Here is a 111,323-nt window from a genome sequence, read left to right as displayed (position 1 = left end):
CAGGGCGAATATCCGATATATTCGGTGCGGCAGCTCGCCAACCCGCCCGGACCTGCCGCCAGCTGGATGATCGACGCGTTCCGCACACGGCTTTCCCATTGCCCGAATCAGGCCGATTTCCATGCTGAGATGGCGGAGCTCCAGCAACCCGCGACACGGCTCGCGGCTGAATGACGAAGGCGCGGGTGCCGCGCCTTCCTCTACACTTCCTTCGGTCTAAAGAACCAATCTGAACTTCGAGAATCCGTCGGCGCCGTCGCCGGCATCCTCGATCTTGACGCTCTTGACTGCCGCGAGGAACTGCTTTGCCTTCGGACCGCTTTCGAAGGTCACGGTCGTGCCCGGCAGCGGTTTGAAGGTCCAGTTCGCATCGGCCGACGGATTGATCGTGCCCTGGTCGTGGACATAGCGGACGATGACGTCGCGGTTGGTGTCCGGCGCCTGGAAGATCACCTTATCAGCCGCGATCTCCGGGAAACTGCCGCCGCCGCCGGCGCGGTAATTGTTGGTGACGACGACGAACTTCTGGGCGGGATCGATCGGCTTGCCGTCGAAGGCGAGGTTCTGGATGCGGTTGGCATCCGGATTGATAGCCTTGCCGGAGGAATCATATTTCGGCGGCTGCGACAGGTCGATCTGGTAGGTTACGCCGTCGATGACGTCGAAATTGTAGGACGGGAAGTCGTTGTTGAGGAGGGCCGCATCCTTCGAGCCGGCCGCAATGTGATTGAACATGCCGGCCGACATTTCCAGCCAGTTCTTCACCTGGGCGCCGGTGATGGCGACAGCCTGCACCGTGTTCGGATAGAGATAGAGGTCGGCGACGTTCTTGATGGCGATATCGCCGGCCGGAACGTCGGTATAATAGTCGGCGCCGCCGCGGCCGCCGGCCTTGAAGGGGGCCGCCGCCGATAGCACCGGCAGGTCCTTGAATGCGGTGTCGGCGAGCATCTGCTTGATGTACCAGGTCTGGGCCTGGCTGACGACCTGCACCGAGGGATCGTCGGCGACGAGCGCGAAGTAGGAATAAAGCGGTGCGGAGGTCTTGCCGACCGGGGTGCGGACATAGGCGAGCGTCGCCTCGTGCTCGGCCTTGGCGGCCTCGATCACGCCCTTCTTGTCGGCGTAGTCGGCAACCACCTTCTTCTTGTCGTCACGGTGATAGATCGGCCGTGCTTCCGAGGTGAAATCGACGATCTTCCAGCTGTTGCCGTCCTTTTCGAGCAGCAGGTCGATGAGGCCGAGATGCGAGCCCCAGAAGCCGGCCATCACGGCGGGCTTGCCATGCAGCGTGCCCTTGACGGGATCGGCATTGGCGATGCCGTCCCAGCTCTTCGGGCCGGGGAAGACGAGATGCTGATGGCCGGTGAAGATCGCGTCGATCCCTTCGACGGCGGCGAGATGCAGCGAGGCGTTTTCCATCTTTTCGGACGGTGCGCTGCCGTCGATGCCGGAATGGGAGAGCGCAATGACGATATCGGCGCCGGCTTCCTTCATGGCTGGAATCCAGGCCTTGGCGGCCTCGACGATGTCGCGCGTCTGCGCCCTGCCTTCGAGGTTCTTGATATCCCAGAGCATGATCTGCGGCGGGACGAAGCCGATGAAGCCGATCTTGACCGGGCTCTCATTGCCGGCGCCGTCCTTGATCTGTTTTTCCACGATAATGTAGGGCTTGAAGAACAGATCGTCCTGCTTCGGGTCCGAGGCGAGCTGGCCCTTGGTCAGGTTGGCGCAGACGAAGGGGAATTTCGCGCCTGACAGGACCTTGAACATGAAGTCGAGGCCGTAGTTGAACTCGTGATTTCCGAGCGTGCCGACCGTGTAGCCGAGCGTGTTCATCGCCTTGATCACGGGATGGACGTCGCCGTCCTTCATGCCGTGCTGATAGGCCATGTAGTCGCCCATCGGATTGCCCTGCAGCACGTCGCCATTGTCGATCAGCAGCGAGTTGACGGCCTCTGCGCGGATATTGTCGATGATCGTCCCGGTGCGGGAAAGCCCCATCGTGTCGTTCGGCTTGTCGGCATAATAGTCATAGGGGAAGACGTTGACGTGAATATCCGTCGTTTCCATCAGCCGGAGATGCGCCTGGTTGGCGCCGGCGCGGGCGCTGAAAGGGTGCAGCAGCACCAGAGCGGAAGTGGCGGCAAGCCCACCAAGCAGAGAACGGCGGCTCATGACGCCAACGTCGAAAATCGAAGACATGGGAACTCTCCTCTTCAAAAACATGCATCGTCCGGCCCGTCAGAATTAGGACGATTTGGCGAGGAGTACACTGCGAAAATGACAGGACGGCAAAACAATCGGCGGCGATGGCGCAATGGTTTTAATATGCAACTTATAGTAAAGTCTCCCGACGGAAATCCATCGGGGAGCGGGTCATGGCCGGGCCGTTATCACCACAGCAGGAGGTGCCGAGACGTCCGCTCGGCTGCGGGCTTGGCGCCAACGGCAACCACAGCCACTGAGCAGCCACACAGCCGCTCCTTTGGCGCAAAGGCGGTGCAGCCTTACGATTTCGGCGTCGATGTGGCCAATTGAGGCGTCCGTTTGCCGTTGGCGTTGGCCGTAACCAGTTGGCGTACCGCCAGAACCGGTCGTATTTCCTTATGGAAAAAGCGGAAATAGGAGGAGACCTGCGCTCGCGCATTGGAATTCACGTCGAATTGGATGCCGACGCGGCCATTGTGTTTCCAGCGAATGACGCCTTCGAGCATCCCGAGGTTCTCGGCCTCTATGCGCACCTTGCTGCCGGAAGCCGCATGAAACGGTCCCCTCATCTCCAGCGCCGCACCGGTCGCCGACAGGTTCAGGATACGGGCATCCACCTGGCTGTTCAGATATTTGACGCTGCCGAAGACGCGGCAGTTTTGCCGTTCGGCCTTTCGGGCCGTAATTTTCAAATTGCGAGTCATACATTCTCCCTCGAATATGGGGAGCAGCATAGCGCTCGAAAATTGAAATGGTTTTAGTGGCTTGGCTAAAATTGCAGTGAAATGTCACCTTATCGAACATCAGCCGTTCGAGATCTGCTTCACGCGCCTGCGTGACAAGCAGCATACCGTTGCATCACCACCATCCTGATCCTGCACGCGTTTAGGCCAGGCTCAGTTTCGCCATGCGTCCACCATCGATCGTTCAGATCTGGCCGGTGACAAAGCCGGCTTCCGGCGAGGCAAGCCAGGCGACCAGTGCGGCCACTTAGTCCGACGGGATGGATGCGACCGATCTCCCGGCGGAAGGCTTGCGGGTCCGGCATGCTCTCGATGAAATCCACGTTGAGGTCAGTATCGATCCATCCTGGCGCGACCGCATTGCAGCGGATGCCACATCGGATGGCCGTCCTGCGCCGAACCTTTTAGAGTCCTATTCGACGCGCGGTGCTCCGGCGGCGGCCGTCCTACGCCCTACCACATGCTCGCGCCAGACCGTGAAGATACCGGCGGCGACCACGATGACCGAGCCGACGATCATGTTGAAGCTCAGCGTTTCTCCATAGATCACCATGCCGATGATGGAGGCGTAGACAAGCGACAGATAGGTCAGCGGCTGGACGGCGGCGGCATCGAGAATATCATAGGCGCGGATCAGGAAATAATGGCTGGAAATGCTGGTCATGCAGACGAGCGCCATCCAGCCCCAGTCGCCCGGCGACATCCAACTCCAGTAGAACGGCCCGATAAGCGTCATCGTCACACCGCCGACGACGCCGGTATAGAAGAAGCTGGTCATCGACGAATCGTCGCGGCTGACGAGGCGGGTGGCGATGACGTAGAAGGCGAAGTTGAAGCAGGAGGTGACGGCAAGAAGCAGTTTTACGTCGAAAAATTCGCCTTCCGGCTTCAGGATCAGCAGCACCCCGAACAGTCCAGCGCCGATCGCCGCCCACCGCCGCCAGCCGACCCGTTCGCCGAGGATCGGCATTGCCAGCAGCGCGATCAGGATCGGCGTCGCGGAAAAGATCGCCTGCGAACGGGCAAGGCCGATTATCGCAAAACAGGTGATGGCCAGAACCACTTGGACCGCAAGCAGAACGCCGCGCGTCACCTGCAGGAATGGGCGTTTGGTGCGGGCCGTCGCCTTGAGGCCGCCACGCATCCTCGAGGCGAGAATGATGGTGAAAAGCGCGAAAGCCCAGTAGCGGATCATCGTCACGAAGATCGGCGGATAGGTCGATGCCAGATGTTTTGAGATGGCGTCCTGCAGCGAAAAGATGGTGAGCGCCAGCAGGGCGAAAATGTAACCGTGGGTCTTCGATGTCATGATTTGCCATTGAGCGGGAAACGCCTGCGTGCATCGAAAGTCTGGGCAGGCTTTCGAAAACTTTGCAAGGGCTCAAAGGCCGACATTCGGCTTGTCGATGATTTCTCTGAGCGCGAAGCTCGAATTGATCTTGACGACGTGGGGCAGAGCCGACAGCCAGTCGCGGTGGATGCACTCATAGTCCTCGAGATCGCGGGCGGCGACCCTCAGGATATAATCGTATTCGCCCGACATCAGGTAACAGACAAGCACGTTGGGACAGAGCTTCACCGCCGCCTCGAATTCCGCCAGCGTCTTGGCGAACTGGCCGGAGAGCGAGATATGCACGATGGCGATCATCTTGTAGTCGAGCGCCTTGTGCGAAAGCCGCGCATGGTAACCATCGATGACGCCGCTTCTTTCCAGGATGTCGAGCCGGCGCGAACAGGCCGAAGGCGACAATCCGATCCTCTCGGCGAGCTCGGCATTGGTGATGCGGGCATTGGCCTGCAATGCCTTAAGAATCGCAAGATCGATGGTATCGAGATCGGCCATTCGAAGAACCTTCGAAGAATGAGATGAAGAGCGCAATAATCGCCGAAAAAACGCCTCTTCGCAAATCGTCTTTGCAAGGACATTTCGCGGCCTTGGTGGTTGGATTCATCGTCTGAGGAAATCCGCGACTGCGGAGATGACAGGAGAGGAACGCCAATGCGTGTCGGTTGCCCGAAGGAAATCAAGAATCACGAATATCGCGTCGGTCTGACGCCGGCTTCGGTGCGCGAATATGTCGCCCACGGCCACGAGGTCTGGGTGGAGACCAAGGCGGGCGCCGGCATCGGCGCCGATGACGCCGCCTATGCCGCGGCTGGCGCGAAGATCGCCGCCTCCGCCAGGGATATTTTCGAAAAGTGCGATATGATCGTCAAGGTGAAGGAGCCGCAGCCTTCCGAATGGGCGCAACTGCGCGACGGTCAGCTGCTCTATACTTATCTGCATCTGGCGCCCGATCCGGAACAGACCAAGGGTCTGCTTGCTTCCGGCGTCACGGCGATCGCCTATGAGACGGTGACCGACGAACGCGGCGGCCTGCCGCTACTGGCGCCGATGTCGGAGGTCGCCGGTCGCCTGTCGATCCAGGCGGGCGCGACCGCCCTGCAGAAGGCCAATGGTGGCCTCGGCGTCCTGCTCGGCGGCGTGCCCGGCGTGCTGCCGGCCAAGGTAGCGGTCATCGGCGGCGGCGTCGTCGGCCTGCATGCGGCCCGGATGGCCGCCGGCCTCGGCGCCGATGTCAGCATCCTCGACAAATCGCTGCTGCGCCTGCGCCAGCTCGACGATATCTTCGCAGGCCGCATCCACACCCGCTATTCCAGCATCCAGGCGCTGGAGGAGGAGGTCTTCTCGGCCGATCTGATTATCGGCGCCGTGCTGATCCCGGGCGCGGCTGCGCCAAAACTCGTCACCCGCGAGATGCTGTCCGGCATGAAGAAGGGCGCCGTCATCGTCGACGTCGCCATCGACCAGGGCGGCTGCTTCGAAACCTCGCATGCGACGACCCATTCCGATCCGACCTATGAGGTCGACGGCGTCGTGCATTATTGCGTCGCCAACATGCCGGGCGCCGTGCCGGTGACTTCGGCGCACGCGCTGAACAATGCCACGCTGGTGCATGGCCTGGCGCTTGCCGATCGCGGCCTGCGCGCCATCGCCGAAGACAAGCATCTGAGGAACGGCCTCAACGTGCACAAGGGCCGCATCACCAACAAGCCGGTCGCCGAGGCGCTCGGCTACGAGGCCTTCGCCCCGGAGAGCGTGCTCAACGTAGCGTAACTGCCTGACTCCAGGTCAACTTAGGGCGCCGGTCTCCGCAAGGGCCGGCGCCGTTACCTTGTCGATCCGGCATTGGAAGCAGTTGTTGCGCGCCGAGCGGACATGCACATAGGCGATATCGGGTCGTGCCAGCAGCTTTTCGCCATAAGCGGGAATATCCCCAATATCGGTCACCGCGCCGGTGCCGTAGACGATGCGGTCGTTCTCGCTATAGCCGCGGACGATGAAATCGGGGCTCGTCGTCAGGATCGGCGGCATGATCTCTTCGGCGGCATAGCGTGTGCAAGGTTGCTTGTGCAGGAAGACCGGGCCGGTTTCGGCATAAGGCTGCAGCTCCGGGAAGGGCCGGTAGGCGAAGACCAGCATCTCCTCGCCGGCATCGATATCCTGAAGGCAATGGCGGCAAGGGTTGCCGTCACCGTCGGAAACGATCGTCTCGGGCAGCCTGTTATAGGCGTCGCGGCCGCCGTTCCAGAGATGTTCGGCGTCGGTGGTCGGCATGGCGACAAAGCGAATGGCGGTCATGGCAGATCTCCTTTGTGATTGTCATGAAATGCGCCCGATTGATCGTTCAAGCCACCCGTTTCTTGCGTGTGTTGGTTTGTCGAGATCGTCGGCCGTAAGTCTTTGGGCGCGCGAGACTTTTCAACGGTCGAATTGAGTCATTCACCGCGCAGACGCGCGGTGGCTGGATTCCTGTGACGAGCACAGGAATGAGGGAGGGTGGGGCAAACGCGCTCGCCAAATTTCCACCGACGTAGGGACCCTTAGAAGGGTATCATGCAGTGGAGTCCAGAGCGAGTTCCGCGGTAATTGGCGGCAGGCCACATCTCCCACCCTCATTCCTGTGCTTGTCACAGGAATCCAGCCACGGCGGGTCTGCGCCGTGAATGACTCAATGCAATAACCGGAAAGAAACTATTGCGCTCGAGGACTTAAGCAGCTTGGGCCTGTGGACGGGCGATGGAGCGTTATGCGAGCCGGCAAACCAACCCCTCAGCTTTTCCGCGCCATCTCCAGCAGCTCTTTGTCGCTCAGCGGACGCACAATCCCGGTGCCTGTGGACACCGGTGAGAAGCCGTACATCTGGTAGAGTTGCAGCGCGCGCGGATGGTCGAGATTATTGGTGGTGGTGGTGACCCGCTTCGGGTTGAGCGACCAGATGGCGTAGAGCGCCTGCAGCAGGAACCATTTGCCGATGCCGAGACCGAGCGCATGTTCGATCAGGCCGAAATGGCTGAGCTCGATCGTATCCTCGTCCTCGCAGAAATATTCGTAGAAGCCGGCGGGCGCGCCGTTCACGTAGAGGACGCTGATATTGTTGCGTTTGTCGTTCAGTGTTGCGGCCAACTGCTCGTCGCTCATGCGCAGCCTGTCCACCCATTGCCAGCGCGCGCCCACCTGCCGATAGAGATAGCGGTAGAAGGGCAGCGGTATCTCCGGCGCGCGCATGATCGCCGTCTGGATATTGACGGGCACCGGCATGCTCGCCTTCGGCGGCGCCGTCATTTCCAGCCGGGTGATGTGGGCTTTCAGCGAAGCGGGCGTCTTCCCCATGGCGATCAGGCTTTGACTGGCGTCGGCGGGCCGGTGACGACGGGCGTGTCGTCACTGCTGCCCCATTCGCTCCACGAGCCGTCATAAAGCTTGTTGTCGTGATGGCCGAGCGATTCCAGCGCCAGCGTGATGATCGCGGCTGTTATCCCCGAGCCGCAGGAAGTGACGACCGGCTTGGAAAGATCGATGCCGGCATCCTCGATGGTCTGGCGGAGTTCGGGCAGCGATTTGAACCGGCCCTGGTTGGCGAAGGTACCGGAGGGCAGGCTGCGGGCGCCGGGCATATGGCCGGAGCGCATGCCGGCACGCGGCTCGGGCTCGGCGGCGGCGAAGCGGCCGGCGCTGCGGGCATCGGCAATCTGCATCGCACCGCTCGCGACGATGTCGCGCATCCTATCGAGCGTCACCACGCGGCTTTCGTCGAAGTCAGGCGTGAAGGTCGCCGGCGCATGGTTGGGCGTCGTGGTTTCGAGCGGACGGCCCTCGGCCTTCCAGCCGTCGAGGCCGCCGTCGAGCACGAAGACATTCTTCGCGCCCATCACGCGGAACAGCCACCAGACGCGCGGCGAGGCGAACAGGCCGATGCCGTCATAGACGACGATGCGATCATTCTCGCTGATGCCGAGCCGGCCCGCCTCGGTGGCGAAATAATCGGGCGAGGGGATCGTGTGCGGCAGCGACGTCGAATGGTCGGCGATCTTGTCCTGGTCGAAGCGGATGGCGCCGGGAATATGGCCGGCCGCATATTCGGCATCGGCATCGCGCTTCTGCGCCGGCAGATAGAAGGAGGCGTCCAGCACGCGCAGATCCGGCTTCCCGAGCTCGGCCTGCAGCCAGTCGGCCGACACCACGAAACGGCTCTTGGTCTCACTCATTGTGCTCTCCCTTGATGGTCAGGCTTCGTCGCCGGGCGTGCCGAAGCGGATTCGGAAGCGCCGGTTCTCCTTACCCTTTTTCTCGATCTTGGCGATGTGGATCTGGCCGACTTCCTGTGTTTCGGAGACATGTGTGCCGCCGCAGGGCTGGCTGTCAATCGAGGAGTTCTCGCCGATGCAGACGAGGCTGACGCGCCCGAGCCCGATCGGCGGGCGCACGTTCTTCGATTTGACGATGTCTGGGTTTGCCGCAAGTTCCTCGTCGGTGATCCATTGCAGAGTGACCGGATGATTGTCGGCGACCAGTTCCATCAGCTTTGATGTCACCTGGTCCTTGTCGATCGTCTCGGTCATGTCGAAGTCGACGCGGCTTTCCTCCTCGCCGACGGCAGCCCCGGTGATCGGATAGGAGCAGACGACGGAAAGCAGGTGGCAGGCCGTGTGCATGCGCATCAGCCGGTAGCGGCGCTGCCAGTCGACATGCAGCACCAGCGTCTCGCCGACTTCCGGGCGCGGCTCGTTTTCGAGCGGCACATGGATGATGATATCCTTGCTCGGACCGTGCTTCGTCTGGCCGAGCGCGATCTTCGTGCCGTCGGCGCGTTCGAACTCGCCGGTGTCGCCAGGCTGGCCGCCTGACGTCGCATAGAAGCAGGTCTGATCGAGTTCGATGCCCCCGTCCTCGTGAACGGCGGTGACGACCGCCTCGCATGTCGAGAGATAGAAGTCGTCACGATAGAGGGCATTGACGGGCATGGGGTCTCACGCGGGCTCGTAGGGAACGTGGATATTGGGCGACTTGGCCATCCAGCCGGGAACCGGCAATCCCTTCGACGTCAGGAAATCCGGGTTGAAGAGCTTCGACTGATAGCGGTTGCCGTAGTCGCAGAGGATTGTCACCACTGTGTGACCGGGGCCGAGATCCCGGGCGAGATTGACCGCGCCGGCAATGTTGATCGCCGTCGAGCCGCCGAGGCACAGGCCTTCGTTTTCGACGAGGTCGAAAAGATAGGGAAGCGCTTCGGCATCGGAGACCTGATAGGCGAAATCGGGCGTGAAACCCTCGAGATTGGCGGTGATGCGGCCTTGGCCGATGCCCTCGGTGATCGACGATCCCTCGGATTTCAGCGTGCCGTTCTGGTAGAATTCGTAAAGTGCGGCGCCGTCGGGATCGGCGATGCCGATCTTGACGTCCGCATTGAAAGCCTTGAGGCCGGCGGCGACACCTGCCAGCGTGCCGCCGGAACCGACGGAGCAGATGAAGCCGTCGACCTTGCCGTCGGTATCGTTCCAGATTTCTTTTGCCGTCGTTTCGACATGCGCCTGGCGGTTGGCGACGTTGTCGAACTGGTTTGCCCAGATCGCCCCGTTCGGCTCGGTCTTCGCCAGCTGCTCGGCGAGCCGCCCGGAAACCTTCACATAATTGTTCGGGTTCTTGTAGGCGACGGCCGGCACTTCGACGAGTTCGGCGCCGAGCAGCTTCAGCGCGTCCTTCTTTTCCTGGCTCTGCGTTTCAGGGATGACGATGACGGTGCGGTAGCCGAGCGCCTTGGCAACCAGCGTCAGGCCGATGCCGGTATTGCCGGCCGTGCCTTCGACGATGACGCCGCCGGGCCGAAGCAGACCCTTCCGCTCTGCGTCGCGGATGATGTAGAGCGCGGCACGATCCTTCACCGACTGGCCGGGGTTCAGGAACTCCGCCTTGCCGAGAATGGTGCAGCCGGTCGCCGCCGAGGCGCCCTTGAGTTTGATCAGGGGCGTGTTGCCGATGGCTTCGAGGACGGAGGGGTGAAAGGTCATGGAATCTGCCTCTATTCGAACTCTTACTTTAGGAACGGTCTTTTCCCTTCACAAGGCTGTGTTGGCAAGAAATGCTATTCCACGCCCCTGTCGGACACGATAAAATTTGGCCTTCGTCCCCCGAAATGACGCATGGCCGACAATCCCGCCATGTGACGGGTGATCCGGCGATTGACTTTCCCCGTACGGATGACGACAAAGCGACAACGGAGCCCGGCAACAGGGCGTGACCGAAACCGACATGGTTCACGAGCAGATCGACACGATCGACGCATTGATGGCGCATTATGTTGCCGGCTCCTTGCCCGAGCCGGCGCGTGTGCTGGTGCAGGCTCATCTCGAAATGAAACCGGATCATCGCAGCCTGGTGCACAGCCTCGAGCTGCTGGCAGGCGAAGCCCTGGAAAACGTGCCCGAAGCATCCATTGCCGACCGCGACCGGCGGCTTGCGGCGATCTTTGCCTCCGATTCTCCCAACATGGAGCCTGCTGCGATCAAGCGGCCGGAGCATGCGCTGTTTCCCCGGGCATTGCGCGATTTCGTCGGTTTCGAGGCCGAGGATTTGCCCTGGCGCACCCGGCTGCCGGGCTTCAAGGAGTATCCGCTCGACATGGACGGCTGCGAGGTCAATCTGATGTGGATCCGTCCGGGCCGGGCTTTGCCGGCGCATACCCATAAAGGCATGGAATTGATCCTCATCCTCGACGGCGCCTTCAACGATGAGCGCGGTCGTTTCGGCCCCGGCGACATCTCCATTGCCGACGAGACGGTCGACCACCGTCCGGTCGCCGAAAAGGACAGGCCTTGCATTGCCTTTGCCGTTTCCGACGGGCCGGTCAGGCTGACGGGATCCTTTCGTCAGATGATCGGCGACCTGATCGGCTGAAAGCAGCCACAATGGTGTGATAGAGCCATAAATCCGGGAGGGTTGAGGAACTTCCGGACCTGTTTTCGTGTTGATCAGACAGAGCCGGAGGAACATGTCATGCGTGATTTCATCGCCCGTCCCGAACATGGAATCGTCTGGATCACCGGCGCGAGCTCGGGTATCGGCCGGGCGCTTGCGCTGAAGCTCGCGGCCGAAGGATACAAGGTCGCGGTCACCGCCAGAAGTCACGAAAAGCTGGTCGAACTGCAGGCCGAGGCCCGCGGCCTTTCCGGCAGCATCGTCGTTCTCGACGGCGATGTCACCGATGCCGAGGACATGGAGCATGTCATGGCCTCCATCGAATATGAACACGGCACGCTCGCCATGGCGATCCTCAATGCCGGCGTCTGCCTGCGTGTTCATGCCGAGGATATGAACCGCGCCGATTTCGACAAAAGCTTTGCCGTCAATCTTTCCGGCGTCGTCAACTGCCTGCTGCCGGCGATCGGCCATATGAAGGCGAAGGGGCAGGGGCAGATCGCCATCGTCTCCTGCGTCACCGGCTATGGTGGCCTGCCGACGGGTGCAGCCTATGGCGCCACCAAGGCGGCGCTGATCAATATGGCCGAAAGCCTGAAATTCGATCTCGACAAGATCGGCATCCGCATTCAGCTCGTCAGCCCGGGTTTTGTCGATACGCCGGCGACGAGGACGAACGCTTTTCCGATGTCGGCCTTGGTATCGGTCGAGGAGGCCGCCTGGCAGATTGCCGCCGGGCTGAAATCGCAGGCCTTCGAGATCACCTTCCCCAGGCGCTTCATCACCATGCTGAAACTCGCGCGCCTGCTTCCCTATAGCGCTTATTTCCCGCTGATGAACCGCGTCACCGGCTGGCGGGAGCGGCCGTCATCGACTGGTCACCATCCGGCGACACCGCACCCGGCGGAATGATCAACGGCGCGAGAACACCACCTGGCGCACATCGATATTGCGGGCGCGGAAGCCGGCTTCGCAATAGAACAGATAGAATTCCCAGAGCCGCTTGAAACGCTCATCGAAGCCCATCGGGCGGATGCGCTCCCAGACCGACCAGAAGCGCTCGCGCCATTCGGCAAGCGTGCGGGCATAGTCGAGCCCGAAGCCGAAATCCTTGACCAGCGACAGATCGACCTTGCCGGCGAGTTCGGCGAGATGATTGCGCGTCGGCAGCATGCCGCCGGGAAAGACATATTTCTGGATGAAGTCAGGATTGCCGCGATACTGGTCGAAGGACTCGGGCTTGATCGTGATGATCTGCAGGCCGGCCTTGCCGCCCGGCTTCAGGCATTGCCTGAGCTTGGAGAAATAGGACGGCCAGTATTTCTCGCCGACCGCTTCGAACATCTCGATCGAGACGATCCGGTCATAGAGCCCGGTCTCGTCGCGGTAATCCTGGAAGCGGAATTCGACGCGGTCGCCGAGGCCGGCCTTGCGGATGCGCTCCTCGGCAAAGGCGAGCTGCTCGCGGCTGATCGTCAGCCCGGTCACCTTGCAGTTCAGCTCGCCGGCGGCGAATTCGGCAAAACCGCCCCAGCCGCAGCCGATCTCCAGCACGTGATCCCCGGGCCCGATGCCGGTCGCTTCGGCGAGCGCGCGGTATTTGGCGTTCTGGGCCGATTGCAGATCGTTGGCGCCGGTGGAATAGAGCGCCGAGGAATAGGTCATGCTCGGATCGAGCCATTCCTTGTAGAAATCATTGCCGAGATCGTAATGGGCCGAGATGTTGCGCTTCGAGCCCGTCCTGGTATTGGCATTCATCCAATGGCGCATCCGCTCGAAGAGGCGGCCAAGGCCGCCCTTGCCATGCGCGTAGCTGAAGGCGGCTTCGCCGTTGACGAGAAAGAGTTCGAGGAAGGCGGCGATGTCGGGGCTGTCCCAGTCGCCGTCCATATAGGTTTCGGCAACCCCGATCGTGCCGCTCGCCAGCGCCCGATAGGCAAGATTCCAGTTGTGCAGGCTGAGTGCCGCCTTTGGCCCGGCCTTCTTGCCCTCGACTAGCAGCCTGCGGCCGTCGGGGAGAGTAACGGCAAGCGAACCATGCTGCATGTGCAGAAGCCCACGCAGCGCCAGCCTTGCCTTGAAGGGCAGACCCTTCACCATGCGGGACATGTTTTCGGCCGTCAGCGTCACCGCATCGCGAGCCAGCAGATTCCAGTCCTGCGCCTTGCTCATCTCTCCTCCTCCCGCATTTTCCTGCCGGTTAGGGACGACGAAGCACCCGTTGTGATATGCGCGACCGCCCCCCCGGCCATTGCATCGAAGGCTACTGCATAATTGCTCAAATCGGAACCGATTTAAGAGAAGATCATAAGAGCAGTGGAATGTGTTTCAGCACTGGACGTGCGCGTTCATACGGCATTCCGCGTGGCGTTGTAGGCGGCGAGCGCTCGGTTGCGCGCACTGGCATGGTCGACGATCGGTTTCGGATAGGTTTGGCCAAGCGTGACGCCGGCCTCGTCGAGCACGCTCTTCGGCGCTTCGAACGGCCGGTGGACGTATTTTGCCCCGAGTTCTCGAAGCTCCGGCACATGAGCTCTGACATAACAGCCGTCCGGATCGAAGGTCTCGCCCTGTAGCACCGGATTGAAGATCCGGAAGAACGGCGAGGCATCGGCGCCGGAACCCGCCACCCACTGCCAGCTTGCCGCGTTGTTGGCGGGATCGGCATCGACCAGCGTGTCGCGAAACCAGGCCTCGCCCCGGCGCCAGTCGACCATCAGATCCTTGATGAGGAAAGAGGCGACGATCATCCGCACGCGATTGTGCATCCAGCCATGCCGCCAGAGCTGGCGCATGCCGGCATCGACGATCGGGTAGCCGGTCAGCCCCCGGCGCCACGCCTCGAAATCGGGATCGTCATTGCGCCATTCGAAGCCGTCGAAACGATTGTTCCAGTTGGCCGAGGCAAGATTCGGGAAATGGAAAAGCAGGTGATAGGAGAATTCGCGCCAGGCGATCTCCTTGCGGAAATGCACGATGTCGGCCGCCGGCACCCGTTCCGACAGACCACGCGTCGCGTCCCAGATGCGGGCAGGGGAGATCTCGCCGAGCGCCAGATGCGGTGACAGCATCGATGTCGCCTGCTTCGCCGGATAGTCGCGGTTTTCCTTATAGCCGTCGAGCCTGTCCTCGACGAAGGAACGGAGCTTTTCCCGCGCGCCTTGCTCGCCCGGCGTCCAGAGATCAGCAAAATCCCTCGCCCAGTCCGGCTTCGTCGGCAGCAATTTCCAGCTCTCCAGGCTTCCGGATGTCGGCAACTGCGATGCCAGCCGCAGTTGCGCCGGCGCCTCCAGTGGCGGCTCCGGTTCGCCGGCGCCCTCCAGCGCCCGCCAGAAAGGCGTGTAGACACGGTAAGAGGTGCCGCTGCCGGTCATCAGCCGGGACGGTTCGTGCAGCAGCTGGCCGCCGAAGCTTCTCGCCTCGATCGCCTGTCTTTCCAATTCGTGCTCGATACGGATGTCGATGGCGGTGCCGGATGGATCGTAGCGCCGGTTCCAGAACACAGCTTCGGCACCGCTCTCCCTGATGACGGCACGAAGAACCTCGAGCGCCTCGCCGCTGGCAAGCGCCAACCGTCCCTGACGCTTGCGCAGCGCCCGGGCGAGCGCTGCCAGCGAATGATGCAGCCACCAGGCCTGCGCGGCGCCGAGCGGACCGGTATGGGCCGCGGGCTCGCTGATATAGAGGGGGATGACCGGCCGCCCGGAGAGATCGGCTGCATTGAGAGCCCGGTTGTCGTCAAGGCGCAAATCCCTACGAAACCAAAGAATGACCGGTTTTGCCGCGTCCCTTGCCAATGAGGCCATCCCCACTCGTGTTCATTCAACCTGCTACGGATATACGCAACGGCCGGATTAAAAGTTTCATCCGGAAGAAAAAGCGTTCATTGCTGCTGCGACATGAAAAGGCCGGCATGAACCGGCCTTTTCCACGCGTGGCGCACTGCGCGACATGCTTGAACTGCTTAGTTGTCGTATTCGCGGCAGGCTTCGCTGATCGAGGCGCCGCTCTGGCCGCCACGCGTGTCGACGCCGGACATTTGTTGCGGCATGCCGGGGCATTCCATCGTTTGCGGCTGTCCGATGCTCTGTGTCGTCATCGGATCGACCGGCGCCGTTCGCACCGGATACATGCCATTGTCGTCATTGGTATAATCGGACGAATAATTGCCCGAACTCGGATCGGTCGAGCCGCCATTGGTCGGCCCGATCGGATCAGGGTTCGACTGGGCAAAGGCCGACGATGCCATGCCGACCGCAAGCAGAGAAGCGGCGATAAGGGATTTGGTCATGAGGATATCCTCCTTTGATTTTCATCTTGGATGACCCTGGCGTAACTGCCGGGTGGAATCATTGTTCCGAAATTCGCGAAAAACCTGCACGCCGGCCTTGCATGGTTACGCATAAACCTTAACGGCCGAAGCCGCTGGATCGCCGCCGCTGCCTGCCTTAGTGACCTGATGAAACGCCAAATTCAGCAGCATGAGGCCGCTATGTTCGTTTCCCCTCGCGAGGCCGCAGATCTTGGTCTGCAGATTGCGCTCGCGCTCGCTCTGACGGCATGCGGCATGGCAATCGCATCCTCTGCCGTGGGCGGGGAGAAGGCCGCTGTTTCCCCGATCGACCTCAGCCGCCCTTCCTTATGGACCGCCGTCCCGATGCGCATCGACCCGACGACACAGACCACTCTGCGCGCCGACGCGCCCGCCGGGCTGGAACTCGCCGGCGGCCGCGATGAACAGTGTTATGACCAGATTGGCCTCCGCCTCTCCTGCGAACTTGATCGCCACCGCCAGCACGGCTTTTTAGCCGCCTCTTCAGGGCCGCCTGGGAAGCAAGGTCTGCGCTTCAGCGCGAACGACCGGCGGCCGATAGCTGCACGGGCAGAATTGTCGATGCCTTGATGTCCTTCAGCACGAACATCGTATGCATCTCCTTGATGCCGGGCAGGCGGCGGATCACCGTCATGGCGAATTCGGCATAGTTGTCGAGATCGGTGGCGACCACCTGCAGCAGGAAATCAGCCTCGCCGGCGACGGAATAGCAGGCGATGACCGCCTCCAGCTCGTCGACCTCGCGCTCGAAGCGCTCGGCCTCGTCGTGGGAATGCGTATCGATCTGCACGCGCACGAAGGCGAGGACGCCGAGGCCGACGGCGCGCCGATCGACGAGAGCCTGATAGCCGCGGATGACACCGGACTCTTCCAGCCGCTTCACTCGGCGCCAGCAGGGCGAGGTCGACATCCCCACGCGTTCCGCCAGCTCCTGGTTGGTCAGCCGTCCTTCGCTCTGCAGTGCCTTCAATATGCGGATATCTCCCGGCTCGAATTCCACGGTAAGCCCTTTCCAGTTTTATTGATATTCGGGAAGATCCTACCAAAATCGCGGCCGAGACGACAGGAATAGGCAGGATATTTCCATGGCTTTCGATAGGTTGGGGAGGTCGAACGAGGAAGGGAGAATGAGGGATGACGGGTGAGGACTGGCGTGTCGCGGTGATTGTCGAGCCGGGGCTGCCGGCCGGCGAACTCGCCAATACCGTCGCCGTGCTGTCGATCGGCCTCGGCGCTGCGGCCCCTGCGCTTGCCGGTACGCGGCTGAGCGACCAAGCCGGCCGGATATTTCATGTCAGCGCCAACAAGCCTGTGCCGGTACTGCAGGCGGCGGCCGCCGATCTGAGGTCGCTGCTGCTGAAGGCCTTGCCGGCGCCTGACGGAGCCCTGGTCGTGCCGTTCCCGCGTTTTGCCCGCGCCCTGCACGTCTATGCCGATTACGAGGCTTCGATCCCGGAACGCGACCTGTCTTCGGAAACTATAGACGGCGTCGGCCTTGCCGGTCCGACGAAGTGGATCCGCTCGCTGACGGGTTCACTGAAGCTGCTTCGTTGATGCATGCGACCAAGGTTTGCCGCGCTGTATAGACCGGCCCGTCCCTGCCAAAGCTTGCAAAAGGCGGCGATTTGCCGTTTCATCGGGCGATAGCGACAACCATCCGATGCTCTTCCTTAAAGGATCCGCCTTTGTCCCTGCCGATGCCCCGCGGCTTCGAGAAGCCTTATGCCGCCTTCCTGTTCGATATGGACGGCACCATCCTCAATTCGATCCGGGCCGCCGAGCGTGTATGGAGCGACTGGGCAAGGCGTCATGGGCTCGATGTCGCGGCCTTTCTGCCGAAGACGCATGGATCGCGCGGCGTCGACACGATCGCCCGGCTGAACCTGCCCGGCGTCGATCCCGAACATGAATCCAGGCTGGTGACCGAGGCGGAAATCGCCGATGTCGGCGATGTCGTGGCCATCCCGGGTGCAGCGGCATTTCTGAGCGCACTGCCGCCCGATCGCTGGGCGATCGTCACCTCCTCGCCCTTGCGCCTTGCCCATCGGCGGCTGGAGGCAGCAGGCCTGCCGGTGCCGAAATTCATGGTGACGGCGGAGGACGTCAAGGTCGGAAAACCCGATCCGCAATGTTACATCTTGGGCGCCGAACGCCTCGGCGTCGGCACCCAGGACTGCCTGGTGTTCGAGGATGTCAAAGCCGGCATCACCGCCGGCGAGGCGGCCGGCGCCGATGTCATGGTCGTGACCGCGACCCATCACGACAAGATCGAAACCTCACATCCGACCCTCTCATCCTATGACGAGATTTCGGTCCGCATCTCCGCCGACCGCAACATGCTGATCGTTCCCAACGCGGCCTGACATCGGTCCGGCCGCGTTATCGCTTCCTTTGCGCCGTCACTCGGCGGCGGCAGCCAGACAGCGATCGATGATGCTGCCGATTTCGCTGCGGCAGGAGCCGCAATTGGTTCCAGCGCTGGTTTCCTTGCCGACCGCCTCGACGCTGTGGCATCCGCCGCGCACGGCGGCAGCGATCTGGTTGACCCCGACACTGAAGCAGGAGCAGACGGTGGCGCCCGGGTCCGGCCTGCCGGCGCCGGGGCGGCCTGCGACCAGCGCAAAGCGTTTCCGCAGATCGCCGTGGGCGACGGTGAGCTGCGAGATCGCCCAGTTGCGCGCGACGGCAACCGGCTCGCGGGCAAGAAACAGCGCGGCAAGCAGGGTCTCGCCGTCGAAGAAGGCGAGCCTGAGGTCGCCGGATTGCCGGTCGGCATAACCCAGCGGCTCGATTTCATCGGGAATGGCGAAGACCGCCCGGCACCAGGCCGTCCAGTCTTCCACAGCTTCACCGAAAGCAAGCTCCAGCCGCCAGCCGCCATCGGCTTTCGCCAGCGCCCAATAGGCGGCATCCGGTGTTGCCGGTTTTGTCGCCGAGACGGCGAAACCGTAATGCGTGGCGCGGAAGGGGCGGACGGCGACGGCGACGTTCTTCGATGCCGGCTGGCCGGAGACGGGATCGGTGATCGGCGCGACCACGGCGTCGATCCGTGCTTTGGCCGCGAACTGGTCGTTCCAGTGCATCGGCGCAAAGATGCCGCCGCGGGCCTGGCGATCGGTGACCAGCGCCCGGACGATCGCCTTGCCATGCGGGCTGTCGATCTCGACGAGGCCGGCGCTCGATATGCCGGTCTCGATCGCGTCGCGCGGATGGATCTCGGCAAAGGGTTCGGCGATATGGGCGGAAAGCCGCGCGCTCTTTCCGGTTCGCGTCATCGTGTGCCACTGGTCGCGGATGCGCCCGGTATTCAAAGTGAAGGGGTAGTCGGCATTGGTGCGGTTGGTTTCGGGCGGTTTGACCGCGACGAAACGCGCCTTGCCATCGGCATGGTAGAAACCGCCCTCGGCGAAGAAGCGGGTGACGCCGGGTTCGGTCCCAGCCGCCTGCGGCCACTGGAAGGGCGACAGCGCGTCATAGACGTCGCCACTCACGCCGACGCGCGCGCCGATATCGAAATCGCGGCTGCCGTTATTTTCGAAGGCGGAAAGGGCGGCGTGTTCGGAGAAGATCTCCGCCGGCGCGTCGAAATCGAAAGCGGCGGCAAAGCCCATCCGGCGTCCGACTTCGGCAAGCTGCCACCAGTCGGCCTTGGCATCGCCGGGGAGCCCGAGAAACGGCCGCTGTCTGGAAATGCGCCGTTCTGAATTGGTGACGGTGCCGTCCTTCTCGCCCCAGCCGAGCGAGGGCAGAAGCACATCTGCGTGCCGGGCCGTATCGGTCTCTTTGAGGATGTCCGAGACGACGACGAAGGGACAGGCGGCGATCGCGCTTTCGACGCTGTCGGCATCCGGCATCGAGACGACGGGATTGGTGGCCATGATCCAGAGCGCCTTGATGCGCCCGTCGGCCACGGCACGGAACATGTCGACCGCCTTCAGGCCGGGTTTGGCGGCGATGACCGGCGAGTTCCAGAAGCGCTGCACGCGGTCACGATCGTCAGCATTTTCGATTGCCATATGGGCTGCCAGCATATTGGCAAGGCCGCCGACCTCGCGCCCGCCCATGGCGTTCGGCTGGCCGGTCAGCGAGAACGGCCCCATGCCGGGACGGCCGATGCGGCCGGTCGCCAGATGGCAGTTGAGGATGGCATTGACCTTGTCGGTGCCGGAGGAGGATTGGTTGACGCCCTGGCTGTAGCAGGTGACGACCTTCGGCGTCGTCTCGAACAGGCGGAAGAATTCCCGGATCTGCATGGCCGGCAGCCCGGTGCGTTCCAGGAGATCGTTGATATCAAGTGCTGCCGCCGCCGCAAAAGCTTCGCCGAAACCTTCCGTATGGGCGGCGATATAATTCTGGTCGATCGCCGGGCTTGTCGCGAGATGGGCAAGCAGTCCCATGAACAGCGCGACGTCGCCATCCGGGCGGATCGCCAGGTGCAGGTCGGCGATATCGCATGTCATCGTCCGGCGCGGATCGATGACGACGATCCGCATGTTGGGCCGCGCCGTCTTTGCGGCGGCAAGCCGCTGGTAGATGACGGGATGACACCAGGCAAGGTTGGAGCCGGTGAGGATCACCAGATCCGCAAGTTCGATATCCTCATAGGTCCCGGGCACCGTGTCGGCGCCGAAGGCGCGGCGGTGTCCCGCCACCGACGAAGACATGCAGAGCCTTGAATTCGTGTCGATATTGGCCGAGCCGATGAAGCCCTTCATCAGCTTGTTGGCAAGGTAATAATCCTCGGTCAGCAGCTGGCCCGAGACATAGAAGGCAACGGAATCTGGCCCGTATTCGGCGATCGTTTCGGAGAAACGCCGGGCGACCAGGTCAAGCGCTTCGTCCCAGCCGCTGCGCGCGCCTGCGATTTCGGGGTAGAGAAGCCGGCCGTCGAGATCGATGGTTTCGGCAAGCGCCGACCCCTTCGAGCAGAGCCGGCCGAAATTCGACGGATGCTCGGGATCGCCCTTGACGCTGACGCTTCCGGCCTCGTCGACCGTGGCGATAACGCCGCAGCCGACACCGCAATAGGGACAGGTGGTCTTGACCTCAGCTGCCATTTATTCCGCCGCCATCATCAGGCTTTCGAGCGCGATGAAGAGGGCGCCGTCCTCGTTGCGGACCGGTATGGTCCGCACCTCGCCCTGGTCGGCGCCGAGCGCCTTGCCGGTTTCGAGAGAGATCACCCAATTGTGCAGCGGGCAGGTGACGGCCTTGGCATGCACGATGCCCTGAGAGAGCGGACCGCCCTTGTGCGGGCAGTGATCCTCGATGGCGAAGACCTCGTTTTCGGCCGTGCGGAAGACGGCGATCTTGCCCTGCGGCGTCTTCACGCAGCGTGCACCGCGTAAGGGAATGTCGGAGATGTCACCGATCGGATGCCAGTTTTCATTGGGCCAGTTCATGTCCATCTCCTTACTCGGCTGCCTGCGGATAGCCGATCGTCGCCATCGGCTTGAACTCGTGCTTGTCCTTGCCGGAAACACGCTCCGACCAGGGATCGACCTGGGCAAATTTCTGAGAGAAGACGAAGCGGTCGTAATAGGCCTTGCGCTTTTCGGCATCACCCATGATCTGGCGGCGGATTTCCTCCAGGCCGATGCGCTTGGCCCATTTGTAGATGCGCTCGAGATAGCGGGCCTGCTCGCGGTACATCTGCGTCAGCGCCACGATATGCTCCAGCGCCTCGTCCTCGGTCTTCACCAGGCCGAGCACCTCGGTGCCCTTGATGTCGAGACCGGCTGCACCGGCGAAATGGATCTCGAAACCGGAATCCACGCAGATCACGCCGATATCCTTGCAGGTTGCCTCAGCGCAGTTGCGCGGGCAGCCGGAGACGGCCATCTTCAGCTTGGCCGGCGTCCAGGAGCCCCACATGAACTTCTCGATGCGAATGCCGAGACCGGTGGAATCCTGCGTGCCGAAGCGACACCAGTCCGAACCGACACAGGTCTTCACCGTGCGCAGACCCTTGGCATAGGCCTGGCCGGAGACAAAGCCGGCCTTGCCGAGATCGGCCCAGACGGCGGGCAGGTCTTCCTTCTCGATGCCGAGCAGGTCGATGCGCTGGCCGCCGGTCACCTTCACCATCGGGATCTCGAATTTGTCGACGACATCGGCGATGGCGCGCAGCTCGTTCGAATTGGTGACGCCGCCCCACATGCGCGGAACGACGGAGTAGGTGCCGTCCTTCTGGATGTTGGCGTGAACACGCTCATTGATGAAACGCGACTGATAGTCGTCGGCATATTCGTCCGGCCAGTCGCAGACGAGGTAATAGTTGAGCGCCGGCCGACATTTGGCGCAGCCGCAGGAGGTCTTCCATTCCAGTTCCTGCATGACGGCAGGGATGCTCTTCAGGCCCTTGGCCTTGATCAGGCGGCGGACGTCGTCATGGCCGAGTTCGGTGCAGGTGCACATCGGCTGAACGGCAGCCGGGTTGTAGCTGTCGCCGAGCGTCAGCGCCATGAGCTGTTCGACGAGGCCGGTGCAGGAGCCGCACGAGGCGGATGCCTTCGTGTGGGCGCGCACGTCGTCGAGCGACGTCAGCCCCTTGCTTGAAATGGTCGAGGTGATTTTGCCCTTGCATACGCCGTTGCAGCCACAGATCTCCGCGTCATCCGGCAAGGCTGCAACGGCCGCCATAGGGTCCAGCGGCGACCCTCCCTGATAGGCCTGTCCGAAGATCAGCGTCTCGCGCATCTCCGAAATATCGGTCGCTTTCTTTTTCAGGTCGTTGAACCAGGCGCCATCGGCGGTTTCGCCGTAAAGCACGGTTCCGATGATCTTGTTGTCCTTCAGCACCAGGCGCTTGTAAACGCCGGCGCTGGCATCGCGCAGCACGATCTCCTCGCGGTCGTCGCCGTCGGCGAAATCGCCGAGCGAATAGAGTTCGATGCCGGTGACCTTGAGCTTGGTCGGCGTGTCGGCGTGAACGAAAGCCGGCGAGCGATCATCGCTAAGATGTGCCGCGGCGATCCGGGCCATTTCATAGAGCGGTGCAACGAGGCCGTAGACCATGCCGCCCACTTCGGCGCATTCGCCGAGCGCGAAGATGTCGCCGTCGGAGGTCTGCATGCCGGCGTCGACGACGATGCCGCGATTGACCGCCAGGCCGGCGTCCTTCGCCAGGCCGACACTCGGACGAATGCCGACGGCCATCACGACGAGGGTCGCCGGGATGATGCGGCCGTCGTCAAGCTCGATACCCTCGACCCGGCCGTCGCCGATAATCGCCTTGGTATTGGCTTTGCAGATGACCTTGATGCCGCGTTCCTCGACCGCCTTCTGCAGGAGATAACCGGCGGCAGGATCGAGCTGGCGTTCCATCAGCGTCGGCATGACGTGCAGCACGGTGACGTCCATGCCGCGCTGGGCAAGACCAGCCGCCGCTTCCAGGCCAAGCAGGCCGCCACCGATGACAACAGCCTTTTCGCGCGACTGGGCGGCGAGCAGCATGGCCTGCACGTCGTCGAGATCGCGATAGGTGATGACGCCGGGCAGATCCTTGCCGGGAACCGGGATGATGAAGGGCACCGAACCGGTTGCGATGACAAGCTTGTCGTAGCTTTCGGTGACGCCGTGGTCGGAGGTGACGGTCTTGGCTTCACGATCGATGTTGACGATCTTGTGGCCCTTGTAGAGCATGATGCCGTGTTTGATATACCAGCCGTCACCGTGAATGATGATCTGCTCGTAGTCCTTTTCGCCGGAGAGAACCGGCGACAGCATGATGCGGTCGTAATTGACGCGCGGCTCGGCGTTGAAGATCGTAACTTCATAGCGTCCGGGCGCCCGCTCGAGGAGGTGCTCCAGCATGCGCCCGGGCGCCATGCCATTGCCGATGATAACGAGTTTTTCGGTCATATTTACAGGTCCTTGGATCAGGTTGCAGCCACGGGCGTCGAGTGCCCCTGGCGCGACAGTTGCTTGACGGACAGGTGCATCCAGATCAGCGAGATCGCGACGATCGCGAAGAGCAGCAGGAAGCAGCTGGACCAAAGGCCGGTCATGTCCTTGAGAAGGCCGAAGGCGATCGGCAGGATGAAGCCGCCAAGGCCGCCCATCATCCCGACGACGCCGCCGACGGCGCCGACGTTTTCGGGGTAGTAGGCCGGAATGTGCTTGAAGACGGCAGCCTTGCCGAGGCTCATGAAGAAGCCGAGCACGAAAATCACCACGATGAAGATGACCGGCGTGATGGTCGCAGTCGGCAGCGACAGGATGAGGGTGGCCACGGCCGAGACGGCAAACATCGTATACATCACGCTGCGTGCACCCTTCTTGTCCGACAGCACGCCGCCGAAGGCCCGGAAGATGCTGCCCGGGATGGAGTAGGCGGCGGCGACCATGCCGGCAGTTTCCAGGTTGAAGCCATAGACGCCGACCAGATAGCGCGGCAGCCACAAGGACAGGGCGACGAAGCCGCCGAAGGCGAAGAAATAGTAGAGCGAGAAGCGCCAGACCTGGACATTCTGCAGCGGCGCGAATTCCTGGGCCAGACTCTTGGAGGCAGTGCCGCGCTCGCGGCGAAGGCGGAAGGCCGGATCATCTGATGTGGTGAACCAGAAGACGATGGCCATCAAGGCCAGACAGACGGCCCAGATCTCCGCGACCGCCTGCCAGCCCCAGGCGAGCAGAACGAAGGGGGCGGCGAATTTGGTCACGGCCGCGCCGACATTGCCGGCGCCGAAGATGCCAAGCGCCGTGCCCTGCTTTTCCGCCGGGAAGAACGGCGAGACATAGGCGACGCCGACCGCAAACGAGCCGCCGGCAAGCCCGACGCCGAGGCCGGCGATCAGCATCTGCGTATAGGTGTGGGCGTAGGAGAGCAGAAAGGTTGCCACTGCGGCGGCAAGCATCGTCAGCGTGTAAACGAGACGGCCGCCATAACGACCCGTCCAGATGCCCAGCACGATGCGCACGAGCGAACCGGTCAGAACCGGGGTGCCCACAAGCAGTCCGAACTCGGTCTCGCTCAGGTTGAGTTCCTGCTTGATGCGGACGCCGATGATCGCAAAGATCGTCCAGACGGCGAAACAGAGGGTGAAGGCGACCGTGGAGATCCACAGTGCTTTGGCTGGTTCGCCGGCGGACATGGGCGGCACTTTCTCGATGACAGACATGGCTTCTCCGTGGCCCGACCAAGGTCGTGCCGATCCATCGCTGGGGGTTAAAAACGAAAAGCCGCTGGTCAGGCTGCGCATGCACGAGGCGCGCGAAATATCCTGATCAGCGGCTTTGCTGGTGGCGCCCGCCGTTGGACGCCGAATTTATGTCACTGAGATCTACGTCTTCGATGCGAAGCGTGATGTCTCTGTCTGCTGCGAGTGCCTATTGTGCGCTCGTTCTGCGCTGATCGCCGTTGATCTGTGCGCTAATAGCCTTGCAAGCTGCGTGCCAGTTTGCTGTTTTCATTTCAAGTGGTTGAATATTAACAGTATTTTTAAAGGTGGGCCGCTTGCCCGTTTTTCGGTCGGCCAAAAAACATGCAAATCTTTTGTGCGGATATCGCGAGGTGGGCGCAAATCCTTGCTGGCGTTTTGAGCAGGCCGGCATGGTTCAGACGTCGTCGCCGGCGGCAAAGGGCAGGGCGCTCCTGACGGCGAAGCCTGCGACATACTCCGGCAGCCGCTTGGGATCGAAGACGTGGCCATCCATGAAACGGTCGCCCTCGTCACTGCCCTCGATGCGGATATCGGCATCATCAGGTGCATTGGCGTCGCCGAGAGCCGTGCGGTAGAGATCCGGCCGGTAGGCGGAGGCGGCGGCCCGCGCCTTGCTGAGGCTGGCCTCGGCCTGTCCCCAGCGGATCATCTGGCTGTAAATCCACAGCGCCTGGCTTGGCCGGGGATAATTGGCGAAGCCGGAATGAAACGTGAAATAATCGGCGATGATACGGCGGTTGCCCTTGGCGTCGAGAGCGAATTCGCCGGCGAGCACGCGGCGGATGATTTCGACGGGGGCAGAGATATAGCGGGGGTCGGCAAGAGCGGCCGCCAGCGCGTCGTGATTGTCCGGCTGGTCGCACCAGCGGGCTGCCGCATCGAGCGCCACGATCAGCCGGGAAACGGTCTCCGGGTGGCTTTCCGCCCAATCCGGGCGCATGCCGATCACCTTTTCCGGTGCCGACGGCCAGATGTCCTGTTTGGCGGCGACGATGCGGCCGAGGCCGCGCTCCGAAGCCACCATGTTCCACGGCGCCCCGACGCAGAAACCGTCGATCGCGCCGGCCGCCAGCGCGTCCGACGTCATCGGCGGCGGCACGACGACGAGCTTGACGTCCTTGTCGGGATCGATGCCGCCAGCCGCCAGCCAGTAGCGGAATTCGTAATTATGCGAGGAGAAGGGATAGGTGACCCCGAAGGTCGGTGGCGGCTCGCCGCGCGCCTTCATCGCCGTCAGTGTTTTTGACAGGGCGCGGGCATTGTCGAGCGCGTTTGCCGTTTCCGGCAAACCGGCGTCATTGCGCATCCTGTCGAACAGCCGCGTCGACAGCGTGATCGCATTGCCGCCGCGTCCTAGCGAAAACGGCGTGATCGTCGGCGAGGGATTGGAGCCGAGACCGAGCATGGAGGCGACGGGCATCGGCGACAGCATGTGGGCGATATCGAACTGGCGGAATGCCAGGCGGTCGCGCACATTCGCCCAGGAAACGTCCTTGACGAGATCGAGCGTCAGGCCTTCCTTCTGCGCGAAGCCGAATTCCGCCGCCGCAATCAGCACCGATGCATCGACGAGCGGAATGAAGCCGGCCCTGAGCACTTTCGGTCCTTCGTTGTTGACGCGCGCGGGCGAGGGCAGCCTGCCGTCGGAACTGGCGGTGTTCGTCATCATATCCACTCCGGTTTCCTCCGGACATTGAGGAGGCCCGCCATCACATCAACAGTCCCGCGGCGGTGACAACGCTCTGGGCGATTTCCGACATCTTCTTCTTTTCGTTCATCGCCGTCTGGCGCAAAAGCGCGAAAGCCTCTTCCTCGGACAGACCGCGCATCTTCATCAATATGCCCTTGGCGCGCTCGATAAGTTTGCGTTCCTCCAGCGCCGAACGGGCATCGGCAAGCTCCCGCCGCAGCCGGCTGAAGGCATTGAAGCGGCTAACGGCCATGTCGAGGATCGGCTTGACGCGTTCCTTCTTCAAACCGTCGACGATATAGGCCGAGACGCCGGCATCGACGGCAGCCTCGATCGAGGCCGTGTCGGAGCGATCGACGAACATGGCGATCGGCCGGCTCACCGTGCGCGTCAGCTGGAAGAGATGCTCCATCATGTCGCGGTTGGGATTTTCGATATCGATGATGATCACGTCGGGCATCAGCGTTTCGATGATTCGGGCGATGCCGTTGACCTCATGGACCACGGTGACGTGCGCATGCCCTGCCTCGCGCAGCCCTTCTTCGATGATAGAGGCGCGAATGGCATTTTCGTCGATCACCAGAATTGTCAGATCGCGATGCGTCATTGCTATATTCATGACGCACTGCAGCAATTTTAGCAAGGTGTCCGCCTGAAAACTGTGCAAAAATAGGTGTGATTAAAAAATAATCAAACTGCCGCAGTTTCAGGCGGAGCCAATGCTTCGCGTCAGCCCCTTGTCCTGCTTTATGGTGCGGCCAGCACAGTCGCCAACGGCATCATAGCGGTCATCCTGATCGGGGGGTAGCGCGGCCGGCGAAATCGGCAAAGGCATTGCCGACGAGATCTTCAAGGCTGGGGTATGTCGGATGTGAAATGCGGAACGGCGTAACCGCGCCTGACCTATGGGCGTGCGGCAAGCCTGAGATACCATTGCTTGACGTGAGGGAAGGCGTTCAGGTCGACCTTATGACGTTGGAACCGGGAGACCCAAGGCCAGACCGCCATGTCGGCGATGGAATAATCGTCGACGAGATAGGCGCGGCCTTCGAGCCGTGCGTTCAGTGTCTCGTAGAGACGGTGGGTGTCCTTGCGAAACAGATCCTCCGCGAAAGGCGCTTGGCCGCTATTATAGGTCAGGAAATAAGGGGCGTGGCCGAGCGTCGGTCCGAAACCGCCCATCTGCCACATCAGCCATTCGATCGTGTGATGCCGGGCCGCACCCTGCCTGGGCAGGAAGCGGCCGGTCTTTTCGGCGAGATAGAGTAGGATGGCGCCGGATTCGGCAAGCGTGATGCCGGTCTCGTCATCGATGATGACCGGGATCTTGCCGCCCGGATTGATGGCGAGAAAATCCGGCCGGAACTGATCCCCCTTGGTGATGTCGATCGCATGGGAGCGATAGGAGAGGCCGAACTCCTCGAGCGCGATGGACACTTTCAGGCCGTTCGGGGTGATCCAAGTGTAGAGGTCGATCATCCCAGGTTCAATCGAACATCATTTCGTCGACCGGCAGCTTCGTCATTCCGAAGCGCCCGGTGACATCGTCGAGGCCGGAGAACATGTCCCGCAGCGTTTGTACGATCGTCTCGACACGCGGATCGATGACACGATAGACGATCGCCTTGCCATCGCGGCGTCCTTCGATCACGCCGGCCTCGCGAAGCTCGCTCAATTGCTGGGAAAGTGTCGGCTGGCGGATGCCGAGCTCGTCCTCCATCGCCGAGACCGAGGCTTCCGTTTCGATGAGATAGCAGACGATCGCCAGGCGGTTGGCGTTGGCGATCAGCTTCAGCAATTCGCTTGCTGCGCCGACATCGCGGCAGACTCTGGAGGAAACGGGCTTCGTCAACGGTATCGTCCTTGAAGGTTCTATAAAAAAGTAAAGTGACGGCGCCGATTTTTCAACTCCGGCGCGCTCACTTCGCTCGATCTGGTAAAAGATTTCATTGCCTATCGATTTTATGGGATTTCAAAGGCGATTTTCTCCCGCTGACGACAATCGTTTCCTCGTAATCAATTTATAAAAAAGTAAATTGATTACTATGAGCCACGTCATCGGTCGCACAGAATGAAAATTGGTGTTCATCCCAACAATCTGCATCTTCGTCTCGCGCGGCTCTGGCCTGGCGCCTTCACAGATCTGCAGCCGATATTCGTATCCTATGCCGAAGGTCGCGATACCGCGGCCCTGCTGGAAAGCGGCGACATCGATCTCGGCGGCACCGGCTCGACGCCGCCGATCGAAGCCGATATCCGCGGCCTCGGCGTCGAATATGTCGCCGCCTCGGCGCCGCGCCCGGCCAACGGCGCCATCTTCGTCAGGACCGACAGTCCGATCGGCTCCGTCGCTGAGCTGAAAGGCCGCCGGATCTCGCTGATCGACGGTTCGTTTCACACCTATCTCCTGGCCCGCAGCCTGGAAGGTGAGGGGATGAGCCTGCCCGATGTCGAGCGGGTCGAAAGCGGCGCGCGCGATTCGCTCGCCGACCTGCTCGAAGGGCGCGTCGATGCCTGGGTCGCCATGTCGCCACGTCTCGAAAAGGCGCTGGAGCGCGATGACGTCAGGCCGATCGTCCGCTGCGGCGCGGCCATTCCCAACCGTTCGTTGTTCTGGACATTGGAGCGGAACGGCCTCTCGGCCGCGGAGATCCGGGCGATCGTCTCCGAACTCAGCCGGATCGGTAACGAGATCGCTGCCGATCCGCGTGCCGCCGCCCGGCTTCTTGCATCTGGCGACCGCGGCGGATCTGTCGACCGCGACGGAACGGATATCGATGCCTGGGAAAAGGTGGTGCGCTCGCGCGACTTCACCGTCTTTCCGATCGACGACGAGATCATTGCCGAACAACAGGAAGAGGCCGATACGCTGCTGCGCCACGGCCATTTCGACAAGGCCATCGTGCTGAAACGCCCGGAAACGACGAGATAACGAAGGAATCAGGCGATGAACGTTTTCTGGTACATGTGCGCGCCCGACGGCGCCTATCCCTGGCAGCCGGAAGGCTCACGTCAGGTCGACTACGGCTATTACAAGCAGCTTGCTCAGGCCTATGACCATCTGGGTTACACCGGCGCGCTGTTTGCGACCGGCGCCCATGATGTCTGGGTGCTGGCGAGCGCACTGCTTGCTCATACCGAGCGGCTGCGTTTTCTCGTCGCTATCCATCCTGGCCTCGTTGCGCCGACATTGCTTGCCAAGATGGCGGCGACCTTCCAGGAGTTCGCCCGCGGCCGGCTGCTGATCAATGTCGTCTCCGGCGACGCCAAGATGCTCGGCGCCTATGGGATGATGCTGCCGCATGACGAGCGTTATGACATGGCCGACGAATATCTGCAGCTCTGGCACCGGCTCTTTGCCGGCGAGAGCGTCACCCATCAGGGCAAGTATTTCTCGACGGACGGCGCCAAGCTCGCCTTGCCGGTCGGCGAAAGCATCGCACCGCCGCCACTCTGGTTCGGTGGCTCCTCGGACAAGGCGCTTGAAGTCGCGGCAAGACATGTGGACACCTATCTCTCCTGGGGTGAGACGCCCGCCCAGATCGGCGAGAAGGTCAAGGCGGTGAAGGCACGGGCTGCCCAATACAGGCGTGAACTGGAATATGGCATCCGCCTCTATGTCATCGTTCGCGACACCGACGAGAAGGCCTGGGAGGCGGCGGCCGATCTCTATGGTCGGATGGACGATGCGGCGATCACCGCCAACCAGCGATTCGTCGCAAGAAGCGATTCCGTCGGCCAGCAGCGCATGACGGCACTGCATGGCGGCCTCAAGCCGGAAAACCTGCGCGATCTCGAAGTCGCGCCGAACCTCTGGGCCGGCATAGGCCTGGTCAGGCCCGGTCCCGGCACGGCGATCGTCGGTTCGCCGGATACGGTTCTGCGCACGCTCGAAGCCTATCAGAAGGCAGGAGTCGATACTTTCATTCTTTCTGGCATGCCGCTGCTTGAGGAAGCCTATCGTTTCGGCGAAAAGGTGCTGCCGCGGCTCGATGTCAGCAGGGAGGTCTCGACGGCGCGCAACTACACCTGGTCGACGCTCTTCGATCGCGATCTTTCCACAGTCAAGAATGCCTGATCCTCTCGCCAGAAGGTAAGTTTTGTGGCCACCAGTGAATTTCATCCGATCGAACAGGCCGCTCCGCACAGCGGGGTGGCAGCGCGCCTGCTGCGGGCGATCGAGGCGATTCTCGGCATTGCCGCGGCACTTGTTCTCGCCGTGCTGCTTTTTATGGTGCTCGTCACAGTCTGCCTGCGCTATTTCTTCAGCGCCGGCTTCATCGGTGCCGAGGATCTCGGCATCTGGCTGCATGTCGGCCTGATTGCGCTCGGCGCGCCGCTCAGCCTCAACAGCGCGCTTGCCATGCGCCTCGACGTCTTCGTCAGGATGCTGCCGGAAAACCTGCAGAAGGTCACGCGGATCGGCGCCGATGTCTTCACCGTGCTTTCGGCGCTGATTCTGAGCTTCGGCGGCAGCGAGATCATGACGATGCTCGGCGGCGTCTCGCCGACACTCGGCGTGCCGGAATGGATCCGCTTCGGCTTCCTCGGCGCGGGCGGCGCGCTGATCCTCGTCGTGCTGCTTCTGCAGCGCATCGCCGAAGGCAAGATCCTGCCGGTTTTGATCTCGCTTGCCGTCGGTGTCGCGCTCTATGCCGGCATTCCGCATGTCTCGCTCGATCTCGACTGGCCGCCGAGCATCTTCCTCGGACTGATCGCCGCGGTCGGTCTCGTGCTTGCTGCGCCGCTGCCGCACGCCTTTCTTGCCGCGGCCTATGTCGCCATCGCCTTCGGCAGCAGCCTGCCGGAGCCGGCGATCGTTTCCGCGACCGTCACCGGCATATCGAAATTCCTGCTGCTCGCCATTCCCTTCTTCCTGCTCGCCGGCGGTCTTCTCACTGCCTCCGGCGTCGCCAACCAGCTTGTGCGTTTCGCCGCCGCCATGGTCGGTCACCGCAGGGCCGGGCTGGCGCAGACGACACTGCTCACCAGCGTCCTCTTTTCCGGCGCATCCGGCTCGTCGGTCGCAAATGCCGCTTTCGGCGCATCGACCTTCCAGCCCGAACTGGTCAAACACGGCTATCGGCCGGCGCAGGCGGCCGCAATCATCGCCTCGACATCGGTTCTCGATAATGTCATCCCGCCGTCGATCGCCTTCTTGATCCTTGCGACCGCGACCAATCTTTCCGTCGGCTCGCTGCTCGTCGGTGGCTTCTTCGCCGGCGGCCTGATGGCCATATGCCTGGCGATCGCCATCCATCTGACCGTGCGTGAGCAGGTGCCCCTGCCGCGCGCAAACGCGAGACAGCGCTGGCAATCGGCGGTCCAGGCGATCCCAGCCTTCGGGCTCGGCGTCATCGTCGTCGTCGGCGTCCGCATCGGCATCGTCACCACCACGGAAGCGGCTGCGCTTGCCGCTTTCTACACGCTGCTGCTCGGCATCGGCGCGCGCCTCGGCATTCTCTCGCTCTATGCCGCCTTTCGCCAGGCGGCTGTCGAAGCGGCGGCAATCGGTCTCCTCATCGGTACGGCCGGCCCCTTTGCCTTCCTGCTGGCGGTCGATGACGTATCCGGACTGATCTCGCATCTGACGACGGTGCTCGGTGGCAGCGCGCTTGCGGTCATCCTGCTGTCGAACGTCATCCTGCTGGTCGTCGGCCTCGTTCTCGATATCGGCGCCGCGATCCTGCTCTTCGGCCCGATCCTGCTGCCGGCAGCGGTCGCCGCCGGCATCGATCCCATTCAGTTCGGCGTGATCATCGTCGTCAACCTGATGATCCACGGACTGACACCGCCACTCGGCATGCTGATCTTCGTCGTCAGCGGCGTCACGCGCATTCCCGCCTCAGAGCTCTTTCGGGCGGTGGTTCCCTATCTGCTCGCTCTCCTGGTCTCGCTCGCAATCCTCTGCGCCTGGGCCATCATCTTCTCGTAAACAGGACAACCCCATGGACAATTTCAACCGACGCAATTTCCTGAAGACCGCAGCTCTCGCCGGAACGGCGCTCGCAGCGCCCGCCTTCGTCCGCACGGCCGCTGCCCGCACGACGACGATCACGATCGCCTCGCTGCTCGGCGACGACAAGCCGGAAACGAAGATCTGGGTGAAGATTAGCGAACTGGTCGAAGCGAAACTCCCCGGACAGTTCAAGTTCAATATCGTCAGGAACGGCGCGCTCGGCGGCGAGAAGGAAGTGGCCGAAGGCGTGCGCCTCGGCTCCATCCAGGCCAGCCTCTCGACGGTCTCGTCGCTCTCCGGCTGGGCGCCGGAACTGCAGATCCTCGATCTGCCCTTCCTCTTCCGCGATGCCGACCACGTGCGGCGGACCGTTAGCGGCGATGTCGGCGCCGATCTCAAGCAGAAGCTGCAGGCGCAGAATTTCGTCGTCGGCGATTTCATCAATTACGGCGCCCGTCATCTCCTGACCAAGGAACCGGTGACACGGCCGGAGCAGCTCAAGGGCAAACGCATCCGCGTCATCCAGAGTCCGCTGCACACCAAGCTCTGGAGCGCCTTCGGCACGACGCCGATCGGCATTCCGATCACCGAAACTTACAATGCGCTCGCAACCGGCGTCGCCGACGCGATGGACCTGACCAAATCGGCTTATGCCGGCTTCAAGCTCTATGAGGTCGTGCCCGATATGACCGAGACCGGCCACATCTGGGCATCCGGCATCGTCTATTATTCCTCGACCTTCTGGGCCGGCCTCAACGACGAGCAGAAGGCGGTGTTCCAGCAGGCATCGAGCGAAGGAGCCGCCTATTTCAATCAGTTGATCGTCGACGACGAAGCCAAATCCGTCGAGACGGCGCTCGGCCATGGCGGAAAACTCCTGAAGCCGGAAGCCTTCGACGAATGGCAGAAGGGCGCCCAGGGCGTGTGGGACGATTTCGCGCCTGTTGTCGGTGGCATCGACAGGATCAAATCTGTTCAGGCCGCCTGAGCAAGGGGCAGGGCGGTTATCCTGCAGCTTTTGACGGGACCGATGGAAAAACCATCGGTCTCTTCATCGCGCGCAGTTGCCGGAAAAATAATGCCGCAGCAGGCCGGAAATCGAAAGAGCATGCCTTCGGTTATCGTGGTATATGACTTACTTAAAATCCTGGACTGGGAAGTCTTTACCTTCGGCCGGTGCGATCCTGTTGACCGCAATCTCGCGACTGCTTCCGGCGGACGGATCCCATGGCCTCGATTTGAGATGAACAACTTTAAACACAAGGCTTTGGAGGGCCGACCATGAGCTTACGCATCAACGATATTGCCCCCGATTTTACCGCCGACACCACCCAGGGACCGGTCAGCTTCCATGATTGGATCGGCAATGGCTGGGCCGTCCTGTTCTCGCATCCGAAGAATTTCACGCCTGTCTGCACCACCGAGCTCGGCGCCATGGCCGGCCTGGCGGGAGAATTTTCCAAGCGTGGCGCCAAGATCATCGGCATCTCCGTCGATCCGGTGGAAAGCCATGCCAAGTGGAAGAACGACATCAAGACCGCCACCGGTTTCGACGTCGAATATCCCTTGATCGGTGACAAGGACCTCAAGGTCGCCAAGCTCTACGACATGCTGCCGGCCGGCGCCGGCGAGAGCTCGGAGGGTCGCACGCCGGCCGACAATGCGACGGTGCGTTCGGTCTTCATCATCGGTCCCGACAAGAAGATCAAGCTGATCCTGACCTATCCGATGACAACGGGCCGCAATTTCAACGAGATCCTGCGCGCCATCGATTCCATCCAGCTGACGGCAAAGCACCAGGTGGCGACGCCGGCGAACTGGAACCAGGGCGAGGACGTCATCATCACAGCCGCGGTTTCCAACGAAGACGCGATCACGCGTTTCGGTTCCTTCGATACGGTTCTGCCCTATCTCCGCAAGACCAAGCAGCCGACTGCCTGATTGCTGTTCTTAAGCTATTCTCCAAGCCGCCGCGAAAGCACTTCGCGGCGGCTTTTTACTGATCGGACTAAGCGGTGGCCTGATGGGCTCTCACCGCATCGCCGAACGCCTGAAACAGCGCACGGTTCACAGGGTTGGTCTGCGGATCGTATTCGGCATGCCATTGCACGCCGAGCGCAAATCCCGGCGCGTCCTTGAACCGGATCGCCTCGATCGTCCCGTCCTCGGCGATGCCTTCGGCAACGACCCTGTCGCCAAGTTCGAGGATGCCTTGACCATGCAGGGAGTTCACCCGGATCGTCTCGCGGCCGAGGATGCGGGCAAACATCCCGTCCTCCACAAGTCGGACATCGTGACGATCGCCGAAAACGATGGCGAGGTCGGGATGGATCTCGCCGGTTTCCAGGCGCGGCATTCGGTGGTTCATGCGCCCAGGCAATTCCCGGATTTCGGGATGCAGCGAGCCGCCGGCCGCGACGTTCATTTCCTGAAAACCGCGGCATATGCCGAAAATGGGAACGCCGCGCGCAACACAGGCTTCGATCAATGGCAGCGCCAGCCCGTCACGATCCTCATCATAAGGCTCATGCTTGGGATCCGGCACCGTGTTGAAACGGCTGGGATGGACATTGGCTCTGGCGCCCGTCAGCAGAATGCCGTCGACGACAGCCAGCAGATCGGCGATATCGGCCAGTTTGGGATTGCCGGCAAACATCAGCGGCAAGGCATCGGCGACATCGGCCACGGCCCGCAGATTGTTTTCTCCGACAAGCTGAGCCGGAAATCGGCTTTCGACGATGCGGGCATTCCCGATGATGCCGATTACAGGTCTTGTCATTGCCGGTTACACCCCAAATCGCAACGCCAGATGATGCCCAAGCTCCCTGGCTCCCAAGGCAAACCGGAACCGGCCGCTGCTGGCTGCCGGCTCGGTTATGGCCATGCTTATCCCTGGCCGGGCCGAAGCTCAATCCGGAACGGGAAGGGCGCGCTGGTTGTAGAGGATCTTGCGGATGCGGGCCTGCTCCTCTTCGGAAAGCTTGCTGTTGTCGGTGCCGAGATCGGCGCCGACCGCCAAGCCGCGCTGGACGCCGGGCCGTGCGCCGACCTCATCGAACCATCGCTTGAAATGCTTGAATTCGTCGATGTCCTGGCCCTGCGCCTGCCAGTTGACGGTCCAGGGATAGCTGATGATGTCGGCGATGGTGAATTCGTCACCGGCGAGATAACGCCGGTCACGAAGCCGCATGTTGAGAACGCCGTAAAGGCGGTTGGCTTCATCGGTGAAGCGCCGCACCGCATAGGATTGATCGCCTTCGCGATCGGCCAGGCGGCGGAAATGACCGGCCTCGCCGAGCTTCGGCCCCTGATTGGCCATCTGCCAGATCACCCACTGCGTCACCTCGTATTTGCCGCGCAGATCCTGCGGCCAGAATTTTCCGGTCTTTTCGGCGAGGTAGAAGAGGATCGCACCAGATTCGAAGATGCTGAGCGGCCCGCCGCCATCGGCAGGCGCGTGGTCGACGATAGCAGGCATGCGGTGATTGGGATTGAGCCTGAGATAATCGCGGTTGAATTGGTCGCCCCGGCCGATATTGACGGGCACCAGCCGGTAGGGCGTGCCGCTTTCCTCCAGGAAGATCGAAACCTTCTTGCCGTTCGGCGTCGGCCAGTAATGGAGATCAATCATCTGCGCGTCCTCGTTCGCTGCGATAGTCCTGGCGATCAGGATGACGCTGCGACCGGGACAGGTCGACTATATCTGTTCCAAAATTGGCGGCGAAATTAGAAACCTGGTGCGGAGATGGAAATGGGGGAAGCTTCCAACCCGTATCGATGATATTGAGAATTCAGCGTCGCGATGGAGTTCGAACCCGCCGAGATCCGATGAGAGGCCGGAAACGTCAGTCCGACATGGGGAGGAGACCGGCGAAGGCCATGCTTTCGCTCTGCCTTCTGTTTTTCCACGTGGAGGCGGTCATGGCTCAGCCGGAAGGAAGCGCGGAACAGCCGGCCTGTCTCTATTCAGGTCCTTCGGCGTCGGGATCGGGTGAGACGCTCTGCATCCGGAAAGACAGTTTCAACCGCGACCTTTGCGTCGCGATCGAGCATTTCGCCGGCGCCAATCAATTGCCGCCGGATTATTTCGCCCGTCTCATCTGGCGGGAAAGCACCTTTCGCCCCGATGCCGTCAGCTTCAAAGGAGCGCAGGGGATTGCGCAGTTCATGCCCGGAACGGCGAAACTGCGCGGCCTCGAAGACAGCTATCAGGTGTTGGAAGCCTTAAGGAAATCGGCGCAGTATCTCGACGAATTGCGCAACCGCTTCGGCAATCTCGGCCTTGCCGCCGCCGCCTATAATGCCGGCGAAAATGGCCTTACCTCTTACCTTACGTCAGGCAGATTGCCGTACGAGACGCGCGGCTATGTCACGGCGATCACTGCGCATACGGTCGAGGAATGGAAGGATAACCCGCCGGAGGATGCGGCGCCGCCGCTCGACAAAGACAAGTCTTTCCTCGATGGCTGCGTGGCGCTTGCGGAGAGACGGACGTTGAAGGACACGCCCTGGCGTCAGGAGGGCGAATGGGCGCCCTGGGGCGTCCAGCTTGCGGCGAATGCGGATGTCGCGGTGGCCCGGCGCATGTTTCTCGATGCCGTGCAGGATCTGCCGGCGCCCCTGAATGCCGAGCAGCCGCTGATCCTGCGCCAGCGCGACCGCAGCTTCGGTTTTCGCCCGCGTTATGCCGCCCGCATCGGCCGGCAGACACGCTTGGAAGCCAATGATCTCTGCAGCCAGATCCGCAAACACGGCGGCACCTGCCTTGTCTTCAAGAATCGATAGCAGGCTCGATCGAGCCGCCTGGATCACGAAAACTCTGCTTGCAGGATCGCCTGAGCGCAGCATATTCGACACGGAAATACCAAGGGAGGAACGGTGATGCGGGTTTTGGTAATCGGGGCAACGGGCCATGTCGGAACCTATCTCGTTCCCCGTCTGGTGGAGGCGGGCCACGACGTCGTCACGATTAGCCGCGGCACGGCAAAACCTTACACGGCAAACCGCGCCTGGGCTTCCGTCGATCAGCGTCAGATGGATCGGGCGGCGATGGAGCGGACGGGTGAGTTCGGCCCGGCCGTGCGCAAGGTGAAAGCCGATATCGTCATCGACATGATCTGCTTCACATTGCAAAGCGCCGAACAGCTGGTGACGGCGCTGTCGGGGCATGTCGGTCATTTCCTGCATACCGGCACGATCTGGACGCATGGCTACCCCAGTGCCGTGCCGACGCTGGAAGAGGCGCCGAAGTCTCCTTTCGGTGACTATGGCACGCAGAAGGCTGCGATCGAATCCTATCTGCAGCAGCAGGCAAGGCTTCGCGGATTTCCGGCGACCATCATCCATCCCGGCCATATCGTCGGTCCCGGCTGGGCGCCGCTCAATCCGGCCGGCAATTTCAACCTGCAGGTCTTTTCGACCCTTGCCCGCGGAGAGACCCTGGCGCTGCCCAATTTCGGTCTGGAGACCGTTCATCACGTCCATGCCGATGATGTGGCGGCGATGTTCATGGGTGCGATCGCCAACTGGAATGCCTCGATCGGCGAAAGTTTCCACGCGGTCTCGGAGCAGGCGCTGACGTTGCGCGGCTATGCCGAAGCCATTTCGCGGTGGTTCGGGCATGAGCCGAAGCTCTCCTTCGCGCCGTTCGACACCTGGGCCGAAGGTCAGACGGCCGAGGATGCGGAGGCGACCTGGGAGCATATCGCCCGCAGCCCGAATTGCTCGATCGCCAAAGCCAAGCGGCTGCTTGGGTTTGCCCCGAGATATCAGTCGCTGCAGGCGGTGCAGGAATCGGTCGGCTGGCTGGTGGGGCAGGGGCGGGTCGAGACCTGATCCGCTGCCGGCTAGGCCGCTAACGGATCAGGATAGCCCTGAAATCATTGACGTTGGTTCCGGTCGGCCCCGTTTCGAACAGATCGCCGGTGGCCGCAAAGCCCGAATAGCTGTTATTGCCGTCGAGCAGCCGGCGCGGATCGAGCCCGGCGGCGCGCAGGCGTTTTACACTGCCGCCATCGGCAAAAGCGCCGGCATTATCCTCCGAGCCGTCGATCCCGTCGGTGTCGGCCGCCAGGACATCAATGCCCTCCTGTCCGTCGATATCAAGCGCCATGGCGAGCGCGAATTCGCCGTTGCGTCCGCCCTTGCCGCCCTTGGCGCGCAGCGTCACCGTGGTCTCGCCGCCGGAAAGGATGACGACCGGCTTCGAAAACGGCCTGTTCCGGCTCGATACCTCGCGGGCAATCGCCGCATGCACCAGCGCCACGTCACGTGATTCCCCTTCGATTGCATCAGAGAGAATCGCCGGCTCGATCCCCTGCGATCTTGCCAGCGCCGCCGCGGCCTCCAGCGAGACGCCGGCGGAGGCGATGATGTGGTGCTCATGCCTCGAAAAGACCGGGTCGCCCGGCCGCGGCGCATCGGCCCTCGGCGAGTTTAGATGGTCGAGTGCTGCCTGCGGCAGCTGCAATCCGTATTGCCTGACGATCTCGAGCGCATCGTGCCGCGTCGAGCCATCCGGCACCGTCGGCCCGGAGGCGACATGGGCCGGGTTGTCGCCGGGAATATCGGAGACGATCAGGCTGACGACCCTCGCTCTGGTCGCTGCCGCAAGTCTGCCGCCCTTGATGGTGGAGAGATGTTTGCGCACGACATTCATCGCCGAGATCGGCGCGCCCGAGGCAAGCAGCATTTCGTTGAGCGCGATCTCGTCTTCGAGGCGGAGCCCCGGGGGCGGGGCGGGCAGCAGCGCCGAGCCGCCGCCGCAGATCAGCGCGATCACCAGATCGTCCTCGCTCAGCCCGTTCACCGTCGCCATCAGCCGCTTTGCCGCGGCAAGCCCGGCGGCATCGGGTACCGGATGGGCGGCCTCGATGATCTCGATATCGCGCGTTTCGCAGCCATAGCCGTAGCGGGTGACCACCAGGCCTTCGAGCGCTCCGTCCCAGACGCTTTCGAGCGCCCGCGCCATCTGCGCCGCACCCTTGCCGGCGCCGATCACCACGGTTCTTCCCTTCGGCCTGTCAGGCAGATGCGCCTTGATGCCGGTCAGCGGATCGGCGGCGCGAACCGCCGCGTCGAACAGGCTTTTCAGGAAGTCGCGGGGAGCTGATATCGTCATTGATGGTCTCAGTTGCCTCGAGTGTCGGTCGTGATGCGGACTGTCGACGCATCGGCATGCCGGCGTCAAGGTCGAAGGCGAGGCGGTGTGACGGCGGTGGACTGTAAATTCTGCCTCCTCGAAAGGAACGGATACGAACGATAGAAAGCATTAACCATAGTCCCGTAGACAACGAACAGGATCAAAGGAACCTGTGTTCGATGGCTACTGAAATGACCTGCCGCCCCGCCGCCTCTCGTGAAGGCAGGGTTATTGCTTTTCCCTCTGGGACCGGAACGGCCAATATCGAGCGCTGCGCTCGTGAACTCGGCCGGCGGCATGGCGCGGAGGCGATCGAATTCTGGCGAGCTGAATGCCGCAGGGTCGCCGATCAGCTTCTGGCGGCCGGCATGCCGGAGAGTGACGTCGGTCAGCGGGTGCTGCAGTTTCAGCAGGATGTCCAGATCGAACTCGTCCTCAGCCACCAAAACGGGCCGCTGCCCAAGTCTCAAAAGCGATAGCGGCAATCTCGCTGGATCAAAGCTGTTCGCAATGTGACGTTTCCCGTCGGGTGGCCCGCTGTCGAAGGCGTGCAGGCCAGCCTGTCGCGAATATTACCGCAGCAGCCCGGCGGACCGGAGAGCGTCTTCGATGACCTTCTGAATGCCGCCGCTGTCGCTACCCCCAGCGAACGCTCCAGCGGCGTTTTCCGTTTGCGCAGCAGAGGGTTTTACGGTGCGCCGCTTTTCAAACGAGGGAACCAGACCCCAGGACCTGGCAGTTTCGACGGTCGAGGAAATGCCGACGTCCAGCATGAAGGGGCCGTTTGCCCCGTAGCCGGTGCCGACATCGAGCGGCGTGCCGTGACCCATCCCGGCAATCGTATAGAGTTCGATCGCCTCGACACCCTGCGCATCGGTCCAGATCTTTCGCTGATGTCCTCCGATATTTTCGACGCGCGCCGGCAATACGTCGACGCCGTGGATATGTCTCCATTGCTCGACGATCGCATTCGCATTGGCTGGCGCGACGGTTCTGTCTGCGGTTCCCTGCCAGAGCGACAATGTCGGCCATGGGCCTTTATGCGCTGACGCGTTTCTCACCCGCAGTTCCAGCTCTTGGCCGGTCGGGCCGCCGTGGCCGCGCATTCGGTCGAATGCTTCGGGAATGGTCGCGGCACTTGCATATGGCAGGCCTGCGATAATCGCGCCGCCGGCAAAAACCTCGGGATAGGTGGCAAGCATGGCGGCGGCCATGGCGCCGCCGGCCGAAAGCCCGGTCACGAACACGCGCCTGCCGTCGATGCCGTGTTCCGCAACGACCTTTGTGATCATTTGGCGAATGGAAAAGACCTCGCCGTGATCCCGGCGGATGTCCTCCGGGTTGAACCAGTTGAAGCAGAGGTTCGGATTGTTTGCCCTCCGCTGCTCGGCAAACAGCAGCGCAAAACCATAATCCTCCGCCAATTCAGACCACCCCGACCCGATATCATAGCCGGCGGCAGTCTGGGTGCAACCGTGCAGGACGACGACCAGGGCCATGTTTCTCCCGCGCTTTGACGGCAGATAAGTATAACCTTCCAAGTTCCCCGGATTTGAGCCGAACGCGTCCAAGGCGACGAGATCGGGGTTGTCCTGCGTGGGTTGGGGGCGAAGCGTTCCTCGCAGCGCAGCAAGGCGTGCGAGAGTGTCTGACATAGATCTCATGAAAGTCTCCGCCAATCAGCAGCCGGGATGGCGGTGATGCTGAACTAAACGCGTCAGTCTACGAAAAGGTTGCTGCGGTGCACAATGTTTTTCGATGGTGCAAACGGATGGGCGTCCGACTTCTGGGATGGACCTCCGCGGCGCGAGGAACTTCGGCCTGGATATGGAGTTGATGTTGTCGATTGACAGCACTGATGCTGCGATCGAACGAGGCTTTTCAGATGTCGAACAAACCCAACTTCTTCTCGCACTTTGCAACTACGGTCGCCGACCTCTCGGGAAAGCCGTTCACCTTTGTCGCGGCTCTGGCGCTCGTGCTTGTCTGGGCGGTGTCCGGCCCGTTTTTCGGCTATTCTGAAACCTGGCAGCTTGTGATCAATACCACCACGACCATCATTACCTTCCTGATGGTGTTTGTGTTGCAGAACAGCCAGAACCGTGACGGAAAGGCTCTGCAGGCCAAGCTTGACGAACTCATCCTGACGAGCCAGGCCGCCAACAAATTTGTCGGTATCGAAAAGCTGGAGGAGGGCGAACTCAGGGAAATGAGCAAGACCCTTGCCGAAAAGGCCGAATGCGTCGAGGAAAAAGCGGATGAGAAATCTGCGGCGGAGGCAGCGTCCACCTAACTCACGGTCTCTGAGATCTGGCCGTGGTGTTGCTGGCGCATTCCCTCGATGGCGTCGGCGTCCTTCTTCTCAGCCGCAATCCAGTGGTTTCCTGCCTTGCTTGAGCGGATCAGCTCATCAAGCTTGGCATGGAGTGCCATCATGTCCCGATTTTGGGAGTGCTGCACCAGCAGCAAAATAAAAAATACAATGAGTGTCCCGAGCATGTTGGTCAGCAAAAACCACTGCCGTGGGAAAGAAAAGCTGAGCCCCACTGCCGCCCACAGGGCTATGAACGCGATCAGCGTGACAGGGACCACACGATGCCCTGCCCATGAAACGGCCAAGTCAGAGATCTGTCGAAAGCGCCGGTGCATATGGCTCTCCACAGCGCGCCAAAGGGAAGATAGAGCAGATCGGAGCTGCTTCCATCACCTGGGCTCAATAAATAAGCGCCGTAGCGAACATAAAACCCGCGTTTCCGCGGGTTTTATTCTGACGACGACGGTCAATTCAATTTAACCGATGGTTCCCGACCCCAGACCCGCAGTTTGCCAAGCGCCTTGATAAAGGCGCTGACATCCTTCGCCGCTCCGAGCGCAATCACGCCCTCATCCAGGGAATCGGCAATGCCAGCCTTTTGCATGAGCGGCAGCGCTGTTTCCACATAACCGATGAACTTGCAGTGGACGAACGCATCCGCCACGAAATCGCGGGCCGTCGCCTCCTTCAAGAGATCGCCGGTTCCCTCGGCCGAGGGGAGGAGAGCGACGGCGTCGTAAAGCACCGAAGGCCCGCCTTCGATCATCTGATGTGCCTCGATCCAATTGCCGTCCGAGAGCGTCACCCCGCCGATCTTTGGCGCGATGACTTCGAATGTTGCCTTCTGCTCGGTGATCTCGGCAAGCAGCGCCTTGAAGACAGCGGCATCGGTGCCGTCGCTGACAAGAATGCCGAGCTTGCGTCCTTCGAACCGTTTCGGACCGCGCTCGATGATGCTGAGCGCCGGCGACGGCTCGAGATCCTGCCGCGTCGGCATGGCGGCATCGGCAGGCTTCGGCATCGATTTAAAGCCGAGTGCGTGGCCGACCTTGCTGGCCAGCGTCTCATCGATGTTCATCAGATGCGAAACCATCCGCTCGCGAATGACCGGTGTCTCGACCTTGCTCAGTTCGAAGGTCAGCGCTGCGGCGATATGGCGTTGCTCCGGTGGAGTCTGGCTGATGTAGAATTGTCGGGCCTGGCTGTAATGATCGGCAAAGCTTTCCGGGCGTAGCCGAACCTTAGGACCCTGCTCCTCGGCCGGGAAGTGGCGATAACCCTGAACTGGCGATTCCCGTGGCCCCTGATTCCAAGAGTTCGGTTGATAATTGACGCGCCCGACGGGATTGCGCATCGCCATATGCCCATCCTGCTGGAAATTGTGGAAGGGACACTTCGGGGCGTTGATCGGCAGATGCGTGAAATTCGGACCGCCCAGACGTTTCAGCTGCGTGTCGAGATAGGAGAAGTTCCGTCCCTGCAGCAGCGGATCGTTGCTGAAGTCGATGCCGGGGGGGACGTTCTGCGTCATGAAGGCGACCTGTTCGGTCTCTGCGAAAAAGTTCTCGGGCATACGGTCGAGCACGAGACGGCCGATCGGTTTGACCGGAAGAATCTCCTCCGGAATGATCTTCGTCGGATCGAGAATGTCGAAATCGAACGTGTCGGCAAAGTCCTGGTCGAAAAGCTGCACGCAAAGTTCCCATTCCGGGAAGTTTCCAGACTGGATTGACTGCCAGAGGTCGCGGCGATGGAAATCCGGATCCGCACCATTGATCTTGACTGCTTCGTTCCAGGCGACCGACTGCAGGCCGAGTTTCGGTTTCCAGTGGAATTTGACGAAGGTCGATTCATCCGCTGCATTGACGAAGCGGAAGGTGTGAACGCCGAAACCCTCCATGAACCGGAACGAGCGCGGAATCGCTCGGTCCGACATCACCCACATGATCATGTGCATGCTTTCGGGCGTGAGGGTGATGAAGTCCCAGAAATTGTCATGCGCCGACTGCGCCTGCGGAAATTCCTTGTCAGGTTCCGGCTTTACCGAATGGATGACATCGGGAAATTTGATCGCATCCTGAATGAAGAAAACGGGGATATTATTGCCGACCAGATCCCAATTTCCCTGCTGGGTGTAGATCTTCACCGCGAAGCCGCGCACGTCGCGCGCCAGATCGAAGGAACCCTTGCTGCCGGCGACGGTCGAAAACCGGACGAAAGCCTGTGTTTTTTCGCCGGGCCGCTGGAAAAGATCGGCCCGGGTATAGGCGGCCAGGGATTCGTAGGTTTCGAAGTAGCCGTGAGCGCCGTACCCGCGTGCATGCACGACACGCTCGGGGATGCGTTCGTGGTCGAAATGAAAGATCTTCTCGCGGAAATGGAAGTCGTCGATGAGGGCGGGGCCGCGGGCGCCGAGACGAAGTGTATTCTGATCGTCGGAGACCGGGCCGCCTTGCGCTGTGGTCAGCACCGGCATGCCGTCTTCGGCGAACTGATGAAGCTCGCCACCTGCACCCCGCTGCAGTTTTTGATCATGGATCGTTGCGTTGTCCGCGGGCGAGGTCTTGGACGTCTTCTTGGCCATCTATTTTCTCCGGAAAGGGTTTGACTTAACCGAAGCTCAAAACTGGCCACATGTTCCGTTCAATGCGAAATAAACCGCCACTGACAGCACAGCGCGTCTTTTCAAATGCGCAAAGGACGCTGAGGCTTATATAGAGGGGCGCGGGACTTTCGACCCCGCGCCCCGGGTTTCCGTAGTTTCTCAGACCCGGGGCCGAACGAGGAGGTCTTCCTCTTCGTCGCGTTGCGATCCGCCAAGCGCTGCAGCGGCAGAGGCGATGAAAGCCCCAATTAGCAGCGACAACGAACCGAGCAAGGCCGTGGTGGAGGCCGCCTTGCGGGCCTCGTCTGCCGCTTTCTGGGCAGCGACCTTGGCGTCGTCGATACGCTTCAGCACCGTATCGACGCGGGTGCGTGCATCGGCTTCGGAAAGGCCGGTCCGAGCAGAGACGATGCTGGCAAGATAGGCCTTGTCATCATCAGGAATCTGTCCTTCGGCCGCGCCGTTGAGAAGGATGCGCGATACCTCGGCTGTTGCCGCGGCATCATTGGATGTCGCCGCCGCACGCGCCTGGTCAGGGCGCAGCAATGCGTCGGTAAAATAGGACGTGGAGAGGTCCAGCGGCGAAGTTGCCGACGATGCCGCTGCCGTACCGGCCGTTGATCCCACCGCCTGTGCCGCCGAACCCACGGCTTGCGCGCCCGCGCCGGCCAGCGACGTCAGCGACGAGGCAAGAAACCCGGCGACGAAGACTGTCGCCAGAGCCCAGCTTAGGAAACCATGCGCGGTGTCGCGGAAGAAAACTTCATCGGTGTGGACGGCTGCCCATTTCGTGCGCAGCCGGCCGGTAATATAGCCTCCGAGCGCCGAAGACAGCCATTGCACCAAGACCAGCCAGATCGCTGCCGTCACGCCGAGTGTCCCCAGCGAACTGCTTTGCCCCGACCATGGCGACACCATTGTCAGCCCGAGCCCAGATCCGAGAAGCAAAAGGATGAGGGTCACGCCGATGGCGGCGGCGGCACCGCCGAAGATAGGCCCCCATGTCATAGCCGATTTGGAGGATTCGACCGGAGTGGCAATCTCTCCGGAACCTGTCATTGAAACCGACATGATCTGTTCCTATCGCATAAACAGAGCAAGAAGAATGATGATCGGCAGTGGAACACCGAGCAGCCAAAGTAGAATACCGCGACCCATGAGAGACCTCCTGTCAGGGCTGACGTTACGTTGTTGATGCCACTCAACTTTTAACCACGGTCTTTGTTCCCGGCCGGCTTACTCGTCGACGATCTTCATGCGGAGCTTATGGAGATCGACGAAAATCTTGCGCGCCCGGAGTTAACGCCAGCGGGGAGCGCGCCTATATCCTTGGTTGAAGGGCGATCCGGGAGGAGAGAGCAGAGGCTCTCATCATTCCCGGCGTAAACTGGAGAGCATTGATGAACAGATTTCGGGCATTTCTAGCAGCCGGAGCAATCAGCCTTGCCGCCTTGACCTCGGCCTGCTCGACACCGCCGAATTCATATGGCTCGGCATCGGGATATGAGCCGGGAGATTCGATGAATCCAGCCTGTGCGGATGGCTTCCGCCCCCGCGAGGGTCGTTCGTGCAGCTATTAGGGGCGTGTCGGCTCCTGTCCGGACAGAATGGCAACGCCTCGATCCGTCAGGCAGCCGCTTCAAGACAGAACGGCCACGTGATCTCGTGGCAGCGACGTGACGTCAATCTGTCGCCCGACCCCATTCTTAAGTTAATGGCAGTCGCGTCCTGCCGCAGTCTGTATATCATCCGATCGTCAACGCAAAGGTTGTCGGGGGCGCAGGACTTTGCACCGGCTCAGGTCACCCCGGAGCCTTTCTGGACGCAAAGAAGACAAAAGGTCGGCGCGAGAGTGCGCGCCGACCTTTTTCAATCATCATCAGCAAAGCGCCAGTTCATCCGTGGTCGCCAGCAATCTGATTTCATGAGCCAAGTGTAGGCGGCTTGTGAATTATGGCAAGGATTACGGGGCTACCGATTTCTGGCTAGAACCAGCCAACGGCAAAAATCGGTTTCAAAAGCGGGAGAAAGGAAGGAAGAAAACGCCTGCTTTCGGATTTATCAACGAAACAGGCGCTCGCTTGAAAATGGCTCCCCGGGCCGGATTCGAACCGGCGACCTGTCGATTAACAGTCGAATGCTCTACCGCTGAGCTACCAGGGATCACTGCTTGGCGCGGTGTGAGTGGGCTAATACAAATGCTTTCCCGATTTGCCAAGCAGTTTTTTCAAAAAAATGAAATGAACTTGTATTTGGGGTGTCTGTGCCCATCTCTGGGGAATGACGAACGGGAATGATCGCGAAGAGATGAGAAGCGGCGAAAAGCCCGGGAAGCGGGCAGGGCGCTTCGGTATCGATCACGCCAGCGGCAGGCTTATGCTCGGCGCCTTCAGCATCGGCATGCCGCGCTCGCGCATCGCGCGGATGGCGATCGGCGTGGCCCTCATTCTCTGTGGATTCCTGGGCTTCCTGCCGATCCTGGGCTTCTGGATGCTGCCGCTCGGCTTGCTCGTGCTTTCGCACGATCTGCCTGTCGCGCGCCGGCTTCGGCGGCGGCTGGCGGTCTGGTGGCACAGGCGGGGGAAACCGGCCGGCTGACGGCGACCCCCGAGGTGTTCATGGAACGGTGGAGCGCTTTTCGCATTCGTGGTTTATGGAATGTAAAACGCGAAAAATGCGTCACAATGGTCCAGGTGAGAAAATGAAGGCGTTGTTTGTTATCGCCCTGTCGGCGGCGACGATTCTCTCCGGCGTTCCCGCCGCGGCTCAAGCTGTCGACAGCCGCGGTTTTGACGCTCGCGGCATTTGCCGCCGTCCCGAAGGCTGCATGGTCGACCACGGCCAAGGCGGCAGCTATAACGGGCCTCGCAACTATCGCAATTTCAACGGCCGGAACGAGCGTGATGGCGGCAACGACCGCGGCCGGGACGACCGCCGCTTCCGCAATCAGAACAGAAGCGACAATTTCGACGCTGCATCCAGCCGCATTGCCGCTCTGTGATTGAGCCGGTCCAGTCTAATGCGACCTGAGTTCGCTTTCCTCGAAAATGCCGCCATGGTCCGGATCAAGGCTGGTTGCCATCAACAGGCTGCAGGCGGCAAGGATGAAGACGAGCTTCATTGCGTAGGACAGGGAAACCGCATGTCCGGGGCCCGCTGATACGCGGGACGGCGCGATATAATATTTGTAATAGAAGTCCGGATCGCTTGTTTCCAGCAGGTTCTGGTAGACGTGCGGCGGAATGTCGGCATGTTTCACCGGTGGAGAACCCGGAAACTTTACATGGAGATCCCGGCTCTCGGCATTGTATGCCGCACGCACGTGCTTCGATTTGAGGGCGGCCCAATTCATTGCAGCTCCTATCACCCTCCCGGTGGCAATATGAGGCCTGGCGGACGATCGTCAAGCTGACAATTTGTTTCAAAGGCAATCATTGGCAGGGAATAGGGCATTCCCGGTCATGGGAATTCCAGCCTGCGCCGGTGCCGTTCCGGGATGGGAAAATGGCCTTTTCGGCAGCAGCGGAATGGCGTTTTTCCGAAATGCCCCCTTGCGATTTCCTTACGATCATTCTAAACGCTCGCCACGGCTCAGATAACGAGCGCGTGAGGCCTCGTGGCGGAGTGGTGACGCAGAGGACTGCAAATCCTTGTACCCCGGTTCAATTCCGGGCGAGGCCTCCAAAAAATTCCACGTGATATAGACTGTCTGATTGCGGCTGGTTCAGCGACGCGGCATCGCGCCTGAGGCGCGGCCGGCAATCGCGTTGTTATTTCAAAGGAACCGAGCGGAGATCAACCTGCGTCCGCCGGCATGATATTGCCGCAGGCGCCATGCAGGGACTGTTTTTGAGCGCGCTTCAGCGCCCTGTCACTTCAGGTGCGTTTCGCCGTCCAGCAGCCCGCAGCAGAATATGCCGATGAGCGCTGCGACGATGAAGAGGTCGAACAGCGTGAAATATTCGAAAATCGCAGACATGGCCTGCTCCTCCTATTTCCTCCGCTGCAGATCATAACATGAAGGGGCAGGGGATTCCACGCTTGAGCTGCAGCGCCGCGTCTCCGCTGTGGCGCGGAAGAGGCGCCTGCCGGATTCTTTTCGCCGACGGCTGCCAAGCCTTGAAAGCATTCGTGGCGGGGATTAAGAGACGAGGGACAGGAACCGCTTTTCAAAGAGCGAGAGGACATGATGGATTTCGAAGCAGCGCGCGCAAAGATGGTCGACACCCAGGTTCGCACGACGGACGTTACCTCGCATTCCGTGCTGACGGCGCTTCTCACGGTGCCGCGTGAGGCATTCGTGCCGGAGAAGGCAAAGCTGCTGGCTTACATCGACAACGATGTCGAGATATCGGCTGCCGCACCCGGGAAGCCGGCCCGATTCCTGATGGAGGCGTCGCCGCTCGCCAAGCTGCTGCAGCTGGCTGAGATCACCAAGGATGATTTTGTCCTCGAAGTCGGTTGCGGCACTGGTTACACATCAGCGCTGCTGTCGATCATTGCCGGCTCCGTCATCGCGCTCGAATGCGACGAGGTGCTCGCCGCCGAAGCGAAGGCGAGGCTTGCCGACTATGCCAAGGTCGAGGTCGTGACCGGGCCGCTCGAAAAGGGTTACGCCGCCGGCGCTCCCTACGATCTGATCTTCGTCAACGGCGCAGTCGAGGAGGTTCCGGCAGCTCTTCTCGGTCAATTGCGCGACGGCGGCCGTCTGATCACGGTCGAAGGTTACGGTAATGCCGCCCGCGCCAAGGTGTTCGTCGCCGAGCGCGGCGCCGTTTCGGAAAACGTCTTTTTTAATGCTTCGGTCAAGCCGCTGCCGGGTTTCGCCAAGGCGCGCGAATTCGTTTTCTGAGGCCGATTGTATCGATGCTTTCAGCGACGGGCGCCATCGGCGCCCGTTTTTTTTTGTCAGGGCCGCAGGAGAGCCTTCACAAACGTGATTTATCCTGATGCCGCCATGCCGCAAACATCAGGTAACAAAACTGTGCATGGCCGCATTCATTTGATTCGCGATGATTTTTTTCATGGCTGGGGTATTCTAAGGTCGTGGTGATTCGGGTGAACGCTCCACATCATCCGGTCGTTGTTTTTGGATAACGGGGATTGAAATGGCTCAGCCAAGCGTAGCGCGTGAACCGTCCATGGAAGAAATTCTGGCCTCCATCCGCCAGATCATTGAAAGCAATGAGCCCGGCGCCGGCAAGGCGATTTCCGCATCCCTGCCGCCGGTCTACGGCGCCGACGAGGATGAGAACGGCTCCGAGATCCATCTGACGGTGGATGACACCTATGCCGGCGTGGAGTTCCCCGAGCCGGCCCTGCGCTCCTCCGATCCACGCTCCTCCGACCCGCGTTTCGTCGCCGCCAATTCGGCCGGCACCGCGCCCGAAGCAGAAGTGCCGGCCCGCGCCCTGTCGCTTGCCGATGTCGCCGCCCGCGTGCGCGCCGCCTCCGAGCGCAGCGCCGTGCAGGCCGGTCAGGCGCTGCGTGAAATTCCGAGCGGCTTCCGCCAGCCCGAACCGCAGCCGGCCGCAATACCGGAGCCGCCGCGCGCCGCGGCACCGCAACCGCAAACCCAACCGCATCAGGCACAGCCTGTTTTCCCCGCCGCAGCGCCTGTTCAGCATGCTCCGATCCAGCAGCCGGCCGAGCCGGTGCTGATGGAAGCGCCTGAGGTGCTCGTCGCCGAGCCGGCGCCTGCTATCGAAACGGCGCCGCCGGCTTTTGAAGCGGCTCAGTCCTCGGCCGAGCGTTTCCTGCCGAGCGTGATGGACGAGGTCCAGCCGACGCTGCTTTCGGCGGATGCCGGCCTGCAGATCAGCCGCTCATTCGAGGAGCTCGCCGCCGCGATCGACGGGGCCGAGCGCCGCTCGCTGGACGAGATCGCCGAGGATATGCTGCGCCCGATGCTGCGCGAATGGCTTGATGATAATCTGCCGACACTGGTCGAGCGGCTGGTGCGCGAGGAAATCGAGCGCGTGGCGCGCGGCCCGCGCCGCTGATCGGATTGCTTTTTCGTCGAAAAGCCGCTCCGGTCTCCGGGGCGGCTTTTTTATTGACTTGGCCGTGGCCATCCTATTTACAAACGCCACCCTCGAACCTCGAAATTGGTCAGAAAATGCTCGACAAGACCTATGATTCTGCTGCCGTCGAACCGAAAATCGCCGCCAAATGGGATGACGCGGACGCCTTCCGCGCCGGCGCGAACGCCAGGCCCGGGGCCGAGACCTTCACCATCGTGATCCCGCCGCCGAATGTCACCGGCTCGCTGCACATGGGCCACGCGCTGAACAACACGCTGCAGGACATACTGGTCCGCTTCGAGCGCATGCGCGGCAAGGACGTGCTCTGGCAGCCGGGCATGGACCATGCCGGCATCGCCACGCAGATGGTCGTCGAGCGCAAGCTGATGGAACAGCAGCTGGCGGGCCGCCGCGAGATGGGCCGCGACGCCTTCATCGACAAGATTTGGGAGTGGAAGGCCGAATCGGGCGGGCTGATCTTCAACCAGCTGAAGCGCCTGGGTGCATCATGCGACTGGTCGCGTGAACGCTTCACCATGGACGAAGGCCTGTCGAAGGCCGTTCTCGAAGTATTCGTCACGCTCTACAAGGAAGGCCTGATTTACAAGGACAAGCGCCTCGTCAATTGGGACCCCAAACTCCTGACTGCCATCTCCGACATGGAGGTCGAACAGCAGGAGGTGAAGGGGCATCTCTGGCATCTCCGCTACCCGCTCGAGCCTGGTGTCACCTATCAATATCCGATTGCCTTCGACGAGGAAGGCAAGCCGACCGAATTCGAGACGCGTGACTATATCGTCGTCGCGACGACACGGCCGGAGACGATGCTGGGCGATACCGGCATTGCCGTGAATCCTGAGGATGAGCGTTATAAGCCGATCGTCGGCAAGCACGTCATCCTGCCGATCGTCGGCCGCCGCATTCCGATCGTTACTGACAGCTACGCCGATCCGACGGCTGGCTCCGGCGCCGTCAAGATCACGCCGGCACATGACTTCAACGACTTCGAGGTCGGCAAGCGGGCGAAGCTGCGTGCCATCAACGTCATGAACGTCGATGGCACTATTGCTATCAAGGAGAACGAGGACTTCCTCGAAGGTCTCGACAATCCGGCAGCACTCCATGGCGCCTGGGACCGTCTGGAAGGGCAGGACCGTTTCTATGCACGCAAGGTCATCGTCGAGATTTTCGAGGAGGCCGGCCTCCTCGACAAGATCGAGCCGCACAAGCACATGGTCCCGCATGGCGACCGCGGCGGGGTGCCGATCGAACCGCGGCTGACGGAACAATGGTTTGTCGACAACAAGACGTTGGGACAACCCGCGCTGGAATCCGTGCGCGAGGGAAGGGCAAGGTTTATCCCCAGGAACTGGGAAAACACCTATTTCAACTGGCTGGAGAACATCGAGCCCTGGTGTATTTCCCGGCAGCTCTGGTGGGGCCACCAGATCCCCGCCTGGTACGGGCCTGACGGCCAGGTCTTCGTCGAAAAGACCGAGGAAGAGGCGCTGCAGGCGGCGATCCAGCATTACCTCTCGCATGAGGGGCCGATGAAGGCCTATGTCGAGGACCTGCTGGAAAACTTCAAGCCGGGCGAGATCCTGACGCGTGACGAGGACGTGCTCGACACATGGTTCTCCTCGGCGCTCTGGCCCTTCTCGACACTCGGCTGGCCGGATGAAACGCCGGAACTTGCACGTTATTACCCGACCAACGTTCTCGTCACCGGTTTTGATATCATCCCCTTCTGGGTTGTTCGCATGATGCAGATGGGCCTGCATTTCATGAAGGATGAGAATGGCGATCCGGTCGAGCCCTTCCATACGATCTACATTCACGCGCTGGTGCGCGATAAGAATGGGCAGAAGATGTCGAAGTCGAAAGGCAACGTCATCGATCCCTTGGAACTGATCGACGAATATGGCGCCGACGCGCTGCGTTTCACCCTGGCGATCATGGCGGCGCAGGGCCGCGACGTGAAGCTCGATCCGGCCCGCATTGCCGGCTACCGCAATTTCGGAACCAAGCTCTGGAACGCTACGCGCTTCGCCGAGATGAACGGCGCCAAGAGCGATCCGCATTTCGTTCCTGAAGCTGCAGAACTCACCATCAACCGCTGGATACTGACGGAGCTTGCCCGTACGGAACGTGACGTTACGGAAGCGCTCGAAGCCTTCCGCTTCAACGATGCTGCCGGCGCGCTCTATCGCTTCGTCTGGAACGAGGTCTGCGACTGGTATCTCGAGCTCCTGAAGCCGGTCTTCAACGGTGAGGATGAAGGCGCCAAGGCTGAGGCCCAGGCCTGCAGCGCCTATATTCTCGAAGAGATCTACAAGCTGCTGCATCCCTTCATGCCCTTCATGACCGAAGAGCTCTGGGCGCATACGGCCGGCGAGGGCAAAGAGCGCGACACGCTGGTCTGCCATGCCGAATGGCCGTCGCCTTCCTATGCCGACGACGCGGCAGCCGACGAGATCAACTGGCTGATCGACCTCGTCTCCGGCATCCGCTCGGTGCGCGCCGAAATGAACGTGCCGCCGTCGGCAACAGCCCCGCTCGTTGTCGTCAAGGCCAACAACCTGACACGTGAAAGGCTGTTCCGCCACGACGCCGCCATCAAGCGGCTTGCGCGTGTGGAGGCGATATCGCTGGCCGACAATGCGCCGAAGGGCGCCGCTCAGATCGTCGTCGCCGAGGCCACGATCTGCCTGCCGCTCGGCAATCTGATCGACCTCTCCGCCGAAAAGGCTCGGCTTGAAAAAGCGATTGCCAAGATGGAGGCAGAGATCGCCCGCATCAACGGCAAGCTCTCCAACGAGAAGTTCGTCGCCAACGCCAATCCCGAAGTGGTGGAGGCCGAGCGCGAGCGCCTCGATGAACTGAAGGGCCAGATTACCAGCCTGAAGACCGCCCTTTTCAGGGTGAGCGAAGCCGGATAAGTTTCATCGTCCATTTTGGTAAGTTATTTCAAAGACGCGCCCCACTGCTGGCGCGTCTTTTTGTCGTTTGGGCGCGCATGATTCGGTCCTGAAAGCGGCCGGTTTCAGGCGCTGAGCCTGTGGATTGTGGCTATACAGCCATCCAGTCGGCGAAAACTGGCACTGTTGTCGGATTAATACAGCTTCCGCAATGTTTGGAACGAAAACCCAAAAGCCCATCTGAAAATCGAAAACTCTGGAATAAAATTTTATTAACCAGATTTTTTGACGTGTCCGTCAATTTCTTTACGTAAGTTAGCCGCTGCAATGCCTGGGAGCGCTGCCGTGGGGCGCGTTGCCATGTCGAGTAAACACTTACTAGAGTGGCGTGACATCAATTGCTGGAGTGGGGGAGACACAATGGCATCGCGTAGGTTTTCCAAGGGCGTAACGTCGCTCGTTCTTTTTTCGTCGCTTGCATCGCCGTCCTTCGCCGGCGGTCTGGAGCGCGGCGGATACAATATCGATCAGCTGTTCGATACGTCGCCTTTCTCGTTTCAGTCAGGCGTGACCTACGTCACACCGCAGCGCAGGCTGAAGGACGTCCGTGACACGAATACCTCCGTCTTCACCGGGGGTGGCAATCTGAACACCCGTCCGGACAGCGCCGACGAGACGGCGAATTACACCATTCCCTATATCGGCTTCAAAGCCGGCTTCGCCGATACGATCGACTGCCTCATCGACTATTCCGAGCCCTTTGGCGGGCATTCCAATCCCGGTTTGAACTGGGCGGGCGCCAACAACAATATCGAAACGGAGATCAAAACCCGCAACTATGGCGGCACCTGCTCCTATCGCTTCGACGTCGGCCCGGGACAGCTTCGCTTCATTGGCGGCGCCTTCTATCAGGAAGTCGAGGGCTTCAAGGAGCGGTTAGTTTCCACGCTTCCGCTTCTGCTCGGCACCGGCAACGGCATCGGCCGCCTCGATCTCGAAGATAGCGGCTGGGGCTGGCGCGCCGGTCTGGCTTACGAGATCCCGGAATATGCGATGCGCGCGAGCCTCGTTTATAACAGCCGCGTCAAGTACGATAACCTGACCGGCACCGTTGATCTCCGTCAGGTTCCAGTTGTGCCGACATTTGGAGGTCAAATCACGGACGTCTTCGGCTCTGCCGAAGCGCCGGATTCGCTGGAGCTGAAGTTGCAAAGCGGTATCGCTCCGGATTGGCTCGCCTTCGGATCGGTCAAGTGGACGAACTGGAGTGTCCTCCAATCTGTGCCTTTCTGCCCGAAGTCGACGAAAGGCCTCGCTGCCTGTACTTCCGGCGGTGCGACGGAGCTGACCTCGCTCGACCTTCTTTATCGTGACGGCTGGACGATCAGCGGTGGTGTCGGCCACAAGTTCAACGATCAGTGGGCAGGCGCCGTCAGCCTGACATGGGACCGCGGCACCAGCCAGGGCTATGGCGCGCAGACCGACAGCTGGACGGTGGGCCTCGGTGCCGCCTACACGCCGACCGAACATATCGAATGGCGCTTTGCCGGTGCCGTGGGCGTGTTGACGAGCGGTTCGTCCGGCGTTGTGACCCAGAACGGCGTCACGTTTGGAGATGATGTCTCTTATTCCTTTGGCAACGATCTGGTCGCTGCACTGTCGACAAGCCTAAAGGTCAAGTTCTAATTCCACGATTTGAAGAATTGAAGAGCCCGGCACTGCCGGGCTCTTCTTTATTTGCGCTCGTTAATCATGCCGTTTCCCGGTCCCGTTTTGTGACGATTCAGCAACACTTTTTTACGATGGTTTGCGTATGGTGGCCGTGGGGCGAATTTGTCCATTTCCCGCCACAAAGAGGGAGCACCGCTATTTGCAGGCGAGGAGATGGCAGGCTTACGGTGCGTGTAGTTAGTAGCATGGGTCGATTTTTTTCCGGTAACAGCAGATCGCGCGATACGATTGGCAACAATCGTTTGTTTGCGGTCGTTTCGCTTTCCGCACAAGGCTGTTCCAGCCGCCAATCCGGCCCCGCGGCGACGCCGTCGAGCCGTTCATTGTTGCGGTTTTCGCCCCGCTCGGATGAGCAGCCCGGCGTTGCCGGAGCTGTCGATACCGGTTTCGTCACATTTGCTGTTTACGAATGCGATAAAGGCGGGAAGGTGGATGCCGCACCTGCCGAAAGAGTGCCACGGAGATTGCAGTCGGTCCATGCCGGGAGCCGGGTGGTTCTGAACGATGCGCTGAAAATTCGGCCTTTGAGAAAAGGCCATTGGGCTGGATGCGACGCGGGCAAAGGAGCCATGGAGCTCGCCGCGGGATCGCTCGCCTCGAAGGAATACATCCGCGGAATGCACGGCGCCAGCGCCGCTGCCTCCTGCCTGTGATGAGCGAAAGAAATCGGTTGAAATGGTGACGTCCGAGTTCAAACTGTTCAAATTCATGCTGATGGGCATGTCTATGGTCGTTGCGTTGGCCATGACCTGCCCGGCCCGCGCCTTCGACATCAAGGCGGGCGTTAGCAAGGAATCCGGTCCTTTCGACCTCTTCAAGTTCGGCTTCAAGGCCTATAAGAACGGACAGAAGGAAGAGGCCGTCGAAGCCTATAAATACGCCGCCGAAAAGGGGCACACCGGCTCGCGCTGGGCGCTCGCCAATATGTATGCCGATGGCGACGGCGTCACGCAGGATGATTTCGAAGCCTTCAAGATCTACAGCGAGATCGCCCAGCAGGGCGTCGAACCCGGCTCGGAAGATACCGGCTTCTTCGTCAATGCGCTGCTCTCGCTCGCCAATTATTACAAGCACGGCATTTCAGGCAGTCCGGTCCGGATCGACCTCAGCCAGGCACGCCAGCTTTATTTTCAGGTGGCCTCCACCTTTGGCGTTCCCGAAGCGCAGTTCCAGCTGGCGCAGATGATGCTGGCCGGCGAGGGCGGCAATGCCAGCCCACAGCAGGCGAAGAAATGGCTGAACCAGGCCCGCAAGAGCGGTCATCCCGGCGCCATGGCGGTTTTCGGTAATATTCTGTTTGACGAAGGCCAGACGGCCCGCGGCCTGGCGCTGATGACGGCAGCACTCGACCGCTGCAAGCCGAAGGATTGCAGCTGGATGGAAGCGCTGCAGGAACAGGCCTTCTCGGTTGCCAACGAGGCCGACCGCCGCACGGCAGTATCCCTCTCGCACAGCATCGCGACCGGCTCCGACGATTAAGGTGAGAGCCTCAGACGGCCTGAGGCGAGAGCCTCAAGCGGCGAAATCGAAATAGGCGATAACAGGCACGTGGTCGGACGGCTTTTCCCAGGCCCGCACATGTTTTTCGATCGCAGCCGACGTCATCCGATCGGCGGCTTCCGGCGACAGCAGCAGATGGTCGATGCGGATGCCGTTGTTCTTCGGCCAGGCGCCGGCCTGATAATCCCAGAAGGAATAGAACTGCGTCGCATCCGTCGTTGCGCGCACCGCATCCGTCAGCCCGAGATTTTCGAGCTTGCGGAACGCCTCGCGCGTCTGCGGCAGAAACAGCGCGTCGTTTTCCCAGACCTTGGGGTCGAAGCAATCGTGCGGTTCCGGAATGACATTGTAATCGCCGGCAAGCACCAGCATCTCTTCATAGGTCAGTCGCTCAGCGGCAAACGCCCGCAGGCGCTCCATCCAGGCGAGCTTGTAGGGATACTTCTCCGTGTCGACGGGATTGCCGTTCGGCAGGTAGAGGCAGCAGACGCGCAGAATGCGCGTGTCGGGCAGCGTGAACACCGCTTCGAGAAAGCGCGACTGTTCGTCCAGCGGATCGCCGGGCAGGCCGCGGTTCACTTCGGAGGGTGAACTCTTGGAGAGGATCGCGACGCCGTTGAAGCCCTTCTGGCCGTGCGTCTCGACGTGATAGCCGAGCGCCTCGATCTCCAGCCGCGGAAACCCTTCGTCGACCGTCTTGATCTCCTGCAGGCAGACGATATCCGGATCGGAATCCTTGAGCCATTGGGTGAGATTGTCGATGCGCGCCTTGACGCCGTTGATGTTCCAGGTCGCGATCTTCATGGCTCTGTCCCGTTCATAACGACATGCATAAAAACAAAGAGCTAAAGCGCGTCGCATGAATCAGCGGTGATGCCACGTGCTTTTGGTGCGCTTCTTTTATCGCGGTCTTTTGCAACAGGACAAGACGATAAACCGGCCGAGAACAATTCTTCGGCCGGTTCGATGGGGACAATGTGGTGTGTTCAGATCTTCAGATCGAGAAGCTGGTGCCGCAACCGCAGCTTGCGACCGCATTCGGGTTCTTGATCTGGAAGGATTGGCCAAGCAGATTGTCGACGAAGTCGATCTCCGAGCCCGCCATGTAGATGAGCGACAGGCTGTCGATCAGCACTTTGGCATTGTTTTTTTCGACGACGACGTCGTCGTCACCAGCGCCGTCGGCAAGATCGAACTTGTAGGAAAAGCCCGAACAGCCTCCGCCTTCGACGGAAACGCGCAGGGCGCTCTTGCCGGCTTCGGCGCCGACGATCGCAGCGATGCGCTTTGCTGCGGCATCTGAAAGGGTTACACTCGTATCCGTCATGTTTCCTCCTGCCGGGGTCAAGATCCGGAGAGAATGGGTTTTGGCACTCAAATGTTCAAATGCCTGATATCAAACAAACTTATCATGATCTTCGAAAAAAGGCCATGATGCGCCGAAGCGGTTAGGAAAGCGCCTCTTTGCCGTACGGTCGGGCTATAGGTATGAAGAGCGCAAAGCGGCGTCAATGGGCAGATGCGGCAACATGCAGGATGACGGTGAAGAATGACGATCGATACGCGTGCTTTAGGTTTCGGCAGCAGTGAAAGAGCGGTCTATGCGGCCGACCCCTGGACGAGCCGCGGGCGGCTCTATCCGGAGGACGGAAGCCCGACGCGCTCCGATTTTCAGCGCGACCGCGACCGCATCGTCCACACCACCGCCTTCCGCCGGCTGAAGCACAAGACCCAGGTCTTCATCGCTCAGGACGGCGATCACTACCGCACCCGGCTGACGCATACGATCGAGGTGGCGCAGATCGCCCGCGCGCTCGCCCGCGCCCTGAAGCTCGACGAGGATCTGGCCGAGGGCGTGGCGCTGGTCCACGATTTCGGCCACACCCCGTTCGGTCATACCGGCGAGGACGCGCTGCACGAGGTGTTGCTGCCTTATGGCGGCTTCGACCACAATGCCCAATCGCTGCGCATCGTGACCAAGCTGGAGCGGCGTTATGCCGAATTCGACGGCATCAACCTGACATGGGAAAGCCTCGAAGGTCTCGTCAAGCACAATGGTCCGCTGCTGACAGCTGATGATGTGGGCACACGCGGCCCGGTCCCGCAGCCGATCCTCGATTATTGCGAACTGCACGATCTCGAGCTTGCAACCTATGCCAGCCTGGAGGCCCAGGTCGCAGCGATCGCCGACGACATCGCCTATAACACCCACGATATCGATGACGGCCTGCGCTCCGGCTACCTGACGTTCGACATGCTGGAGGAAATCCCGTTCCTTGCCGGGCTGATGGCCGAAGTGAGGGCGCGATACCCGCATCTGGAGCCGAGCCGCTTCACCCATGAAATCATGCGCCGGCAGATCACCCGCATGGTCGAAGACGTGATCGGCGTGGCGCAGCAGCGCCTTTCCCTGCTGCGCCCCGAGAGCGCAGCCGACATCCGCGGCGCCGACCGGGTTGTCGCCACCTTCTCCGAGGGGATGGCCGAAACCGACAGGCAGATCAAGGCGATGCTCTTCAAACGCATCTATCGCAATCCAGATATCATGCGCATCCGCGCCGGTGCGGCCCAGATCGTCACCGATCTCTTTGCCGCCTACATGGCCAATCCAAAGGAGATGCAGAGCCATTACTGGGTCGATCACATTGCCGGCCTCTCCGATGCGCCGAAGGCCCGCCATGTCGGCGATTATCTCGCCGGTATGACCGACACCTACGCGATCAGTGCCCACAGGCGATTGTTTGACCACACTCCGGATTTGCGATAGGCAGCGGTCGCCCAGCCAAGGGCCGATTTGCTTTTGGCACAGCCTATGCATGGAAGAGTGCGATGAACCTTTTTACCGACTTCGAAGCCAGGATCAAAACCGCCCTTGAACAGATCGATCTGGTCAGGGAAAGGCGATCCGAGCTCGATTTCGGCCGCATCGCCGTCGAGCCGCCACGTGACGCGAGCCACGGCGATGTCGCCACCAATGCAGCAATGGTGCTGGCAAAACCGCTCGGAACCAACCCGCGCGCGCTGGCCGACGTCATCATCGCCAAGCTGAAGGAGGATGCCGACGTCGCCGATGTTTCGGTTGCGGGTCCTGGTTTCATCAACATTCGCCTCGCCGTCGGTTATTGGCAGCGTCTTCTCGCCTCGATGATCGGCGCCGGCACCGATTATGGCCGCTCGACGTTGGGTGAGGGCAGGAAGGTCAACGTCGAATATGTCTCGGCCAATCCGACCGGCCCGATGCATGTCGGCCATTGCCGCGGCGCCGTCGTCGGCGATGCGCTCGCCAACCTGCTCGCCTTTGCCGGCTACGGCGTCGAGAAGGAATATTATATCAACGATGCCGGCTCTCAGATCGACGTGCTCGCCCGCTCCGTCTTTCTGCGCTATCGCGAAGCGCTCGGCGAAAAGATCGGCGAGATCCCTTCCGGTCTTTATCCGGGTGACTATCTCGTGCCCGTCGGCCAGTCGCTTGCCGCCGATTACGGCGTGCGGCTGCACAACATGCCGGAAGACCAGTGGATGCCGATCGTCAAGGATCGCACCATCGACGCGATGATGGTGATGATCCGCGAAGATCTGGCGGCGCTGAACGTCCATCACGACGTCTTCTTCTCCGAACGCACGCTGCATGCTAATGGCGCGGCCGCGATCCGCACGGCGATCAACGACCTGACCTTCAAGGGCTATGTCTACAAGGGCACGTTGCCGCCGCCGAAGGGTCAGCTTGCCGAGGACTGGGAGGATCGCGAACAGACGCTGTTCCGCTCGACCGAGGTGGGCGACGATATGGACCGGCCGCTGATCAAGTCGGACGGCTCCTACACCTATTTCGCCGCCGACGTCGCGTACTTCAAGAACAAGTTCGATCGTGGTTTCGACGAGATGATCTATGTGCTCGGCGCCGACCATGGCGGCTATGTCAAGCGCCTGGAAGCGGTTGCACGCGGCGTTGCGGATGGTAAGGCGAAACTGACGGTGCTGCTCTGCCAGCTCGTCAAGCTCTATCGCAACGGCGAGCCGGTGAAGATGTCGAAACGTTCGGGCGACTTCGTCACGCTTCGGGACGTCGTCGAGGAAGTCGGCCGTGATTCGGTCCGTTTCATGATGCTCTACCGCAAGAATTCCGAGCCGCTCGACTTCGATTTCGCCAAAGTGACGGAACAATCGAAAGATAATCCGGTTTTTTACGTGCAGTATGCGCATGCCCGCTGCATGTCGGTCTTCCGGCAGGCGAGGGAGGCCTTTCCCGGGCTCGAAGTTTCGCCCGAGGAACTCGCGAAAACCGTTGCAGGCATTGGCGATCCGGCCGAATTGCAGCTTGTCGCCAAGCTCGCCGAATTCCCGCGGATCGTCGAGGCGGCGGCCCAGTCGCAGGAGCCGCATCGCGTCGCTTTTTACCTCTACGACCTCGCCAGTTCGTTCCACGCGCACTGGAACAAAGGTAAAGATCAACCGGAATTACGATTTGTTAATGATAAAAACCGAGAATCAAGTATTGCCAGACTTGGGCTGGTGTACGCCGTCGCGTCGGTTTTGAAGTCGGGACTTGCCATTACAGGCACTGCCGCACCGGACGAAATGCGATAACGTCACCATTTCCCCACATTGCGCTGGCATTTGAGCGTTGGCGTTTGCGAGTGGGATAGGCATGGCTGATAAACAACTTGCGTATGATACGCGCGGAAAAGACGATCTGTTTGCCGACGATGATCCGTTGGCCGAACTGGCCCGTATCGTCGGCTTCGAGCCGCGTGTTGCAGCAAATACGACTGAAGCACGGCGCGAGCCTGCCCTCGATCTCGAGGACGAGCTTGGGCGCGAGTTCGACCGTTACGATTCGCCACGTCCGCTCGCAGAGCTCGATCGGCCCGCCGAGCCGATCTCTGATGACGTCGCTCCTGAAGATTACATCGAGCCCGCGCTCGATGTTTCTCCCGCTGCCGAGAGAGCGGAGGTTCCCGAGCCGGTTTCTGTCGCCCCTGTTGAGGCAGAGGAAGCGGTCGTGCCTGCCGCAAGCAACTGGGACGCACCCGACGACGACCGGGCGGCCTGGTCGCAGCAGCTTGCCGTCGAGCCCGCCGCGGCGCCGGTGCAATCGGCCTTCGGCGGTGCGCGTGACCTGATCGAAGAGCTTGAGCTGTCGATCGGCACTGCCCCGGTCTCTTCGCTGCCGCAGCCCGCCAAGACGCCGCAATGGTCGGCCGCAAGCATCAGGCTGCCGCTTGCCAATTTCCACGCCGCAAAACGCGAGGAGACGGTTGTTCCGCCGGTGTCTGAGGCCGAAGCGGTTGCAGCAGCGCCGGTGGCAGAAACCCCGTCCGCCGATGTTCCCGCTGCAGAGCCACAGCCGGTGATCGAGCCGGTCGCCCCCGTCGTCGAGCAGTTGGCCCCCGTCGTCGCTGTCGAACCGTCCGGGGAATTCGAAACCGCGTCTTCGTCGCTTGGCTTCCCTGCCGAACTCGATCGCCACGACGAGGTGATCGCGTCGGAAGAGCCTGCCGAGGCCGAGGACTTCGTCGAAATCGAAGACGAGCTGGAAGATTTCGGCTCCGACGCCGGTTTCGATCTCATTGCCGCCGCCGTCGAAGGCGAGATTCAGGCCGATGCCGCACTGACCGAGGTCGTACCCGAGGTTCCGCACACTGCCGGCACTTTCGATCTTGACGATCTGCTCGCCGACGTCTCGCGCTATCCGGTGCCGCAACGCCCCAATCCGGCCCCGGTTTCGCCGCAGGCCGCATCGATCGAGGCAATGCCCGTTGCTGCCGCCCCCGTGGCCGCCGCATTTGTCGAGCCGCAAGTGATCGCGCCCGCACCGGTCGCTGCCGTACCCGTTCGGCCGGCTGCGATCGAGGCGGCTCCCACCTATGCTGCTGAAGCCGCAAGGCCGGTCGCGCCGCCGCTTGCCGAGGTCATTGCGCCCCAGCCTGCCGCGACGGCGCCTTCGCGGGCGCCGCAGCCTGTTGCGGAAGCCGACGACCCCTTCGCCGGCCATGATTTCGAGCTGGATCTTGCCGGCATCGAACTGGAACTCGCCGATCTGGATTTCTCCGAGCAGATCGAAGCTGCGCCGCAGCCGGAGCCCCAGCCGATAACCCCTGCGCCACAGCAGGTCGCCGCCGTCGCTCCGCGGGCCGCTCCCGCTTTTGCGCCTGAGCCGCCAGTTCCTGCTTTTCAGCAATCCGCCGTCTCTGCGCGACCGGCTCCGGCCGTCGTTCCCGAGCCGCAGACGCCAGCTCCGGCTCCGGTTTTCAACTGGGCGGCGCCGGTCGCCGACACCACAGAAGATCTGCCATTCGATCCGGCGATGATCTCCGATCCGGAGGAACGTCCTGAGACTGTCGAGGACATGCATGTGCCGGCGCTGCCGCCGGTCGAGCAGCCCGCACCGGTCGCGAAAGCTCAGGATTTGGATTTTGATCTCGACGCGGAGATCGCGAGCTTCTTTGAGCCGGCTAAGCCGCGGGAGAACCTGGCGCCGGTCAGGGATACGGCTGCTGCCGCGGCAAAGCCGGTCAAGCCCACCATCGCCGATGGCCTTGACGATTTCGAACGGGCGCTGGAGGAGGATTTCCGCCGCAGCGTGCGCGAGCCGGTCGAGCGCCGCGAGACCTCCGAGGTCCGGATTGAATCGGCAAGCCAAGCGGCGGATTTCAGCCGTGCCCGGTCGATGCGCCGGCTGCTTGCCGGAGCCGTCGTGCTCGTGGTCTTCGCCGGCGTCGGTTATGGTGTCTATTCCTCCGTCTGGAACGGCGAGGGGCTCGGCATTGTCGCAACCGGCGAGCCGCGCGTGATCGTTGCCGACAAGGAGCCGGTCAAGGTCGTTCCGGAAAATCCCGGTGGCAAGACCGTGCCGAACCAGGACAAGGCCGTCTACGACCGCGTCGCGGGTTCTGCCGAGGAGCCGAAGCAGAAGGCGCTCGTGTCTTCCGACGAGGCGCCGGTCGATGTCGTCCAGCGCACGCTGACACCGGAATCCCTGCCTGAGGACGACGAGAACGCCAACGCCGGCGATCAGGTCTCGCCGACCGCAGTCGGTGAGACCGAGGATCCGCGTCTGCTGCCGAACCAGGACGACGCCGGCAACGCTGCCGCAAGCGATGCCGACAAGACGCCGTCCGTTTCACCGCGCAAGGTCCGCACGATGATCGTCAAGCCTGACGGCACCCTGGTCGCCCGTGAGGAACCGGAGCCCGCCGACCAGCCGACGCAGTCTGCCCAGCCGACGCAGTCTGCCCTGGCGGCACCGTCTGCCCAGCCGACGCCCTCGGCGCTGCCGCCGTTGACGGCCCAGACGACGCCATCGACCCCGCCGGTCGGTGGAACGGCCGCAAGCTTCCCGGCAAGCGCCGAGGTTGCTTCCGCCGATGCGCGTTCCGCAGCGCCTGCCGAAACCGCGCCGGCGCAGCCGCCGCTTGCCAACGCCGACGCGCAGGCCGCAAATCCCGCCCCGGTCGAGCCGCCGGTGCGTCCGGTCAAGACCACGGCGATGACCGACACGGCGCCGATCCCGACTGCCCGCCCGGTCGATCAGCCCGTCAACGTCGTCGGCACCGTGACCGAGAAGGGCAATGTCCGCCCGCCGGCACAGCAGCCGAAGGCCGCACAGCAGGCGACGACCGAGGTCGCGGCCGCAGCACCGGCTGCCGCAAAGCCGCAGCCGGCCGCGTCGGCCGGCGGCTACGGCATCCAGATCGCCTCGCTGCCGTCGGAAGACGAGGCGAACAAATCCTATGCCAATCTGTCGAAGAAATTCGCCGGCGTGCTGGGTGGCCGCGCTCACGAGATCCGCAGGGCCGATATCGCCGGCAAGGGCACCTTCTACCGCGTCCGTATTCCGGCCGGCTCAAAGGACGAGGCGGCTGCGCTCTGCGAACAGTATCGCGCGGCGGGCGGAAGCTGCCTGATCTCCAAGTAGAATCGGTTCTGAAACCAATATCAGAGCGGCGGGCCGGATCGGTCCGCCGCTCTTTTTTGTGCATCGCGCGGGACCTTGCTCGCATTTGGCCGGGCGCCGTCGAGAGCCTTTCCTGGTCAGATTGCAGCATTCTGTTGGCTCAAACGGAGTCGGATAGTCGACCGGCCGGCGCGCGTCGTAGCCCAGCTCTACGGCCAAGCCGGCCGGTCGATCAGCCGGCCCGTTTCAGCCAACCCGAAGGGCCGGGCATCTTTCCACCAGGATCAAAGGCGATCGGCTCGGACGTACCAAGGGGTATGCCCTTCGCCAATCGCCTCTGCCCTGACGAAAACCTGCTCCGGCAGAATGCTTCAATCTGACCAGGAAAGGCTCTAAGATTCTTAAATGACCGAATCAAAAGCGATGATCCTTGGCTGCAGCGGCCTTGCCCTCACATCCGAAGAGAAAGCCTTCTACCGGGACGAACGGCCCTGGGGCTTCATCCTCTTCGGGCGCAACATCTCCGAAGCGCAACAGATCACTGACCTTGTTGCGGAGATGCGCGACAGCGTCGGCTGGCATGCGCCGGTGCTGATCGACCAGGAGGGCGGCCGCGTCCAGCGCATCCGTCCGCCGGTTTTCGCCCGTTATCCCTCCGGCCAGGCGCTCGGCGATCTCTATCGCAGCGACCCGGCGCTCGGCCTGCGCGCCGCATGGCTGATGTCGCGGCTGCATGCCTTCGACCTTTCCAGCCTCGGCATCGATGTCGACTGCCTGCCGGTGCTCGACGTGCCGGTCGAGGGCAGCAGCAACGTCATCGGCGACCGTGCCTATGGCGGCGATCCCGAGACCGTTATCGCCATGGGCCGGGCGGCTGCCGAAGGGCTGAAGGCCGGCGGCCTGTTGCCTGTCATGAAGCATATGCCCGGCCACGGCCGCGGCTTTGCGGATTCACATCTGGAGCTGCCTGTCGTCACCGTCTCGCGCGATGAGCTGGAGGCGCATGATTTCCCGCCCTTTATCGCGATGAAGGACGAACTGATGGCGATGACCTGCCACCTCGTCTTCACCGCAATCGACCCGGACAATCCGGCGACGACCTCGCGCAAGGTGATCGACGGCATCATCCGTCAGCATATCGGCTTTACCGGTCTGCTGCTTTCCGACGACAGCTCGATGAATGCGCTTTCCGGCACGATCGGAGAACGTGCGGCGAATATCATTGCAGGCGGATGCGATATCGTGCTGCATTGCAATGGCCATATGGACGAGATGCTGGATGTCGTGGCAAATGTTCCGCCGCTCGCCGGTCTATCGCTTGCCCGCGCAAAAGCGGTAGAAGCAGGCTTCGCGGCGCCGGATAGTTCCGACGAAGCGGAATTGAGGGCGGAATTCGAGGCGATGTTTGCGATCGTGTGATCGCAGAGGAGCAGGGTGGTGAACACGGTCAAGGGCACGGAACGTCCGCAGGCGGCAACGCCGATGGACAAGTTGTGGCAGGATAATGGTGCCGAGCGCGCCAGCCACGAGCCGGCGCTGGTGATCGACGTCGCCGGCTTCGAAGGCCCGCTCGACCTTTTGCTCTATCTCGCCCGCAACCAGAAGGTCGACCTGTCGCGCATCTCGGTGCTGGCGCTCGCCGAGCAATATCTGCAGTTCGTCGAAAGCGCCCGGCGCATCCGCATCGAGCTTGCCGCCGATTATCTCGTGATGGCGGCCTGGCTTGCCTATCTCAAGTCACGGCTGCTCATTCCCCAGCAGGTCAAGGACGACGGTCCTTCCGGCGAGGAACTGGCGGCAACGCTCGCCTTCCGGCTGAAACGTTTGGAAGCCATGCGCCAGGCGGCGGAGGGCCTCGTCAACCGCAACCGCCTCGGCCGGGATATCTTCGTACGCGGCGCGCCGGAACATATTCCCGACCGGCAGCAATCCGCTTATGCGGCAAGCCTCTACGATCTCTTGACCGCCTATGCGGCGCTGCGGCAGCGCAATGCCGTCACCCAGGTGACGATCGAGCGGCGCAGCGTCTGGTCGCTGACCGATGCCCGTGAGCTGCTGACCCAGATGATCGGCGAGGTCGGTGACTGGACGGCGATGGAGCATTATCTGCTGCGTTATCTCGCGGCGCCCGAGGAACGCGTCACGGCAATTGCCAGCGCCTTTGCCGCCTCGCTGGAACTGGTGCGCGAGGGCAAGCTCGAAATCCGCCAGGACGGCGCCTTTCAGCCGATATATATGCGCCGCGGTCCCAAACACGCCACGCTGCAGGTGGTGGAGCAGGAGCAGCCGGTTTGATCGATCTTAAGGGCGAAGAGGATTTCGAGGGCGATTTCGAAGACAGGAGCCGCGACCTGCAGGCCGAGATCGAGGCCGAGCGCATCGCCGAGGCGCTGGTCTTCGCCTCGTCGCAGCCGGTCTCCGAAGGCTTCCTCGCCGAGCGCCTGCCTGAGAAGACCGACGTGCGTGCCATCATGCTGCGGCTGAAGGAGCACTATGCGCCGCGCGGCGTCAATCTCGTGCAGGTCGAGGGTGCCTGGGCCTTCCGCACCGCTGCCGATCTCTCCTTCGTCATCCGCCGTGACGACAATGAGGTGAAGAAGCTTTCGCGCGCCGCTCTCGAAGTGCTGGCGATCATCGCCTATCACCAGCCGGTGACGCGCGCCGAGATCGAGGATATCCGCGGCGTCCAGACCTCGCGCGGCACGCTCGACGTGCTGATGGAAGCCGGCTGGGTGCGGTTTCGCGGCCGCCGGCGCACGCCGGGCCGGCCGGTCACATTGGGCACGACACGCGATTTCCTCGACCATTTCGGTCTCGAAGAGCTGCGGGATCTGCCCGGTCTCGAAGAGTTGAAGGGAGCGGGCTTGCTGTCGGGCCGGATTCCGGCGAACTTCAATATTCCCTCGCCGTTGATGAACGATGAACTGACCGAGGACGAAGACCCGATCACCCAGATGGACCTCGAGGAATTGGGGTTGTTGGCGCCCCGCGGCACCTCTGAAGATTGAGGGGTTTGCGTCTTGCTTTTGCCATGCATGGCGAAAACAATGGAGCCAGCACTTTTCGGCGGGTCAATGGCTTGTCACAAAGGGCGATACCGTGACATTAAGCTCAGTTCGAAGGGCTTGATGTTGGAAACGGTGTCGGAAATCCTTACATCGTGGGAACATAGAAACAGGGAGTTAGCGTAATGGGTTCTTTTAGCATGTGGCACTGGCTGATCGTTCTGGTCATCGTGCTGTTGTTGTTCGGTCGCGGCAAGATTCCGGAACTGATGGGCGACGTTGCCAAGGGCATCAAGAGCTTCAAGAAGGGCATGACGGACGAGGACGCGCCGGACACGGCAAAGACCGTCGATCACAAGGCCGACGAAACGAAATAACCAAGTCCGGGAAAAAGCGCAGCCCCCGCGCTTCCCGTCCAGGAGCCTTGCATGTTCGATATTGGCTGGACCGAGCTTTTGGTCATCGCGGTCGTCCTGATCGTGGTGGTCGGTCCCAAGGATTTGCCGCCGATGCTGCGCGCTTTCGGCAAGATGACGCAGCGTGCCCGCAAGGTGGCGGGTGAATTCCGGGCGCAGTTCGACGAGGCGTTGCGTGAAGCCGAGCTTGACGATGTCCGCCAGACGATCAGCGACGCCCAGAAGCTCAACCCGGTCAACAGCCTGCGCGAGGCGATGAACCCGCTTCGCCAGATGGGCAACGAGATCAAGGCCGACCTGCAGAAGGCGACCGTGGTCACGGAAAACAAGACCGAAGTGCCGTCGGCTGCCGTCTCAGCCCCAACGCCGTCGATGAGCTTGCCGGAAACGCCGCCGTTGGTGCCGGCGCCTGCGCAGCCTGAGCCCGTCGCAGCGGCGGCGGTCCAGGCCGATACGGTTGGCGCCAAGCCGAAACCCGTGGGCAAGCCGCGCGTCAAGGCTGCCGACAAGGTCGATGCTGCGGCGGCCGTTGCCGTGCCCGTGGAAAAGCCGAAGCGCACGACGGCAGTCAGGAAGACTGCAACGCCGAAGAAGCCGGCGCAGACGAAGAAGGACGAGGCATGAGCGGTGATATCGAAGACAAGCCGCAGCCGTTGATCGAGCACCTGATGGAGCTGCGCACGCGGCTGATGTGGTCGATCGGCGCGTTTTTCGTCGCCTTCATCATATGCTTCTTTTTTGCCAAGCATCTCTTCAACTATCTGGTCATTCCCTACAAGACGGCCGTCGTGTGGGCGCATCTCGATGTCGAGAAGGCTCAGCTCATCTACACCGCGCCGCAGGAATTCTTCTTCACCCAGGTCAAGGTGGCGATGTTCGGCGGCCTGGTGGTCGCTTTCCCGATCATTGCCGCCCAGGTCTACAAGTTCGTGGCCCCCGGCCTTTACAAGAATGAGCGCCAGGCCTTCCTGCCGTTCCTGATCGCCTCGCCGGTCCTGTTCCTGATGGGCGGCGCGCTCGTCTATTTCTTCTTCACGCCGATGGTCATGTGGTTCTTCCTGTCGATGCAGCAGGCGCCGGGTCATGACGAGGTGGCAATCTCGCTGATGCCGAAGGTCTCGGAATATCTGAGCCTGATCATGACGCTGGTCTTCTCCTTCGGCCTCGTCTTCCAGTTGCCCGTCGTCACCACGCTGCTTGCCCGTGTCGGTCTGCTGACCTCGCAATGGCTCGCCGAAAAGCGCAAGTTCGCCATTGTGCTGGCCTTCGTCGTCGCCGCCGTGTTGACGCCGCCGGATCCGATGTCTCAGATCGGCCTTGCGATACCGACGATCCTTCTCTACGAGATTTCCATCTATGCGGCGCGACTCGTGGAGCGCCAGCGTGCCCGGCAGGCGGTCGAAAAGGACACCGGATCCGCAGACGTTGTCAAGACGGACAGCGTCTGAGCGGCGATCTCAATCCTTTCATGAACGCCGTCTCATCCGGTCGAAGCCAGGTCAGGCTTTGGCCGGGTCACTTCTGTTGCAACGATCTGGAACGACGATGCTCGATATCAAATGGATCCGTGAGAATCCCGAAGCGCTCGATGCCGCCCTTGCCAAGCGCGGTGCGGAGCCTCTGGCCCAAAGCCTCGTCACCCTCGATGAAAAGCGCCGCTCCGCCGTACAGAAGGCCCAGGACATGCTGTCCCGCCGCAACCTTGCCTCCAAGGAGATCGGCGCGGCGATGGCCCAGAAGAACGGCGAACTGGCCGAGAAGCTGAAGGCCGAGGTCGCCGAACTCAAGACGCTGCTGCCGGCGGTCGAGGAGGAAGACCGGCAACTGACGGCCGAACTCAACGATGCGCTGTCGCGGATCCCGAACATCCCCTTCGACGACGTCCCGGTCGGCAAGGACGAGCACGACAACGTCGTCACCCGTGTCGTCGGCGAAAAGCCGCGCTGGAACCACACGCCTAGGGAACACTTCGAAATCGGCGAAGCGCTCGGCTACATGGATTTCGAGCGCGCCGCCAAGCTCTCCGGCTCGCGCTTCACGGTGCTGACGGGACCGCTCGCCAAGCTCGAGCGCGCGCTCGGCCAGTTCATGATCGATCTCCACACCAGAGAGCACGGCTATACGGAAGTCAGCTCGCCACTGATGGTGCGCGCCGAGGCGGTGTTCGGCACCGGCAGCCTGCCGAAGTTCGAAGAAGACCTCTTCAAGACCACAGACGGCCGCTATCTGATCCCGACGGCCGAGGTGACGCTGACAAATCTTGTGCGCGAGGAAATCCTCGATCAGGAAAAACTGCCGCTGCGCTTCACCGCGCTGACGCCGTCCTTCCGTTCGGAAGCAGGCTCTGCCGGCCGCGACACGCGCGGCATGCTGCGCCAGCACCAGTTCTGGAAATGCGAACTCGTCTCGATCACCGATGCCGAAAGCGCCGTTGCCGAGCATGAACGGATGACCGCCTGCGCCGAGGAGGTGCTGAAGCGCCTCGGCCTGCATTTCCGCACCATGACGCTCTGCACCGGCGATATGGGCTTCGGCTCGCGCAAGACCTACGATCTCGAAGTCTGGCTGCCGGGGCAGAATGCCTTCCGTGAAATCTCTTCCTGCTCGGTCTGCGGCGATTTCCAGGCTCGGCGGATGAATGCGCGCTACCGCGGCAAGGACGACAAGAGCAACAGGTTTGTCCATACGCTGAACGGTTCCGGCACTGCCGTCGGCCGCTGCCTGATCGCGGTCCTCGAAAATTATCTGAACGAGGATGGTTCCGTCACGATTCCGGACGTTTTGCTCCCCTATATGGGCGGATTGACCAAAATCGAACGGGCGGCCTGAGGCGATGCGCATCCTGCTTACGAATGACGACGGCATTCACGCCGAGGGGCTCGCCGCCCTGGAGCGGATCGCGCGCACGCTGTCCGACGACGTCTGGATCGTGGCGCCCGAGACCGACCAGAGCGGCCTTGCCCATTCGCTGAGCCTGTCCGAACCGTTGCGGCTGCGCAAGATTTCCGACAAGCATTTCGCGCTGCGCGGGACGCCGACCGATTGCGTCATCATGGGTATCCGGCAGGTGATGGACATCAAGCCCGATCTCGTGCTGTCAGGCGTCAATTCAGGCTCGAACGTTGCCGACGACGTCACCTATTCCGGCACGATCGCGGGCGCCATCGAGGGCACCATGCAAGGCGTACGCTCCTTTGCGCTGAGCCAAGCCTATCTCTATGAGGACGGTGCACGCATCGTGCCCTGGGAAGTCTGCGAGACGCATGCGACGGCGCTTCTGGAAAAGCTGATGGTGCTCGACCTGCCGGAGGGCACATTCCTCAATCTGAACTTTCCGAATTGCCGTCCCGATGAGGTCGATGGCGCCGAGGTCACCATGCAGGGCAAGCTCGCCTTCAACCTGCAGGTCGACGCTCGCTCCGATGGCCGAGGCTTTCCCTATTACTGGCTGAAATTCGGGGAACGCGCCGGCGCTTTCATCGAAGGCACCGATATTCACGCCTTGAAGCATAACAAGATTTCGGTAACGCCTTTGAAACTGGATCTGACCGATTATTCCGTAACGGACCGCGTGGCGCGGGCCTTGGGATACGGAGCGCAGGTTTGACGGCAAGACTGGCCGAGAAGGAGGGCTTTGCGGCGCTCGTCCTCAGATTGCGTGCCGAAGGCATCTCCGACCTCGATCTGCTGACCGCTGTCGAGCAGACGCAGCGATCGCTCTTCGTGCCGCCGCAATTTGTCGATGACGCCTATTCGAGCCGGACGATTCCGATCGAATGCGGCTCCTTCCTTGAAGGCATCGATTTTGTCGTCCGCATCCTGCATCACCTCAAGGTCAAACCGGGACAGCGCGTCCTGGAAATCGGTACCGGCAGCGGCTTTACCGCCGCCGTCATAGGCCGCATGGCCGAGCGTGTTCTATCCATTGACCGCTACAAGACGCTGACATCGGCTGCGCAGCGGCGCATGGAATCGCTTTCTCTGCGCAACGTCATCATCCGCCACGCCGACGGCAGCGCCGGCATGCAGGGTGAGGGCACCTTCGACCGCATCCTGGTGACGGCGGCCTTCAACGCGATGCCGCGCTTTTATACCGACCAGCTGGTGTCCGGCGGCTCGATGATTGCGCCGCTGATGATTTCCGAGAACGAATGCCGCATGGTGCGGCTGACCAAAACCGGCAGCCGCTTCGAACGCGAGGAACTGTTCGAAGCACCCTATCTGCCGATCGTTCCGCGCCTTGCCTCGTTGCTGTAGATGCAGATGATTTCAGGCCGGATCGGCCTGAAATCTGAACATGCATCACGATCAGAGAGGCCGCTCGCAGTTTTCGCCATCATGCTCCGCGCACCTGCGATTTTTCACCCGTAAGCTATGGTTATCAACTTCTCAAAAATATCGCACTGATTCCAGCATCTTAACCGCGTGGTAATACTAACGCGTTTTAATAGACTCACAAATGGTTGCGTTCTCAGTGGGTCGAGTCAATGCGTTTCAGTCTTTCGCCGAAGTTCGGGAAGTCAGCCGGTAATCTTCTGGTTGTGGGTCTGCTTGCAAGTGCCGCAACAGGCTGCAGTTCCGATGTGACACGGTTCGGCGGCTTGTTTTCCTCCGCAGGGCAGGATCAGATCACCACCAGTTCCATTCCGCGCAGGGGTGGTGCTCAGGGGGATCCGGTGCCGCGCGCCGATCTCGGCGGCTCTGCCGTTGCCAGCCAGTCGGGTTACGGCGGCGGCAATGATGCGCTGAATCAGCCCTATCCCTCGCGGCCGAGTTACGATCCGGTCCGGACGTCGAGTGCGCGCATGGCTTCCGCGCCGGTTTCGGTGCAGCGTTCCGAGCTTGCTGCGCCGACGGCGGTTGCGCCCTCCCGGCAGCGGGAAAGGGAAGTCGCGCTCGCTCAGCCTTTCCCGGCTTCGCCGCAGGCTGAAAAGCCCCGTTTGGTGGCTCCCGCTCAACCGAAGGCAACGCCCGATCCTCTGACGACGGGCACGACGCCGAAGGTCTCCGGCTGGTCCGCGACCAATGCGCCGTCAGTGACGCTGCGTCCGGGTGAAAGCATCGCCACGCTCGCCAGGCGCTACGGTGTTCCGGAAAAGGAAATTCTGCGCGTCAACGCCTTGAAGACGGCATCTGCCGCCCAGCCCGGCCAGGCGATCCTGATCCCGACCCTCAACGGCGGCAATGCCGCCAAGGCGGCGTCGCAGGCGGCCGATCTCTCCAAGCCCGGCCAGATGCCGGAACCGGTAAAGGCGCCTGAGCAGAAGGTTGCCGTCGTTCCCGGTGCCAATTCCGTCCGCGACAAGACCATGGCGAGCGCCGATCCCGCTGGCAAGATCCCGGCCGGCGCCGGCAAGGATCCGAAAGCGCCTGCCGGCAGCTATGTCGTCAAGCAAGGCGATTCGCTGGCAAAGATCGCCAAGGCGACGGGTTCCAACGTCGACGATCTCAAGGCCGCCAACAATCTTTCGGGCAACTCGCTCCGCGTCGGCCAGGCCCTGAAGATCCCGAACGGCACTGCCGACAATATCAAGACCGCCTCGATCCCGGCCGAAAAGGTCGATCCGAAGCCGGCTCAGACGGCGCCCGCCCAGCAGACGGCCTCCGCTCAGCCCGCGCCCTACAAGGCGCCAGCCGCCACCCAGACGGTCGATGATGTCGAGAAAAAGTCTGACGTCAGCTCCGCCGCACCGGAATCGACCGGCATCGGCAAGTATCGCTGGCCAGTCCGCGGCCAGGTCATTGCTTCATACGGCGCCAACGTCAACGGCAACCGCAATGACGGTATCGACATCTCGGTGCCGCAGGGCACGCCGATCAAGGCCGCCGAAAACGGCGTCGTCATCTATGCCGGCAACGGCCTGAAGGAACTCGGCAACACGGTTCTCGTCCGTCACGACGACGGCACCGTCACCGTCTACGGCAATGCCGATACGCTGAGCGTCACCCGCGGCCAAAAGATCCAGCGCGGCCAGACCGTCGCCGTCTCCGGCATGAGCGGCGATGTCAAGCAGCCGCAGGTCCATTTCGAGGTGCGCAAGGACGCATCCCCGGTCAACCCGATGACTTTCCTGGAATAGGTACAGAGTACCAGGAAGCGCAAAAGCCCGGCCAACAGCCGGGCTTTTGTTTTTTGATGCATCTCGCACGAGACTGTGCCGGATTTATGCGACGTGATTTAGACTGAGTCGATGTGAACCCGCATGCGTCCGGCGAGGTCCTGGATATACTGCCAGGCGACACGGCCGGAGCGGGCTCCGCGCGTCGTTGCCCATTCCAGTGCCTCGGCATGCATCTTGCCGCGGTCGAGCCCGAGCTTGAAGTGATCGGCATAGCCGTCGATCATGCCGAGATAATCCTCCTGGCTGCATTTGTGGAAGCCGAGCCAGAGGCCGAAGCGGTCGGAAAGCGAAACCTTCTCTTCGACCGCCTCCGACGGATTGATCGCCGTCGACTGCTCGTTTTCCATCATGTGGCGCGGCAGGAGATGGCGCCGGTTGGATGTGGCATAGAAGAGCACATTGTCCGGCCGCCCTTCGACGCCGCCGTCGAGCGCAGCCTTCAGCGACTTGTAGGCGGTGTCGTCGTGATCGAAGGAGAGATCGTCGCAGAAGACGATCACGCGGTACGGCGTGTCCTTCAGAAGGTCGAGCAGATTGGGAAGGCTGGCAATATCCTCGCGATGGACTTCGACCAGCTTCAGCGCGACGCCGCTTTCGCGCCTGACATCCTCATGCACGGCCTTAACAAGCGAGGATTTGCCCATGCCGCGTGCGCCCCAGAGCAGCACGTTGTTGGCGGCATAACCCTCGGCGAAACGCACCGTATTTTCATGCAGGATGTCGCGGACATGATCGACGCCGCGGATGAGCTTCAACGCCACCCGGTTCGGCTTCTTCACAGGCTGCAGATGCTGGCGCATCGGCGACCAGACGAAACAGTCCGCCGCATCCCAGTCGTTGACGGCAGGCGCCGGCCCGGCAAGGCGCTGGACGGCATCGGCGAGCCGTTTCAGTTCGGCAAGCAGGGCGGTGTTGATTTCCTCGGTCATCGCAGGCCTCCTGTTTTTCGCTGCGTCATTCCGCTTTGATCTTTCGATGCCGCCTACCATGGCGTTTTACCGGCGGAAAGGTTATGAGGCAGCGGAATCGGTACTGTTCCCGGCTGTTTCTGTTGCATTCATCGAAGCGGCAATTATAGTCCGGCAACCTGAAAAAAGAGGCGGAGTTCCGCCGCCAAGCCTGAGGAGTTTAGCATGTTCATCACCCCGGCATTCGCCCAGAGCGCGACCGACACCGCAACCGGTTTCGGCGGCTCCGGTTTCGAAATGATCATCCTGTTCGTGCCGCTGATGGTCGTCTGGTACTTCCTGCTGATCCGTCCGCAGCGCGCGCAGGCAAAAAAGCGTGAGGAAACCCTGAAGGCGATCCGCCGCGGCGACCAGGTCGTCACCGGCGGCGGTCTCGTCGGCAAAGTCACCAAGGTCGTCGACGACAAGGAAGTCGAAGTCGAGATCGCAGAAGGCGTTCGCGTGCGCATCGTCCGCAGCGGCATTTCGGACGTTCGCGTCAAGGGTGAACCAGTCAAGGCCGACGCAGCGTAACAAGCGATAACGGCAGGCCGCCGGATCGGAAGATCGTCGAGAGAATGTTGCATTTTTCCCGCTGGAAAACACTTCTGATTTGGCTGGCCGCGTTTGCGGCCATCATCATCGCTGCGCCCAATCTGCTCAGCGAGGCGCAGCGTTCCTCTCTGCCGGGGTGGTTGCGGCACGACCGCATGACGCTCGGTCTCGACCTGCAGGGCGGCTCGCATATCGTTCTGAAGGTCGAGCGTTCCGATATCGTCAAGGACCGCCTGGAAGAGGTGGTCGCCAATGTGCGCAACGCGCTGCGCGGCGCTGGCATCCGCTATACCGGGCTGACCGGCAACGGCCAGACGGTCACCGTCCGCATCACCGATCCGGCGGAGACACAGAAGGCGGTCGATCTTTTGAAGCCTTTGACGGTGGCAGGCGGGCAGTCGGGACCTGAGGTCGCGCTGCAGCAGGGCGAAGAGGGGCCGCTCTCGCTGCAGATTTCCGACGCCGGCATCACTGCCGACGTCGCGTCCGCGCGGACCCGGTCACTCGATATCGTTGGCAGCCGCATCGCCGGATTCGGCTATGACAATTTCCTCGTTCGCCCCGATGGCGTCGACCGGATCGTCGTGCAGGTGCTGGGATCGGTCGACGCCGAGCGGCTGAAGAACTTGCTTAACCAGCCGGCCAAGCTTTCCTTTCATCTGATTGACGAGAGCATAACCGGGCAGGAGGCGCTGAACGGCCGCTGGCCGGCCACATCGCAGGTGCTCTATTCGCTGGACGATCCGCCGGTCCCTTATCTCGTCGACCGCACGGCTTTCGCCAACGGCAGCAACATGGTCGATATCGAGCCTGTCGTCGATCCGCAGACCCAGGATGGTTCGATTGCCTACCGCCTCGATGCCGCAGGCACGCAGCGGCTGGCTGAGGTGACGGGGCAGAATATCGGCAAGCACCTTGCCATCGTCTTCGACGACCAGGTGATGTCGGCGCCCCGCATCGATGCGGCGATCACCGGCGGCGAGGGTCGGATTTCGGCGAATTTCTCCGAGGACGGCGTCCGCGACCTGGCGATCATGCTGCGCGCCGGCGCCCTGCCGGCGACGCTGACGAGCGTTGAGGAACGCAGCGTCAGCCCGAGATTCGGCGCCGATTCCATCTTCAGCGGCCTTGTTGCCGGCCTCGTCGCCGTCGTGCTGGTCGCAGCACTGATGATCGCGCTCTACCGCATTCTCGGCGTCATCGCCGTCGTCTCGCTCTTCTTCAATCTGATCCTCATCGTCGCGGCGCTCAGCCTTGCCGGCGCGACGCTCACCTTGCCGGGCATTGCCGGCATCGTGCTCATCGTCGGCATGGCCGTCGATTCGAACGTGCTGATCTACGAGCGCATCCGTGAAGAGGAGAAGACCACCCATGCCTTTGCAGAGGCCGTCGGTCGAGGTTTCCAGCGGGCATTCGCAACGATCGTCGACGCCAATGTCACGATCTTCATCGCCGCCATCATCCTCTTTTTCCTCGGCAGCGAATCCATCCGCGGTTTCGCGGTGACATTGGCGGTCGGCATCCTGACGACCGTGTTCGCGGCTTTCACGCTGACACGCTCGATTGTCGCCATCTGGCTGAGAGGGCGCCATCCCCGGCATCTGCCGAAGAGCGCCCTGACCCATCTCTTCGAGCATGCCAATATCCGTTTCATGGGGATCCGCCGTTATGTCTTTACGGCGTCAGCGGTCATCTCTCTGATCGCCATGGCTGCCTTTGCTACTGCCGGCCTGCGTCTCGGCATCGATTTCACCGGCGGCTCGCTCATCGAGGTGACGGCGAAGCAGGGCAATGCCGACATCGCCGATCTCAGCTCGCGCCTCAACGATCTCAATCTCGGCGAGGTTAGCGTTGAGCGCACGGGCGGGCCGTCGAATGCGCGGATCCGCATCGCCTCCCAGGGCGGTGGCGAGAATGCCGAGCAGTCGGCCGCGACGCTGGTGCGCGGCGAGCTCCAGGAGGATTATGATTTCCGTCGCGTCGAGGTCGTCGGCCCCGCCATCTCGGGCGAATTGACGATGATGGCGACGCTCGGCGTGCTGGCTGCACTTGCGGCGATCCTGATCTACATCTGGATCCGCTTCGAATGGCAGTTCGCCGCCGGCGCCATCATTGCCACGCTGCACGACGTCATCATCATGCTCGGTCTCTTCGTGCTGTCAGGCATCGAGTTCAACCTGACGAGCATCGCCGCCGTGCTGACCATTGTCGGCTATTCCCTGAACGACACAGTCGTCGTCTATGATCGGATGCGCGAAAACCTCAAGCGCTACAAGAAGATGCCGCTGCCGATCCTGATCGATGCCTCGATCAACCAGACGCTGTCGCGTACCGTCCTGACCGCGGCAACGACGCTGCTCGCCTTGCTCGCGCTTTTCCTCTTCGGGGGCGAAGTCATCCGCTCCTTCACCTTCGCGATGCTCTTCGGCGTCGCTCTCGGCACCTTCTCTTCGATCTATATCGCCGCTCCCGTATTAATCGTCTTCCGGCTGCGGCCGGAGGCTCCCGCTGGGGAAGAGAGCAACAAGACGGATGCTGGTGTAAGATCCGGCACGGTGGTTTGAAAACATGGCAAAAGGCATAGAAATCCGCGCGGCGCATTTTCCCGGGCGCGCGCCGATCGATACTTACGGCAATGGCGGATTCCGCTTTGCCGACATGTCGCATCGCGGCTCGATCCTTTGCCTGCCCTCCGGCATTCATGGCTGGGACATGGATATGTCGAAACCGCTGTCGCCGGAAAATTTCCGCCGCGTGCTGGATGAAGCCAGTGATATCGAAGTTCTGCTCGTCGGCACCGGAACCGAGCTTCGCCGCCTGCCCGAGGAATTGAGGCAGGCACTGAAATCGCGCGGCATCTCCTCCGATCCGATGAGCACCGGGGCTGCGGTGCGCACCTTCAATATCATGCTCGCCGAGCAGCGCGCCGTCGCCGCGGCATTGATCGCGGTCTGACGATGACGGAAGCGAATAGTACGACGAACCAGGAGATCTGCCTGGCGATGCTGCGCGACAGCGATCGCGACCGCTACCTCGCCTGTCTCCTGTCGCCGGAGGAAAAGCGCGGCGCGCTCGCCGCCCTCTACGCCTTCAACGCCGAGCTTGCCCGCATCCGCGATCTCGTGCACGAGCCGTTGCCCGGCGAGGTCAGGCTGCAATACTGGCGCGACCTGCTGGAAGGCAGCGCGCATGGTTCGACAGCCGCCAACCCCGTCGCCGCGGCACTGCTGACGGCGATCGAAACGCACCGCCTGCCGCGCCAGACGCTGATCGACATGATCGAGGCTCGCACTTTCGATCTCTATGACGATCCGATGGAGACACGTCTGACGCTTGAAGGTTATGCCGGCGAAACGGCATCCGCCCTGATCCAGCTCGCAAGCCTCGTGCTTTCGCCTGAAGAGGCGGCTCGATCGGCCGACGCTGCCGGCCATGCCGGCGTCGCCCAGGCGGTTGCCGGCCTGTTGCTGCTGATGCCGCTGCATCGCCGCCGCGGCCAGGTCTATATCCCGCTGCAGATCCTCTCCGCCACCGGTCTTGACCGCGATGCCTTCCTTGCCGGCGACGACGGGCCGCGCATCTCTGCCGCCATCGAGGCCTTCGCCGGTCTTGGTCGCGAACATTTGGCAAAGGCGAGGGCGGCAGGGCCGATTGCATCAGCCGTCTTTCCGGCCTTCCTGCCGGCGACGCTTGCCGAACCGGTGCTCGCTAAGGCGCAGAAACGCGGTGCCTTGCTATTCGACCGGCCGCTGCAGCCGTCACAATGGCGCCGTCAGCTCAAAATGGCGCTCTCCGCAGCGCGTCGAAAAATCTGACGCCGGTCAAACTCGCGCAAGTCTCGCGCGTTATAGCGCTGACACCGCTACCCCTTTGATCGGAGACTCGGCGTGGGCATTATCGTCTGGTGCATTCTTTTCGCCATCGTCATCTTCTTTGCTTTTGTGGCCACGCGCATGGCCGCACAGAACAAGGAAGACGGCCTGCATGACACGGGCCTCGCCATCATCGAGTTCGGCCGCGCCTTTCCGAACGAGGCGATCCGCCAGCTGCAGGCGACGGAAAACGGCCAGGCCATTTTCGTGCGCCTGCATGACAACAAGGCGGGCTTCATGCGCAACATGTCGCGCCACTTCGCCTGTCATCTGATCGAGCCCGGCCGCGTGCGGGTCGTCAGCTCGGAAACGGGCAGGGGACTGGTGATCCACTTCCTCGATGCGCCCCATCACAACGGCGATTTTGAATTCGCGTCCCCCAAGGAGGCCGCGGAAGTTTCGCTCTGGCTGCTCGGCAACTACATCGCCGAGCCGGATAAGGACCTGCCATCAGGCAGTATTTCGGCGGCAAATAAGCAGTAGGCGCTGCTCAGGCGCTTTCGGCAAACGGCGAGGTCTGCCCAAGCCAGGCGGCGCAGTCTGCAAGCGCCCGGCGCGCGATCAACTGCCGTTTCATGATCGTCTTGTCCTTGCCGCGGAAACGCTTGACGCCCTCGGGCTTGACGATCGAACCCGGCTGGAGCTCCGGGAACAGTCCGAAATTGATGTTCATCGGCTGGAACGATCGTTTCCCCGGCTCCTCGTCGGTGACGATGTGGCCACCGGTGATATGGCCGAGCAGCGAGCCGAGCGCCGTCGTTGCCGGCGGCAGCGAGATCGCCTCGCCCTTGCGTTCGGCGGCGGCGAAACGGCCGGCCATCAGCCCGACGCTGGCGCTTTCCACATAACCCTCACAGCCGGTGATCTGGCCGGCGAAACGCAGGCCGGGCCGCGATTTCAGCGTCAGCGACGGGTCGAGCAGGGTGGGGGAGTTGATGTAGGTGTTGCGGTGCAGGCCGCCGAGACGGGCAAATTCCGCATTTTCCAGACCCGGGATCATCCGGAAGATTTCCGCCTGCGCGCCATATTTCAGCTTCGTCTGGAAGCCGACCATATTGTAAAGCGTGCCGAGCGCATTGTCCTGCCGCAGCTGCACGACGGCATAGGCCTTTACCGTCGGGTTATGCGCATTCGTCAGCCCCATCGGCTTCATCGGTCCGTGACGCAGCGTCTCGCGGCCGCGTTCGGCCATTACCTCGATCGGCAGGCAGCCGTCGAAATAAGGCGTTCCTTCCCATTCCTTGAAACCGACCGTGTCGCCTGTGATCAGTGCATCGACGAAGGCATTGTACTGCGCCTCGTCCATCGGGCAATTGATGTAATCCTTGCCGGTGCCGCCGGGACCGACCTTGTCGTAGCGCGACTGATACCAGCAGATATTCATGTCGATGCTCTCGCGGTAGACAATCGGCGCGATGGCATCGAAGAAGGCGAGCGAATCCGCGCCGGTTTCGGTCTGGATGGCGCTGGCAAGCGACGGCGCCGTCAGCGGCCCGGTGGCGACGATGGCAAGATCCCAGTCTCTCGGCGGCAGGCCGGTGACCTCCTCCCGCACCACCGTGATGAGCGGTTGGTCGTGGATCGCCTTGGTGACTGCCTCGGAGAAGCCATCGCGATCGACGGCGAGTGCGCCGCCGGCCGGCACCTGGTGCCGATCGGCCGTGGCCATGATCAGCGAGCCAGCCATGCGCATCTCGGCATGGATGACGCCGACGGCATTGCTGGTCGCATCGTCGGAACGGAAGGAATTGGAGCAGACCAGTTCGGCAAGCCCGTCGGTCTTGTGCGCGTCCGTGCCGCGCACACCGCGCATTTCATGCAGAATGACGGGAACGCCGGAACTGGCGATCTGCCAGGCGGCTTCCGAACCGGCAAGCCCGCCGCCGACGACGTGGATGGGGGAATAGGAGGACATCGTGTTCATTCCGGGCTGATATCATGTCGGCAGGTGCGATCCAACACCCCGGAATCAAAAACGGCGCCCCGATGGCCCAGCACCAGGAATCAAAAACGGCGCCCCGAGGCGCCGTCTTGGAAGCATCACGCCCGCTATTAGCGGTCCGTTATTAACGGAACGAGCGGGAGGCGATATTGCGGATGTCGTAGCGGCTGACGCCGATGTCGGACAGGGTCTGGTTGGAAAGGCCGCCGAGTTCGTTGAGCGTACGGCGGTAGCTGAGCCAGCTTTTTGCAATGCGGATCGGGTTCATCGTCTTCTTCCTATGTCCGCGGGACGGCGGGATCGCCTGTCTCTCTGCGGTTGGTGTTTATATAGGCGATATCGGTCCTATTGTGCAGTGCAAATAAAAGGCGTCTGCCATGCAATTGTGCAATATGATGCTCGCAAATTGGGCGGTGAATATTTTTTGAGCGGGCTAAGCAGGCGGGAAAACATGCAACCCCGCGGCAGTCGCATGCAGACAAAAGAAAACGCCCGCTGTGGGTACAGCGGGCGTTTTCAATCGAGAACAATCGCGCTTGGGAGGAGCCGCGATCGCCTGGAATTAGCGGGAAGAAGCCTCACGGGCAACGCGATGGATGTCCGAACGGTCGATGCCGAGATCGTGCAATTCGCGGTTGGTCATGCGACCGAGTTCCGTGACGGTCTGACGATACTTGCGCCAGTTATTGAAAGAGCGAGAGAAGTTCATGTTAAGCCCCTTTCCGAGGGTTTCATCCGTCAGCAGCCACCGATCGGCGCCGACCTCTATTTTATGACCAGAATATATGTTGCGGCGCGAAAGACTAAAACAGCCAAGTTTTCAGATCACCTATGCGAGGCATGCAATGCTCTCGGGGCATTTGACGCAGACTTACCGTTTTTTGGTCAACGAATAGGCAGAATGGCGTCGGCGAAAGCAAACCAGTTTGGAGCGTCGAGTGGGTGCCACTGGCGAAAAACGCCGCTCCCTCAGGCTGTTCCGACCGTCGATCCACTGCAAAGAGCAGTTCCGCTTCGAATCGGCAGCTGCCCATCCGTTCGCAGGGTCGGTGGGGCGGCGTGACGACAATGTGGCGTGACGGCGCCACGCGACGGAAAAGCATCGGGCCGTCAATGTTTTAATCGAGCTTCGACTCAACAAAAACGCCCGCCGGGGGAGGATCCGGCGGGCGCATTATGGTGACTGGCAACTGGGAGGAGGAGTGTCGCCAGCCTATCACAGCGCGCTGGGAGGAGGAGTGCGCAGCTGCGAATCTCGTCACGGACGAAGGATCCGCGGGCATCCGGCTGGGCCGGGCCGGGGCGCCATCCCCGTGCTTCGATGACTATATAAATAGTATGACTAATTCCAATTTTGCAGTGCAATAAATTCACGAGGGATATGCGAAATCCGCATAACTCTCCATTCCTATGCTTATATATGCGCTTCTGCCGTTAGCGGCCGGTTAATACCCAGTACAAGTTAGACCAATGAGGAACTTGTATATTTGTCGCAACAGCGTTTGCGAACACCCGTGCTGCAGCTATAACGGCATGAGCCGCAGCGCCGCAGTCGGCGTCGCGAAATAAGGGGTGGAGCATGTATCGCGGCAGATTAGAGCGGGATCTCTCGCTCTGGGTAGGCAAGGGCCTGCTCGGGCAGGAAACGGCAGGCGCACTTCTCGCCGAATATGACAGCCGCCCGTCAAGCTTCAGCCTCGGCCGGGTGCTGATGGCGCTGGCGGCGGTGCTGCTTGCAGCCGCCATCCTGCTGGTCGTCGCCTCCAACTGGGAGGCTATCCCGCGCCTTGTCCGCGTCGGCGTCATCCTGGCGCTGATCTGGGTGGTGCACATCGCCGCCGCCCGGATGCTCGCCCGCGGTGCGGCGGCGGCCGCAGGCGGCTTGCTGGTCATCGGTGCAATGAGTTTCGGCGGCGCCATCTCGCTGGTCGGCCAGATGTATCATCTCTCCGGCGACGAGCAGACGGTGATGTATCTCTGGTTCGCCATCGCTGCGATTTCGGCAATCCTGTTCCGTTCGGGCGCCGTGACCGTCGTCGCCGGCTTCCTCTCCTGGGCGTCGTTTGCCGTCTACCTGGAGAATAACGACACGCATTGGATTGGTGTCGATCCCTGGATGGCGCCCGTCATGGCGGCGATCACAATCGCCCTGGTGCGTTATACTGGCACCGAGCGGGCCCGCCATCTGGCCTATCTGCTTTTGATCGGCTGGCTCGCCTGGCTCTATACTCTTTATGAGGAGATTGCCGTGGCGCTCGCCTTCGCCGTCGGCGGCATGGCCGCCGTCGTCCTGACGGCGCTGCCGCTCCCGCGCATCGCTTCCCTGGTCAGGAGCGCTGGTGCTGCCCCGGCCTTCTACAGCTTCCTCGTCGCGGCGATCGGTTTCCTGCTGCTGCATATCGAGATCGAGGATGGCTGGCGGCTGGTGGTGCTCGGGCTGGCGACGCTCGCCGCTTCCGTGCTGGCGATCGCTCTGCACGGCAGGGACAATGGCGCGGTGCGTTATCTCGCCTACACCACCTTCGCCGCGGAGATGCTTTATCTCGCCTCCGTCACCGTCGGCTCGATCCTCGGCACGTCGAGCCTCTTCCTGTTCTCCGGTCTCGTGGTGGCGCTTGTCGCCTGGATCGTCATCCGTCTCGAGCGGCGGTTTTCGGCGAATGCACAGGGGGAGCGCGCATGAGCTCGTTCATGGCAAGGCTGCAATCCGGCAAGGGTTATCTGCTGTCGGCGATCATCATCGCCGGCCTGCAGACCCTGATCCTCGGCGCGATCATCCAGAGCCGGGCATCGATCCTCAGCAATGGCGCCGAGGTGCTGCTGAAGACGGCGCCCGTCGACCCGCGCGATTTCCTGCGCGGCGATTATGTCATCTTGAACTACGACATTTCCTCGGTGCCGGTGCAGACGGTTTCCGGCGGCATTCCGGCCGAGCCCGGCGAACGCGTATTATGGGTCCGGTTGAAGAAGCAGCAGGACGGTTTCTGGACAGTGATCGAATCGTCCTTTCATGAACTGCCGCCGCAGCCGGAGACCGTGATCCTGCGCAGCCAGCCATTCTACAGCAGCGGGCTTGCCTCGGGCGACAGCATCCGTGTCGAATATGGCATCGAGCGCTACTATGTTCCGGAAGGCGAGGGGAAGCCGATCGAGGAGGCCCGCAATGACGGCAATGTCGCAATATCAGTGCGCGTCTCGCCAGCGGGAAGCCCGCAGATTCGCAGCCTTCTCGTTGACGGCAAGCCGGTTTACGACGAGCCGCTTTACTGATCCGATGGCGCTTCGCAGCAAGGCGGCTTGTGAGGCGCAGATCGCTGTCATTGACCGTTCATTTTTCCTTTGCCTCGGCCAAATCGGGTGATATAGAGACGCCGCGCTCCGGAAGGCCTCATGCGCAGGCATTGGCATGCGGTTTTGTGAACGCGGGTATGGTGAAATTGGTAGACACGCCAGATTTAGGTTCTGGTGCCGCAAGGCGTGGGAGTTCAAGTCTCTCTACCCGCACCAAGCTGTTTGCAGGTGGGAGACTAAGAATCGGTTGTTCCAGAACAATTGAGAGTTGTCCCGAATAGCCCGCGAGTGCCGTTCCGCTTCGGGCGGAATGATACGGAATTGGGAAAAGCCACGCGCGGCACGCTGCCGGCGTCGTGCTCATCGAAACGAACGGCGTCTGGGCACGGCCGCCACGACATGAAGGTAGGAAGACATGCAGGTTATCGAAACGCTCGCTGAAGGGCTGAAGCGCGAAATCAAGGTCGTTATCCCGGCCAAGGACATGCAGGACAAGATGAATGAGCGTCTTGCCGATGTGAAGGACAAGGTTCGCATCAACGGCTTCCGTCCGGGCAAGGTCCCCGCTGCTCACCTGAAGAAGGTTTACGGCAAGTCGATCATGGCCGACCTCGTCAACGAGATCGTCCGCGAGCAGCCGGCAGCCATCCTGTCCAGCCGCGGCGAAAAGTCGGCCACGCAGCCCGAAATCGCCATGACTGAGGACAAGGACGAAGCCGATAAGATCCTCGCCGCCGAGCAGGACTTCGAATTCACGCTCTCCTATGAAGTGCTGCCGCCGATCGAACTGAAGTCGGTCAAGGGCATCAAGGTCACGCGCGAAGTCATCGATATCTCGGACGACGAAGTCAACGAGCAGGTCCTGAAGGTTGCCGAAAGCGCCCGCGCTTACGAGACCAAGACCGGCAAGTCCGCCAACGGCGACCGCATCACCATGGATTACGTCGGCAAGGTCGACGGCGAAGCCTTCGAGGGCGGCACCGACCAGGGCGCCGAACTGGTGCTCGGCTCCGGCCGCTTCATCCCGGGCTTCGAAGACCAGCTCGTCGGCGTCAAGGCCGGCGATGAGAAGACCATCACCGTGACCTTCCCGGCCGACTATCCGGCCAAGAACCTCGCCGGCAAGGAAGCGACCTTCGACGTATCGGTCAAGGACGTTGCAGCACCTGCCGATGTCGAGATCAACGACGAACTCGCCTCCAAGCTCGGCATCGAATCCGCCGACCGCCTGAAGGAAATCGTCCGCGGTCAGATCGAATCGCAGTACGGCTCGCTGACCCGCCAGAAGCTGAAGCGCCAGATCCTCGACCAGCTCGACGAGATGTACAAGTTCGAGACCCCGAACTCGCTGGTTGACGCCGAATATAACGGCATCTGGAGCCAGGTGAACAACGACCTCGCTCAATCAGGCAAGACCTTCGAGGACGAAGACACGACCGAAGAAAAGGCACGCGAGGAATACAAGACGCTCGCCGAGCGTCGCGTCCGCCTCGGCCTCGTTCTCTCCGAAATCGGCGAAAAGGCCGGTGTCGAAGTCAGCGAAGACGAAATGCAGCGCGCCATCTACGATCAGCTGCGCCAGTATCCGGGCCAGGAAAAGCAGATCCTCGAGTTCTTCCGCAGCCAGCCGGGTGCCGCCGCTTCGATCCGCGCGCCGATTTTCGAAGAGAAGGTCATCGATCACCTGCTGACCGAAATCGACGTCACCGACAAGAAGGTGACGAAGGAAGAGCTGCTCGCCGAGGAAGAAGGCGAGACCAAGGCCGAGACCAAGAAGGCCGCGCCGAAGAAGAAGGCTGCCGCCAAGGCCGAAGCTGCCGAGGCCGGTGAAGGCGAAGAAGCCGCACCGAAGAAGAAGGCTGCTCCGAAGAAGAAGGCGGCTGACGAAAGCGCTGAATAATCGCTTTTCAGTTCTGAAGTTTGCAAGGCCTCGCACCATCGTGCGAGGCCTTTTTCTATGATCCGGGGTAGTTCCTTCCCGAACGTCTTCTCCGATACAGCTGCAGCAACAAAGAGTTGCAATAAAGTATAATTCACTGCAGATTTCGCTGATGGTGGGAGGACCTGACAATGACTGCAAAGCACGACATGAAGAAGCTCGTGGAGGAAATGTATGCTGTGCGTGACCGCGGCGATGTCGAGGCCACGCTGGCGCTGCTCGGCGAGGGGTGCACCTTTCGCATGGTCGGCAATACCAGGCTGGCGCCCTTTTCAACTGAAACAAGCGGGCATGCGTTTCGCCAGGCGATAACGCAGCTGATCACAGTATGGGACCTATCGAAGATCAGGACAGCCATCTATGTGGACGAAGACGAGCAAATGGTCTTTGCCCACCGCGAAGGCGAGGTCAGGCACATCCCATCGGGCGCGAGCTTCCAAACGGAATTCGTCGACAAAATCCATTTCCAGGATGGGAAACCGGTCAAGATCGTCGAATTCGTCGACACGCTGCAAGTGGCCGAGACGGCCCAGATAATCCAAATCGCTTAAACGGGCATCCAGGTCGAAGCGCTTAAAAGCGCGGCTTCAAACTTGATCTAAGTTTGAAGCCGCCCATGTTTTCGGCCGCCAGGCGTCGGCCGCCGTTGCAAGAATTGCAGCTCAATGCCCTGTCAGTTGTGCGACTTTCCTGACATGGCTGACGGCTGCGGCGCCGCCTGATGTCTGGGTGAAGAGGTGGAGCGTTTCCTCTTCGTCGTCGGCGACCGGCGTCAGGGCTTGATCCATATAGGTCTTCGACTTCGCATCCCTTGAAATCAGGAAGGCCGAGATCGTCAGGCCGATGATCGTGCCGGCGAGCGACGCATGTTTGCGGAAGGTTTCCCAGGCAAAGCGCGGCCAGAAGACCAGCGGATTTTCGCGCGGCAGGTCCGGGCGCCGCTCCGACGGCGTCTTCAGGCGCAGCAGGCCGCTTTGCAGCGGATGCACATTTTCCAACGGTACGGTGGTCGCGAAGGAAACGAGAACCTTGACGAGCCTTGCGAGCGGCACCCCGGTCGCCACGGCGCGGCGCAGCAGCGTCTTCATGTGATCGGGCGAGTAATAGAGCGCCCAGGCCTCGTGGTAGATGTCTTCCCATTGCTGCTTGCTCATCTTCGGATGCGCGGTGCAGACGTGTTCGACATCATAGATGTTGAGATCGGCATCCATGTCGACGTCCTTCTTCCACAGGACCTGGTGGTCCTCGGAGCCCGGCAGCGGCGTCAGGATGAAGAATTCGATGACGTCGAGCGGCAGCTCTTCCTGGATGATCGCGATGTCGCGGCGGATCGATTCCGGCGTGTCGGCGGGGAAGCCCAGGATATAACCGGCGAGCGTCATGATGCCCTGCGCCTTCCAGGCGAGCAGCATCTTGCGGTATTCGGTGATCTTGTTCTGGTTCTTCTTGGCGGCGGTCAGATTGTCCGGATTGACGTTTTCGAGGCCGATGAAGACGCGGGTGACGCCGGCGCGCCGGGATTTTTCGATGAAATTCGGGATCTTGTGGCAGAGCGTGTCGACCTGGATCATCAGGCCGAGCGGAATGCCGTCGCGCTCCTTGAGCTCGATCAACCGGTCGAAGATCGCTTCCCAATCCTTGTTGCGGGCGAAATTGTCGTCGGTGATGAAGAATTTGTGGATGCCCTGAGCCCAGTTCATCCGCACCAGCTTTTCGACGTCGTCGGCCGAGCGGAAGCGCGACTTGCGTCCCTGTACGTTGATGATGGTGCAGAACGAGCACTGATAGGGACAGCCGCGCCCGGCATCGAAGCTGGTGCTGAGCCCGAGCGTGCGCTGGATATTGTCCTTCGGCAGGAAAGGAACCGGCGTGCCGCCGATGCCCGGAAGATCGTTCATGAAATTGTAGAGCGGCTTCAGCTCGCCGGCAGCGGCATCGCGCAGCACCATCTCCAGCCGGCCCTCGGCCTCGCCGGCAAACATCGATATGCCCATGTCACGGCAGGCATCGAGCCCGACGGCCTTGCCATCCAGCATCGACAGGCAACCGGAAACATGGAAGCCGCCGATCGAAACCGGCAGGCCGGCATCGCGGAACGGCCGGGCGATATCCAGCGCGCGCGGATACTGGTTGGTCTGGACGCCGACGAGCGCGATCATGCCGAAATTGTCATGGCGCTTGAATTGCGCCAGCAGTCCGGCGACATCGATCCGCGTGTTGGTCTCGTCGATCACGGTGATGTCGATCGCGGTATCGGGCCCGAGCACCTTGCGCTCGGCGCATTCGGCGGCGATGCCGTAGAGAGCCGCAAGCGAATTGGAGGGGATCATCGCCCGCCACCAGCGAATGACATAGCCGTCATCGTCATAATGCGACGGCTTGATCAGGATCAACTGAAAACGTCGGCGCGCAGCTTCCAAGACATGGGACAAGAGTATCTATCTTTCTTCAGACGCTTTTGCCGGAGGCAAAATGGAGTTGAAGGCACATATCATGCATGGCGTATCAATGCGACTTATGAGGGTTCAAACGAAGGCTTAAAAAACGGCACTGCGCGCGAAACGCTCCGCGCAGCGTATCATTCCTCAATATACTACCCGATATCGAGCAGCAATGCGCGGTGGTCGGAGACCTCGGGCGCCTCGACCACCTCGAATTTGCCAAGCTTCACCGCCGGTGTGACCAGCATGTAGTCGGCAAAGCGGTCCTGCTTCAGATAGTAGGAGGTTCGCGTGTCTACAAGGCCGTTTCCGGTGACGAGATCCGAAAGCCCGAGTCTGGCGAGAATCGCAAAGGTCGCGCTGTCGGGCAAAACATTGAAATCGCCGCAGACGACAAGTCCTTCGTCGCCCGGCCAGACGCGCTCGATGAGCCGGACCAGCGCTGCAGCCTGGTCCTGGCGCGCCGACGTGTCGCCCTTGCCTGCGGGATCGCGCAGGCCATGCAGGTGGGCGATCGTCACGACGCGGCTGCGCTCATGGTTGAAGAGGCGGATGCAATGGGCGTTTCGCGGCCGCGGATGGTCGCCCCAGCCATCGGCGGAAAAACGGCCATGCACGAAGTCCAGCCCGTCTCCGATGACCGAATGGGTTTTGCGCACGAAGGTCGCCAGCCCGAATTCGGCGGCGATGGCGCGATCGCCGTCGAAGAGCTCGCCTCTCGATGTCGGGCAGAAGAAGCCGTCGTGGCCGGGCAGGGCGGCGCTGATCTCGGCGAATAGATTGAAGCGCTGCGGCAGCTCCAGTCCCGCATCCCGATATATCGACCATCCGCAATCCGCACCCGGCGTCCGCAACACCTCCTGCAGGCACAGCACATCCGGATCGGCCTGTCTGATATAGCCGATCAGGGCCTCATGCAGCCTGCCGCCCCATGCGTTCAGCGAAATGATGCGCAATGCCGTTCGGCTCCGTTTTGGCGGCTGGACTTAGACGGCAGTTCCGTCGACTGCGCGACCGACTTTAGAGTTCCGACTTGATGTCGCCCATCCGGTTCCAGGCATCGAGGCCGGCGATCTTGTAGGCTTCGGCGAGTGTCGGATAGTTGAAGGTGTTTTCGACGAAATATTCGACCGTGCCTTTGAGGTTGAGCACGGCCTGGCCGATATGGACCAGCTCGGTGGCGCCTTCGCCGACGATATGCACGCCGAGCAGGCGGCGCGTCTTCAGCGAGAAGATCAGCTTCAAAAGCCCGGTGTCGAGGCCCATGATATGACCGCGCGAAGTCTCGCGGAAGCGGGCGATGCCGCATTCATAGGGAATGCCGCGCTCCTTCATCTCTTCTTCGGTCAGGCCGCAGGTGGAAATCTCCGGCACGGCATAGATGCCGTAGGGGAAATATTTCGGCGGCTCTTTGGCGACGGCGCCGATCGCCACGCGGGCGGCGATGCGGCCCTGTTCCATCGAGGTCGAGGCGAGGCTCGGAAAGCCGACGACGTCGCCGGCGGCGTAGACATTGGCAACCGATGTCTGGAACGTCTCCGGATTGACCTTGAGACGGCCGCGGCTGTCGGCCTCGAGGCCGATCGCCGGAAGGTTCAGAGCGTCGGTCGCCCCCATGCGGCCGGCGGCGAAAAGCACCATGTCGGTCGTCAGGCGCCGGCCGCTGTCGAGCGTCAGCTCGACCTTGCCGTTGTCGAGCGTTTCCACCTTGTCGGCCTTCTGGCCGAGCAGCAGCTTCATGTTGCGGTCGCGCAGCTGATAGGTGAAATCCTCGATGATTTCTCTGTCGATGAAGTCGAGCATCGTCGCCTTCGGGTCGAGGACGGTGACGGCCGTGTCGAGCGCGCTGAAGATCGTCGCATATTCGATGCCGATGACGCCGGCGCCGATGACGACCATCGAGCGCGGCAGGTCCTGGATGTCGAGCAGTTCGTCGCTGTCGAGAACCGTCTTGCCGTCGAAGGGGATGTAATCAGGGCGGAACGGCTTTGTGCCGACGGCGAGCAGCACGCTGGCGGCGGTGACCTGCGTGATCTCGCCGTCATCCTTGATCACCTGCAGCGTCGACGCATCGATGAAGCTCGCCTTGCCGCGAATATGCTGCACGCGGTTGCGGGCGAACTGGTGTTCCAGCACCTCGACCTCGTGGTTGAGCGTAATCAGCAGGCGGCGGCGCAGGTCATCCGCGCTGATCTCTTCCTTGACCCGGTAGGACCGGCCGTAGAAGCCGCGTTCACGCCAGCCGGAAAGATTGAGCGCGGTCTCGCGCAGCGTTTTGGAAGGGATGGTGCCGGTATGCACGGACACGCCGCCGACGCGTTTGCCCTGCTCGATGACAAGCACTTTCTTGCCGAGTTTGGCAGCCTGGATCGCGCCGCGGCGCCCTGCCGGACCGCTGCCCACCACAACAAGATCGTACTGAAGCATCATCAAGCCCCGGATTGGAAAGGAATCATTTTGCGACGCAAAGATGTCGCCCGTCTATCGGTAGCCGGTCAATGTTACAGATTGTTTTACGGCAGCCTGATTGCTCCTGACGGGCGCTTTTTCGGGCAAGTGAGCCATTCGGGAAACAGCTTTACCCAACCACCTCAGTCATATCAATGCCGGCGCGCGACGGCATTTCATGCACGGGTGATGTAGTCTGCGGAAATATCGCCCACCTTGGTGACGCCGAGCAGCGCCATGTTGCTATGCAGTTCCGTTTTTAGGATATCGGCCGCCTTCAGCACGCCCGGTAGGCCCGCGACGGCTGCGGCATAGAGGAACGGCCTGCCCACGAACACGAAACAGGCCCCGAGCGCGAGGGCCTTTATGATATCAGTTCCACGCCTGAAACCGCCATCGACCATCACGGCAACGCTGTCTCCGACACGAGCCGCAATCTCCGGAAGGACCTGAAGGGGAGATGCGGTACCGTCGAGCTGGCGGCCGCCATGGTTGGAGACGATCACTCCATCCACCCCGGTGTCGACAGCCCGTGCCGCGTCGTCAGGATGCATGATCCCCTTGACCACGAGTTTGCCGGACCACCTGTTGCGTATCCGCTCCAAATGGTTCCAGTTGAGATGGTCGCGCCTGCCGAAATCGCGCGTGACATTCGAGGAGATGATCGGCGCCCCCCTTGTGGCATAGGAATTTTCAAAGTGCGGGATACCGTGCCGGACGATCGTGCGCAGGAATGTGCCGGTAGTCCAGCGCGGGTGCGAGATGCCCTGCCATGCCAGGCGGAGACCAGGACGCAAAGGCGTCGAAAATCCGGCCCTTACATTGTTTTCACGATTTGGCAGCGTGGCCGTGTCCACGGTCAGCAGAAGTGTGCGCAAGCCGGCCGCGCCGACGCGATCGATGAGAGCATCGATACGGTCGGGTTCGCCGGGGAGATAGGCCTGAAACCATGCTTGCGGCGAAACCGCAGCGATCTCTTCCAGAGGGATAAGTGATGAACCGCTTAAGATCATCGGGATTCCCGATTGATCCGCTCCTTGCGCGAGCACGATGTCACCGCGATAGGCCATCAGCGCGCTGATACCCATCGGCGCGATGCCGAATGGCGCGGCATGGGTCTTGCCGAAGAGGCTCGTCTCGGTGCTGCGTTTCGAGACGTCCCGAAGGACACGTGGCCGGAAGGCATAGGCCTGGAAGGCCTCTGCATTATGCCGCAGCGAGGCATTGGTCTCGGTTGCGCCGGCGATATAACCGAAGAGAGGCTTTGGCAGATGCCGCCGCGCCTTCATTTCAAAATCATCGAGGCAGAGCACGTCACGGCAGAGCCGGGTCGATCGTTCGGTGTTACCGCTGTGGATCGTCATGGAGCTTCATCTTCTCGGTATTTCGGGCGGGCGGGGCTCTGCATTTCGTCGGCGATCAGCCGCAATGTTTGTTCAGATCAGCTTCAGCCCCTTCAGGCTGACATGACCGTCCTTGCCGATGATGACGTGGTCGTGGACGGTGATGTCGAGTGCCTTGGCGGCATCGATGATCACCTTCGTCATGTCGATGTCGGCGCGTGATGGTGTCGGGTCGCCGGAGGGGTGGTTGTGAACCAGGATCATCGCCGTTGCCGAAAGCTCGAGCGCGCGTTTCACCACCTCGCGCGGATAGACCGGCGTATGGTCGACCGTGCCGCGGCCCTGCACCTCGTCGGCGATCAGCACATTGCGCTTATCGAGGAAAAGGATGCGGAACTGTTCGCGGGTCTCGTGCGCCATGGCGGCATGGCAATATTGGATGACCGACGACCAGGAGGAGAGCACCTGCTTGCTCCTGAGCTCGCTCTTCAGCGTCCGGTGGGCGACGGTCGAGATCAGTTTCAGGTCGAGCGCCACCGCCTCGCCGACGCCCTTCACCTCCGTCAGCAGCGCTGCGGGCGCGCCGAAGACGCCGGAAAGCGAGCCGAAGCGTTCGATCAGCGCCTTGGCGATCGGCTTGGTGTCGCGCCGCGGGATCAGCCGGAAAAGCAAGAGTTCGAGGATTTCGTAGTCGGCAAGCGCGGTGTCGCCCAGCTCACGAAAGCGGTCACGCAACCGCTCGCGATGGCCGTGATAATGCTCTTGCACGCCAAGTGAGGCGGGCAGGGCGCTCTTGGCCTTTGATGCCGAAGGCTTTGCCGGCTGGCCGCCGAAGAACGAGCGTTCGTCGGCGGCAATGGGCTCTTGCGTTGGGAAAGGCAGCTCGTCGTCGGAAGATGTCGAAACAGGGCCTTTCGCCATCGGAGCGTTACCCGTTGTGCGACGGCAGGCCGGGGCGGTCGAGGCCGCCGGGCGACAGCGTGAAGATCTCGCAGCCGTCGGAGGTGACGCCGACGGTATGTTCGTACTGGGCAGAAAGCGAGCGGTCGCGGGTGACCGCCGTCCAGCCGTCGGCGAGCACCTTCACATGCGGCCGGCCGAGATTGATCATCGGCTCGATGGTGAAGATCATGCCTTCGCGCAGCTCCGGCCCTTCGTTGGCGCGGCCGTAATGCAGGATATTCGGCGAATCGTGGAACAGCCGGCCGACGCCGTGGCCGCAGAAATCGCGCACCACCGAGCAGCGCTCTGCCTCGGCATAGGTCTGGATCGCCTCGCCGATCGCGCCGGTGCGGGCGCCGGGCCTGACGGCGGAAATGCCGCGCATCAGCGATTCATAAGTGACTTCGAGCAGTCGCTCGGCGGCGCGCTTGATCGTGCCGACAGGATACATCCGGCTGGAATCGCCGTGCCAGCCGTCGAGCACGAAGGTAACGTCGATATTGACGATATCGCCTTCGCGCAGCGGCTTGTCGTTTGGAATGCCGTGGCAGACGACGTGGTTGATCGAGGTGCAGGTCGATTTGGTGTAGCCGCGATAGTTCAGAGTCGCCGGATGGGCGCCATGATCCATGCCGAAATCGAAGACGAACCGGTCGACGTCGTCGGTCACCAGACCCGGTTTGACGATATCGGCCAGCGCATCGAGGCAGCGCGCCGTCAGCTGGCATGCCCTGCGCATGCCCTCGAACGCTTCAGCGTCATAAAGCCGGATGGCGCCCGTATTCTTCGAGGGCGCGGAAGAGGCTTCGATATAGTTCACCATTGCAGGGCCTTAGTGGAGAATATTAGAATTGTTCATAATGCAGCTATGCCGGGTTCGTCCATCGCGATCAACAGCCCGGACGAGATTTCTGAACGGTTCCGACCAGCTTGCCATGCTGCTTTCCACATCCGTCCGAGACCAAATCATCGGCCCCGCGGAAATATCCACAATCTTCCCAAGGGGATAGGATTGATTGCGTGAAGCCTGCTCGCTACTCACCGATTGGTGACAGTGGGGAAGGGTCATTCATGCTGAATGAAGCGATAAATCTTGAGATTTTACCGGAGGCTGGCGGCGAGCCGGAACGGCGCGTGCGTGATCGCGGCGCCACCGAGCGGGCAATCCTTGCTGCCGCCAAGGGCCTGCTGGCCGAGCATGGCTTCCAGAATTTCGGCATCAATGCCGTCGCCCGCCGCGCCGGTTGCGACAAGCAGCTGATCTACCGCTACTATGGCGGCCTCGACGGCCTGGTCGAGGCGATCGGCGCCGATCTCGGCACATGGGTGAAGGATCGCATTCCGGAAGATGCCGGCGGCATGTTCCTGCTCACCTATGGTGACCTGATGGAGCGGCTGTCGCTTCTCCTCCTCGACGCGTTGAGAGATGATCCGCTGATGCGCCGCATCCTCGCCTGGGAAATATCTGAGAATACCGAGCAGGTGAGGCGGCTCTCCGAAGCGCGGTCGAAAGCGCTCGCTCTCTGGCTGGAGCGCATGCGCGGGTCGCTGGCGCCGCCGAAGGGCGTGGATGCGGCAGCCGTCAACGCCGTCATCATCGCTGCGATCCAGCACCTCGTGCTTGCCGCAGCAAGCGGTGGGCAGTGCGCCGGTCTGTCGCTGAAGACATCGAAAGACTGGGAGAAGGCGGCGACGGCGCTGAAGCGCATCGTGCGCGGCGTCTACGGCTGATAGCTGCTTCATCCACAGGGGGCGGGCGCCACGTTAACCTTAACGAATGGTTTACGTTGCCCGGCCACGGTTAACTCGGCAGTGTGGCGGTGAGCAGAGATGGAATGAGTGAGAGCCCCCGAGTTGTCCATGGGAACCAAGATCGCTAAAGCCACGTTTTTCGTAACGGCGATGATGTTCTTCGCAGTCCTGGCGCTGGATATCGCAATTCCCACGCTGGTCCTTTGCATCATGGCATTGTCGACCTGGTTGGTCTCCCTCGATCTGCCCGTTGCGCGCAAGCAGGGAGGAGAGGCCGCATGAAGTGGTTTCTATTCTTCTGGGCCGGCCCGATCGTCTTTCTCGGCGGATGGTACTGGCTCTCCTATTACGACATGAATTTCGGTATCTTCATGCTGACGCGGCAGGTCCATGACCTGACCTTCGAGCTTTACGGAAAGGCGCTCGGCATTCCGCCGGAGACCATTCCGCCGCTCGTGGCCCGCGCGATCGCGGTCGATAGCCTCGTCGTCTTCGCCATCCTCGGCTTCAGAAAGCGCAAGTCGATCATCGCCTGGTGGAAGGCGCGTCAGGCGCTGAATTCGTCTCCCGACCTTGCCAGCAAGGAAAGCCTGTCGAGCGCGCCCTGAAGGATGAAGCTTGCCGCGGCCGAATCGATCCGTTCGGCCCGCTTGGCGCGTGAGACGTCCATTTCAAGCAGCGTCCGTTCGGCCGCCACCGTCGAAAGCCGCTCGTCCCAATAGACGAAGGGCAGCGCCGTCTTCTGCTCCATATTGCGCACGAAAGCGCGCGTCGCCTGCACCCGCGGACCCGCCGATCCGTCCATATTCATCGGCAGGCCGATGATGAAGCCCGCGACCTTTTCCGATTGTGCGAAGTCCAACAGCGCCTGCGCATCGATGGTGAACTTGACGCGCCGGATCACCGTGCGCGGCGTGGCGAAACGACGCCCAAGATCGGACATCGACAGCCCGATCGTCTTGGTGCCGAGATCGAGGCCGGCAATCGCCTGCCGCGGCGCGAGCGTCTCGGCCATTTCCTCGATTGTCAGCACCGTCATCGCCGTTTCACTCCGTCAAAAGAAATTGAAGTCGCCGCCGCTTTTCTTTGCGGCCGTATGAGATATGTCCTTAGAGCATGATGCCGAAAAGTGTGAGCGGTTTTCGGACGACATCATGCTCCAATTCTTTGATTGAGATGCGGATTCAGATTTTGGGCCGATCCGGCCCAAAATCATCCGGATCTCTCATCCAAACCGGCTTTTACATCACGTAATAAAGGAGAGATTTCATGAAGATCACCTGGCTCGGCCATTCCGCCTTCCGCATCGAGACCGGAAAGGCGAAGATCCTGCTCGACCCGTTCCTCAGCTATAACGCCTCGTTTTCCGGCCAGGATATCAAGGATGTCGCGGCAGGCATTACCCACATCCTGCTGACCCATGGTCATGGCGACCATGTCGGCGACACCATCGCACTCGCCAAGGAAACCGGCGCCGTCGTTCTCGCCAATGCCGATCTCGCCGCCTGGCTCGGCTCCAAGGGCGTCGACAAGATCGAGATGGGCAATACCGGCGGCACGATCGCGCTCGGCAGCTTCTCGGCGACCTTTACCAATGCGCTGCATTCCTCCGCCCAGATCACCGAAGACGGCGTCTCGCACGCGCTCGGCAACGCCAACGGTCTGATGCTGCATTTCGACGATGAAGCCTCGATTCTGGCCATGGGCGATACCGACATTTTCTCCGACATGGCGCTGATCAATGAGCTGCACCAGCCCGATATCGGCTTCGTGCCGATCGGCGACCGCTTCACCATGGGCGGCGCCGTGGCAGCCCTTGCCTGCCGGCGCTATTTCAACTTCAAGACCGCGATCCCCTGCCACTACGGCACCTTCCCGATCATCGAGCAGACGGCCGAAAAATTCATTGCCGGCATGGAAGGATCGCAGACGGACGTGAAGGCAATGAAGCCTTCCGAGAGCCTGTCGATCTGACGAAACCCCGTTGCGCAAGGCGGACATGGCCTTTATAGCGGGTAGGAAAAATCCTATCCGGAGAATGCCATGTCCGTCGATCTTGCCACCGTGAAGCGCGTCGCCAAACTTGCTCGTATTGCCGTCTCCGAGGACGAGGCAAATCGCATGGTCGGCGAGCTGAACGGCATCCTCGGCTTCGTCGAGCAGCTCTCCGAAGTCAATGTCGACGGCGTCGAAGCGATGACGTCAGTCACCCCGATGGCGATGAAGAAGCGGACCGATGCGGTGACCGACGGCAGCAAGGCAGCCGATATCGTCGCCAACGCACCCGTCACCGATCACAATTTTTTCCTGGTGCCGAAAGTCGTCGAATAAGGCTGGAACGCCTCTTTCCGACCCTGTTGCCATTTCCAGATCTGAAGCGAACACATCATGAGCGAACTCACCAGCCTGACCATTGCCGAAGCCCGCCAGAAGCTGCGCGGCAAGGAAATCACCGCGACCGAACTGACCGAAGCCTATATTTCGGCGATCGATGCGGCCAATGACCGGTTGAACGCCTATATCAAGGTGACGCCCGATCTCGCCCGCCTCATGGCGAAGAATTCCGACGAGCGCATCGCTGCCGGCAAGGCGGGCGACCTCGAAGGCATTCCGCTCGGCATCAAGGATCTCTTTGCCACCGTCGGCGTGCACACCCAGGCCTGCAGCCACATTCTCGATGGTTTCGAGCCGCGTTATGAATCGACCGTGACGCAGAACCTTTGGGATGACGGCGCCGTCATGCTCGGCAAGCTCAACATGGACGAGTTCGCCATGGGCTCGTCCAACGAGACCTCGTATTATGGTGCGGTGATCAATCCCTGGCGGGCCGCAGGCTCCAACCAGCAGCTCGTGCCCGGCGGTTCCTCGGGCGGCTCGGCCGCAGCCGTTGCCGCCCATCTTTGCGCCGGCGCCACGGCAACGGATACCGGCGGCTCGATCCGCCAGCCGGCCGCCTTCACCGGCACCGTCGGCATCAAGCCGACCTATGGCCGCTGCTCGCGCTGGGGCACCGTCGCCTTCGCTTCCTCGCTCGACCAGGCAGGCCCGATCGCCCGCGACGTGCGCGATGCCGCCATTCTTCTGAAGTCGATGGCAAGCGTCGATGCCAAGGACACGACGTCGGTCGATCTGCCGGTGCCGGATTACGAGGCAGCCCTCGGCCAGTCGCTGAAGGGCATGAAGATCGGCATTCCCAATGAATACCGCGTCGAAGGCATGCCGGATGAGATCGAAGCCATCTGGCGCCAGGGCATCGCCTGGCTGAAGGACGCCGGCGCCGAAATCGTCGACATCTCGCTGCCGCACACCAAATACGCCCTTCCGGCCTATTACATCGTCGCTCCGGCCGAGGCATCCTCGAACCTCGCGCGTTACGACGGCGTGCGGTACGGCTTGCGCGTCGACGGCAAGGATATCGTCGAAATGTACGAGAAGACGCGGGCCGCAGGCTTCGGCAAGGAAGTCAAGCGCCGCATCATGATCGGCACCTATGTGCTGTCGGCCGGCTACTACGATGCTTATTACATCCGCGCCCAGAAGGTGCGTACGCTGATCAAGCGCGATTTCGAACTGGCCTTCGACGCCGGCGTCGACGCCATCCTGACGCCGGCGACGCCGTCGTCGGCCTTCGGCGTCGCCGATGAGAACCTCGCTGCCGATCCGGTGAAGATGTATTTGAACGACATCTTCACGGTGACGGTCAACATGGCAGGCCTGCCCGGCATCGCCGTGCCCGCCGGCCTCGACCAGAAGGGCCTGCCGCTCGGCCTGCAGCTGATCGGCAAGCCCTTCGATGAGGAAACCCTGTTCAAAACAGCCCATGTCATCGAACAGGCGGCCGGCCGGTTTACACCCGCCAAGTGGTGGTAACGGACCTCACGATCCGAAAAATAGCGGCTGCCGACCACGAAGCGGTCGGCGCTGTCCCGTTTGCCGCATGATTGGTTAATTGACAGCCGGAACCGGGAAGGTCTCATGCCGAACAATGATCTTGCGCGATTGATCGAGGCAGCGGATCGCCTTGCTGCCGGCGGCTTCACCATGGGCGCGGATTGGCAGGCGGTACACGACATCTGCCAGCGCCATGAAGGCGAACAGTCGTTCGACTGGGGCCATGCGCTTTGCCATCGCATCGAGGGCGATGACTGGAATGCCGATTACTGGTATCGCCGCGCCGGCAAGACGCGCGGCACGGGCACGATGGCCGATGAGTGGTCGGCAATGCGGACGGAACTTTCTGCAAAAGCTTGAGAGCATGCCCTGACCGCACCGGTTTCCAGCGCGGTCAGGATGGTTGCATGAATTACCTGTTGTTGAGCTGCGACCTCACCAACCTCAGCCCTCTCTCGGTGATCCGGTAGGGCTGACCGCTTGCGGACTTGATGGCCCTTAGCCGTTTCAGTCTGCGGAAGAGATCAAGGTCGACGCCGGGGTAGAGCCAGCCGTCGCGGGTGAAGCAACTGACCGTCTCGATCTTTCTGTTGTCGTCGCGAGCAATTTCGATGCGGCCGCCTTGGGCCATGAGATGCAGGATGCGCTGCTCCGAGCGGGAAATATCCATGTTGAGATCCGGTATCGCGCCCGGGCAGGGCGCACAAAAACGATCTGGCGCTCTTTCGAACGTCAGGGCTTCGTTTTTTCGGGCCCATGCGCGCAAGCGGACTTGCGGGCAGGGCCTTTACCGGGTCTGTGACAGGCTCAACATAAAACACCTCGATAAGTTTTTTTATTCAGCTCGGAAAAAGCGGTCAAGTCCGTGCTCGCCGATCAAACCGGTCGAAATCAGCAGTTTCCGTTCATCATCCCGCTGCGGGCACTGGTAAATTCCGCGACTCAATGGTGTAGTTGCGGGGTAACGCGGAGGTGTCGTTGATCCACATTCGCAATGCCCGCGACGGCGAAGCGGCGCTATTGAGCGAAATCGGCCTGAGGGCCTGGCAAAAGGCGATGGCGTCGATCGGCGAATCGGACGCGATGATCGACGCAGCCCGCAATGCCTTTCGCAACTTCGCGGAAAATAACTGGCTGACCATCACCGTCGTCGAGCAGAACGGCCAGGTCGCAGGCTGGGCGGCGCGCGAGGGGCTGGATGAAACGATCTCGGATTTCTGGATCGATCCCGCCTTCACCCGCCAGGGGCTCGGTTCGGCGCTTCTCGAGCGCATCGAAAAGGATATCGCCGAGCAGGGCTTCGGGAAGGCGGCAATGCAGACCCATTCCGGCAATGGCGAGGCGATCGGCTTCTTCCGGAAACACCGCTACAGCATCCACTGGCTCTCGGTCGCCTATAATCCGAAGCTCGACCGCGACGTGCCCTCGGTTGGATTGACGAAAACGCTCGTCTCGGATGGCGAAGGCGGATACGGGCAGGAATTCTGACGGTTCAAAAATTCAGAAGAAGCCGAGGACCCCATAGCGTCGCAAAGGCCAGCGCCGTGACCAAAGCGCCGTGGAGGATCAGGATCGCCGCCAGGATCGACCGGAACGGCTCCTTTCTCGTCTTGTGGCGCAGAAGTTGCTGCGCCGCCATCGCGCCAAGGCTACCGCCGATCAGTGCAAGGGTCAGAAGCGTGCGCTCGCTGATGCGCCACCCACCCTTGCGCGCCGCCTGCTTGTCGAGGAAATAGATCAAGAAGACGAGGAGGTTCAGCGACAGAAACAGTGCGGCCAATTTGATGATATCGATGATCGTCATGGGGCAACTCTATCGTGCCTCGGTTAACCCCCGGCAAATGTCGCCGTCCTCCGTCAAACCGCGTTGCACGCCATGGCGAAAGCCTTGCACCGGCACGCCATTTCCTTTACCTCACCAATGGAAAAGAACAGCCTGCAAAGAGTATCAGATGACCCTTGTCGACGTCCGCACGCCCGATCCGAAACGCTTCATCCCCGGCGCCACCGGCGACTGGGAAGTCATCGTCGGCATGGAAGTCCATGCCCAGGTGCTGTCCAATTCGAAGCTCTTCTCCGGCGCTTCGACGGAATTCGGCAAGCCGCAGAATTCCAACGTCTCGCTGGTCGATGCCGCCATGCCCGGCATGCTGCCCGTCATCAACGAGGAATGTGTCAGGCAGGCCGTGCGCACCGGCCTCGGCCTCAAAGCGCAGATCAACAAGCGTTCGCTCTTTGACCGCAAGAACTATTTCTATCCCGACCTGCCGCAGGGCTATCAGATCTCGCAGTTCAAGGATCCGATCGTCGGCGAGGGCAAGATCGTCATTTCGCTCGGGCCGGACCGTCAGGGCCAGTTCGAGGATATCGAGATCGGCATCGAGCGCCTGCACCTGGAGCAGGATGCCGGCAAGTCGATGCACGACCAGCACGCGACCATGTCCTATGTCGACCTGAACCGTTCCGGCGTCGCGCTGATGGAGATCGTCTCCAAGCCCGACATGCGTTCGTCCGACGAAGCCAAGGCCTATATGACCAAGCTGCGTTCGATCGTGCGTTATCTCGGCACCTGCGACGGCAACATGGACGAAGGCTCGATGCGCGCCGATGTCAACGTCTCCGTCCGCCGCCCGGGCGAGGATTTCGGCACGCGTTGCGAGATCAAGAACGTCAACTCCATCCGCTTCATCGGCCAGGCGATCGAATATGAAGCCCGCCGCCAGATCGGCATTCTGGAGGACGGCGGCACGATCGAGCAGGAGACGCGCCTCTTCGATCCGAACAAGGGCGAGACGCGCTCGATGCGCTCCAAGGAGGATGCGCACGACTATCGCTATTTCCCCGATCCGGACCTGCTGCCGCTCGAATTCGACGATGCCTTCATCACGGCGCTCGCGGCGGATCTGCCGGAACTGCCCGACGACAAGAAGGAGCGCTTCGTGCGCGAACTCGGCCTGTCGGTCTACGACGCCTCGGTGCTCGTTTCCGAAAAGGCGATCGCCGATTATTTCGAAGCCGTCGCCGCAGGGCGTGACGGCAAGACCGCGGCGAACTGGGTGATCAACGATCTGCTCGGCGCACTGAACCGCACCGGCAAGGACATCGAGCAGACGCCGGTTTCGCCGGCCCAGCTCGGCGCCATCATCGATCTCATCAAGGCCGGAACCATCTCCGGCAAGATCGCCAAGGATCTTTTCGAGATCGTGCTGACCGAAGGCGGCGATCCCGCCGAGATCGTCGAAGCGCGTGGCATGAAGCAGGTGACGGACACCGGCGCGATCGAAAAGGCCGTGGACGAGATCATTGCCGCCAATCCCGATCAGGTGGAAAAGGTCAAGGCGAAGCCGACCCTGGCCGCATGGTTCGTCGGCCAGGTGATGAAGGCGACCGGCGGCAAGGCCAATCCGCAGGCTGTCCAGGCGCTCGTCAAGGCGAAGCTCGGCATCGAGGAATAGCAGTGTACTTCGTCCGCACCGCCGCCGAGCGCGACCTGGGGAAGGTGCGCGCCCTGCTGGTCGACAGTTTTCATGCGACCTACGACGGCATCCACGGTGCAGCTAGGGTTGGCGAGCTGATCGCCCATCTCTTTTCGCCGGCGGCGCTCAAGGCGCGCCTGGTGCGAAAGGACGCCGAATTCCTCGTTGCCGACGACGGCCGCAATATCGGCGGCATGGGTTATGCGGCAATGTCAGAGGCCTTGACGAAGACGGTCATGCTGCATCTCCTCTATGTCAGCCCGGCGCTGCAGCGACAGGGCATCGGCCGCGATCTCTTCGCCGAGCTTGAAACCTGTTTTCCGGATGCGGAGATCATGCGCCTCGAAGTCGAGCCGCGGAATGCGGCGGCAATCGCCTTCTATCTCTCGCACGGCTTCACCGAGGTCGGCCGCAACGAGAATAGCGGGGCCGGGCAATCCGGCATTCCCTCGCTGATCTTCGAAAAACCGCTCGACGGGCATTGAGGCCGTGGCGGCCGAGTTACCCGGGCAGGGGATCGGCGCACGAATGATCGAATTCGCCATTGCCGAGGCAAAAGGCCGCGGGATCGGGCGGGGTAGCGTTGATCTCGAATGCGATCCGCAGGAATGCCCATCGTTTCTATGAGCGACTGGGCTTCAAGCCCTCGCATCTGGGCTTCAAGATGGCCTTGAAATGACCCTCGGCTCTCGTGGAATCGCTGGACAATTCGGCTTGGCGACGGCATAAGCGAGGAAACGAATTCTGGTTTGGCCCGCATCTGGCGGGCACAAGGAAAAGACATGTGGAATCTTCTGGTTCAAACCTTTACCTGGTGGAACGGTCAGACGATGGGCACGCGTTTTGCGACCTGGCGTTTCGGCAAGCGCGTCGGCGAGGATGAATTCGGCAATATCTATTACGAAGGCGGCATGTCGTCCTACGGACTGCCGAAGCGCTGGGTAATCTACAAGGGTTATGCCGATGCTTCCGCCATTCCGCCGGGCTGGCATGGCTGGATGCATCATCGCACCGATGTTCCTCCGTCCAAGGAAAACTACGTTGCCAAGGAATGGCAGAAGGTGCATCGCCCCAACTTCACCGGTTCTCCGCAGGCTTACCGTCCGCCGGGTTCCATCGCCATTCCGGGCGAGCGGCCGCGCGTCACCGGCGATTACGACGCCTGGACGCCGGGCAACTGAGACGGCTCGACCGGGCGACCCCCTAGCCCGGCTTTTGGCCACAATTGACCTTTACCCGCAGGTTGGCCGCGCTTGACCGCGGTGTTGAACTGAAAATGTCTGGAGACGGGTACATATGAAGCTCTTCACGCGGAACATCGTGCTGCGTGCCGCCGGATCGCTGCTGGCGCTCTCGGCCCTGCTTCCCCCAGTTGCGGCAAATGCCGCACGCATCGAAAATCCGGTCGCCGTCTTCTCCGGCCTCGACAAGATCACCGGCCGCATCACGACCTTTGACGTCTATGTCAACGAGACGGTGCAGTTCGGCGCGCTGCAGGTGACACCGAAGGCCTGCTATTCGCGCGACCAGGCGGAAGCGCAGAAGATCGACGGTTTCGTCGAGGTCGACGAGATCACCCTCGACCGCAAGATCCGCCGCATCTTCACCGGCTGGATGTTCGCCGCCAGCCCTGGCCTCAACGCCGTCGAGCACCCGATCTACGATGTCTGGCTAAAGGACTGCAAGACGAACTCGGACGTCCCGGCCCCTGACGGCGCCAAGGCGACAGCCCGCTGATTCATGTCGGCCGTGAGCGGATTCCCGAAATCCGCTTACATTTTCGGCACCAATCCTCAGGCCGCGGGTGGCTTGTTTCTCGAAAAAAGGCCCTTGGCAAAGCGGAGCGCGCCGCCAAGCACGACGACGATCAGGATGCCGGCCTTTTTGAGGAAGGCAGCGGCTAACGCCAGCAGTCCTACCTTCGCGGCGATCTTGGCGCCTGCGCCCGCGGCGATCATCCCGGCCATCCCATAAGCTGCGATCTTGTCGCCTTCGACGTAGTCGGTATAGGCCATTCCCTTGTCGAACTGCACCAGCTTGGTGACGGTCGGAATAACCTCCTCGATCTCCTTCAACTGCTCGAGGCCGGCGACGAAGTCGAACTCGAATACACCCTCGCGACCGAACACGCGCACGGAATAGTTCAGCGTGTGTGGCGTCTGCGCGTCATCGCCGAACAGTAGATCGCGCGCCCAATGCATCGCATGCGCAGTTTTGTCGTAATGCGGCGTCGAGGCCCAGCCGACAAGCGTGATCTTTTCGAACCCCTGCTTTTCGCGCTCGACGTTGTTTTCCTTGATTGAATCTTTGATGTTCTGCAGCAGTTCGTCATAGTCCGTCGTGGCGGCATCGGCGTCCGAGACATAACCGTCGGCGCTATATTTCACGACCGAACCCCACGATTCGACGTCGGTCGGCGCATATTTCGCCGGGAAAATCATTCCCATCGTCCGCTCCGCCGCCTGCGGCGGATTTCCCCAGATATCGACCAGCACCTTCTTCGTATCCGCGGAATTGAGATAGTAGAAGCCCGCCGGCACGTTCAGCGTTGCCTTCGCGTCAGGCAGCTTGATCGTACCTTGCTGAAAGTCGAGCTTTTCCAGCAATGGTTTTTCAGCATCTGAAAAATCGCTCCTGTCCGGGAACATCTCCTGGTAAGGGCGTGCATCGGCATGAGCCGTAAACAAGGCGAAAAGCATCGCCGCAGCAAAATATCGCTTCAAAATTCTATCCCCCGTTGCATTTTCGACCCCTATTCAAATCGGCCGGAAAAATCAACGTGAGGGGGAACTGAACCCACTTAAAACTTGAGGTGTGGCGATTCCATCGCGGCGGCAAGCAGCGCCGCATATTCTGCCTTCGCAACGTCGATCGCTCCGAACGTCTTCAGGTGCTCGGTGGTGAACTGTGTATCGAGCAGGGTGAAGCCTTTCTCCCTGAGCCGCTTGACCAGATGCACGAGGCAGATCTTCGAGGCATCCGTCCGGCGCGAAAACATGCTTTCGCCGAAGAAGGCGGAGCCGAGCGAGACGCCGTAAAGGCCGCCGACCAGTTCATCGCCGTCCCAGGCTTCGACGGTGTGGGCATGGCCCATGTCGAAGAGCGTCGAATAGAGCGATCGGATCGTCCTGTTGATCCAGGTGCTCGGGCGTCCGGATGTCTCCTCGGCACAGGCTGCGATCACCTGATCGAAAGCGTGATCGAACCGGATTTCGAAGGGGTTCCTGCGCACCGTCTTGGCAAGGCTCTTCGACACGTGGAAATGGTCGAGCGGCAGCACGCCGCGCAGTTCCGGCTCGACCCAGAAAATCTCCGGGTCGTCGGCGGATTCGGCCATCGGGAAGAGGCCGATGGAATAGGCGCGCAGGAGGATATCAGGGGTAATGCCTGGTGACTTCCTGCGCGATCCTGCCATTCCTGTCCTATGCCGCCGGCGTGTTGGCGAGGTAGTGTTCAAGCCAATGGATATCGTAGTCGCCGTTGGCGATATCCTGGTTGGAGACGAGATCCTGGAACAGCGGCAGCGTCGTGTTGATGCCGTCGACCACGAATTCGTCGAGCGCCCGGCGCAGGCGCATCATGCATTCGACGCGGGTACGGCCGTGCACGATCAGCTTGCCGATGAGGCTGTCGTAATAGGGCGGGATCTTGTAGCCCTGATAGGCACCCGAATCGATGCGCACGCCGAGGCCGCCCGGCGCGTGGAAATGCGTGATGGTGCCGGGCGAGGGCACGAAGGTGCGCGGGTGCTCGGCATTGATGCGGCACTCGATGGCGTGGCCGGAAAAATGCACTTCATCCTGCGTCACCGAGAGACCGCCGCCGGAGGCGACGCGAATCTGCTCGTGCACGAGGTCGATGCCGGTGATCGCTTCAGTGATCGGATGTTCCACCTGCAGACGGGTGTTCATTTCGATGAAATAAAACTCGCCGTTCTCGTAGAGGAATTCGATCGTGCCGGCGCCGCGATATTTCAGCTTCTTCATGGCGTCGGCACAGACCTGGCCGATCTTCATGCGCTGCTCGACGTTGAGTGCCGGCGAATTCGCCTCTTCCCAGACCTTCTGGTGGCGGCGCTGCAGCGAGCAGTCGCGCTCGCCGAGATGGATGGCATTGCCTTCGCCGTCGCCGAACACCTGGATTTCGATGTGGCGCGGCTTGCCGAGGTATTTTTCCATGTAGACGGCATCATTGCCGAAGGCGGCTGCCGCCTCCGTGCGCGCCGTCGACCAGGCCTCGATCAGGTCGGCCTCGCTCTTGGCGACCTTCATGCCGCGTCCGCCGCCGCCGGCCGTGGCCTTGATCAGCACGGGATAGCCGATTTCGGCGGCCGTCTTCAGCGCATCCTCTTCGGTTTTCACTTCGCCGTCCGAGCCCGGAACGACGGGAATGCCGAGCTCCAGCGCCGTCGTCTTGGCGGTGATCTTGTCGCCCATGATACGGATATGGTCCGCCGTCGGCCCGATGAAGGTGATGCCGTGGGCTTCGAGGATATCGGCGAACTTGGCATTCTCCGACAGAAAGCCGTAGCCCGGATGCACGGCATCGGCGCCCGTGATCTCGCAGGCGGCGACGATCTGGTGGATATTGAGATAGCTTTCGCGCGAGGAGGGCGGGCCGATGCAGACACTTTCGTCGGCAAGGCGCACATGCATGGCATCGGCGTCGGCGGTGGAATGAACCACGACGCAGGCAATGCCGAGCTCCTTGCAGGCCCGGAGCACGCGAAGGGCGATTTCCCCGCGATTGGCGATGAGGATTTTCGAAATCATGGGCATGGGCCTATTCGATGACGACGAGGGCTTGGCCGTATTCGACGGGATGTCCGTCATCGACGAGGATCTCGGTGACCTTGCCCGACTTCGGCGAGGGGATCTGGTTCATCGTCTTCATCGCTTCGATGATGAGGAGCGTCTGGCCTTCCTTGACGGTCGCGCCGACTTCGATAAAGGCACGCGCGCCCGGCGCCGGCGCCATGTAGACGGTGCCGACCATCGGTGCATTGACGACATTGGCCGGGTTGCGGGCGGGAGCCGCGGCCGGCGCGGCGCCTGCTGCTGCCGGTGCGGCGGCTGCGGGAGCGGCATAGGCCGGTGCTGCGATCGGCGCCTGGACATATTGCTGGGTGCCGGCGCGCGAAACGCGAATGCGCAGGTCGTCCTGCTCGACCTCGATCTCCGTCAGATCCGTCTCATTGAGGATGTTGGCGAGATCGCGGATCAGTGCCTGATCGATACCCGATTTCTTTTCAACCATGGTGTTGCCCTGTCTTCTTCTTATGCCGTGATGTTCTTCAGCGCGTGGAGCGCCAGGATGTAGCTGTGAGGCCCGAAGCCGCAGATCACGCCCTTGCATGCTGGCGCAATCATCGACTTGTGACGAAATTCTTCCCGTGCATGCACGTTGGATATGTGGAGTTCGATGACGGGAATTGATACGGCGCGGATCGCATCGTGCAGTGCGACCGATGTGTGCGTATAGGCGCCTGCATTGATGGCAACGCCGGCAGCCTTTTCGTCCGCTTCATGGAACCAGTCCACAAGCGTGCCTTCGTGGTTGCTCTGGCGGAAATCGATATCGAAACCGAGTTCGCGGCCGGCCGCCTTGCAGTCCGCTTCGATGTCCTTCAGCGTCTTGCCGCCATAAATGCCGGGCTCTCTTTTGCCCAGCATGTTCAGGTTGGGGCCGTTCAGGACGAAAATCGTTTGCGTCATCGAATGTTCCGAAAAATGTACGACGGCAACCTATAGACTCCGCGAAGGCCGATTGAAAGCCCTTACGGATTGGCCAGCCGGAATCGCGCCACATTTGTCCACATGGTTGAAACGCTTCGATTTTGGCGATTTGATGGGCGGCGGATCGGCGGCTCTCTGCTCAGCAGGCGGTCTTGCCGCAGCTGCGCATGTTCTTGACCTTGGCTTCGAGATCGTCGAGCCCGACGGCGCCCGGCACCAGTTCTTTGCCGATCACATAAGACGGTGTGCCGCTGATGCCGAGACTGGAGGCGAGTTGGTAGGTCGCCTGGACGATGCTGTCATTCGGGCTCTTGGCCATCTCGGCGCGGATCTTGTCCTCGCTGACGCCGAGCGAAGCGGCAACCGCGATCGCCGTTTCGTCGGAGGCACGGCCTTCGGTGCCGAGCAGGGCGACGTGGAAATCGGCATATTTCTCCGGCGCCAGCTTGCGGAAGGCGTCGGCGACCTTGTGGGCGGCGACCGAATCCGGCCCGAGGATCGGAAACTCCTTGAGCACGAAGCGGACGTTCTTGTCCTTCTTCAGCATCGCCTGCATGTCGGGAAGCGCGTGACGGCAATAGCTGCAATTATAGTCGAAGAATTCGACGACGGTGACATCGCCCTTGGGATTGCCGAGCGTGACGTCGTTCTTCGAATCGAAAATGTCGGCGGTGTTGTCATCGATCGCCATATTGGCCTTCACCAGCCGCTGGGCTTCCTGCTTCTTCTGCAGTGCATCCTGGACTTCGAGCATGATCTCGGGATTTTCGATCAGGTATTGCTTGATGAATTCGCCGAACTCCTTCTTCTGCTGGTCGTCGAGCGCTGCCGCCGGAAACGGAAGAGCGATCGATGCGGCAAGCGCCAGTGCGGTGAAGCTTTTCGAGAAGAAGGCCATGATATCCTCGTCATCGGCAATGTGGTCGTCTTGGTCTGAAGACCGTCGCCGGGTTATGGACTTGAATGCGTCGCGTCAAGGTACGGCGCGTCGAGTTCTGCTCAAACAGGAATTTTAACCCCCGCGCCGCCCTCGCGGGATTGTGATGAGCCGATTAATGCGGCAATTGTCTGGCCATCATCGAAGAAGCCGAGCGAGAAGCGATCTTGTTTTCCATATCGAAACGCAGCGAAGTCGAGCCCTTTCATGCCATGGACGTCCTGGCGGAGGCGACGAAGCGGCGTGCGGCCGGTCGCCCCGTCATCTCGATGGCCGTCGGTCAACCCTCGCACCCCGCCCCACAGGCAGCCCTCGAAGCGGCGCGCCAAGCCCTTGCCGAAGGCCGGATCGGTTATACCGATGCGCTGGGCACGGCGCGGCTGAAATCGGCGCTTGCCCGGCACTATAGGGATCGCCACGGACTGGAGATCGATCCCTCGCGCATCGCCATCACCACCGGTTCCTCGGCCGGCTTCAATCTCGCCTTCCTGTCGCTCTTCGATGCCGGCGATGCGGTGGCGATCGCAAGACCCGGTTATCCCGCCTATCGCAATATCCTCGGCGCGCTGGGCCTCAAGGTTGTCGAGGTGCCGGTTACAGCCGAGACTCACTTTACCCTGACGCCCGAGAGCCTCGAGGCGGTGCAGAAGCAAAGCGGCGTGACGCTGAAAGGCGTGCTGCTCGCAAGCCCCGCCAATCCCACCGGCACGGTGACCGGCCGCAACGGGCTGAAGGCGCTTGCGGATTACTGCGCGGCTCATTCCATCGCCTTCATCTCCGACGAGATCTATCACGGGCTGACTTTCGCCGGCGAGGAGGCGAGCGCGCTTGAGCTGACCGACGAGGCGATCGTCATCAACTCCTTCTCCAAATATTATTGCATGACCGGCTGGCGGATAGGCTGGATGGTGCTGCCGGAACGCCTGGTGCGGCCGATCGAGCGGGTGGCGCAGAGTCTCTATATCTCCCCGCCCGAGCTCTCCCAGATCGCCGCCACCGCCGCTCTTGGCGCCGGCAACGAACTCGATCGCTATAAGGCGAGTTATGCCGCCAATCGCGAGTTGCTGATGCTGCGCCTGCCGCAGATCGGCCTTTCGATCGCCTCGCCGATGGACGGCGCATTTTATGCCTATCTCGACGTTACCCGCTTCACCAATGACAGCATGGGTTTTGCCAAACGCATGCTCGCGGAAATCGACGTCGCCGCAACGCCCGGCCTCGACTTCGATCCGCTGGAAGGACATCGGACCCTGCGCCTGTCCTATGCGGGCTCGGAAGCCGAGATCGCCGAGGCGGTAGAGCGGATCGCAGCCTGGTTGAAATAGCCGTCGCGGCCGGTCAGCCGACCGCGAACTCTTATCCGTCAGCTGCGCGACGAAAACAGCGAGGCGAGCGTCGAAGCCGGCTTGTTGTTCAGCCGCGGCACCACAACGAGCTGCTTGATGTCACCGCGCTTGTAGGCGGCGAGGAAGCGCTTGTAGTCCTTGAAGGAGACGCAGCCGTTGGAATCGCCGTTCTTACCGAGCATGTAGGTGTGGGCGAGCAGGCCGACGCGGTCATAGATGGCGTCCGAGCCCTCGATCGGTGTCAGCCGGATCGCCGCGACGCCATGGAAAAGGCTCTCGCGCATGGTGAGGGCGTAGGTGTGCGGCGGTGTCGGTCCGCGCATCTTCTGGTTTGCGTAACGCGGATTGTCGCGCATCTTGCCGAGGCCGGAATGGGCTTCCAGTCTCTCGCCGTTCGGCAGATAGACCGTGCTGTTCTCGATGTCGTAGATCGCAAC

At 61.5% G+C, this 111,323-nt stretch carries 112 protein-coding genes, 3 tRNA genes and 2 pseudogenes (2 of these 117 only partly in view); 64 read left to right on the top strand and 53 right to left on the bottom strand.

Going from position 1 to position 111,323, the window contains the following annotated elements; translation table 11 throughout:
• Positions 1-174: the 3' portion of a LysR family transcriptional regulator gene (locus tag CO667_RS14275; protein WP_097618982.1), read on the top strand. 795 nt of this gene lie to the left of the window's left edge; the window shows 174 of its 969 coding nt (coding positions 796-969); its start codon lies beyond the left edge, outside the window; the stop codon is at positions 172-174.
• A 42-nt stretch (positions 175-216) separates the two neighbouring features.
• Here CO667_RS14275 and CO667_RS14270 read toward each other — a convergent pair whose 3' ends face one another.
• The 4 genes from CO667_RS14270 to CO667_RS14250 form a co-directional block, all read right to left on the bottom strand.
• A complete protein-coding gene (locus CO667_RS14270; RefSeq protein ID WP_097618981.1) occupies positions 217-2,205 on the bottom strand; it encodes a bifunctional 2',3'-cyclic-nucleotide 2'-phosphodiesterase/3'-nucleotidase in 1,989 nt (662 codons plus the stop codon).
• Positions 2,206-2,510: 305 nt separating this feature from the next.
• On the bottom strand, positions 2,511-2,915 hold the full coding sequence (locus CO667_RS14265) for a PilZ domain-containing protein (protein WP_097618980.1): 405 nt from the start codon (positions 2,913-2,915) through the stop codon (positions 2,511-2,513).
• 451 nt (positions 2,916-3,366) lie between these two features.
• Positions 3,367-4,263, bottom strand: a complete 897-nt coding sequence (locus tag CO667_RS14255) for a DMT family transporter (RefSeq protein WP_097618979.1) — start codon at positions 4,261-4,263, stop codon at positions 3,367-3,369.
• Between the two features lie 72 nt (positions 4,264-4,335).
• Positions 4,336-4,797, bottom strand: a complete 462-nt coding sequence (locus CO667_RS14250; protein ID WP_097618978.1) for an Lrp/AsnC family transcriptional regulator — start codon at positions 4,795-4,797, stop codon at positions 4,336-4,338.
• Between the two features lie 156 nt (positions 4,798-4,953).
• On the opposite strand from CO667_RS14250, the gene ald reads away from it, so the two are divergent.
• A complete protein-coding gene (gene ald, locus CO667_RS14245) occupies positions 4,954-6,072 on the top strand; it encodes an alanine dehydrogenase (RefSeq protein WP_097618977.1) in 1,119 nt (372 codons plus the stop codon).
• A gap of 15 nt (positions 6,073-6,087) precedes the next feature.
• Here ald and CO667_RS14240 read toward each other — a convergent pair whose 3' ends face one another.
• The 5 genes from CO667_RS14240 to CO667_RS14220 all read right to left on the bottom strand — a co-directional run bounded on the left by CO667_RS14240 (position 6,088) and on the right by CO667_RS14220 (position 10,304).
• Positions 6,088-6,597 carry a DUF1203 domain-containing protein gene (locus CO667_RS14240; protein WP_097618976.1) on the bottom strand — a complete coding sequence of 170 codons (510 nt, stop codon included), beginning with the start codon at positions 6,595-6,597 and terminating at the stop codon, positions 6,088-6,090.
• Positions 6,598-7,068: 471 nt separating this feature from the next.
• Complete coding sequence (locus CO667_RS14235; RefSeq protein ID WP_097618975.1) at positions 7,069-7,629, bottom strand: GNAT family N-acetyltransferase; 561 nt, start codon at positions 7,627-7,629, stop codon at positions 7,069-7,071.
• Between the two features lie 5 nt (positions 7,630-7,634).
• Positions 7,635-8,504 carry a 3-mercaptopyruvate sulfurtransferase gene (sseA, locus tag CO667_RS14230; RefSeq protein WP_097618974.1) on the bottom strand — a complete coding sequence of 290 codons (870 nt, stop codon included), beginning with the start codon at positions 8,502-8,504 and terminating at the stop codon, positions 7,635-7,637.
• A gap of 18 nt (positions 8,505-8,522) precedes the next feature.
• A complete protein-coding gene (locus CO667_RS14225) occupies positions 8,523-9,260 on the bottom strand; it encodes an alanyl-tRNA editing protein (RefSeq protein ID WP_097618973.1) in 738 nt (245 codons plus the stop codon).
• 6 nt (positions 9,261-9,266) lie between these two features.
• Complete coding sequence (locus tag CO667_RS14220) at positions 9,267-10,304, bottom strand: cysteine synthase A (RefSeq protein WP_097618972.1); 1,038 nt, start codon at positions 10,302-10,304, stop codon at positions 9,267-9,269.
• Positions 10,305-10,530: 226 nt separating this feature from the next.
• Here CO667_RS14220 and CO667_RS14215 point away from each other — a divergent pair, with 226 nt between their 5' ends.
• Complete coding sequence (locus CO667_RS14215) at positions 10,531-11,190, top strand: ChrR family anti-sigma-E factor (RefSeq protein ID WP_179874140.1); 660 nt, start codon at positions 10,531-10,533, stop codon at positions 11,188-11,190.
• A 99-nt stretch (positions 11,191-11,289) separates the two neighbouring features.
• Entirely contained in the window at positions 11,290-12,123 is an 834-nt protein-coding gene (locus CO667_RS14210; protein WP_097618971.1) for an SDR family NAD(P)-dependent oxidoreductase, read from the top strand.
• On the opposite strand, the gene CO667_RS14205 is transcribed toward CO667_RS14210, so the two are convergent.
• From CO667_RS14205 to CO667_RS14195, 3 genes are all read right to left on the bottom strand, one after another.
• On the bottom strand, positions 12,124-13,383 hold the full coding sequence (locus CO667_RS14205) for a cyclopropane-fatty-acyl-phospholipid synthase family protein (RefSeq protein ID WP_097618970.1): 1,260 nt from the start codon (positions 13,381-13,383) through the stop codon (positions 12,124-12,126).
• A 176-nt stretch (positions 13,384-13,559) separates the two neighbouring features.
• The gene (locus CO667_RS14200) at positions 13,560-15,008 is read right to left on the bottom strand and encodes a deoxyribodipyrimidine photo-lyase (RefSeq protein WP_097619009.1); all 1,449 of its coding nucleotides are present in this window, start codon (positions 15,006-15,008) and stop codon (positions 13,560-13,562) included.
• 167 nt (positions 15,009-15,175) lie between these two features.
• Positions 15,176-15,502: a hypothetical protein gene (locus CO667_RS14195; RefSeq protein WP_097618969.1), complete on the bottom strand. Its 327-nt coding sequence runs from the start codon at positions 15,500-15,502 to the stop codon at positions 15,176-15,178.
• A gap of 201 nt (positions 15,503-15,703) precedes the next feature.
• Here CO667_RS14195 and CO667_RS14190 point away from each other — a divergent pair.
• Positions 15,704-16,019, top strand: a pseudogene (locus CO667_RS14190) (hypothetical protein).
• Between the two features lie 39 nt (positions 16,020-16,058).
• Here CO667_RS14190 and CO667_RS14185 read toward each other — a convergent pair.
• Complete coding sequence (locus CO667_RS14185; protein WP_097618968.1) at positions 16,059-16,544, bottom strand: Lrp/AsnC family transcriptional regulator; 486 nt, start codon at positions 16,542-16,544, stop codon at positions 16,059-16,061.
• A gap of 134 nt (positions 16,545-16,678) precedes the next feature.
• On the opposite strand from CO667_RS14185, the gene CO667_RS14180 reads away from it, so the two are divergent.
• Together CO667_RS14180 and CO667_RS14175 are read left to right on the top strand one after the other, a co-directional pair.
• Positions 16,679-17,098, top strand: coding sequence for a DUF2000 domain-containing protein (locus tag CO667_RS14180; RefSeq protein WP_097618967.1), 420 nt, complete (start codon positions 16,679-16,681; stop codon positions 17,096-17,098).
• 131 nt (positions 17,099-17,229) lie between these two features.
• A complete protein-coding gene (locus CO667_RS14175; protein ID WP_097618966.1) occupies positions 17,230-17,907 on the top strand; it encodes an HAD family hydrolase in 678 nt (225 codons plus the stop codon).
• 36 nt (positions 17,908-17,943) lie between these two features.
• Here CO667_RS14175 and CO667_RS14170 read toward each other — a convergent pair whose 3' ends face one another.
• The 8 genes from CO667_RS14170 to CO667_RS14135 form a co-directional block, all read right to left on the bottom strand.
• Positions 17,944-20,601 (bottom strand): nitrate reductase, encoded by a 2,658-nt coding sequence (locus tag CO667_RS14170; protein ID WP_097618965.1) that lies wholly within the window; start codon positions 20,599-20,601, stop codon positions 17,944-17,946.
• Positions 20,602-20,952, bottom strand: a complete 351-nt coding sequence (gene nirD / locus CO667_RS14165; protein WP_097618964.1) for a nitrite reductase small subunit NirD — start codon at positions 20,950-20,952, stop codon at positions 20,602-20,604.
• A gap of 4 nt (positions 20,953-20,956) precedes the next feature.
• The gene (gene nirB / locus CO667_RS14160) at positions 20,957-23,407 is read right to left on the bottom strand and encodes a nitrite reductase large subunit NirB (protein ID WP_097618963.1); all 2,451 of its coding nucleotides are present in this window, start codon (positions 23,405-23,407) and stop codon (positions 20,957-20,959) included.
• A gap of 17 nt (positions 23,408-23,424) precedes the next feature.
• Positions 23,425-24,666 (bottom strand): nitrate/nitrite transporter, encoded by a 1,242-nt coding sequence (locus CO667_RS14155; protein WP_097618962.1) that lies wholly within the window; start codon positions 24,664-24,666, stop codon positions 23,425-23,427.
• Between the two features lie 436 nt (positions 24,667-25,102).
• The gene (locus CO667_RS14150) at positions 25,103-26,383 is read right to left on the bottom strand and encodes a CmpA/NrtA family ABC transporter substrate-binding protein (protein WP_179874139.1); all 1,281 of its coding nucleotides are present in this window, start codon (positions 26,381-26,383) and stop codon (positions 25,103-25,105) included.
• 34 nt (positions 26,384-26,417) lie between these two features.
• Positions 26,418-27,005, bottom strand: a complete 588-nt coding sequence (locus CO667_RS14145; RefSeq protein WP_047614717.1) for an ANTAR domain-containing response regulator — start codon at positions 27,003-27,005, stop codon at positions 26,418-26,420.
• A gap of 296 nt (positions 27,006-27,301) precedes the next feature.
• A complete protein-coding gene (locus CO667_RS14140) occupies positions 27,302-27,877 on the bottom strand; it encodes a glutathione S-transferase N-terminal domain-containing protein (protein ID WP_097618961.1) in 576 nt (191 codons plus the stop codon).
• 7 nt (positions 27,878-27,884) lie between these two features.
• The gene (locus CO667_RS14135) at positions 27,885-28,250 is read right to left on the bottom strand and encodes a metalloregulator ArsR/SmtB family transcription factor (protein WP_029873049.1); all 366 of its coding nucleotides are present in this window, start codon (positions 28,248-28,250) and stop codon (positions 27,885-27,887) included.
• A gap of 219 nt (positions 28,251-28,469) precedes the next feature.
• On the opposite strand from CO667_RS14135, the gene CO667_RS14130 reads away from it, so the two are divergent.
• The 6 genes from CO667_RS14130 to CO667_RS14105 are packed head-to-tail and all read left to right on the top strand — an operon-like array spanning position 28,470 to position 34,298.
• The gene (locus tag CO667_RS14130) at positions 28,470-29,330 is read left to right on the top strand and encodes an ABC transporter substrate-binding protein (RefSeq protein WP_097618960.1); all 861 of its coding nucleotides are present in this window, start codon (positions 28,470-28,472) and stop codon (positions 29,328-29,330) included.
• Between the two features lie 15 nt (positions 29,331-29,345).
• Positions 29,346-30,476 (top strand): LLM class flavin-dependent oxidoreductase, encoded by a 1,131-nt coding sequence (locus CO667_RS14125; RefSeq protein ID WP_097618959.1) that lies wholly within the window; start codon positions 29,346-29,348, stop codon positions 30,474-30,476.
• Positions 30,477-30,500: 24 nt separating this feature from the next.
• The gene (locus CO667_RS14120; protein ID WP_097618958.1) at positions 30,501-32,333 is read left to right on the top strand and encodes a TRAP transporter large permease subunit; all 1,833 of its coding nucleotides are present in this window, start codon (positions 30,501-30,503) and stop codon (positions 32,331-32,333) included.
• Positions 32,334-32,346: 13 nt separating this feature from the next.
• Entirely contained in the window at positions 32,347-33,345 is a 999-nt protein-coding gene (locus CO667_RS14115; protein ID WP_097618957.1) for a TRAP transporter substrate-binding protein, read from the top strand.
• 42 nt (positions 33,346-33,387) lie between these two features.
• The gene (locus tag CO667_RS14110; RefSeq protein WP_245433131.1) at positions 33,388-33,642 is read left to right on the top strand and encodes a hypothetical protein; all 255 of its coding nucleotides are present in this window, start codon (positions 33,388-33,390) and stop codon (positions 33,640-33,642) included.
• Positions 33,639-34,298, top strand: coding sequence for a peroxiredoxin (locus CO667_RS14105; RefSeq protein WP_097618955.1), 660 nt, complete (start codon positions 33,639-33,641; stop codon positions 34,296-34,298). The genes CO667_RS14110 and CO667_RS14105 overlap by 4 nt, the downstream gene beginning before the upstream one ends.
• A 67-nt stretch (positions 34,299-34,365) precedes the next feature.
• Here the strand turns inward: CO667_RS14105 and CO667_RS14100 are convergent, their stop codons facing one another.
• A complete protein-coding gene (locus CO667_RS14100) occupies positions 34,366-35,136 on the bottom strand; it encodes a gamma-glutamyl-gamma-aminobutyrate hydrolase family protein (protein ID WP_097618954.1) in 771 nt (256 codons plus the stop codon).
• A gap of 129 nt (positions 35,137-35,265) precedes the next feature.
• Positions 35,266-35,988: a glutathione binding-like protein gene (locus CO667_RS14095; RefSeq protein ID WP_097618953.1), complete on the bottom strand. Its 723-nt coding sequence runs from the start codon at positions 35,986-35,988 to the stop codon at positions 35,266-35,268.
• A gap of 197 nt (positions 35,989-36,185) precedes the next feature.
• Here CO667_RS14095 and CO667_RS14090 point away from each other — a divergent pair, with 197 nt between their 5' ends.
• Both CO667_RS14090 and CO667_RS14085 read left to right on the top strand, forming a co-directional pair.
• Entirely contained in the window at positions 36,186-37,142 is a 957-nt protein-coding gene (locus tag CO667_RS14090; protein WP_097618952.1) for a lytic transglycosylase domain-containing protein, read from the top strand.
• A gap of 96 nt (positions 37,143-37,238) precedes the next feature.
• Positions 37,239-38,192 (top strand): NAD-dependent epimerase/dehydratase family protein, encoded by a 954-nt coding sequence (locus tag CO667_RS14085; protein ID WP_097618951.1) that lies wholly within the window; start codon positions 37,239-37,241, stop codon positions 38,190-38,192.
• A 19-nt stretch (positions 38,193-38,211) separates the two neighbouring features.
• Here the strand turns inward: CO667_RS14085 and CO667_RS14080 are convergent, their stop codons facing one another.
• Positions 38,212-39,477 carry a glycerate kinase gene (locus CO667_RS14080; RefSeq protein WP_097618950.1) on the bottom strand — a complete coding sequence of 422 codons (1,266 nt, stop codon included), beginning with the start codon at positions 39,475-39,477 and terminating at the stop codon, positions 38,212-38,214.
• A 200-nt stretch (positions 39,478-39,677) separates the two neighbouring features.
• On the opposite strand from CO667_RS14080, the gene CO667_RS14075 reads away from it, so the two are divergent.
• Positions 39,678-39,977: a DUF6074 family protein gene (locus tag CO667_RS14075; RefSeq protein WP_097618949.1), complete on the top strand. Its 300-nt coding sequence runs from the start codon at positions 39,678-39,680 to the stop codon at positions 39,975-39,977.
• Between the two features lie 93 nt (positions 39,978-40,070).
• Here the strand turns inward: CO667_RS14075 and CO667_RS14070 are convergent, their stop codons facing one another.
• Positions 40,071-41,162: a PHB depolymerase family esterase gene (locus CO667_RS14070; protein WP_097618948.1), complete on the bottom strand. Its 1,092-nt coding sequence runs from the start codon at positions 41,160-41,162 to the stop codon at positions 40,071-40,073.
• A 221-nt stretch (positions 41,163-41,383) separates the two neighbouring features.
• On the opposite strand from CO667_RS14070, the gene CO667_RS14065 reads away from it, so the two are divergent.
• A complete protein-coding gene (locus CO667_RS14065; protein ID WP_097619007.1) occupies positions 41,384-41,791 on the top strand; it encodes a low affinity iron permease family protein in 408 nt (135 codons plus the stop codon).
• Here the strand turns inward: CO667_RS14065 and CO667_RS14060 are convergent.
• From CO667_RS14060 to CO667_RS14050, 3 genes are all read right to left on the bottom strand, one after another.
• Positions 41,788-42,147, bottom strand: coding sequence for a low affinity iron permease family protein (locus CO667_RS14060; protein ID WP_097618947.1), 360 nt, complete (start codon positions 42,145-42,147; stop codon positions 41,788-41,790). The genes CO667_RS14065 and CO667_RS14060 overlap by 4 nt on opposite strands.
• Positions 42,148-42,278: 131 nt before the next feature.
• Positions 42,279-44,396: a catalase gene (locus CO667_RS14055; protein WP_097618946.1), complete on the bottom strand. Its 2,118-nt coding sequence runs from the start codon at positions 44,394-44,396 to the stop codon at positions 42,279-42,281.
• A gap of 180 nt (positions 44,397-44,576) precedes the next feature.
• On the bottom strand, positions 44,577-45,488 hold the full coding sequence (locus tag CO667_RS14050; protein WP_097618945.1) for a hypothetical protein: 912 nt from the start codon (positions 45,486-45,488) through the stop codon (positions 44,577-44,579).
• 329 nt (positions 45,489-45,817) lie between these two features.
• On the opposite strand from CO667_RS14050, the gene CO667_RS35875 reads away from it, so the two are divergent.
• Positions 45,818-45,997: a hypothetical protein gene (locus CO667_RS35875; protein ID WP_097618944.1), complete on the top strand. Its 180-nt coding sequence runs from the start codon at positions 45,818-45,820 to the stop codon at positions 45,995-45,997.
• Positions 45,998-46,505: 508 nt separating this feature from the next.
• On the opposite strand, the gene CO667_RS14035 is transcribed toward CO667_RS35875, so the two are convergent.
• Positions 46,506-46,580 (bottom strand) — tRNA-Asn (locus CO667_RS14035).
• 117 nt (positions 46,581-46,697) lie between these two features.
• Here CO667_RS14035 and CO667_RS14030 point away from each other — a divergent pair.
• Together CO667_RS14030 and CO667_RS14025 are read left to right on the top strand one after the other, a co-directional pair.
• Complete coding sequence (locus tag CO667_RS14030) at positions 46,698-47,015, top strand: hypothetical protein (protein WP_097618943.1); 318 nt, start codon at positions 46,698-46,700, stop codon at positions 47,013-47,015.
• A 103-nt stretch (positions 47,016-47,118) separates the two neighbouring features.
• Entirely contained in the window at positions 47,119-47,418 is a 300-nt protein-coding gene (locus tag CO667_RS14025) for a hypothetical protein (RefSeq protein WP_097618942.1), read from the top strand.
• A gap of 15 nt (positions 47,419-47,433) precedes the next feature.
• On the opposite strand, the gene CO667_RS14020 is transcribed toward CO667_RS14025, so the two are convergent.
• Positions 47,434-47,769, bottom strand: a complete 336-nt coding sequence (locus tag CO667_RS14020; protein ID WP_097618941.1) for a KTSC domain-containing protein — start codon at positions 47,767-47,769, stop codon at positions 47,434-47,436.
• A gap of 258 nt (positions 47,770-48,027) precedes the next feature.
• On the opposite strand from CO667_RS14020, the gene CO667_RS14015 reads away from it, so the two are divergent.
• The 7 genes from CO667_RS14015 (at position 48,028) to exoR (ending at position 56,568) form a co-directional block, all read left to right on the top strand.
• Positions 48,028-48,101 (top strand) — tRNA-Cys (locus CO667_RS14015).
• Between the two features lie 502 nt (positions 48,102-48,603).
• The gene (locus CO667_RS14010; RefSeq protein WP_179874138.1) at positions 48,604-49,269 is read left to right on the top strand and encodes a protein-L-isoaspartate O-methyltransferase; all 666 of its coding nucleotides are present in this window, start codon (positions 48,604-48,606) and stop codon (positions 49,267-49,269) included.
• A 256-nt stretch (positions 49,270-49,525) separates the two neighbouring features.
• Positions 49,526-50,419 carry a DUF2497 domain-containing protein gene (locus CO667_RS14005; protein WP_097618939.1) on the top strand — a complete coding sequence of 298 codons (894 nt, stop codon included), beginning with the start codon at positions 49,526-49,528 and terminating at the stop codon, positions 50,417-50,419.
• Between the two features lie 116 nt (positions 50,420-50,535).
• Positions 50,536-53,379 carry a valine--tRNA ligase gene (locus CO667_RS14000; protein WP_097618938.1) on the top strand — a complete coding sequence of 948 codons (2,844 nt, stop codon included), beginning with the start codon at positions 50,536-50,538 and terminating at the stop codon, positions 53,377-53,379.
• A 399-nt stretch (positions 53,380-53,778) separates the two neighbouring features.
• The gene (locus CO667_RS13995) at positions 53,779-55,044 is read left to right on the top strand and encodes an OmpP1/FadL family transporter (RefSeq protein WP_097618937.1); all 1,266 of its coding nucleotides are present in this window, start codon (positions 53,779-53,781) and stop codon (positions 55,042-55,044) included.
• 230 nt (positions 55,045-55,274) lie between these two features.
• Positions 55,275-55,742, top strand: a complete 468-nt coding sequence (locus tag CO667_RS13990; protein ID WP_097618936.1) for a hypothetical protein — start codon at positions 55,275-55,277, stop codon at positions 55,740-55,742.
• Positions 55,743-55,764: 22 nt separating this feature from the next.
• A complete protein-coding gene (gene exoR / locus CO667_RS13985) occupies positions 55,765-56,568 on the top strand; it encodes an exopolysaccharide production regulator ExoR (protein ID WP_097618935.1) in 804 nt (267 codons plus the stop codon).
• 33 nt (positions 56,569-56,601) lie between these two features.
• Here exoR and xth read toward each other — a convergent pair whose 3' ends face one another.
• Together xth and erpA are read right to left on the bottom strand one after the other, a co-directional pair.
• Positions 56,602-57,393: an exodeoxyribonuclease III gene (gene xth / locus CO667_RS13980; protein ID WP_097618934.1), complete on the bottom strand. Its 792-nt coding sequence runs from the start codon at positions 57,391-57,393 to the stop codon at positions 56,602-56,604.
• Positions 57,394-57,583: 190 nt separating this feature from the next.
• Positions 57,584-57,916 (bottom strand): iron-sulfur cluster insertion protein ErpA, encoded by a 333-nt coding sequence (gene erpA, locus CO667_RS13975; protein ID WP_097618933.1) that lies wholly within the window; start codon positions 57,914-57,916, stop codon positions 57,584-57,586.
• Positions 57,917-58,138: 222 nt separating this feature from the next.
• Between erpA and CO667_RS13970 the strand changes: the two genes are divergently transcribed.
• The 13 genes from CO667_RS13970 to CO667_RS13900 all read left to right on the top strand — a co-directional run bounded on the left by CO667_RS13970 (position 58,139) and on the right by CO667_RS13900 (position 73,987).
• Positions 58,139-59,356, top strand: a complete 1,218-nt coding sequence (locus CO667_RS13970; RefSeq protein ID WP_097618932.1) for a deoxyguanosinetriphosphate triphosphohydrolase — start codon at positions 58,139-58,141, stop codon at positions 59,354-59,356.
• A 62-nt stretch (positions 59,357-59,418) separates the two neighbouring features.
• The gene (argS, locus tag CO667_RS13965) at positions 59,419-61,176 is read left to right on the top strand and encodes an arginine--tRNA ligase (RefSeq protein WP_097618931.1); all 1,758 of its coding nucleotides are present in this window, start codon (positions 59,419-59,421) and stop codon (positions 61,174-61,176) included.
• 61 nt (positions 61,177-61,237) lie between these two features.
• The gene (locus CO667_RS13960; RefSeq protein WP_097618930.1) at positions 61,238-64,507 is read left to right on the top strand and encodes an SPOR domain-containing protein; all 3,270 of its coding nucleotides are present in this window, start codon (positions 61,238-61,240) and stop codon (positions 64,505-64,507) included.
• 384 nt (positions 64,508-64,891) lie between these two features.
• Positions 64,892-65,905 carry a beta-N-acetylhexosaminidase gene (gene nagZ / locus CO667_RS13945; RefSeq protein WP_097618929.1) on the top strand — a complete coding sequence of 338 codons (1,014 nt, stop codon included), beginning with the start codon at positions 64,892-64,894 and terminating at the stop codon, positions 65,903-65,905.
• 18 nt (positions 65,906-65,923) lie between these two features.
• On the top strand, positions 65,924-66,781 hold the full coding sequence (locus tag CO667_RS13940; RefSeq protein ID WP_097618928.1) for a ScpA family protein: 858 nt from the start codon (positions 65,924-65,926) through the stop codon (positions 66,779-66,781).
• A complete protein-coding gene (gene scpB, locus CO667_RS13935; protein WP_097618927.1) occupies positions 66,778-67,494 on the top strand; it encodes an SMC-Scp complex subunit ScpB in 717 nt (238 codons plus the stop codon). Before CO667_RS13940 ends, scpB begins: the two co-directional genes overlap by 4 nt.
• A 182-nt stretch (positions 67,495-67,676) precedes the next feature.
• Positions 67,677-67,868 (top strand): twin-arginine translocase TatA/TatE family subunit, encoded by a 192-nt coding sequence (locus CO667_RS13930; protein WP_003538990.1) that lies wholly within the window; start codon positions 67,677-67,679, stop codon positions 67,866-67,868.
• A 51-nt stretch (positions 67,869-67,919) separates the two neighbouring features.
• Positions 67,920-68,531, top strand: coding sequence for a Sec-independent protein translocase protein TatB (gene tatB / locus CO667_RS13925; RefSeq protein ID WP_097618926.1), 612 nt, complete (start codon positions 67,920-67,922; stop codon positions 68,529-68,531).
• The gene (gene tatC / locus CO667_RS13920; protein WP_097618925.1) at positions 68,528-69,355 is read left to right on the top strand and encodes a twin-arginine translocase subunit TatC; all 828 of its coding nucleotides are present in this window, start codon (positions 68,528-68,530) and stop codon (positions 69,353-69,355) included. The genes tatB and tatC overlap by 4 nt, the downstream gene beginning before the upstream one ends.
• A gap of 97 nt (positions 69,356-69,452) precedes the next feature.
• Complete coding sequence (serS, locus tag CO667_RS13915; protein WP_097618924.1) at positions 69,453-70,736, top strand: serine--tRNA ligase; 1,284 nt, start codon at positions 69,453-69,455, stop codon at positions 70,734-70,736.
• A gap of 4 nt (positions 70,737-70,740) precedes the next feature.
• A complete protein-coding gene (surE, locus tag CO667_RS13910) occupies positions 70,741-71,514 on the top strand; it encodes a 5'/3'-nucleotidase SurE (protein WP_097618923.1) in 774 nt (257 codons plus the stop codon).
• Entirely contained in the window at positions 71,511-72,164 is a 654-nt protein-coding gene (locus CO667_RS13905) for a protein-L-isoaspartate(D-aspartate) O-methyltransferase (RefSeq protein WP_097618922.1), read from the top strand. The genes surE and CO667_RS13905 overlap by 4 nt, the downstream gene beginning before the upstream one ends.
• A gap of 230 nt (positions 72,165-72,394) precedes the next feature.
• The gene (locus CO667_RS13900) at positions 72,395-73,987 is read left to right on the top strand and encodes a peptidoglycan DD-metalloendopeptidase family protein (protein WP_097618921.1); all 1,593 of its coding nucleotides are present in this window, start codon (positions 72,395-72,397) and stop codon (positions 73,985-73,987) included.
• A gap of 98 nt (positions 73,988-74,085) precedes the next feature.
• Here the strand turns inward: CO667_RS13900 and CO667_RS13895 are convergent, their stop codons facing one another.
• On the bottom strand, positions 74,086-74,958 hold the full coding sequence (locus CO667_RS13895) for an ATP-binding protein (protein WP_097618920.1): 873 nt from the start codon (positions 74,956-74,958) through the stop codon (positions 74,086-74,088).
• Between the two features lie 204 nt (positions 74,959-75,162).
• Here CO667_RS13895 and yajC point away from each other — a divergent pair, with 204 nt between their 5' ends.
• The 5 genes from yajC (at position 75,163) to CO667_RS13870 (ending at position 79,886) form a co-directional block, all read left to right on the top strand.
• The gene (yajC, locus tag CO667_RS13890; RefSeq protein WP_097618919.1) at positions 75,163-75,510 is read left to right on the top strand and encodes a preprotein translocase subunit YajC; all 348 of its coding nucleotides are present in this window, start codon (positions 75,163-75,165) and stop codon (positions 75,508-75,510) included.
• Positions 75,511-75,554: 44 nt separating this feature from the next.
• Entirely contained in the window at positions 75,555-78,095 is a 2,541-nt protein-coding gene (gene secDF / locus CO667_RS13885; RefSeq protein WP_097618918.1) for a protein translocase subunit SecDF, read from the top strand.
• A gap of 4 nt (positions 78,096-78,099) precedes the next feature.
• Positions 78,100-78,486: an Mth938-like domain-containing protein gene (locus tag CO667_RS13880; RefSeq protein ID WP_097618917.1), complete on the top strand. Its 387-nt coding sequence runs from the start codon at positions 78,100-78,102 to the stop codon at positions 78,484-78,486.
• A 2-nt stretch (positions 78,487-78,488) separates the two neighbouring features.
• Positions 78,489-79,346, top strand: a complete 858-nt coding sequence (locus CO667_RS13875) for a phytoene/squalene synthase family protein (protein ID WP_097618916.1) — start codon at positions 78,489-78,491, stop codon at positions 79,344-79,346.
• A 72-nt stretch (positions 79,347-79,418) separates the two neighbouring features.
• Complete coding sequence (locus tag CO667_RS13870; RefSeq protein WP_097618915.1) at positions 79,419-79,886, top strand: hypothetical protein; 468 nt, start codon at positions 79,419-79,421, stop codon at positions 79,884-79,886.
• 7 nt (positions 79,887-79,893) lie between these two features.
• Here the strand turns inward: CO667_RS13870 and trmFO are convergent, their stop codons facing one another.
• From trmFO to CO667_RS13855, 3 genes are all read right to left on the bottom strand, one after another.
• Entirely contained in the window at positions 79,894-81,327 is a 1,434-nt protein-coding gene (gene trmFO / locus CO667_RS13865; RefSeq protein ID WP_097618914.1) for a methylenetetrahydrofolate--tRNA-(uracil(54)-C(5))-methyltransferase (FADH(2)-oxidizing) TrmFO, read from the bottom strand.
• 142 nt (positions 81,328-81,469) lie between these two features.
• A complete protein-coding gene (locus tag CO667_RS13860; protein ID WP_003573524.1) occupies positions 81,470-81,613 on the bottom strand; it encodes a DUF1127 domain-containing protein in 144 nt (47 codons plus the stop codon).
• 294 nt (positions 81,614-81,907) lie between these two features.
• Positions 81,908-82,054, bottom strand: a complete 147-nt coding sequence (locus tag CO667_RS13855; RefSeq protein ID WP_010067591.1) for a DUF1127 domain-containing protein — start codon at positions 82,052-82,054, stop codon at positions 81,908-81,910.
• 870 nt (positions 82,055-82,924) lie between these two features.
• Here CO667_RS13855 and CO667_RS13850 point away from each other — a divergent pair.
• From CO667_RS13850 to CO667_RS13830, 5 genes are all read left to right on the top strand, one after another.
• Positions 82,925-84,028 carry a DUF2157 domain-containing protein gene (locus tag CO667_RS13850; RefSeq protein ID WP_097618913.1) on the top strand — a complete coding sequence of 368 codons (1,104 nt, stop codon included), beginning with the start codon at positions 82,925-82,927 and terminating at the stop codon, positions 84,026-84,028.
• Positions 84,025-84,615, top strand: a complete 591-nt coding sequence (locus CO667_RS13845; protein ID WP_097618912.1) for a GDYXXLXY domain-containing protein — start codon at positions 84,025-84,027, stop codon at positions 84,613-84,615. The genes CO667_RS13850 and CO667_RS13845 overlap by 4 nt, the downstream gene beginning before the upstream one ends.
• Positions 84,616-84,767: 152 nt before the next feature.
• Positions 84,768-84,852 (top strand) — tRNA-Leu (locus CO667_RS13840).
• 199 nt (positions 84,853-85,051) lie between these two features.
• Positions 85,052-86,536 carry a trigger factor gene (gene tig / locus CO667_RS13835; RefSeq protein WP_097618911.1) on the top strand — a complete coding sequence of 495 codons (1,485 nt, stop codon included), beginning with the start codon at positions 85,052-85,054 and terminating at the stop codon, positions 86,534-86,536.
• A 170-nt stretch (positions 86,537-86,706) separates the two neighbouring features.
• A complete protein-coding gene (locus CO667_RS13830) occupies positions 86,707-87,126 on the top strand; it encodes a nuclear transport factor 2 family protein (protein WP_097618910.1) in 420 nt (139 codons plus the stop codon).
• 111 nt (positions 87,127-87,237) lie between these two features.
• Here CO667_RS13830 and CO667_RS13825 read toward each other — a convergent pair whose 3' ends face one another.
• From CO667_RS13825 to map, 6 genes are all read right to left on the bottom strand, one after another.
• Complete coding sequence (locus CO667_RS13825; RefSeq protein ID WP_097618909.1) at positions 87,238-89,007, bottom strand: radical SAM protein; 1,770 nt, start codon at positions 89,005-89,007, stop codon at positions 87,238-87,240.
• 161 nt (positions 89,008-89,168) lie between these two features.
• A complete protein-coding gene (locus tag CO667_RS13820) occupies positions 89,169-89,972 on the bottom strand; it encodes an endonuclease/exonuclease/phosphatase family protein (protein WP_097618908.1) in 804 nt (267 codons plus the stop codon).
• Positions 89,973-90,036: 64 nt separating this feature from the next.
• Positions 90,037-91,443 carry a Si-specific NAD(P)(+) transhydrogenase gene (gene sthA / locus CO667_RS13815; protein ID WP_097619006.1) on the bottom strand — a complete coding sequence of 469 codons (1,407 nt, stop codon included), beginning with the start codon at positions 91,441-91,443 and terminating at the stop codon, positions 90,037-90,039.
• A gap of 197 nt (positions 91,444-91,640) precedes the next feature.
• Entirely contained in the window at positions 91,641-92,828 is a 1,188-nt protein-coding gene (locus CO667_RS13810; protein WP_097618907.1) for an alpha-hydroxy acid oxidase, read from the bottom strand.
• A 72-nt stretch (positions 92,829-92,900) separates the two neighbouring features.
• A complete protein-coding gene (gene radC / locus CO667_RS13805; protein ID WP_097618906.1) occupies positions 92,901-93,728 on the bottom strand; it encodes a DNA repair protein RadC in 828 nt (275 codons plus the stop codon).
• 7 nt (positions 93,729-93,735) lie between these two features.
• Positions 93,736-94,572, bottom strand: coding sequence for a type I methionyl aminopeptidase (gene map / locus CO667_RS13800; RefSeq protein WP_097618905.1), 837 nt, complete (start codon positions 94,570-94,572; stop codon positions 93,736-93,738).
• A gap of 248 nt (positions 94,573-94,820) precedes the next feature.
• Between map and CO667_RS13795 the strand changes: the two genes are divergently transcribed.
• The 3 genes from CO667_RS13795 to CO667_RS13790 all read left to right on the top strand — a co-directional run bounded on the left by CO667_RS13795 (position 94,821) and on the right by CO667_RS13790 (position 96,109).
• Positions 94,821-95,480, top strand: a complete 660-nt coding sequence (locus tag CO667_RS13795; RefSeq protein ID WP_097618904.1) for a TetR/AcrR family transcriptional regulator — start codon at positions 94,821-94,823, stop codon at positions 95,478-95,480.
• 129 nt (positions 95,481-95,609) lie between these two features.
• Complete coding sequence (locus CO667_RS35380) at positions 95,610-95,783, top strand: hypothetical protein (protein WP_179874137.1); 174 nt, start codon at positions 95,610-95,612, stop codon at positions 95,781-95,783.
• A complete protein-coding gene (locus tag CO667_RS13790) occupies positions 95,780-96,109 on the top strand; it encodes a DUF6105 family protein (RefSeq protein WP_097618903.1) in 330 nt (109 codons plus the stop codon). The genes CO667_RS35380 and CO667_RS13790 overlap by 4 nt, the downstream gene beginning before the upstream one ends.
• Here the strand turns inward: CO667_RS13790 and ruvX are convergent.
• Positions 96,049-96,540, bottom strand: a complete 492-nt coding sequence (gene ruvX, locus CO667_RS13785) for a Holliday junction resolvase RuvX (protein ID WP_063475658.1) — start codon at positions 96,538-96,540, stop codon at positions 96,049-96,051. The genes CO667_RS13790 and ruvX overlap by 61 nt on opposite strands.
• Positions 96,541-96,770: 230 nt before the next feature.
• On the opposite strand from ruvX, the gene CO667_RS13780 reads away from it, so the two are divergent.
• The 4 genes from CO667_RS13780 to CO667_RS13765 all read left to right on the top strand — a co-directional run bounded on the left by CO667_RS13780 (position 96,771) and on the right by CO667_RS13765 (position 99,752).
• Positions 96,771-97,475: a metal-dependent hydrolase gene (locus tag CO667_RS13780; RefSeq protein ID WP_097618902.1), complete on the top strand. Its 705-nt coding sequence runs from the start codon at positions 96,771-96,773 to the stop codon at positions 97,473-97,475.
• A gap of 69 nt (positions 97,476-97,544) precedes the next feature.
• Positions 97,545-97,832 carry an Asp-tRNA(Asn)/Glu-tRNA(Gln) amidotransferase subunit GatC gene (gene gatC, locus CO667_RS13775; protein WP_097618901.1) on the top strand — a complete coding sequence of 96 codons (288 nt, stop codon included), beginning with the start codon at positions 97,545-97,547 and terminating at the stop codon, positions 97,830-97,832.
• Between the two features lie 57 nt (positions 97,833-97,889).
• The gene (gatA, locus tag CO667_RS13770) at positions 97,890-99,371 is read left to right on the top strand and encodes an Asp-tRNA(Asn)/Glu-tRNA(Gln) amidotransferase subunit GatA (RefSeq protein WP_097618900.1); all 1,482 of its coding nucleotides are present in this window, start codon (positions 97,890-97,892) and stop codon (positions 99,369-99,371) included.
• Between the two features lie 105 nt (positions 99,372-99,476).
• Positions 99,477-99,752 carry a hypothetical protein gene (locus CO667_RS13765; protein WP_097618899.1) on the top strand — a complete coding sequence of 92 codons (276 nt, stop codon included), beginning with the start codon at positions 99,477-99,479 and terminating at the stop codon, positions 99,750-99,752.
• A 52-nt stretch (positions 99,753-99,804) separates the two neighbouring features.
• Here CO667_RS13765 and CO667_RS13760 read toward each other — a convergent pair whose 3' ends face one another.
• The gene (locus CO667_RS13760) at positions 99,805-100,062 is read right to left on the bottom strand and encodes a YjhX family toxin (protein WP_097618898.1); all 258 of its coding nucleotides are present in this window, start codon (positions 100,060-100,062) and stop codon (positions 99,805-99,807) included.
• Positions 100,063-100,370: 308 nt separating this feature from the next.
• Between CO667_RS13760 and CO667_RS13755 the strand changes: the two genes are divergently transcribed.
• Positions 100,371-100,880, top strand: a complete 510-nt coding sequence (locus CO667_RS13755) for a GNAT family N-acetyltransferase (RefSeq protein WP_097618897.1) — start codon at positions 100,371-100,373, stop codon at positions 100,878-100,880.
• Between the two features lie 4 nt (positions 100,881-100,884).
• On the opposite strand, the gene CO667_RS13750 is transcribed toward CO667_RS13755, so the two are convergent.
• Positions 100,885-101,196 (bottom strand): DUF1294 domain-containing protein, encoded by a 312-nt coding sequence (locus CO667_RS13750; protein ID WP_097618896.1) that lies wholly within the window; start codon positions 101,194-101,196, stop codon positions 100,885-100,887.
• Positions 101,197-101,344: 148 nt separating this feature from the next.
• Here CO667_RS13750 and gatB point away from each other — a divergent pair, with 148 nt between their 5' ends.
• The 5 genes and pseudogenes from gatB to CO667_RS13725 all read left to right on the top strand — a co-directional run bounded on the left by gatB (position 101,345) and on the right by CO667_RS13725 (position 104,605).
• On the top strand, positions 101,345-102,847 hold the full coding sequence (gatB, locus tag CO667_RS13745; protein WP_097618895.1) for an Asp-tRNA(Asn)/Glu-tRNA(Gln) amidotransferase subunit GatB: 1,503 nt from the start codon (positions 101,345-101,347) through the stop codon (positions 102,845-102,847).
• 2 nt (positions 102,848-102,849) lie between these two features.
• Positions 102,850-103,353 (top strand): GNAT family N-acetyltransferase, encoded by a 504-nt coding sequence (locus CO667_RS13740; RefSeq protein WP_097618894.1) that lies wholly within the window; start codon positions 102,850-102,852, stop codon positions 103,351-103,353.
• Positions 103,349-103,547 (top strand): annotated as a pseudogene (locus CO667_RS35870) (GNAT family N-acetyltransferase); the annotation flags it as partial. The gene CO667_RS13740 and the pseudogene CO667_RS35870, both read left to right, overlap by 5 nt.
• Before the next feature lie 103 nt (positions 103,548-103,650).
• Positions 103,651-104,049, top strand: coding sequence for an NADH:ubiquinone oxidoreductase subunit NDUFA12 (locus CO667_RS13730; RefSeq protein ID WP_097618893.1), 399 nt, complete (start codon positions 103,651-103,653; stop codon positions 104,047-104,049).
• A 115-nt stretch (positions 104,050-104,164) separates the two neighbouring features.
• Positions 104,165-104,605, top strand: a complete 441-nt coding sequence (locus tag CO667_RS13725) for a DUF2155 domain-containing protein (protein ID WP_097618892.1) — start codon at positions 104,165-104,167, stop codon at positions 104,603-104,605.
• A gap of 56 nt (positions 104,606-104,661) precedes the next feature.
• Here the strand turns inward: CO667_RS13725 and CO667_RS13720 are convergent, their stop codons facing one another.
• The 7 genes from CO667_RS13720 to CO667_RS35375 all read right to left on the bottom strand — a co-directional run bounded on the left by CO667_RS13720 (position 104,662) and on the right by CO667_RS35375 (position 109,749).
• The gene (locus CO667_RS13720; RefSeq protein ID WP_097618891.1) at positions 104,662-105,591 is read right to left on the bottom strand and encodes a DUF2167 domain-containing protein; all 930 of its coding nucleotides are present in this window, start codon (positions 105,589-105,591) and stop codon (positions 104,662-104,664) included.
• 77 nt (positions 105,592-105,668) lie between these two features.
• Positions 105,669-106,283 (bottom strand): leucyl/phenylalanyl-tRNA--protein transferase, encoded by a 615-nt coding sequence (gene aat, locus CO667_RS13715; protein ID WP_097618890.1) that lies wholly within the window; start codon positions 106,281-106,283, stop codon positions 105,669-105,671.
• Positions 106,284-106,290: 7 nt separating this feature from the next.
• Positions 106,291-107,646 carry an acetyl-CoA carboxylase biotin carboxylase subunit gene (accC, locus tag CO667_RS13710; RefSeq protein ID WP_172601182.1) on the bottom strand — a complete coding sequence of 452 codons (1,356 nt, stop codon included), beginning with the start codon at positions 107,644-107,646 and terminating at the stop codon, positions 106,291-106,293.
• Between the two features lie 4 nt (positions 107,647-107,650).
• The gene (gene accB, locus CO667_RS13705) at positions 107,651-108,124 is read right to left on the bottom strand and encodes an acetyl-CoA carboxylase biotin carboxyl carrier protein (RefSeq protein ID WP_097618889.1); all 474 of its coding nucleotides are present in this window, start codon (positions 108,122-108,124) and stop codon (positions 107,651-107,653) included.
• 20 nt (positions 108,125-108,144) lie between these two features.
• Positions 108,145-108,582 carry a type II 3-dehydroquinate dehydratase gene (aroQ, locus tag CO667_RS13700; protein ID WP_097618888.1) on the bottom strand — a complete coding sequence of 146 codons (438 nt, stop codon included), beginning with the start codon at positions 108,580-108,582 and terminating at the stop codon, positions 108,145-108,147.
• A 160-nt stretch (positions 108,583-108,742) separates the two neighbouring features.
• Positions 108,743-109,501, bottom strand: coding sequence for a DsbA family protein (locus CO667_RS13695; protein ID WP_097618887.1), 759 nt, complete (start codon positions 109,499-109,501; stop codon positions 108,743-108,745).
• Positions 109,502-109,602: 101 nt separating this feature from the next.
• Complete coding sequence (locus tag CO667_RS35375; protein WP_179874134.1) at positions 109,603-109,749, bottom strand: hypothetical protein; 147 nt, start codon at positions 109,747-109,749, stop codon at positions 109,603-109,605.
• On the opposite strand from CO667_RS35375, the gene CO667_RS13690 reads away from it, so the two are divergent.
• Entirely contained in the window at positions 109,708-110,865 is a 1,158-nt protein-coding gene (locus CO667_RS13690; protein WP_097618886.1) for an aminotransferase class I/II-fold pyridoxal phosphate-dependent enzyme, read from the top strand. The genes CO667_RS35375 and CO667_RS13690 overlap by 42 nt on opposite strands.
• Before the next feature lie 38 nt (positions 110,866-110,903).
• Here CO667_RS13690 and CO667_RS13685 read toward each other — a convergent pair whose 3' ends face one another.
• Positions 110,904-111,323: the 3' portion of a DUF2778 domain-containing protein gene (locus CO667_RS13685; RefSeq protein WP_097618885.1), read on the bottom strand. The gene runs 924 nt beyond the window's last position; only the last 420 of its 1,344 coding nucleotides appear in the window; the start codon falls outside the window, past its right edge; it ends in the stop codon at positions 110,904-110,906.

This window comes from Rhizobium sp. L43 (assembly GCF_002531725.1).
Taxonomy (GTDB): Bacteria; Pseudomonadota; Alphaproteobacteria; order Rhizobiales; family Rhizobiaceae; genus Rhizobium.
Note: the sequence above shows the minus strand (reverse complement) of the source record. Positions and strands in the feature narration are given on the sequence as shown.

Bases quoted from the DNA above. Each gene is read 5' to 3' on its own strand.
- CO667_RS14110 (WP_245433131.1), top strand. From the start codon at position 33,388: ATGGAAAAACCATCGGTCTCTTCATCGCGCGCAGTTGCCGGAAAAATA.
- CO667_RS14195 (WP_097618969.1), bottom strand. From the start codon at position 15,502: ATGACCAAATCCCTTATCGCCGCTTCTCTGCTTGCGGTCGGCATGGCA.
- CO667_RS14235 (WP_097618975.1), bottom strand. From the start codon at position 7,629: ATGGGGAAGACGCCCGCTTCGCTGAAAGCCCACATCACCCGGCTGGAA.
- CO667_RS14075 (WP_097618949.1), top strand. From the start codon at position 39,678: ATGGCTACTGAAATGACCTGCCGCCCCGCCGCCTCTCGTGAAGGCAGG.
- CO667_RS14050 (WP_097618945.1), bottom strand. From the start codon at position 45,488: ATGTCGGTTTCAATGACAGGTTCCGGAGAGATTGCCACTCCGGTCGAA.
- accB (WP_097618889.1), bottom strand. From the start codon at position 108,124: ATGGTTGAAAAGAAATCGGGTATCGATCAGGCACTGATCCGCGATCTC.
- CO667_RS14065 (WP_097619007.1), top strand. From the start codon at position 41,384: ATGTCGAACAAACCCAACTTCTTCTCGCACTTTGCAACTACGGTCGCC.
- CO667_RS14220 (WP_097618972.1), bottom strand. From the start codon at position 10,304: ATGACCTTTCACCCCTCCGTCCTCGAAGCCATCGGCAACACGCCCCTG.
- CO667_RS14030 (WP_097618943.1), top strand. From the start codon at position 46,698: ATGACGAACGGGAATGATCGCGAAGAGATGAGAAGCGGCGAAAAGCCC.
- CO667_RS14100 (WP_097618954.1), bottom strand. From the start codon at position 35,136: ATGACAAGACCTGTAATCGGCATCATCGGGAATGCCCGCATCGTCGAA.
- map (WP_097618905.1), bottom strand. From the start codon at position 94,572: ATGGTGAACTATATCGAAGCCTCTTCCGCGCCCTCGAAGAATACGGGC.
- CO667_RS13750 (WP_097618896.1), bottom strand. From the start codon at position 101,196: ATGACGATCATCGATATCATCAAATTGGCCGCACTGTTTCTGTCGCTG.
- CO667_RS13880 (WP_097618917.1), top strand. From the start codon at position 78,100: ATGGCAAAAGGCATAGAAATCCGCGCGGCGCATTTTCCCGGGCGCGCG.
- CO667_RS35875 (WP_097618944.1), top strand. From the start codon at position 45,818: ATGAACAGATTTCGGGCATTTCTAGCAGCCGGAGCAATCAGCCTTGCC.
- CO667_RS13790 (WP_097618903.1), top strand. From the start codon at position 95,780: ATGAAGTGGTTTCTATTCTTCTGGGCCGGCCCGATCGTCTTTCTCGGC.
- CO667_RS13730 (WP_097618893.1), top strand. From the start codon at position 103,651: ATGTGGAATCTTCTGGTTCAAACCTTTACCTGGTGGAACGGTCAGACG.
- CO667_RS35375 (WP_179874134.1), bottom strand. From the start codon at position 109,749: ATGAAAGGGCTCGACTTCGCTGCGTTTCGATATGGAAAACAAGATCGC.
- CO667_RS13990 (WP_097618936.1), top strand. From the start codon at position 55,275: ATGGGTCGATTTTTTTCCGGTAACAGCAGATCGCGCGATACGATTGGC.
- CO667_RS13900 (WP_097618921.1), top strand. From the start codon at position 72,395: ATGCGTTTCAGTCTTTCGCCGAAGTTCGGGAAGTCAGCCGGTAATCTT.
- CO667_RS14115 (WP_097618957.1), top strand. From the start codon at position 32,347: ATGGACAATTTCAACCGACGCAATTTCCTGAAGACCGCAGCTCTCGCC.
- CO667_RS14080 (WP_097618950.1), bottom strand. From the start codon at position 39,477: ATGACGATATCAGCTCCCCGCGACTTCCTGAAAAGCCTGTTCGACGCG.
- tatC (WP_097618925.1), top strand. From the start codon at position 68,528: ATGAGCGGTGATATCGAAGACAAGCCGCAGCCGTTGATCGAGCACCTG.
- trmFO (WP_097618914.1), bottom strand. From the start codon at position 81,327: ATGAACACGATGTCCTCCTATTCCCCCATCCACGTCGTCGGCGGCGGG.
- CO667_RS13795 (WP_097618904.1), top strand. From the start codon at position 94,821: ATGCTGAATGAAGCGATAAATCTTGAGATTTTACCGGAGGCTGGCGGC.
- CO667_RS14025 (WP_097618942.1), top strand. From the start codon at position 47,119: ATGAAGGCGTTGTTTGTTATCGCCCTGTCGGCGGCGACGATTCTCTCC.
- CO667_RS35380 (WP_179874137.1), top strand. From the start codon at position 95,610: ATGGGAACCAAGATCGCTAAAGCCACGTTTTTCGTAACGGCGATGATG.
- CO667_RS13855 (WP_010067591.1), bottom strand. From the start codon at position 82,054: ATGAACTTCTCTCGCTCTTTCAATAACTGGCGCAAGTATCGTCAGACC.
- gatA (WP_097618900.1), top strand. From the start codon at position 97,890: ATGAGCGAACTCACCAGCCTGACCATTGCCGAAGCCCGCCAGAAGCTG.
- CO667_RS14070 (WP_097618948.1), bottom strand. From the start codon at position 41,162: ATGAGATCTATGTCAGACACTCTCGCACGCCTTGCTGCGCTGCGAGGA.
- radC (WP_097618906.1), bottom strand. From the start codon at position 93,728: ATGGCGAAAGGCCCTGTTTCGACATCTTCCGACGACGAGCTGCCTTTC.
- CO667_RS14140 (WP_097618961.1), bottom strand. From the start codon at position 27,877: ATGATCGACCTCTACACTTGGATCACCCCGAACGGCCTGAAAGTGTCC.
- CO667_RS13970 (WP_097618932.1), top strand. From the start codon at position 58,139: ATGACGATCGATACGCGTGCTTTAGGTTTCGGCAGCAGTGAAAGAGCG.
- CO667_RS14020 (WP_097618941.1), bottom strand. From the start codon at position 47,769: ATGAATTGGGCCGCCCTCAAATCGAAGCACGTGCGTGCGGCATACAAT.
- CO667_RS14060 (WP_097618947.1), bottom strand. From the start codon at position 42,147: ATGCACCGGCGCTTTCGACAGATCTCTGACTTGGCCGTTTCATGGGCA.
- CO667_RS13895 (WP_097618920.1), bottom strand. From the start codon at position 74,958: ATGACCGAGGAAATCAACACCGCCCTGCTTGCCGAACTGAAACGGCTC.
- argS (WP_097618931.1), top strand. From the start codon at position 59,419: ATGAACCTTTTTACCGACTTCGAAGCCAGGATCAAAACCGCCCTTGAA.
- CO667_RS13830 (WP_097618910.1), top strand. From the start codon at position 86,707: ATGACTGCAAAGCACGACATGAAGAAGCTCGTGGAGGAAATGTATGCT.
- aat (WP_097618890.1), bottom strand. From the start codon at position 106,283: ATGGCAGGATCGCGCAGGAAGTCACCAGGCATTACCCCTGATATCCTC.
- CO667_RS13860 (WP_003573524.1), bottom strand. From the start codon at position 81,613: ATGAACCCGATCCGCATTGCAAAAAGCTGGCTCAGCTACCGCCGTACG.
- CO667_RS14000 (WP_097618938.1), top strand. From the start codon at position 50,536: ATGCTCGACAAGACCTATGATTCTGCTGCCGTCGAACCGAAAATCGCC.
- CO667_RS14090 (WP_097618952.1), top strand. From the start codon at position 36,186: ATGAGAGGCCGGAAACGTCAGTCCGACATGGGGAGGAGACCGGCGAAG.
- CO667_RS14095 (WP_097618953.1), bottom strand. From the start codon at position 35,988: ATGATTGATCTCCATTACTGGCCGACGCCGAACGGCAAGAAGGTTTCG.
- CO667_RS14010 (WP_179874138.1), top strand. From the start codon at position 48,604: ATGATGGATTTCGAAGCAGCGCGCGCAAAGATGGTCGACACCCAGGTT.
- CO667_RS13960 (WP_097618930.1), top strand. From the start codon at position 61,238: ATGGCTGATAAACAACTTGCGTATGATACGCGCGGAAAAGACGATCTG.
- serS (WP_097618924.1), top strand. From the start codon at position 69,453: ATGCTCGATATCAAATGGATCCGTGAGAATCCCGAAGCGCTCGATGCC.
- CO667_RS14255 (WP_097618979.1), bottom strand. From the start codon at position 4,263: ATGACATCGAAGACCCACGGTTACATTTTCGCCCTGCTGGCGCTCACC.
- CO667_RS13760 (WP_097618898.1), bottom strand. From the start codon at position 100,062: ATGGATATTTCCCGCTCGGAGCAGCGCATCCTGCATCTCATGGCCCAA.
- CO667_RS13875 (WP_097618916.1), top strand. From the start codon at position 78,489: ATGACGGAAGCGAATAGTACGACGAACCAGGAGATCTGCCTGGCGATG.
- CO667_RS14145 (WP_047614717.1), bottom strand. From the start codon at position 27,005: ATGACGCATCGCGATCTGACAATTCTGGTGATCGACGAAAATGCCATT.
- erpA (WP_097618933.1), bottom strand. From the start codon at position 57,916: ATGACGGATACGAGTGTAACCCTTTCAGATGCCGCAGCAAAGCGCATC.
- CO667_RS13850 (WP_097618913.1), top strand. From the start codon at position 82,925: ATGTATCGCGGCAGATTAGAGCGGGATCTCTCGCTCTGGGTAGGCAAG.
- CO667_RS14155 (WP_097618962.1), bottom strand. From the start codon at position 24,666: ATGTCTGTCATCGAGAAAGTGCCGCCCATGTCCGCCGGCGAACCAGCC.
- aroQ (WP_097618888.1), bottom strand. From the start codon at position 108,582: ATGACGCAAACGATTTTCGTCCTGAACGGCCCCAACCTGAACATGCTG.
- CO667_RS14265 (WP_097618980.1), bottom strand. From the start codon at position 2,915: ATGACTCGCAATTTGAAAATTACGGCCCGAAAGGCCGAACGGCAAAAC.
- nirB (WP_097618963.1), bottom strand. From the start codon at position 23,407: ATGACCGAAAAACTCGTTATCATCGGCAATGGCATGGCGCCCGGGCGC.
- tatB (WP_097618926.1), top strand. From the start codon at position 67,920: ATGTTCGATATTGGCTGGACCGAGCTTTTGGTCATCGCGGTCGTCCTG.
- CO667_RS13845 (WP_097618912.1), top strand. From the start codon at position 84,025: ATGAGCTCGTTCATGGCAAGGCTGCAATCCGGCAAGGGTTATCTGCTG.
- CO667_RS14055 (WP_097618946.1), bottom strand. From the start codon at position 44,396: ATGGCCAAGAAGACGTCCAAGACCTCGCCCGCGGACAACGCAACGATC.
- surE (WP_097618923.1), top strand. From the start codon at position 70,741: ATGCGCATCCTGCTTACGAATGACGACGGCATTCACGCCGAGGGGCTC.
- nirD (WP_097618964.1), bottom strand. From the start codon at position 20,952: ATGGACATGAACTGGCCCAATGAAAACTGGCATCCGATCGGTGACATC.
- CO667_RS14240 (WP_097618976.1), bottom strand. From the start codon at position 6,597: ATGACCGCCATTCGCTTTGTCGCCATGCCGACCACCGACGCCGAACAT.
- CO667_RS13780 (WP_097618902.1), top strand. From the start codon at position 96,771: ATGAAGATCACCTGGCTCGGCCATTCCGCCTTCCGCATCGAGACCGGA.
- sthA (WP_097619006.1), bottom strand. From the start codon at position 91,443: ATGCTTCAGTACGATCTTGTTGTGGTGGGCAGCGGTCCGGCAGGGCGC.
- nagZ (WP_097618929.1), top strand. From the start codon at position 64,892: ATGACCGAATCAAAAGCGATGATCCTTGGCTGCAGCGGCCTTGCCCTC.
- accC (WP_172601182.1), bottom strand. From the start codon at position 107,646: ATGCCCATGATTTCGAAAATCCTCATCGCCAATCGCGGGGAAATCGCC.
- CO667_RS14205 (WP_097618970.1), bottom strand. From the start codon at position 13,383: ATGAGCAAGGCGCAGGACTGGAATCTGCTGGCTCGCGATGCGGTGACG.
- CO667_RS14005 (WP_097618939.1), top strand. From the start codon at position 49,526: ATGGCTCAGCCAAGCGTAGCGCGTGAACCGTCCATGGAAGAAATTCTG.
- sseA (WP_097618974.1), bottom strand. From the start codon at position 8,504: ATGAGTGAGACCAAGAGCCGTTTCGTGGTGTCGGCCGACTGGCTGCAG.
- xth (WP_097618934.1), bottom strand. From the start codon at position 57,393: ATGAAGATCGCGACCTGGAACATCAACGGCGTCAAGGCGCGCATCGAC.
- CO667_RS13695 (WP_097618887.1), bottom strand. From the start codon at position 109,501: ATGGCCTTCTTCTCGAAAAGCTTCACCGCACTGGCGCTTGCCGCATCG.
- CO667_RS14250 (WP_097618978.1), bottom strand. From the start codon at position 4,797: ATGGCCGATCTCGATACCATCGATCTTGCGATTCTTAAGGCATTGCAG.
- CO667_RS14105 (WP_097618955.1), top strand. From the start codon at position 33,639: ATGAGCTTACGCATCAACGATATTGCCCCCGATTTTACCGCCGACACC.
- yajC (WP_097618919.1), top strand. From the start codon at position 75,163: ATGTTCATCACCCCGGCATTCGCCCAGAGCGCGACCGACACCGCAACC.
- ruvX (WP_063475658.1), bottom strand. From the start codon at position 96,540: ATGACGGTGCTGACAATCGAGGAAATGGCCGAGACGCTCGCGCCGCGG.
- CO667_RS13995 (WP_097618937.1), top strand. From the start codon at position 53,779: ATGGCATCGCGTAGGTTTTCCAAGGGCGTAACGTCGCTCGTTCTTTTT.
- CO667_RS14170 (WP_097618965.1), bottom strand. From the start codon at position 20,601: ATGGCAGCTGAGGTCAAGACCACCTGTCCCTATTGCGGTGTCGGCTGC.
- gatB (WP_097618895.1), top strand. From the start codon at position 101,345: ATGACCCTTGTCGACGTCCGCACGCCCGATCCGAAACGCTTCATCCCC.
- CO667_RS13765 (WP_097618899.1), top strand. From the start codon at position 99,477: ATGCCGAACAATGATCTTGCGCGATTGATCGAGGCAGCGGATCGCCTT.
- exoR (WP_097618935.1), top strand. From the start codon at position 55,765: ATGGTGACGTCCGAGTTCAAACTGTTCAAATTCATGCTGATGGGCATG.
- gatC (WP_097618901.1), top strand. From the start codon at position 97,545: ATGTCCGTCGATCTTGCCACCGTGAAGCGCGTCGCCAAACTTGCTCGT.
- CO667_RS13725 (WP_097618892.1), top strand. From the start codon at position 104,165: ATGAAGCTCTTCACGCGGAACATCGTGCTGCGTGCCGCCGGATCGCTG.
- CO667_RS13810 (WP_097618907.1), bottom strand. From the start codon at position 92,828: ATGACGATCCACAGCGGTAACACCGAACGATCGACCCGGCTCTGCCGT.
- CO667_RS14270 (WP_097618981.1), bottom strand. From the start codon at position 2,205: ATGTCTTCGATTTTCGACGTTGGCGTCATGAGCCGCCGTTCTCTGCTT.
- CO667_RS13930 (WP_003538990.1), top strand. From the start codon at position 67,677: ATGGGTTCTTTTAGCATGTGGCACTGGCTGATCGTTCTGGTCATCGTG.
- CO667_RS14125 (WP_097618959.1), top strand. From the start codon at position 29,346: ATGAACGTTTTCTGGTACATGTGCGCGCCCGACGGCGCCTATCCCTGG.
- CO667_RS14225 (WP_097618973.1), bottom strand. From the start codon at position 9,260: ATGCCCGTCAATGCCCTCTATCGTGACGACTTCTATCTCTCGACATGC.
- CO667_RS14180 (WP_097618967.1), top strand. From the start codon at position 16,679: ATGACGGGTGAGGACTGGCGTGTCGCGGTGATTGTCGAGCCGGGGCTG.
- tig (WP_097618911.1), top strand. From the start codon at position 85,052: ATGCAGGTTATCGAAACGCTCGCTGAAGGGCTGAAGCGCGAAATCAAG.
- ald (WP_097618977.1), top strand. From the start codon at position 4,954: ATGCGTGTCGGTTGCCCGAAGGAAATCAAGAATCACGAATATCGCGTC.
- CO667_RS14210 (WP_097618971.1), top strand. From the start codon at position 11,290: ATGCGTGATTTCATCGCCCGTCCCGAACATGGAATCGTCTGGATCACC.
- secDF (WP_097618918.1), top strand. From the start codon at position 75,555: ATGTTGCATTTTTCCCGCTGGAAAACACTTCTGATTTGGCTGGCCGCG.
- CO667_RS14130 (WP_097618960.1), top strand. From the start codon at position 28,470: ATGAAAATTGGTGTTCATCCCAACAATCTGCATCTTCGTCTCGCGCGG.
- CO667_RS14085 (WP_097618951.1), top strand. From the start codon at position 37,239: ATGCGGGTTTTGGTAATCGGGGCAACGGGCCATGTCGGAACCTATCTC.